Genomic DNA, 82,312 nt, shown 5'->3' with positions numbered 1-82,312 from the left:
CCATCTGGCAACCGATTTTTAAAGTATTATCTGTGTGAAGCAGCATTATCTCTTGTAAGATGCGACAAAGAATACAGCGACTTCTATCACCTCAAGTACAAAGAGGTGAACAGATACCAACACAAACGTGCACTCGCATTAACTGCTCGTAAACTTGTGCGATTAGTCTTTCGACTGCTGAAAGACAATCGTCTATATCGTCCAGCATAGTAGTATCACCTACTTGCTGATGAGTACGCCCTGCTCATTTAAAAATATGGTCGACAGGGCTTAGGTGGTCGTTTTTTCTTTTCGTGAAAAATGTCAAAAAATAAAAGATTTTTTATTTTTCTTTACTTGACATCACACCGCTGGACTTTTTATTTACATTAGAAAACGATTTACGATCATCCCCTGTTTCCATTAACAATCCGATTTATTTTTTCTGAAGTGCAAGCCAGTCAAGAAGAGTTACCTCTTTGCCAGAGACTACAACGGGTTTTCCATCATAATCAAGCCTGCAGTCATCATTCAGCATAGGTATCCATGCAAAATGTCCAAGGTACTCAAAAGGATTACCGTTCTCATCCTTAAAGCCCATGTGAAGATCCATTATCTTATCCCAGAAAGTAAAGTGAACATTCTTTGCTCCAGCCTTCATAAGTCTGTCATAGGTGGGCTTTACATATTTCTCAGGAACTACGATAGGATCGTTTTTAGCATGGGTAAACCAGATTGGAAGCTCCTTCATTTTTTCTATGTGAGCGTCGGTTATCTTTTCATCTATCATGGCTTCGCAGATTGGGAAAGCTGCTGCAAAGAAGTCCGGATAATCCATTATCATTCTCATGGTCATGAATCCTCCGTTGGAGTCACCACCAACATAGATTCTGTCTGTGTCTATAACGTATTCAAATCTGTCTATGAAATGATCAATGGTGTCCTTTAATACCTGAACATATCTGGATTCACCGGAATCGCCATACTCTCCGCTTCCGTTATCCAGCCACATGGTAGGACACTGAGGTGATAAAATGAACGCTCCGCCAAATTTGTCCTGAGCCCATTTTTCAGTAAGCGCCGGAACCTTGTTACCACTGTAGGAAATTGAGGTGTCATCTCCTCCCTCTCCTGCACCGTGAAGCCAGACTATCAGAGGCTTTTTACCTCCTTTAAGTTCAGGAATAAAGTAGCCATAGCGAAGGATTTTACTCTCATCCTCAGAATCATACTCAAGGAAACGTTCCTTCTTCGGATTAAATACTCCTGCACAGAGATCAAAGACAAGTCCTCTAAGCTGTTCATCTCCCTCACCGATTTCCTTGATCTGAGTAACCACATAATCATTTACTGTATATCTCTCATGTCCGTTGATGTTCCTAAAATCAGCTGCAAGAGCTGAAGAACATTTATATGCAGGTCCTATTTCAAGCTCAAGAGTCACATATCTTGAAGGTTCAGAGCTTCTGTTTCCCTTAATGTCACTTGGATATACATCCTTTATCACTCGGTAGCCCTTACTGGGTACAAACTCGTCTCTCTCAATAAAAGATTTTGGAAGCTCAATAATATCCCCTTTTTTACTAAGCATTTCCACAAACACATTAAAGCTGTCCTTACTCAGCTCATCTGCAGCAACCTTTCTTGGCATCGCAAGAATAAGCTTTGTTACATAGGGTCCAAAATCCGTAACATCAATCATCTGATAATATAAATTTCTCATGTTGTAAGCCTCCCAATTTAAAGTCATTAATCCCACATAAAGTGGCATATTTTTGTCTCATATGAAAATTACCTTCATAAATAAATATATTATTCGCAAAACTTAATCTCATTATATAATTAAGTATAATTCACTTAATTTTTTACTTAATTCCTCTCGCTAAATGAACTAAAGACAACGCAGCATATTATAGAATTGGTAGAATTAATCCGAATACTTTCAGAGATGTTGTACTAAGCATGTTTAACACTAAGCTTCTGAAAACTCTGTAAAAAAACGAGATGAAAGCAGTTTTAAGATGCCTTCATCCCGTCTTATTATTTTTTCAAAAATGTTTTATTTCGATTTCCGCTTTTGCCCGCAAGAAGTCATTAATATTTGCATTCAGATCAATATCTGCACTCAAGGACACAGTTCAGGATTCTTCTTGCGCATACCTGAAGCTCTGCTCTTGATACATCAGAATCAAGAATGTTCTGAACATCAGCTTCTGATCCGGGCATTGTAAGATCATTACCTGTTCTTACACAGTCAGCAGCATTTGATGAGCCGTATTTGAACTTTCTCTGCTCCATCTCGATGCCACCGGTTGTTCCCCAGTCAGTCATAATCACGCCCTTGAAGCCCCACTCATCTCTGCATACAGCTGTCAGAAGATCATAGTTGTTGGCAGCATGTAAACCATTTATAAGGTTATAGCTTGTCATGATTGAAAGAGGCTGTGACTGTCTAACCGCAATTTCGAAGCCCTTAAGATAGATTTCTCTGAGTGCACGTTCACTTACATGAGCATTGGTGTGCATTCTGTTATCTTCCTGGTTGTTGCAGGCAAAATGCTTGATTGTTGTTCCGCAGCCCTTATGCTTCTGAACACCCTTTGTGTCTGCTGCAGCACACATACCTGCAAGAAGAGGATCCTCAGAATAATACTCAAAGTTTCTGCCGCAAAGAGGATTCTTCTGAATATTCATTCCGGGTGCAAGCCACAAGTTAACACCAAGCTCTTCCATCTCTGCTCCCACAAGGTCACCTGCTTCTTCAATAACCTCCATATTCCAGGTCTGAGCAAGCATTGTTGCAATCGGAATTGCTGTGCAGTACTGATAATACTTTGTCACTTCGCCCTTTATTTCTGTCTTGGGTGCGTCATCACTTCCAGGGAAATCAAATGCCATTGCACTCATCTCAGGTATAATCTTATTGTCCTCATCAACAGCAAAATAAGGAGTAAGACGAAGACCTGCAGGTCCATCCGCAAGTACAAGATTGTGAATACCTCTCTCACTTGCAAGCTTGGAGCTTGTATCTCCGGCAGCACCCGGAACAACTGCTGAAGCTGTACCAATAACAGAAGTCCCACCAAAGCCGCCTCTGGCTGTACCTACACACAGATCAGCCATTTCTTCTCTTGATAGCTGTCCTAAAAGATCATCGAGACTTGCTTTTCCTGCCTTAACATCTTCAAGTGTAACCTTATCGGAACTTGTATTATTAAGCTCAGCAGGCTCCTTTACATATTCTGCAGTTACTGTCTTAATTGCATCAGCTGAAAGCTTAAGAATCTTTGCGGATGCTTTCTCATCTTCTTCGCCATCATAAGTGAGAGGCTTTTCATTCTTAGCAGAAATCTCATTAAGCTCCGTATCAATCTTAAATCTGTTTGAAAGCTTGCAGGTTGTAATCTCATTTTCAATCTCAACTGCAGCAACAACATGTGTACATCCGGCATTTTCACCGATTCTTATGAAATACTTTCCTGCCTCAAGAATATAGGATGCTGACTTCTCATCGTAAGAAGCAAAGCTTGAAACCTCTGCTTTAATTGTAAGAGTCTCTGCTTCACCCGGTGCAAGCTCCTTTGTTTTAGCGAATGCCTTCAACTCCTTAACAGGCTTTTCAAGCTTTCCATCCGGAGCTGATACATACAACTGAACGAGCTGTTTTCCGCTGAATTTATCACCGGTATTTTTAACGGTTACCTTTGCAGTAAGTGTTTCTCCATCAAGTGTTACATCCTCGGTCTTTATATCAAAGCTTGTGTATGAAAGACCATAGCCAAAGGAATAAGCAGGCTTTTTACCAAAGGAATCAAAGTAACGATATCCTACAAAAATACCTTCATTATAGTATTCATCATCCACATTACCGTTCTGTGAACTGAAGGTATCATATGCCGGATAGTCTGAATAATTCTCTGCCCAGGTCATAGCAAGATGTCCTGTGGGTATTGAATCCCCAAAAAGAACATCTGCAAATACAGTACCGATAACATTTCCGGCCTGGCTCATAAGAAGAACCGCGCCGATTCCTTTTATGCTTCTTAATGCCTTAGTATCTATTACACCGCCGACATTGAGAGCAACTACAAACTTTTCATAGCGTCCTGCCAGCTTCTCAATGTTTTTCTTTTCATTTTCAGTGAGCTCGTAATCACCTGCAACAGGCTTACGGTCTCTTCCTTCACCGGAATCTCTTGCTATTACATAAACTGCAGCATCTGCATCCACAAGGTCAGCATCAGAAATTTCCTGAATATCAGGATCATGATACGGATTATTAAAATACTCCATGAAAGCTATCATCGGATTACCGGCAGTCTTTACCATCTCCTGAATATGCTCATCATACTTTGCTCTGCAATCAACGCAGATTCTATCATATTCATCAAGCCATGAGCCTGAAACTATCTCATAACCTGCATCCTTTATCCCCTGCTCAATTCCAACAACGCTTCTGCTGTTTACATCTCCGGAGCCCTTTCCTCCTTTGATCATGTGTCTTGCACCGTTACCAAAAAGCGCTACCTTTTTAACGTCCTTGCTAAGAGGAAGTGTGCCATCATTTTCCAAAAGCACCATTCCCTCCGCTGCAAATCTGCGAACCTTATCCATGTGAGCTTTTTCTCTAGCTGACATCTCTGCCTCAGTTGAAGCTCTCCAAATACCCATTATTCCTTGTCTCCTCTCTAAAAAAGTTTTGCGTATTCAATATAATCTGAGATATGCTTTGCTCCATGACTACCGTCATTTCAGCAATTCTATATAATGGTATTTTACTATTTAAAAATCTTCATAATATATGAAATCACTTATTTTTATATAATTTCACATGCTACTTTTTGTTTTACTTAAGTTTATGATAAAATTAACCTAAATTAAGTAGAATTAATCTTCTGCTTTCTTATGTTGTATTACTTGGCATCATCAAGATTTTCAGACGAAGCAGAAAAAATCATATATAACAATTTGGTTAATTATGAGTGAGACAGTACATCAGGAATCATAAAGGAAAAAATATGGGAATTACAGCTAAAGAACTGGCAGCAAAGCTTGGCATAAGCGCAGCCGCAGTGAGCATGGCGCTTAATGACAAGCCGGGTGTAAGTGCCGCCACAAGAAAGAAAATTAAAAATGAAGCCTTAAAATATGGCTATGATTTTAGCAAGATCAAAACCTCAGCTATAAAAAACGGAAAAATATATTTTGTCATATATAAAAAAAGCGGCGTAGTCGTTGCCGATACGCCTTTTTATGCTGAGCTTTCAGAAGGTATTACTAAGGAATGTCAAAAACAGGGATACAAACTAAGAGTTCAATACTACTACGAATCTGATTTCACACAATCCGACCTTGAATCGATACAATTTTCAGATTGTATCGGAATCATTCTACTTGCTACCGAGCTTAATTCCGCAGACCTTGGAATGTTCCTCAAGTTACCTATTCCGCTGGTCATACTTGATGGCTATTTCGAATCCGTGGACAGAGATTTTGTGACCATAAACAATACCCAGGGCGCTTACAGGGCAACACAATATCTTATAAGAAAAATCAAATCACAGCCAGGCTACCTTATGTCCAGCTATCGCATTCAGAATTTTGCAGAAAGGTATGATGGTTTTAGAAAAGCAGTTCATGAAAATGGGCTCTCAAGATCTCAGAGTATTATCCATGAGCTCTCTCCTTCCATTGATGGTGCTTACCATGATATGTGTGATATCCTCTCTCAAAGGAAGCAGCTTGCAAGGTGCTATTTTGCTGAAAATGATCTCATAGCTGTAGGAGCCATGCGTGCCTTAAAGGAAGCAGGTTACAGAATTCCGGATGATATCGCAATAGTTGGCTTTGACAATCTTCCCATAAGCCAGATAATAGACCCTTCACTTTCCACCATCAATGTGCCAAAGGCTGCCCTTGGTGGTGAAGCAGTTAAGCGACTTATCATGCGAATAAACGATCCTGCACTTTCATATGTCAGAATTCAGGTATCTGCTTCCCTGGTAGACAGATACTCAGTTTAGTGTATTCTATTTACTTTCTGTTCCTTCTATTTTGAACAGAGCACTTAGTGTGATCCTTACTCGTAATTATATTCAGATAAAGAGTCAACTATAACAGGCTCAGACGCCTCTACAATATCTGTATTTTCAACAACAACGCGGGTCACACTGTAGTATAAAGGATCATCATTCGAATCTGCATTATCCTCCTCATAGGCAGCAAGAACTACATAGCGAACACCCTCTGTGTCTTCTGCTCCGCTAACACAGCTGTGATAGTCATCCATGTCATTGGTTTCATCCATGAGTACGGTTCCCATACTATCAAAGTCCAGATATTTCCAATCAGTTCCAACTGCACCTGTGACATCAGTGTACAGACATCCATTTTCAACATAAGCTGATATTGAAGATCCGGAATCTGCTGCCTGTTCATCGGTATCATCAATACTACCGGTTAGCCTTAGAATAATGAAAGCGATAACTGCAAATGCAAACATGCAGGGCATCATGATCATGAACATTTTCATGGACTTTGCGCTGCTTTCTTTAAACTCCTCATTATGCTCTTTTCTTATCTCGCGCCATTCTTTTCTGCTTTCATTAAGTTGTGTACCGGCAAAATCAAGAACTTCTTTTACGGCGCCGCCCATATCAATGTTAACATTATCCGCGTGCTCTATTGTGGCGTATTTAACATTGTAATTATTGATTGCCTTCTGAACCAGAAAGCTCATTCCGCAATAAGGACATTTTGCCTCGTCTGAATTTGCGTCAACTTCAACTCTGCCACCGCACTGAGTACACAGTGCCGGCACCATTTTTACATCATTTTCCATTTTTAATCCCCCTCGAATTTATAAAAATAATGATGTGTAAGCCAACAGTATAGTTACCATATGACTCAAAAGAAAAATTTTAGTATCAATAAGTCATGACGCGATTTATGGAAGTATACTCACATTATGACCTTTTGCTCCTATCTTCATATAATAACAAAAACACTAAATTCTCGCAATTAGTTCCCTATTGTTCTATAGTTCTATTATTATTTAACCGTAATAATAATCTGCTTATAATCAAAGAGTTTGTAGTATCCTTTGGAAGCTGCCTTTGCAATGATGTGGATCTTATCTCCGCTCACAGCTGTATCAGGTATTACAATTTCTGTAGTAACTGCTTTATTATCAAGCACTTCTTTCGAAATACATTCATTTGAAGGTTTTATCTCATTTGCACATTCTGCACTTGCTTCTTTATAAACTCTAAAAGAATAATCAATTCCAAGCTTATCTGGATTTTCCGCAATCGCAGATATGGTAACGTGCTCTCCTGCTGCGGCACTTATATCGCAGCCCTCACATATTTTTAACAGAGGTGAGTGCTCCGCCTTCTCATAGCTGTCCTCTGCTGCCCAGGATACTCTTGCAGCAAAATCCCGCTGAATATCAGCGACATATCCCCACATGGATTCCTGCTCTGTGATATTTCCATCTCTGTCTGTATATGCATCCTTTGCAACATCAAAGACATTGCAGCTTACGCCCTTTGAATTCTTATAATCAACCTTCATGTAGCGCCCGCCAATGCCACCGTAGGTAAAGTCTTCAAGTGTCCTTGTTCCGAAGGGCAGAAGCACAAAAAACGTAGGTGAATCACCTTCAGACAGGAAGTCGTATTTATTTATTTCACCCTTTAAAAACTTAGCACCAAACCACTCGTTCAAAATATTGGGGTTTGATCCAAACTGACCTTCACTATTTTCGCCTTCATAGTGATGTCCATCAAACCAGGTACAATATCCCTTTATCAATGCACTGTCTTTTGACAGCAATTCCTTTTGCATAAATTCAGCCTTAAGAGTATCCTTGCTCTCTCCCTCAGGCATGGTGAACCAGGGATATGCATAGCTCATCATCTGGAGCGTTTTAACAAATTGAATGCCCGGCCACACTTCTGCCACATATTCCTTATAGGCAGGATCCTGCTCTCCGCAGGCAGTGATCACCACCTTTTTGGAAATCTTTTCATGAAGCACTGACCACTCATCTTTGTTTTTATACTCTTCTTCAATATCCATCAGTGCTCTTGCAATGGTATTGGTACCTCCCCACACCTGGATGAAAAGAGTTCTCTCATCATCATCAAGGATTCTCTCCTTTATGAGATCAGATCCTTCTGACGGTTTTTCCATCTCGCCTTCGTAGCCAATGTTGCCAACCTTGGTTATTCTCCTCAAATAGTCAGGAGTGGGATACCCTTCTGCATGCTTGCAGAGATTGGGGTAATCTTTTTCATAGTCATCTATTACCCTCATCATCCAGTCTGTCCCCGGCCATCTGTAGGGCTGATCAAAAGGTCCGGAGTTTTCTACATATTCTCCTGCATCAAAATCGTCTTTTACCTTTTTTTCAGCCTTTACAGCCCCAGGCACACCCTTCCAGTGGAATTTGGAAGATGTCTGAATTATTCCCTGAACATCGACTTCATTTGCATAAAATAAAAAATGTCTAAGAGAATTCTGATCATCTACTTCAGCATCCTGTGTAATAATTGTTCTGATTTTCCCCATCTTCACACCTCATAGTTTTCCATTTTCATAACGAAATTCATAAGATGAATAACTGCTATTCTCATTTCATCCAGCGTGACTCTCTTTTCTTCAAAGCCCTTAAGAACCTGCTCTATGACCGGAGGACCACCCGGCATAACAACGTCATTTCCGGCAGCAACCGCATCTGCTCCATCTACAACAAAATCCATGTCTCCCCAGTCAGTGACAATGGCACCATCATATCCCCATTCATCCCTGAGAATATCCGTACAAAGCACCTTGTTTCCTGCAGTAAAGGTTCCATTAATCTTATTGAAAGAGCTCATAAATGAGACGGTATCTGTATTTTTTACTACCATCTCGAATGGCTTCAAATATATTTCTCTTGCCGCCCTTGAAGAAACTATGGAATCTACGGCATCAATATTTTTCTTGAAGCTTCCTCTTCTATAGGTTTCCTGCTCGTTTAATGCAAAATGCTTCGGGCAGGTTGTGACCTTATTATTTTCCATGGCACCTTTACAGATATTAACTCCCATGGTTCCGCAAAGGTAAGGATCCTCTGAGAAATACTCAAATGCTCTTCCCTCAATCGGATTCCTTATGATATTAAGTCCGGGCGCGAGCCATGCAGCAACTTTTTGTTCCTCTGCCTCTCTTCCGCATGCATTACCAAACTCATAGGCCAGCTCCTTACTAAAAGTGCAGGCCAACATCATACCTGTGGGCCAGGCTGTTTTTCCAACGCTCGCAGGGCCATCCTTATAAAAGCAGGAATAGATTCCATACTTTTTAATAGCAGGATTAATGTATCCCGGATTAGCTGACGGATGAGAATTTGAGCCTATGTCAGTACCATCCGGATACTGAATTGTCACCGGTGCCTTTTGTCCGATGCCGCCAAAAGGAAGTCCCGGTCCATAACCATTACATAAAACAGCAAGCTCCTCAGGAGTCATCTGATATACGAACTCTTCAATGCTATTTCTTCCACACTTTACGTCTTCAAGTGTGATGATTTCATCACTCTTTTCAATGTTTTCAAAGCTATAGTCGTGCTTTGTGATTTCCTCTGTTATGAGATCATCGGATGATATATTGATTGTAGGGATATTTGCTGATTTTACCTCTTCTGCTTCTTTTATATTTCCTGCATCAAGTAGTTCCAGCTTATCTTTGTTGCAGGCTTTTATACCGATATCAGCAGTCACCTTCCTTACAGTGATGTCTTTTGCAACTTCAATTTTGCCGCAGGGACTTACAGAATCTGAACTGTTACCTAAAAGGAGAATATACTCTCCTTTCGTAATAACATACTCTCCGCCCTTTTCTCCCATATCATTAAATACTGAAAGCTCTGCAAGATCAAAGGAAAGCGCAAGATTTGTTTCTGCTCCCGGTTTAAGTTCAGAAGTCTTTTCAAAATCCACAAGTTCCTTGTAAACACGTTTCTGAGTGCCTTCGGGCTTATGTACATAAAGCTGCAGGGTCTCTTTTCCTGAAAACTTTTCAGAGGTATTCTTCACCTTAAGAGAAACCAGCGCCCTGCCCCCGACACTAACAAGATTTATGACTTCAGTCTTGAAGGAAGCATAGCCAAGTCCGAATCCGAAAGGATAGCACACATCTTTTTCAAAGCTGTCAAAATATCTGTAGCCCACATATACATCCTCAATGTAGGCAGTAACAGGGCTTAAAGCTTTGTCTATGCTGCCGTTTTCCGTAGCAGACAGATTATAGTCCTCATAGGATTTAATATTTTTATTATCATCCTTGTTGCAGGAAAAATGCTCCGCGGTAGGATAATCTTCATATTTAAGGGCGGATGTCTGGGCAAGCTTTCCGCTAAAATATGCCTTTCCGCTTATCAGATCTGCAAGCGCACCGGCACCCTTTTCTCCGGCAGTTCCCATAAATATGCAGGCCTTAATTCTTTCATTTTCCTTCACCCACTTAAGGTCAATCATGCCATTTACATTGAGAACAATGATCACATTTTCAAAGCTGTCACAGGTCTTTTTAACAAGCTCCTTTTCAAGGTCACTTAAAAGATAATCATCCTTTATTCTTCTGTCACATTCTTCGCCGCCTGTCTGTCTTCCAATTACAACAATAGCGGTGTCTGTCTCCTTTGCTCCTTCGCTAAAAAGCTCATCTCCGGGAACCGGCTCAGGTGTAATTCCCTGATATTTTCCAAATAGCTCATAGATAATTCCGCTTGCAACAAGGCCTTCAAAATCCATGCCTGCCATATCCATGCCCTGCTTTTTAGCCTCTTCCTTCTCCTTTTTATCGGCATCCTGATAAAAAGCATCAAAGCCCTTCTCCAGATTAATACCCGCATTTATAAGCTCATCTCTTATCTGCATCGGATTATCACATCTTGAAGCACCTGATCCACCGCCTCCAATGATGGTGGCATTCTGAGTTCTTCCAAGAAGAGCTACCTTTTTTCCATTTTCCAAAGGCAACACCCCATTTTCATTCTTTAGAAGAACCATCGCTTCAGTTGCGATATTCCTTGCCAGTATTTGTCTTTCATTCTCATTTTCATAACCCATAATTACTTCTCATATAATCCAATCATGCCAAAAAGGTGATTGGATTAATCCTTTCTCCTCTAAAAAGGTAATTTAAATATGACTCATTTCAATAGATACGGATACCATAAACGCCTTAATGATGAGTGCTTACGTTATCTTACTCCTTATCAGGAATACCTTCCCATCTGTCCTTTATTCTAAATGCTATATCCTTGGGCTGACGATTTCTTGAAAATACACCCTTTTTATTTCCTGCAACCCTAAAGGTTCCTTCAACAGTCTGGAAATCCGCAAAGTTCCAGGTGAGCTCACCCTGCACGAAATCATATTTATCAAATATCTCAAAGTTCATGTCATAGTACTCATTCTGATATTCCTGAGTCCACATAGCTGAAGGAAGCTTATGTTCAGTAGAAAGAGTATCTGCACCAAACTCGGTAAATACGAAGGGCTTTCCTGTATTTTTTTCCTTCCACTTATCCATCTCTTCAATGAACAATTCCCTGGCATCAGAAAGCTCTGATCCGCCGCTAATGTACCAGCCGTAATATCTGTTAAGACTTATAAAATCGCAGAACTCATGGCACTGACATTTTTCAGGAGAAGATGTCTTTTCCAAAGCTCCCGTCAAAGGTCTCTTCTGTGGATCAATCCTTCTTGCTTCCTCAAATATCACTTTGAAATAGTCATGTGCAAAAGTACTTATGGTTTCAGGCTCATTGAAAAGACTAAATGAAATTACTGAAGGATGATTTTTATCTCTTCTTATCATCTCACGAACTGCGTTAAGATGATTTTTCTGAAGCTGTGGCACAGTGTCTGTTTCAAAGAAATAAGTGTACTTTCCACCGCTACCTGCATCCATGAAGTTAAAGAAGGATCTCATCATACCAACTGCAGGAACTTCATCGATGATAAGAAATCCCTCTTCGTCAGCAAATCTGTACCACTCCTCTGCATACGGATAGTGGCTTGTTCTAAAGCAGTTAGCTCCAATCCATTTCATGCATTCAAAATCTCTTTTTGCAATTCCATAGTTAAAGCCACGTCCGATTACATCAAAATCCTCATGCTTTCCAAAGCCCTTAAGATAAACAGGCTTTCCGTTAAGCAAAATCTTTGTTCCTTGTATGCTTATTGTGCGGATACCAATTCTATCCTCATATTTATCCTGCTCTTTTCCTGATTCTAATAAGACAATTTCAATATTGTAAAGATAAGGCCTGTGGACATCCCAAAGTACGGGTTCATCTACTGTAAGCTCACACTCTCCGCAAAGCTTCTCTAATCCATGCTGCTCTTCATTGTCTTCATCATCTTCAAATTCATTTTCCTTACTGCATCCGGGGTTTAATGTAATGTCCTTAGTTGCTACTTCGTTTCCATCCTCATCCTTAAGAATTGCTCTTGCAGAATAATCAAGTTCCTTTATTCCCAAAGCATCAACAGAAAGCTTTACTGTTGCGGTATTATCCGTAATATCAGTAATCACTCCATAATCTGTTATACTGGCCGGATTGATGCTCATTAGCCATACTGAACGATGGATACCTGCATAATTGAAGAAATCAAAGTATGGCTTTAACAACTTATTCCCATTTTTGAGGGTACTTACTTTTCCGCAGGGAAGTGTAGTTTCATCAAGCTCGTTGCTTACTTTTACCACCAGCACATTTTTTTCACCAGGCTTTACTGCATCAGAGATATCACATACAAAAGGCAAAAATCCGCCTTCATGTCTTCCAACCTCTATACCATTTACATATACTACTGCTCTGTGGGTAACACTTCCAAAACGAATGTAATTTCTATGCTCTAAATTTGCATTAGAAATATGAAACTCGCACTGATACCAGAATGTACCACAATAATCTCTGGATGCTTTATCAGTGAAAAAATCATTAAAAGAAGCCGGTACAGGCATATTTATAGCATCCTTGGGAAGCCCATTATTCCAGCCCTCTTTTATTCCTCTCTCGTCAGGATCAAAACAAAAACGCCATAAGCCATCCAGCTTCTTCTCATTTCTAAATTCATTTGTAATTGGATATAATAAACTCTTCATACATTACCTTCTTTCCATATATATTTCTTCTCGATTAGACTGATTGCAGACCAAAACTACATTTCCGCAAAGGGAGTAACTAACAAAAAACTATATTTAGACTCGGAGCACGAATACCCCGAGTCTAAATGATTTTGATTATTTAATTATTGTTTGCCTTCATAAGGAAGTTCCGCTCTCGCTTCGCTCGCCGGAACACGTTCACACTAGGCTCGGAAAAACCTCGCCAAGTGTTCTCAGCCCTTAACTCCACCGAGTGTGATACCTTTCACGAAGTTGTTCTGGATGAAAGGATATACGATTATGATAGGAAGAACACCCACAACTGCCATTGACATACGAACAGCTACGCTGGGTATTGAAGCAAGTGCTGTGTTTGCATTGCTGGCTACTGAACTGTTCTGTGTAAGGAACTGTATGTTCTGAATCATACGGTTAAGCAGGTTCTGTATTGAATACAGATCTGTTCTCTTTGTAAGGTAGATATAACCGTTCATCCAGTCGTTCCAGTAAGCAATTCCGATGAAAAGTCCAATTGTTGCTACGATAGGCTTAGCAAGAGGAAGTGCAATCTTGAAAAATGCCTGGAATTCTGTTGCGCCATCTATGTAAGCTGCTTCCAGGATTTCATCCGGAACTCCTGTTACGAAGTATGACTTCATCATCATAACATTAAATGCATTCATCAAAAGTCCGGGAACCAAAAGTGCAAAGAATGTATTTTTAAGTCCAAATACATTTGTGTAGTTAATGTAAGTAGGAACCAGACCACCATTGAACAACATTGTAAAGAATACGAGGAATGTGAGTATTCCTCTTCCGGGGAGGAATGTTTTTGATAAAGCATATCCCATCAGAGTTGTTATGGAGAGTCCAAGTGCTGTACCGCAGATTGTAAGTAAAATTGAAATCATGTAAGCGTGCGGCACTGAATTACCACTGGTAAATATGTATTTATAAGCTTCTAAACTCCACTGCTCCGGAATGAATGAATAACCGTTTCTTACAAGTGCATCATTATCCGTAAAGGATGAAATCACGAGAAGTATGAGCGGTATTACTGCACAGAGTGTTACGATTGTCATTACTATATGACCAAAGATCTGAAATCTTTTTTCCTGTCCCACGATTAAATCCTCCCTTCTTAGAATAATGCGCTATCCGGATCAAGCTTACGAACAGCAATGTTAGCTGCCATAACAAGGATGAATCCGACTATTGACTGATAAACACCGGCTGCTGCAGACATTGTGATGTCGCCAAGCTCGATAAGTCCTCTGTAAACGTAAGTATCGATTGTGTTGGTTACAGATAACAATGCTCCTGAGTTCTGAGGTACCTGATAGAAAAGTCCGAAGTCTGAATAGAAAATTCTACCGATAGCCATAAGTGTGAGCATGATAACTGTAGGTCTTAAAAGTGGAAGTGTTATACTCTTGATCTGCTGCCACTTTGAAGCTCCGTCGATGGCTGCTGCCTCATAGTAACTTCTGTCAAAACCAATTATTGTTGACAGATAGATGATGCAGTTATAACCGATACCCTTCCAAAGATTTACAAATACAAGGATGAATGGCCAGTACTGTTTTTCCTGATACCAGCTAACAGGATCTTTTCCTAAAGCTCCAAGAATTGAATTGTTGATAAATCCGTTTTCTGCTGATAAAAATGCAAATACAAGGTAGCTTACGATAACCGCTGAAAGCAGGTAAGGAAGAAGTATTACTGACTGATACACTTTCTTGATCTTATGTGTAAGTTCAGAAAGAATGATTGCTATTAGAATTGCGAATACTGTGTTTACTATGATAAACACAAGGTTGTAGCATATCGTGTTTCTTGTAATGATAAATGCATCCTGAGTTGAAAATAAATATTTAAAATTCTTAAGGCCCGCCCATTTGGAGCCGTAAATTCCGTACTTAGCTTTATAATTTTTAAATGCAAGAATAATTCCCGGCATAGGCATATAGTTGTTAATAAACATATATATAAGGCCCGGGAGTGCCATGATATAAATCGGTATAGAACGCTTAAGCAGTGACTTGCGTTTCTCGGGAGATAACTTTTGTTTTATCTTCTTTTGCTGTGCCATAACCCCGTCTCCTTTAATATGTCCTGCGCTTTCGCGCAGGACTTAAGAAATGAAATACTTTTTTGAAATAATGTCAGAACAAATTACTGAACTCCGTTTGCTGCAGCCCATTCATCAAGTGCTGCCTGTTTTGCTGCCATATAGTCATCAAGACCTGCTTCCTTAAGACGATTTACAAGTTCAGGTAAACCTTCCTCAGGATTAATAAATCCAAGCTCAAGCTGTGACTGATATTCTGAATAAACGTTTGCAAGTGCTGTATACTCAGCTGAAACATCACTGTTATCAAATGTGAATCCCATAGCCTTTGAAGCTGTAGCATTGTCGTTGAACTCCTGCATTCTATCCCAGATTGTGAGTTCGTTGCCTTCCCAAATCTTTGCTATGAACTGGTTGGGCATTTCCCAGTTAACGTTGTTAAAGTACTCAGAATTGTTAGCATCGATACCATCAGCATATGTGATGTGTCCATCGCCTGTCTCTTTCCATTCAACGCCCTCTTCGCCCCAGCAGATAAGTGTTGATGCGTCAGGATCTGTGTAAAGAAGGTTAAGAACCTGCATAGCTGCTACCGGATCATCTGTGTTCTGGTTGATGCACCAAGGCATTGTGTTGTATGCACTTGAGCCCTTGAAATCAGGACCAAGCTGGAAGATAATCATATCTTCACCGCAAAGATTGGATTCCTGCTGTTTGATGCCGGGCTTTGTAGCTGTCTTATAAGCCATAAGTGAACCTGACTTAACCTGAACTGTTGTAGCATTTGTCTCTGTGATAGCATCAGGGGAAATCCATCCTCTCTGATTCCAGTCGTACATTCTCTGGCAAAGTTCCTTATACTGATCGCTTTCGAATAGATCCTCGATTTCAAGGCTCTCTGTAGGATTAAGGAGAACGCCGAAGTTATCTGAAGGAATATCGATTGCAAGGCACTGGCTTACAACTGAAGATACGTCCATGTAGAATACTGTCTTTTCAGGATGTGCTTCATGAAGCTTTGTGAAGATATCCTCGATAGTATCAAAATCTGAATAAATGATTTCTTCACCATCTTTGTAAAGTGAGTTGTAATCAAATCCGATTTCGTCAAGAAGTGCTGCAGGGATAGAAATACCAAACTTACCTGCTGCATCATCCTTCTTAACAGGTGTTCCATATAATGTTCCACTTACACGGCAACCATCAATTTCATTTGTTCTGAATGCATTGAGGATTCCCTGTCCGTAATTCTGAATAAGATCATCTTCTTCAAGGTCAAGTGTGTATCCCTTATTTACACAAGGCATAAATCCAACTGATACTGCATTAAACAGATCAACCTGCTCGCCTGATGCAAGCATAAGGTTCATATTCTGTGAATATGAAGCTGCATCCATTATCTGAAGCTCAACCTTAACGCCAAGCTTTTCTTCTGTAATCTCTGAAAGCTTCTCTGAAATGCGATCGATTCCGGCAGGTGAACCTGCAAAGTTCATGTATGCGATCACAACTGTAGGTGTCTCGCCTGAATCTTTTCTCGCCTGGATAGCTTCCTCAGCTGCTGCACTGTCGCCTGTAGCTTCTGCTGTGCTCTCTCCTGCATCCTCAGATGAATCTGCAGCATCTTCTGCTCCTGCATCCTCTGACTGCTCTGTTGCTGTATCAGCTTTTTCTGCTCCGCCTTGGCCGCATCCGCTGAGTGCTCCGCAAACCATAGCGCCTGATAAAAGCAATGCCATAAGTTTTCTCTTCATTATTAGTTACCTCCCTTATTAAAGTTCAAATTGTTCACAGACACCAGATCATGTGTCTTGTCATCAACTAATGCAAATTATAAAATAGATGGGAAACTTAAAGTTGCACTTTTATTAGTTGTTTATGTAAATTTCTTATATGATGATCAAAGAAAAAAACAATACGGGATTATATTCTTTCAAAAGCAGGTTAAGGAGTTTTTTTTATCTTCTCTTGGGAGTGGTTATAGTTGCCATGTCAATATATGTGGGGCTGTTTACTTACACGCTTCAGCAGCGTACCTACAGAGATGTTATGCAGCTTCTTTCCTTATATAATGAGCAAACCAGTTCAAACCTTAAGAGCGTTGACTACTATCTTATGGAGCTCTCAAATTACAGCACGGACATATCTTCAGTAGCACTTCTTGATGATATAAGCGATAACTATAACAGTATTATTCGAATATCACAGATGTTTGAATTTAACTTAAGATCATTTCCTACCATAAAGGGTATGTACGCATATTTCCCCAGAAGTAAGAGGTGGGTTGGTTACAGTAATTCATCGGATTCAAGAATATCCCTGCAGCCTTATTTAAAGGAACAGTTTCAGAATGAGGAAATTCTTGCAGACATCAAAAATACAAATGGCTTAAAATGGATTCCATATAATTATGAAGATAATACCTATCTGGTTAAAACATTTTTTTATGACAACAGTATGGTCGGCGCATGGACTGATCTTAAGACTCTCGCTTCTTCACTTCGAAGTCTAAAGGACATGGATGCCCTTATTCTTTTTACAGATAAGACAGGGGATATTGTCAGCATAGAAAGTCCCTACTCAGAGGCAAAGGAACTCATAAATGATATTTCAGATTACAGAGAAAACATAAAGCTTCCGGTAAATGAATCACTAAATTCCTACTCTGTAATAACGGTTGCAGGAAAAAGCTATATGGTCACAACTGCTGAACTTGAGTATTGTGACTACTTTATTACTGCTATGATACCCATGAGAAAAATCATTTCAAGTACAGATATTTTCTGGGGTTATGCAATCATGTTTATCCTGATCCTCCTTATGGCATTTTCAGTTATTGTTTACTTTTTCAACAGGCTTATCCATAGAACCATGAGTATGATGACTACCATGAATAATGCCATAATTGCAGGCGAACCGGAGCACAGAATCGATATATCAAATGAAAAATGTGTAGAAGTTCTTGAGGTTGCAACAACCTACAACAAAATGGTCGATCATATCCAGAAGCTTAAAGTAGACGTTTATGAGGAAGGACTGCAAAAGAAGAATTTCCAATTATTCTTTTTACGTTCTCAGGTTGCACCGCATTTCCTGATCAACTGCCTTAATATGATAACTTATCTTGCAGACGGCTCACCTGAAAATACTGCTGTGCTTCGGAAGATGATAGAAACCTTATCAAAGCATCTGCGCTACACACTTGGCACGGACGAGCAGGTTCCTATTTCAAAAGAGTTGGAGTTTCTTGATAATTATGTAGAACTTACAAAGCTTCGTTTTCCGGGCTGTATTATTTATGAAAAGAGCATTGATGAAAGCTCCCTCAATGCCGCCATATTCCCGGTAATGCTTATCATGTTTATGGAAAATACTTTTAAGCATAATCTTGTAATGGGCGAGCAGCTTAAGGTAATTGACAAGATTGATGTATATGAAAATGATGGAAACAAAAGGCTTCATATCACACATATTGATTCCGGTGAAGGTTTTGATGATGCATTCTTAGAGGATTTTAAGAAAAATCATGCCACAACTATAAAAAAAGCTGATGGTTCTAATATCGGAATTAATAATGTAATCCACAGGCTTCAGCTCTACTACGGTGAGACAGCTTCCATGAACCTGACCAATGAACCGGGTATGGGTGCACGGATTGATATTGATATTCCATATGTAGAGTTTCAGGAAAGCAAAAACAAAAAAGAAACTGTTCACAGAATAATATCTTAAATCATAGTAAATACGCATTGTAATTAACGGAGAGCAAAATGACCTTACTTATTGTTGATGATGAATTTTTACTGGTTCAGGGTGTAAAAAAGACAATTGACTGGAACGCCCTTGGTATCACTGAAGTTTATGAGGCATATAGCGCAGATCAGGCAAGAGCAGTCTATGAGGAGCATCAGATAGACATTCTCTTATCTGATGTGGAGATGCCAAGAGAAAACGGACTTTCACTTATTCACTGGGTAAAAGAAAACGGCTACAACTCCGTAAACATTCTTCTTACAGGTCATGCCAATTTTGACTATGCAAGAGAAGGCATATCCCTGCAGATCCTGGACTATGTACTAAAGCCCATCGAACAGGATTCACTTACTAAAGTTCTTAAAAAGGCTGTTGAAGAAGTGCTTTCCATCAAAGAAGAACGGGCTGCAAAAATCGCTCAGGCTGCAGATGATCTGTGGCAATATCTCTTCGATGGGACACTGTCTCCTGACCCCGATTCAATCGCAGAATATATAGATAATAATTTTCTTCCTGACGGGATCGCGGACCGCTCCTACTACTATGCCTATCTTCAGGTCCATTCCCCTGACGATGCCTTTTCAGTCCTTCCCGTTAAAAGCATTGTAGGTGAACTTTTTACGGAGCATTTTAATATCACTATAGTGGACAGAAGCTGTTTTATGCTCAGCATCTGTCTCCCAATAAATGCAGCTGCTGATTACGAAAAAGGCATTGTTTCAAGATTATCCAATGTGACTGAAAGGCTAAGTAAATCTTATCCTAATTGTAAGTTCCTGTTCTATTCCTTTGCAGATGCCCCGCTATCTGCGGCTCCCTATGCATATGAGCTGCTTGCCCAATATTCAAAGAGCATCATTTCCTCAGAGAGCAAAGTGATATCTATCATGAATCCCGAACTCTCAAATATATCTGCCAAAACCAGGGAACATAGCGAAAGAATAGAAGTTGAAAAATGGGAACAGCTTTTATCCGAGGGTCGATGTGATGATGTTCTTCTGAGTATCAGAGGACTTCTAATGCAGACGGATACCACATTTTCGTCAGGTTTTCTTCGGTCGATTTACTATGGGCTTTTGTCTGCTGTATTTGCAGTGCTGTCTCAGAAAAACTGCTCTCCTACCCGCATTTCAACGGAAATGGCAAGGACAGCTGATCCAAGAAGCATTACCTCTTCTGTAAACGGTCTTATTAATTGGGCCAAGTCTCTGCTCAGGACTTTTTCAGATGTAACAGCTGATAGTGGAAATGAGGAAAACACTGTACTGCAGATCAAGCAGTTTATTAAGGATCATTTATCAGATGCAGATCTTTCAAGAACGACCATTGCTGAGGCGGTACATATTTCGCCTGACTATCTCTCTTACTTTTTCCATAAGGAATCAGGGGAAGTTCTGTCATCCTATGTAAATGGAGAAAGGATTGCAGCTGCGAAAAAGCTCCTCATAAATTCACAGGTTTCCTCACAGGAGATTGCTGAAAAGACAGGATTCTCAAATGTATCTTACTTCCATAAACAATTCAAAAAAGCAACCGGGCTGACCCCCAATGCCTATCGGTCCGAATTCAAAAAGTAGTAATAGGACGCCCCGGAATATATATATGACTTCACCCTCGTTGCAAAAAACGCATAATCGGTTGAAGTCATATATATATTCCGGGGCTGTATTTTGGTTACATTTAATATGTTTTTTTGAATTCAGTCCGCGGTCTCAAAGAAGAATAGTCTACTAATTTCAGATATTTATTTTGAGACTGTGTTTTAGTTACATTTAATATGTTTTTTGAATTCAGTCCGCGGTCTCAAAAATGAATAATCTACTTATGTCATTAGTAGATTGTTACGTCGCCAATTATTCCTGTGGGGCTGACGATTTTGATGTCGGGGCCAAGGAAGCCTGCGCCACCTGTAATCTTGTTTACAAGGCGTTCCAGGGTTGTTCTTACTTCAATCCTTAAGTGATTCTCCCCATTCTTTACTTTGCCTGCAATTTCAAACAGATATGGCGGGCAAAGAGCACTTCCTGCATATTCGTCATTTATCCATACTTCTGCCGCTTCAAAGGCATCCTCAAGAACAAGATAATTATCTTCATTTTTTCCGTCAAAGCTTATTTCATATCTGATAATTCCGGAAAAATCAGGATCATGCTCAAGGATATTACTAAGCTCTTCCATCTTTATTTCATCCTTGAAATCAGGATAGTTTTCATTATCAGTAAAGCTTACTGTCCAGGTTCCTGAAATGTTTCTGCCCTCATTTGCGCACTTAGGCAAAGTCACTGCAATTTCTTTTATCTCTTCATCATTTTCAGGAACAACAACAATAATCATTTCATAGGGTTTCAGAGTAATATTTAATGTAATGTTGTCATCGCAATTGTAATCAGCAGAGATGATGCGGTTCTTCATGGCATCATAGATGTAGGGTGTGCCATTTGCCGGAATTTCTACATCTCCCTCGAATTTTTCATAAATGCTTTCATTAGATATAAGGAAAACTTTTTCAGCCCCTCTGTCATAATGATATATTCTTAGGTCTTTAAATCTGCCCTTATTTATTCTTCCATTAGCAATTCCAAGTGTTCTTACCTTGTCTGCTAAATCCGGAAGAGGTACAATCTCCAGTCCTTTAATCAGTGCTTTTGCATCTTTATCATCGGATGACGCACTGTTATTTTGCGGTGCAAAGTCTGCAATAAGAACATTAAATTCTTTGTCCTTTGCATCCTCAAGGAATGACATAACGCTTTCAGGAAGATATTCTGCTCCGGGAATTATAAGTGTCTTAAACAGATGTCCATTGATATGCAGTCCCTCTTTATCAAGAATTGGAGCATATTCGCCTCCCATTACCAACGCATCAGCAGGAATTACATCAAAATCTATCTGCGCTTCGTCGAGTTTTCTTGCTACCTTCACAGCATCCATGTACTTCATTCCGGACCACTCAGTTTCGGCGTGATATAATACTGCAACTTCTGCTAAGTGTTTTCCTCCGCTAATGAGGTGAGATACTCTGTTGGCATATTTCATAAGCTCTCCAAAGGGCTTATAGAGCGGATTTTTACCATGAGCATAAAAATGAGGCGGGCAATCAAAATCCGGGAAATCCTTGGGGCTAAAGGCATGTGGTACATAATGATTAACGCCTCTTACAAGGAAATGATCAAGCTCATATTTCATAAGCCTTGTACCTTCTTCCCAGCCATAGGCACCAAATATCTCACACATGGTATTACCATGCTTCTTAGGATCAAGGTCAGCAAGAGATGTGCCCAGTCTTCCCAAAATGTGATGATAGAACTCTCCATCTGAACCAAGTCCCAAAAGTCCTTTGTGACTGATATCTGCTCCGCCCTCAGTAACCTGTCCTCCGATGTTATCTATTCCGGCCCAGTCCTGACCCCAAAGAGCCCTGAAATAATGCCCCTGAGAAGAACCAAGCTTTGTACTGTTGTCGTTATCTTCGACAATGTGTCCTATATATTGAACATTATGTTCTCTGCACCATTCACCGAGCTGCTCTCCGAAATTTTTCTTGCAGAGCCTGCTGACAATATCCATAAAGCCTACACGCACATCTGCCGTAAACTCACCGCTTCCAACATTCATCCAAAGTGCCGGAATAAGCCTTCTGTAATCAGCACCAAATCTATTTTCCATTTCTTCAGGCATCTCTTCGCTCCAGGGAAGAGGCATATTCTGATTGCCAATGGCTGAATCACTTCCGCTGTAACCTGACACATTTCCAATCTCCGGCTCATCAGAGAAAAATCCCAGGATAGTTTTTCCAAACTCTTCCTTATAGTGCGCATAATGGGGCTCATAGCAGGCATCAATCTGAATTCTGCAGGACTTCTTGCTAAGGAAGTTAACATAGCCATCTCTTCCGCCGCCATTATGAGTAGAGTAAATTACAAATACTCTAAAGACGCCGCCAGGTACATCCCATGAAAGCTTACCATCCTTAACCATGTCAGTTAGATCCAGCAGTGAATCGTCAAGATGATAAATATCATTTTCCTTGCCATCAAGTCTTGATGCTATAACAGCAAAGAGCTCGTCATCATCAAACTTTCTTTTTTCGCCGCCACCAAAAATGTCAGGCGCTGCAAAGGGGCTGTCATAGTGCTTTGCCGCTTTTGCAACATCCAGGGTAACCTGCTTTTTAGGTCCTGCCACGTCAAAGCAGGCATATTTAAGAAATTGCTTACAAAGAGAAGGATCCGCATCTGCCATCTTTCCTGCTGCCTGTCCGCTCGGGAAATGAGCATCATCCAGAATCCAAAGCTTCATATCAAGCTTTTTGGCTTCATCAAGAATTATATCCACATCATGAAACCAGCCATCACCTGCGTAGTCAGGATGCGGTCTGGCCTCCAGACATATCTCCTTCATATTTGCATCATGAATTACATTAACATATTTTCTTAAAGTAGATTCGTCCTCTCCATGCTGCCAAAAAAACGGAAGAACGTAGTTACCATTTTGTTCCCTAATACAATCCAAAACTGCTAAATCCATATTATCCTCCAATCGTAATATCACTAAGCTCGTGAAAAACCTCGCTAAGTGCTCTGCTCAAAATAAAAATGCTATACCCGGTTGATGAATACAGTATTCCATCATCAACGTGAAGTATAGCATTTAAGTATTTCTAATTCATTGCACTTTTTTTAGAAATAATTGTATTTTTTTTAGATATAAACAACAATACTTAAGTCTAATATCCAAGAGCGTTTGCAGCATATTCTGCTTCACTCTGAGTAAATTCATTACCAACCACAAGCTGGTTAATCAGCTCTTCTCTTGTATATTTGCTGGAAAGGCTAAGGTAAAGCTCAGCTTCCTTTTTTGCCATCTCATTCCAATCGACTAAGTTATTCTGCTCTATATAATTAACAGCGTATTCAGCTTCTTCACGGGTATAGTGTGAAGAATACTCTCCTGATAACATTCTTAAAAGCTCTGCTCTTGAAAAGGATGTATCCTCAGCAAGAGTCTTTGCCCATCTGGCAGCCTCTTCCTTAAAGTTTACAAGTCCCGCGTTCTCCATATATTCAACTGCTGCGGTAGCTTCGCTCTCTGAAAAACCATAGTACTCTTCCTGCATTGTCTCGATAAGCTCTGTCTTTGAATAAGGAATTGAAGTAAGAAGCTGTGAAGCTCTTCTTACAGCCTCTTTTTCAGGAATTGTAAGATCATCGATATTCGTTACAGTGGTCTTATTATCAGTCTGAACCTCTTCAGAGGAAGGTTCTTCTACTGTTGTATCTTCAACAAGATCAATATCCGGATCACTTGGCACCTCAGTTACAATCGGAGCTGTAGGCTCGGTATGAATGTTTGCCACACCGCTTGTAAATCCCAAAGCTGCTATACCGATAATTGCAGCAGCTATTCCACCTGCAACATAAACGGCACGTTTTCTGTTTTTTTCGTTAACCATTTCCTGTTGAAAATCATACATGCCTGAGGCATTTGATACATCGAATTTAGGAATCGAAGTATCAAACTGAAGAGTACTGCTTTGTGCATCCGAATAAGTTGATGCAGTTTCTACAGTTTTTCTTTCATCCTTTTTAGCAGTTTCCTCTTTTTCCATATAGGCTACTGCCATTCCCCCGTTATTAGCGTTTGATGTAAGCTCTGCCCCGCAATGTGTACAGAATCTTGTGGCCATGCCATTATCACTGTAAATTTCCATCCCGCATTTAGGACATTTTCCAACATAAAATCTCTCCATACTTCCCTCTTTCCATAACCTTCCTGTAATGACACATTCCTGATTAACTAAAATCTGAATGTGTTAGCCCTGACATAAAAACTAATAAGTGCCAGTAAGGTCATTTAAACTTTTATCAAAAGAAAGTTTATCACAAAGCTCTATTCATGGAAATGTCCAAATGCTCTGCTTACGCCTATTTAATTCATTCATACTTACAAAATGCAAAGATTTTTAAGTCTGTCAGCCATAGTAATTTACTGCATAAAGCTGCGTATCAGACATCAAACTTCTCTATAGAAGATCTTTTATAATCCTCTTTTGTTTTCTCTTGCAATTTTAGCCAGGTCTTCGTATTCCCTCTTTTCACGGCTGACACCATAACCTGATACCTGTTTTACTCTGATGTCTCCGTCTTTAGTATGTACAACCTTCTCTTCTCTGTTAAGGATATATCTGTTGCAGATACTCTCACGAATACCTATTGTTGTAGTATATTTGAAAATCTTTTTTACAAATTCTTCCTTAAGACTCTCTTTGCAAAGGACTGTCAACATGGTTCCTGGACGGTTTTTCTTCATCCCTATAGGAGTAGTGAAAACATCAGCTGCTCCCTCATCCATAAGCTGTTCTGTTGCAAAACCTATAGCCTCAGGTGTCATATCATCAAGATTGCAAACAAGCTCAACGATAGTATCTGTTGATGCGCTTTCACCGCCAAGCATAGCCCTTACGCAGTTTGCCTGAGGAAAATCCTTCCTGCCCATTCCGTAGCCAATCTTATCAACACACATAACAGGCTGTGGCCCGAATCCTTTTGCAAAATATTTGATAAGTGCTGCACCTGTAGGTGTGCATAACTCACCTCTTATATCTGCACTGTAACTTGGTACTCCACTAAGAATATATGCTGTTGCAGGAGCAGGAACCGGCAAAATTCCATGGGCACATTTTACCTGTCCGCTACCAACATGTATCGGTGAAGCAACTACATTATCAGGATTTAAGATGCGCATGATAAGGCATGTAGCAGCTATGTCTGCAACAGCATCCATGCTTCCAACCTCATGGAAATGAATCTCAGAAACATCTTTTCCGTGGACTTTACCTTCTGCCTCAGCTATCAGCTTATAAACATTCAGAATATCTTTCTTAACTATAGCATCAGTAGTCAGAGTATTAACTATATCTTCAATATCCTTCATGCTTCTGTGTACATGATGGTGATGATGATCGTGGTCATGGTCATGATGATGTTCATGCTCATGATCGTGGTCATGATGGTGTTCATGCTCGTGGTCGTGGTCATGATGATGTTCATGATCGTGATCGTGGTCATGATGATGCTCGTGATCGTGGTCATGATACATGCCATCCACATCTTCACTTATCTCTTCTTCGCCGTTGACCTTAACTTCAAGATGGCTGCCTATGATTCCACATTTCTCACTTTTAGTAAGCGAATAAGTGACACCCGGAACTCCCATGTTCTCAAGTCTTTTCACAACATCATCTCGATTTTCACACAACTCTAAAAGTGCCGCAGACAGCATATCCCCGGCAACGCCCATTTTGCATTCAATGTATAGTGTACTCATCTATGAATCCTTTCCTTATACCAATGCATTAAATAATGCAGACGGCAAAATAACCCTATGACACTGCAGTTAAAACAATTATTTTAAGCAATCTAATTGTATCACATTTATTATCAACTACTAAGGAAAAAATTGCAATGCTTTTTATATAGAATTATTTATGCATTACTGTTCACACCTTACGGTGCTCACAGCAACTGGATTTGCCCATTCCAGTTGCCTTCGGCAAAGGGGCAAATCATATATTCAAGACGTAGAACATTCTCACGCTCAGCGCAGCAAGTGCGCAGAGCTGTCTGAACAGTAACATTTATGCTTCAGATACAGCCCTTAATTCCTTTCTTAACGAAAGGATCATCTCCGCATGATGCTCAGCTTTTTCATAGTCTTCAGTATAATTATAATAGATATCTCTTATCTCTTTTTCATTATAATCTCCCCAGACCATTTTTGCTCTGCAAAGATAAAATAATGCTGCATTAGATGTTATTTCCTCAAGATCCGAGTATTTTAATGCGTGCTTTAACAGAATAAGGACGTGATCGTGCTCGCTCCTTATCAGACTGTGTATATCCCCAAGTTTTTCCAGCTTCATGTAATTTAACATCTGAAGATAATCTTCCGCGCCGACTTCTATAAGCTTTCCTCCGGTAAGAGCTGTCATATCGTCGTACAATCTCCTCATGGCATTACTGTATTGCATGAAGGCATTGAGGGTCAATATGTCCAGTGAAAGCTCATCTGCCCTGTCAGCCTGAATTTTCTTAAGCATATTCAGCTCATACTCTTTCAGATTATTTTTCAGATTCTCAAAATAATCATCTGCGACCTCCAAAAGTCCTGCGATTCTGGCAAAATCCCTGCGCATATTGTTAGGGATTTCAAGCACGGTTTTGTATCCAAGGTCATGCTCAATTTCAGCCCAGGCATGTTGCAAAATTGTTTTTAGCTGAATCTCGAATTTAAGTTCCGTAAGATTTTCAGGATATCCGGCATCCTTCTTAAGTGAGCAGATCATATGAAGAGAGATATATCCAAAACTCGAAGGCGATATCTCTTCCCGCTTATCGCTTGATTTATCACTATCCACATCAAATAATCTGTGGACCACTTTTGCAGATTCATCTACCTGAGATAAAAAGAAGCAGATTATACGCAAACCCAAAATGTCGGTCAGATCCTCCACCTTAGAATATTTGTCCTGCTTCTTTACCAGCTTATCTTCAATAGATTCCCAGGATTTAATTCTGGAGGGAATCTGCATGATATTAATCTTCGCTTCTTCCAGCCCTTTTTCCAAAAGATCTCCGGCTATTTTCTGTACCTGAGCAAATTGAGGTACCAGCTCATCATAATTTTGTTTTTGTATCTGTAAGCCGAAATTCATTCTATCTACTCCCTCTTAGGACAGTTCACAGTTTCCATAATCTGCTTTATAATAATCAGTATTTGAAAACATCATTCAACTTTCCAAAATTATCAAGCTTCATTTCTGGTGAAAACTCATCTATTGTAAACCTTAAAATTCTTGGTTCAGTTTCCTCTGTTGTAATAAAATCAATATAACTCTTAAGGTCAGATGCATATGGTGTAACTTCTGTTCCCTCTGTCACGTAGAACATGCCTCCTGAATTTGCAGCATCCTCGACTCTTGAAGGGTTGTATCTTCCTGTCTCTTTTATTTTTACCTTAGATCCCTGCAGCCTGTATATATTTGAGACACTTGCAGGAAAACCGTCCACATCAACCTTGAAAGCGCCTGTCGGATACATAAAGCATACTGTTCCGTCAATAACTTCATTCATATTCATGAGAAAATAATCCGGATCAAGGGTAGTGTTCTCTGCCACTGTAAGTCCCAGATCTCCCTGCTCAGGAAGAGTTTCTAATCCGCTCTTTTTAATCTCATATATCACACCGTGAAAGCTCACATCTCCTGTGGGAAGATTGAGATATAGATAATTCTTATTGTTCTTCCTTACAAGATATGCTTCAGGAGCGTGTCCGTAATAAGTAGCTTCACATACGTTTTCTCCGACAATTCCTCTCCAGTAGATATCTTCCTCACCGGGATCTTTGTCGCATTCCATCTTAAATTTCAGTCCGTCATCAATATAATAATCTGTATCATAATCAAGTCTTGTCAGGGTATCCGCGGGATATATTTTATAAAAATTACTTATAAGTTGTGGATAGTCCTGCAATGAAAGGGTTAAGTGATACCCTCCCGGCGCATCATTTAAGACATATTCATTTATGAAAATATGTATAAACCCGTTTCCAAGGGCAAAACATATATTACCGTCTTCATCAGTTATTGATGCTTCTATGGCTTTAGCTGCTTCTTTTGGGAATCTCTGACCCTTATATTTTTCCAAAAGCTTGTCTGCAATCAGCTCTGATAATTCATCATAATCTCTGAAAACATCCCTAAAGCTCAGTAATTCTCCTGTGGAAGCATCAATGTTATAAGTTTTATAGGTAGTGTTTTCATATTCCTGATCCGCTTCTTCCAAAGAGCATTCCTTTATATAAAGCGATACTACCTCTGTGTCATTTCGTGTTATAAACAAGTCGCTGTCATAATAAAAGCTTTTATCCTGACATCCCTTGCCAAATCTTCCTGAAGCCAGAAAGGCTTCGTCATACTCCTCAGAATTAATCTGATTTATGGCATATCTAAGCTCATCCTCTGCAGGATACTTAAGATCATCCGTCTCCCCAAATACATCATTTCTTCCTATGGTTAGCACAGGATATTTCAGGTATCCACTACCATTTTGTACATCTACCATCTGTAATGAATCAGAAACCGAGACACCTATAACTTCTTTTCCATTGGCGCAGGCTGCCGCAAACAGCTGCACAAGCTCGTCCTCTGCCTCCGGCGGAAGAAAATTATTTGTATTATCACTGGCATAAATACTCTCTCCGGAATCAAATACCACGCTGATCGTAGCGCCATATTCATCCGGAATTCCTTTTGTTTCTGTATCAAGGCCGTTATAGCCTGCCAGGGCAAAGCGATCTATGATACTGAAAAGATCACCCATGAAAGCTTTGTCAGCTTCGAATCTTCGCTCATCCGTTGATTGAAAATCCCAGGCACTGTAGGAGCCCTTCACAAGGCTGCCGTCAAGGTCTGCCCTGAGCTCCCATCTTTTATTACCTAATATGTTTGTTTCATCATAAAGTGTTGAAAATATACAGAAAAAAGATGTGATTTTTGTAGATTTGATCTTCTTGGGAGCTTCAATATCCGTATTATCAATTGTGTATCCGTCCTCTGTGATTCTCTCAGAAACACTGGCTTCTAAAGGTGTCCCATTATCTTCAATCGTCACATTATTTCCGGGCTTTTGACGCAAGCCGGTTCTATCAAGTGCCTTTAGACTTGACACTTGATAGAATATGGCTATGAATATTCCCAATAATGAAAGAACTGATATAGATAAGACAATTCCCTTTTTCATACGATCACCAAATTTTCCGCATTTTAATAAGTTTTTAATCCTATATATATTCTAAAAAACATGACTAAACTTATTGCGAAATAAATATTAGCTACGTATAAAAATTTCATTAAAAAACTATTTTATATGAATTTAATTTTCGTAACATGGCTGTGTTATCAGCCTTTTACGAATTTGAATTTTGCCTTTGATGCTCCTGCCTTTTTAAGCTTCTTTACTACCTTTTCATAAGTCTTCTTTTCTCTGCAGACTACATTTATCTTTACGCCATCCTTTAATCCTTTGAAGGACTTTTTGCCGACAGATTTAAGGTTATTGGCATGGATAGTGATCTTCTTAAGACCCGTGCATCCGCTGAAAGCTTCTGAACCTATTTCCTGAACATTATCTCCGATTGTAAGAGACTTAATCTTCTTGTATTTCTTAAATGCCTTAGGCTGAATCTTAGTAACCTTGTAGGTAACATTTCCATTAGTAATCTCATTGCCAATATTTACGCTCTTAATCTTTTTGTTAGCTGAACCGGTAATTGAAGCTGTTCCGTCAACACTTGTTTCAAAATCGCCTTCTTCTGCAGAAATCGTGCCATTTTCAGGCTGTGGTGTTACATTTTCCTTAGCCCCGGGATTTGCTTTAGGATTGGTGTCATTATTCTGATTTTGCTGGTTATTCTTATTGTCCTGCTTAGCGGGATTCTGGCGCTGGTTCTGATTCTGAGCATCCTGCTGGCGCTGATTCTGACCATTCTGTCCGCCGGGATTTTCCTGCTGATCCTGATTCTGACCACCCTGTTCGCCGGGATTCTCCTGCTGATTCTGACTCTGACCATCCTGTTCGCCGGAATTTCCCTGCTGATTCTGATATTCAGCTTCTCCCTGACTTAATGCCTCCCAATGTGCATACCAGGTGTCCTCACACTTACTTACAAATTTAACAGCATCAGGTATCTTCTCTCCACCTGTTGGTTCTGTATACCATCCAATAAATTTATGACCTTCTCTTGTTGGTACAGGAAGCTGTTCGATACATCCGCCAACATATGTAGTGATTGATTCAGTCGCAACTTTACCTCCGTTGGGGTTAAAGTTAATCGTAACTTCTTCTGCAACCTCTGACTTGGGATCATAATCTGTTTCTGATACAGCAAGCTCATTCTGAGTGTATGAACCTGTGGACAAACCTTCATAGCTATAATATACATCTATTGCAGCAGGCTTAAGCCATTCGCCCTCTACCTTTTTTGCTCCCACCATGAAAAGATCATTGCTGGGTTGTTCATTGTTATTGTCAGGATCGCAATTTGTCACATCAACGATATAATTTTTTCCATCGCTCATGCGCACATTATTCCACATATGAAGCGCTTTATTAGCTGAAGGACTTTTCTCTGCCATATTTCCCGTCACAATATAGCATTCAATAATGTTGCTGTTAAAATCCGTTCCATCACATAAATATTTAAATGCTTTTGAATAACCTTCACATATTACTTTTGTATCAGGATCACCATCGAATACATTAATCATCTGATGAGGATTGCCGTATCTGTTAACTCCATTTCTAATATAATCATAGTTATATGCTGTAAGATTACAGATTTCGTCCCTGTACGCCTTTAACTTTTCAAAATCACTCTTTGATTTATATTTCTGTATTATCTTATTTGCATTATCTGCCGCAGACTTAACAGCTTTACATTTGTTTACATCTGCGTTGCATTCTCCACCTTTTCCTGAAGTGCTGTAATCTGCAGAAACACAAAGCTCGAAAGTGATAGGCTCTTCATATTTTGCGCAGATAAAATCGCCTGTAGTTTTTCCTTCCTCTCTGTATAATACAAATCCGTTTGTCGTATCATATTCATTTCCATACCAATATATGTCATATGGGCAATCCAGGCGAAGAGTTCTGATAATCTTCTCAGGATCAAATCCAATATAGTTGTTTAATACGTTAAATACATTCGAATCTCCTGCATCATCAGTAAAGCTCTCAAGTCCAAAATCTTCAGGATAGTAAATCTCTTTATATCTGTCTCCAAGAATATCCTTTATATTAATAGTTACCTCAATTTTAGTATTTGCTTCTTTTCCGGCAGCTACCTCTTTGCTCTTATTTAAGATTGCATCATAAACAATCCCATTAATCTCATTCAGATACGCTCGCCTGTTGGTATTTAATGTATAGCCGGGGAAATCATCCTGCCCCTGCTGATGCATATAACCCTCTACAAGATTTGCCGTACTTGCAGTTCTCTGAGTAGTTCCTGATGTGAATGCATTCTCACCATTTGCTTTTTCTGCAGCAAATGAGTTCATTGAAAATCCCGGTGCAGCCAATATCAATCCTGACATGACCATTCCTGACAGTAATGCTAAATAACTTGTTCTTCTCTTCATTTTTATAATTCTCCCTCATAAGAAATATTAAAATGTTTATTTCGTAAAAAATCATAAACCTCTACGTCCAACACATGTCCAACAAAGTCATAAACACCTTGTAAAACGGCCATCCATAGCGGAGCGCTTTTTATGATATAGGAATTTCGGAGAAATTTCCTTTATCATAAAAAAACACATCTCATCCGGAAAAATCCATCATGAAATGTGTTTTGTATGTTATGTATCTATTTATATTTGCCCTAACCCATATATTAATTGTAACCAGAAAAAATGTGTAAATCAGCCACCGATTGTCTTTGCGACATATTCTCTTGCGGCAGTTTCATCAAGTTCAACAGCCTCAAAAACCTTGCCTGTTGTATCAACAATGATTCCTGTTGTCAGGTCTTCATTGAAGTAGTATCCGTAGGTCTTGTCACTTCCTGTGATCTTAGCATACTCTCTGCCATCCTCAGTGGTAGCATCTTCAGTTGTGTAAATACCGTAATCGAGACTTCCATCCTCTTCATAAATATAGATGATATCGCCCTGATCATTTCTGAACATTGCTATATCAATGCTCTTTTCAGCATCATCTGCTGTCTTAAGACCACCCATAAATACCAGTGTATCCTGAACTGCCTGGATCTCATCATCAATATTCTCTGTGTAATCCTCTTCCTCTGAAGCGTTATCTGCCTTGGGAGTTTCAGCTTCATCAATCTGTGTATCTTCTCCCTGCACCTCTTCGGAAACAACGGTTGCATCCTGCGGCTGTGCCTGTTCTTCCTTGCTTCCGCATCCAACCATCGTCATTACTGCTATTGCTCCTGCAATTGCAACTGTCAGTGTCTTTCTAACCAATTTGTTTTTCATATTCAGATCCTCCTCATATAGTATCTTTTAATAGTGATTTATATTCCCGTTATAGCGGTCAAAAATCATTATTAAAACGTTTATGTGCTATCTGAATATAGGATAACCTGCCCTGTCCAACAAATGTCCAACACCTTTTTTATTTTTTTACTGATGATTAATCATTGATGCAAGATATCCTGCACCGAATCCGTTATCGATATTTACTACGCTAACTCCGCTGGCACAGGAATTAAGCATTGACAAAAGTGCTGACACTCCGCCAAAGGATGCACCATAACCTACGCTTGTAGGAACCGCAATTACCGGGCAATCCGCAAGTCCGCCTATAACACTGGCAAGCGCTCCCTCCATTCCTGCAATGGCAATTATTACTCTGGCAGACATGATCTCATCTCTGTGTCCAAGAAGTCTGTGAAGCCCGGCAACGCCCACATCATAAAGGCGTACCACCTCATTTCCGTAGACTTCCGCTGTTTTGGCAGCTTCCTCAGCTACAGGCATATCACTGGTTCCACCTGTGGCAACTACAATGGTTCCTTTTCCGTCCTTCTTGGGAAGCTCTCCTGCGATTCCTATGTGGCTGTACTCATCATAGGTAAAATCTGAAATATTCGCAGTCAAAAGCTCACCGGCTTCCTTTTTCATTCTTGTTATCAGCACTGTTTTTTGCCCGTGCTCTCTTAAATTATTAGTGATCTTCAATATCTGTTCAGGCGTCTTGCCTGCGCCATATATTACTTCTGCCTCGCCCTGTCTTATACCTCTGTGATAATCAGGTTTTGCAAATCCAAGATCCTCATAGGGTGCGCCCTTTAGCTTTAAAAGTGCTTCATCTACAGATTCACTTCCTGCAGCTACGTCTTTAAGCAGCTGCTCAAGCTCATGTTTATTCATATAATAACTACCTCCTCACCTTTCTGCTAAGGATATTTCTGGTATAGAAAAATGCCGGAAACAAAAATACATCTGCCAGAATCCACGCAAGAGGACTTGCAAGACATATTCCGGTAAAACCGATGATCGGCACAAGGAAAAGTGATGCACCTGCTCTTGCTATCATCTCACAGACACCTGCAAGAATTGCCAGCATGCTGAATCCCATTCCCTGAATAAGAAATCGTACAATATTAACAAATGCAAGCGGAATATAAAATATACTATTCCAAATAAGATATGTATGTGCCAGAGAAAGCACCGCTTCTTCTCCTGCATCCATAAATAAAAGTGCAAAAGTTTTTCCAAAGAAATAAAGTACCACAAAAGCAAGTATCGCATAAATACTTCCCAGAATTCCCGCTGATCTTAGTCCTTTACCAAGTCTGTCGATTTTACCTGCGCCAACGTTCTGCCCTCCATAAGTTGACATAGTTGAACCAAGGGCATCAAAAGGGCACATGAAAAACATTCCGACTTTTCCGGCAGTAGTAACTGCTGCAACAACATCCGCGCCAAGTCCGTTTACCGCAACCTGAAGGAGCACACTTCCTATAGCTGTTATGGAATACTGAAGTCCCATTGGAATTCCCATATTAAAAAGCTTATATACGTGATGCCTTTCAAGTGAAAGATCCCGCCTTCCTACATGCAAAATGTCCACACTTTTTATAATAAAAAGAAGGCACAGTATTGCTGAAATAAGCTGTGATAAAACCGTTGCCAGTGCTGCTCCTGTAACTCCAAGTCCGAAAACAAGAATAAACAGAAGGTCAAGAGCGATATTGATAAAGGATGCTATCACCAGAAACATAACCGGATGTTTGCTGTCGCCCACTGCACGTAAAACTCCGGACAACAGATTATACATGTATATTACCGGTATTCCTATAAAGATCACTATGATATATCCGTAAGCATGATCAATTACTTCAGCCGGAGTGTTCATAATGATAAGTATTTTCCTGCAGAAGATGGCTGACAGTAAAGTCATGACAGCAGCAAATATCACACATAAAACGATTGCATTTCCAAAGTATTTTTTTAAGCCGTCAAAGTCCTTTGCACCAAATGTCTGGGCAATGGGAATGGAAAAACCTCCTGACACTCCCATGCAAAAGCCTATTATCATAAAGTTTATCGACCCTGTGCTTCCAACACCGGCCAGAGCGTACTTTCCAAGAAACCGCCCTACTATCATTGTGTCGACAACATTGTAAAACTGTTGAAACAGCATTCCCATAAGCATGGGAACCGCAAATCCAAGTATTAACTTCATTGGAGATCCATTAGTCAGATCCTTGGTAGCTGATTTTTGCATAAATCCTCCATAATACTTATTTTTCTTCTAAATCCAGAACCTCATTCATACTTCCGGTTCTATAGCCCTGCATATCCATGGATACATATGAAAATCCAAGTTTCTTTATTTCGCCGGCTATTTTTCTTCTTACATCTGATGCCATAAGCTTTTCTATATCATCCTCCGGAACTTCTATTCTTGCCATGTCACCATGAACACGGCATCTTGCCTGCTCAAATCCCAGATTAAATATCAGCTCCTCTGCGGCACCTGCCATTTTTATCTTTTCCTCTGTTATCTCTTCACCATAGACAAACCTTGTTGCAAGACAGGCAAATGAAGGTTTGGACCAGGTAGGAAGTCCAAGTCTTTTGGAGAGAATTCTTATCTCATCCTTGGAAAGTCCTGCATCCTTTAGCGGACTATTGACCTTAAGCTCCTCTATTGCCCGCATTCCCGGTCTGTAGTCTGTGACATCATCAGCATTTGAGCCTTCTGCAACCGCGGTTATTCCATGACTATTAGCAGTGGCAATGATGTTTTCAAAAATAACTTTCTTACATAGATAGCATCTGTCCGGCGGATTATTTTTAAAGCCGGGAATACTCATCTGATCCACCGCAACTATAATCTGTTCTATTCCATTATCCTTGCAGAAATCTTCAGATTCCTTGTGCTCCCTTTCAGGAAATGAGATGGACTTTGCTGTTATTGCCATAACATTTTCGCCAATTACATCCTTTGAAACCTTAAGAAGAAAGGTTGAGTCAACACCTCCGGAAAAGGCAATTGCCAGCTTTCCATAGCTCTTTATACTATCCTTTAGATTTTCATATTTCTCATCAATAGTACTCATAACGTGTTCTCCTATCTCTAAATGCTCCGGGACTCTCACTAAACGCGAAAACACCTCGCTAAGTACTCTGCTCAAAAATAAGTGAGCCAAAGACATAAAGTGTCTAAGGCTCATTCTGTTTTAGTCTTCCCTCTTTTTTCCCCAGAAAAATAAAGCTACTGTCCCGGGACCGGTATGACTACCAATAGTAGTTCCGATATCATAAATCTCAATTTTCCCTTTCATGGCAGGTACAAGTGCTTCAATCTCACGTATAAGTTTCTCGGCATCATCCATACATGCCGACTGAGAGATATAGCATTTATCTGCATATTCGGCACCGCCATTAGCATTTTCCAACATTTTTTGAGCAGCTGCGTGAATCACATTTTCCTTTCCACGGTGCTTTGTTCTTGGAACAAGCTTGCCTTCCTTATCAACATCGAGCAGTGGGCAGATTTTCAAAGCGCCGCCAACCCAGCCTGCTGCCTTTGTTATTCTTCCGCCTCTCACAAAATATGTAAGATCTGTTGTAAAAAACCAGTGATTAAGGTATAACCTGTTTTCAATTACCCAGCTTTTTACCTCCTCAATACTCCTGCCCTCATCTCTAAGATCTGCAATCTTATCCATGAGAAGGCCATACCCTGACGAAGCTGCTAAGGAATCAATAATATACAGTTTCCTGTCAGGATACTTTTCTCTAAGCTCATTTGCTGCAACATTAGCAGAGTTTATGGTTCCTGAGATGCCTGAACTTAACGTAAGATGAATTATGTCATTTCCCGCCTTTAGATACTGTTCAAAATGCGCTATATACTCATCTACATTTATCTGAGAGGTCTTAGTCATCGCCCCTGCAGCCATTGCTTTATAAAATTCCGCTATCGGATATTCGCCATCATCAAGGTACGGTTTGCCATCTATTTCATAATGGAAATACGCAACCTTGATATTCCTTTTAACGTAGTGCTCCAGGTTTAGGTCTGATGTAGAGCAACAACTTATCACATAATCTGCCATTTGTTTTCCTCAAAAAAATCATTCACATAATTCTGCAAAGACATAAAGCCTTGCATCATTTGTGCGGAACATACGGGTATCCTCGCCATAACCTGTTCCGCCGTAATCGGGATTAAGACGAACTCCGCATCCGTTCAGAATACTTCCGGTGGCGATAGCCTCATCCTTTTCTCCATGCATCTTATAGTGTCTTGCAATTATTCCATGAAGGATTCCGTCCTGCTTTACATGGATCGGGGCCATAGTATTTATAAGGCTTCCGAAAGCTTTCACATTAATCTTGATCTGACGGTTTGCAACCTCGTAAACCTTATCATCAGCAAGTCCCATGGTCTTAAGTGCCAGATAATCATTGTTTGGTCTGCTCTCCTTCTGGAAAATGAGAGCAACTGCCAGAGTCTTATCCTTTGATACCACCATGAAACGATAGTCATCAAGTCTGTAAAAATCACCAAACTGGAAGACTTTTCTCCACTGCTTATAGAACTCAACCTGATCTGCTACCTGCTTTTTCTGCTCATCACTTAACTCGCTTAAGTTAAGCTCATATCCAAAGCAGCCAAATGCAGCCACTGAAAATCTGGTCTCAAGAGGAACAACATGAAGTGTCTGATGGTTAGGAACAGCAGACACATGCGCACCCTGAGTATTTGCAGGATAACCGTAGCTGTATCCTCTCTGTATGTCCATACGGCACACTGCATCAGTATCATCACTTGCCCATATCTGAGGAAAATATGAAAGTATTCCCAGGTCGAATCTGTTTCCTCCTGAGGAGCATCCCTCAAAGAGAATATCAGGGAACTTCTCTGTGAGCACCTTCATTACTCTGTAAAGTCCGATGTAATATCTGTGCTGGAATTCCTTCATTCTCTCTGCAGGAAGTTCCAAAGAATATCTGTCAGAGAAAATTCTGTTCATATCCCATTTAATGTATGTAATATTGGCTGATGAAAAGACTTTTGACAAGGCATCAATAATATAGTCCTGTACATCAGTCCTGGACATATCCAGTATTATCTGGGTTCTTCCGACTGAATGATGATGCCCCGGAATCTTTACTGCCCATTCGGGATGTGCTCTGTAAAGGTCAGAGTTTTCATTGACCATCTCAGGCTCAACCCAAAGTCCGAAGCTCATTCCAAGGTCATTTATCTTTTCAGCCAGACCCTTCAAACCATCCGGCAGCTTTTTGGTGTTGACATACCAGTCACCAAGTCCGGCATGGTCGTCATTTCTTTGTCCAAACCAGCCATCATCCAGTACAAAAAGCTCTATTCCTGCTTTGGCTGCTTCCTTTGCAATTTTGAGAAGGCTGTTCTGATTGAAATTAAAATATGTAGCCTCCCAGTTATTTATAAGAATTGGTCTTTCCTTATCTCTCCACTTACCACGCACGATATGTTTTCTTACAAAATCATGCATACTGCGGCTCATTCCGCCAAAGCCCTTCTTTGAGTAGGTCATTACTGCCTCGGGAGCTTCAAACTTCTCTCCAGGCTCAAGATTCCACTCAAAGCCTACCGGCTGAATACCGCTCACAAATCTGCTAAGAAATGTTCCGTTAGATGAAAGAGATGTGTAATGATTTCCACTGTAAACCAGATTAAATCCAAAACAATCGCCTGCTGTTTCGGTGGTATCCGGCATGCTTACCATTGTAAAAGGATTGCTTCTGCTGCCTGACTCACCTGCTGCAAGCTCTTCGTTTACTACTTTTCCTGCCCTGCAAACAACCTCGGTTTTGCCCATCTCATCAGCCCAGCGTCCGTGGAAACTGGTAAGCTGGAAACCTGTCTGCTGAAAATCCAGCTGATTAGACATGAGCCTGTCTATACGAACCTTTTCATTGCTGTCATTTATAAGCTTACTGCTTCTTGTGATGGTGTTGCATTCAGGGTATACCTTGTAGATCAGCTTAAGTCTGATATCATATTCCCTTTCCTTAAGGGTTATTACAAGCTGCTTCGCCTTATCCTGCATATAAGCCGGGATAACTGTATCAATCCCCATGTCGGCAACGCCGTCTTTAATTCCGTCATCATAAGAGCTTGGAAGCGTCTCCAGGGGTGTTATTTCGTCAGAAATAACTGCATTTTCAAAGAGAAAATCACAGGTCGTAACTCCGTCAGCATGGGTCAGTTCCACGAAGGGTTCTCTGATGTCTCCTTTTCCAAAGCCAGATATTTCAAGGGGCATTACCTCAAGGCACATGGGATATGTCTCATCGGAATACACTACCATGTTTCCGCCTTCATTTTTGTGCTTTATCTCAAGAACCTTTGCCATATCTGACAGTACAGAGGATTCCTCATCTTCATTCTTCAATATTTCCTCGTACTGACGCTCTGATAAAAGTGATGCTCCGTAATGAATATGCTCTATATGCCCCGACGGAAGCACCTGCATAAAGTAACTGCTGTTTTTTGTCTGTAGTAAAAATATGTTGTCTTTCCTGATTATCATCTTGTGCAAATTCCTCTCATTAAAATATCTATCATAGTCTGAAGAACATCATCATATGTGGTGTTATCTTCAATAATAACATTTGAACTAAGGAATCTCTCAATTGAAGCTTCTGTCATAGCCTTGATCACAGATACCGGAAGAGGTCTTATAACGCCTTCCCTCATACCTTTCTCAATAAGCATAATCGTATCTTCCCAGTCATTCTCAAGTCTGTTCTGAACCTTTATGTAAATCCTGGGATATTTATCCTTTAAGGTAAATACCTTACGAAAATCCACATCCCTGTACTTATCAGGCATGCAAACCATTATACGCTCAATCTTCTCAATTGTAGAGAGAGAATCATCATTAAATATTTCTGCCTCTTTTTCTTTAATATTGTCAAAACAATAATCTACCAGCGCATCGAATATTTTCTCTTTGTCATCGAACTCCTTATAGATAGTTTTTTTACTCATGTGAAGATCGCTGGCAACGTCATCCATGGTAAATTTGGAGCCTTTTTCTTTAAACTCATTTAATACTGTCTCAAGTATCTTTACTTTCGTTTCGTTCATATTTCCTCCTATAAAACGATAGTTTAAATTCATAATTACAATTTTTTATTAGCAATAAAAAAGTCTCTGACTGCCTGCAATAGTTCTGTTTTAGGCATGGACTTTAAAAGATAACCATTTGGTTTAAGCCCTACAACCTTCATAACGCTTTCCTTATCTCCTTTACCGGTAAGGAAAATAACAGGGGTACTTGATGTACTTGATTCGCTCCTTATCATTTCAAGAACCTGAGGTCCTGAGGTTACGGGCATTTCATAGTCAAGCAGGATCAGATCCGGCGTATTGGTTGCAAGATATGTTATCGCCTGCATTCCGGAGCTGACTATCGTAACCCTGTACTCTTCGTCCAACCAGTTTTTTACAAGCTTTAAAAAGGTCGGATCATCGTCAACAAGCAGAATGTTTTTCCTTCTCGACAATTCGTCATTAAGCTGGCACAGCTCCTGTATCCTCTCAGTGACCTTTTTGATATCAAGAGGTCTCTCAAATTTTTCCGCGATAAGGTCACCCGGTATGCTCTTTAAGATTATGTCATACTCCGAAGCATCGCCGATCATGCAGAGAATCTTTTCATTCTCAACGCATATGTCCCTTAGATAGATCAGTGGCTCGGGAATGTCATCCACATATGGTCCAAGGTAAAACAGAAATACATTTGGTTCACTTCTGTATTTCTCAAGCTCATTTACCTTCGGTTCACAGGATATGACCTCCAGCCCTGCATCTGTCAGGTTTTTCTTTATAGCATTGACCATAAAGGTTGACCCGCTACTTATCAGAAGAACTTTATTATCCATCTCTTCCTCCAACTCTCATACCGCCTTATGATTCAATCAGCTGTGCAAGTCTGTCCCGTTGTGCAATCACTTTAGTTATAAGATCTGTATAGTCCATATCAGTTCCTGCCCGCAAAAGCTCGGTCATTTCGCTGGTTGGATCATAAATAGGCGTAAGGGCGAGATTCCCCAACACTCCTTTAAGTGCGTGGGCTGCTTCAAAAGCTTCAGAGAGTTTCTTTTCATCAAGAAGTTTTTGAAGTTCCTCATAACGTTCCCTCTCAAGAGCCTCCGGGATAAGCTCCAGATAAAATTCTTCATCATCAAGACATCTGGCAAGTCCCTCTTTGGTGTCTGCTCCGAACTCATTTAAAACATCAATGGTAAGCATGGCATCTCCCTTCTGAATTAGGTACTTCCTGAACGAAGATTCTTAAGAAAATTCAGCAATCCAAATTATCCAAAACCTCGTTAATCTCTTTGCTAAGCTCATCATTTTCATTTTGTATAAGCTTTTCAAAATCTTCAGTCACACAGGGCATGGAAAAGTAATAGCCCTGAATGATGTCGCAACCTGCATTCTTCAACAGGTCATACTGCTCCTGCGTCTCGACTCCCTCAGCAACCACCTTGACTTTAAGGGATCTGGCAATATCAAGCATGAGCTCTACCATTTTCATGTCCTTATTGCCCTCATGGATATTCTTCACAAACTGCATATCGAGCTTTAAAACATCAATAGGAATAGAAGTTATCATATTTAGTGATGAATAGCCTGTTCCAAAGTCATCCATCTCAATGGCAAAGCCTCTCTCCCTTAGCTTGTTCACGACGCTTATGATCTGCTCGGAATTCTCAGTATAGGCTGACTCTGTAATCTCCAGGTTGAGCATTCCCGGCGAAATCCAGTTATTCTGTACCACCGTGAATATTTCTTCATCCAGATTCGGAGCGCCTATATCCACTCTTGATACATTTACCGACACAGGAATCTTAATATCATATTTGACCATCCACTCCCCGACCTGTTTGGATACTTCGTCCCAGACATAATGGTCGAGCTTGTGGATAAGACCATTATCCTCAAAAAGCGGAATGAATTGATTCGGTCTCAAAAGTCCCAGCTCAGGATGTTCCCATCTCACAAGGGCTTCTGCGCTGTAAAGTGAATCCCGCTCTCCCTGAATAGCGTACTTGGGCTGATAATATATCTTGAACTGCCGGTTCCTGATTCCGCTTTGCATATCATTTATCAGCCTCTCATCAAGAGCCTCCTTCTTATGCATGTCATCGTCATAGACCGCAAGCTGAATGTTGTAATTCCCGCGGATGCTGTTACATGCAACTCTGGCTTTATCAAACCGATGCTCTACGGTGAGATCCATATTTACATTTCTGTAAACACCCATTCTTAGATATACTTTGGAATTATTCAGTATATACTCAAGGCCTTCTCCTATTTCTTTTAAAAGGCTGCCTGGATCTGAGCCGCTGGGAATATAAAGAAGGAATTCATCAGCTCCTCCTCTGCCTGCGATTCCGCCCTTATTTTTTGCAATTTTCTTTATACTGTGGGAAATTTTAATAAGGACATCATCCCCTGCTCGCCTGCCCTGAAGTTCATTTATCAGATGGAATTTATTAATATTAAAAACAATTGCATCCATCCCTGAATTCTTGTAATGGATATCTCTGAAATGGGAATACTCCATAAAAAAGTCATGGGTAAGAAGCCCTGTCAGAGCATCATTCTGAGTCGCACGGATCAGTCCTCTTCCCTCTCTGAGCTCAATAGCCCTGTCGATTCTGGCTCTCATAACCGTAGGATGCTGAAAAGGTTTAGAGATAAAATCAACGGCACCGAGCTTAAAGCATTTGACTTCTGAATCCTTCTCAGTGGTGCAGACAATAACCGGTATCTTCTTTAACACATTGTCGGATCTCATGAATTCAAGGACCTCCAGGCCATCCATATCAGGCATCATAAGGTCCAAAAGTATAAGAGAAATCTCATCGCTATATTCTCTTATGGTTTCAATCGTTTTTAACCCATCTGTAGCAAAGAGCACTTCGTAACTGTCTTTTACGACGTTTTCAAGCATCTTCCTATTGATGGGCTCGTCTTCAACTATGAGTATTTTCCTTCTTACACCAAGTTGGTTAACCATAGTAAAATCTCCTGAATCTTATCAACATGGTACTATTCTACCACTAATTAGTTTCCAATTGAGCAGACTAGTTATGAAAGTTGTATAAACTTTTGGAAAATTTTGGTTTCCATTGTAGAATTACGCACTGAAGCCGGCGGTTATTTTAAGAAAAAATTGTTGATATTGATTATAAGATCTTCTTTGGTGGCAGATTTCAGGATATAACCCTGCGGCTTAAGGCTTAATACCTTTGCAACGCTATCCTTCTTGCTTACCCCCGTAAGGAAAATTACCGGAATATCTTGAGTTCCTGCTTCGCTTCGCAGCATTTGAAGAACCTTAGGTCCGTCCACAACAGGCATTTCATAATCAAGAAGTATCAAATCAACCTTATTTCTGCTAAGAAAATTAATGCACTGAGCCCCTGAAGTCACAACATCCACCTTGAACTTTTCATCAAGCCACTCCTTAACCATTCTGGCATAGGCGGGATCATCATCTACGACAAGTATTCTCTTCATGGAAGCATGTCTTTCGTTATCTGAAAACGCTCTGTTTATCTCGCGCTCCAGCTCATCCATATCAAGGGGTCTGTTAAACCACCTGACACTATCTCCCAGAATAACAAATTGAGACATTATTATTTCTCTCAATCTGATATCACCAATCAAAAAAATGCATTTATCCAGGTCCCTTGCGTTATCAGCAAGATATAAAAGACATTTCATATATTTATCCGTAACGTCATCAGGCAGATATGCAATAAAAAGGGAAGCCTCTTCGACATTACTCTCGACGTCCTCGATCGTTGCCCTTGTCATAATCGGTGTATACCTAAGCTCAGATACCTTCTTCTCTATGCTTCTGACAATTATACTTTCCTTTTCACTTACGACCAAAATGCTTTTTCTTTCCATAATATAGCCTCTCTTTGGTCCTAAGGGGTACCGCTTCAGGTGGATTCCTTAGAACAATCTACAGTTTTCATAGCCTGTTTGACACTACCTCTCAAACCTGTCACTTCAGTAATTCTTCAATTCCTTCATAGTCATAATTATCATATTTTTCTTTAAGAGCTTCGAATTTTTCCTTCTCTGATTCAGGGACTGAATAATCCTCAATCTCTTTGAACGCCTCTGCTATTGAATCGGCGTCCATTGCTTTTGCAGCTTCTCCTATCATTTCATAGACGCTCTCCATGATAGTCATATCTGCCACAGGTTTATCTTTACTTTGTCCATCTTCATTGCTCTCTTCAAACAATGGCGCAAGTATTTCTCTGTATTTCTCATAATCTGAGAGCAAAGGTTCTGTCTTTTCTCTTATCAGTTCTATGTTATTATCTTTACCTGCATACTCCAGTTCCTGTGCCCTGTCACCTATATCAAGAGCCCCCACAAGTCTTGCGGAGCTCTTTAGTGCATGAACCTTTATCGTATAGTTCTCCCAGTCCTCATTTTCATAATACTCTTTGATTTCGGAAAACTTTACAGGAATGGATTCATAGAACACCTTAAGTACTGACTTTAAGGTCTTCTCAGAACCGCTGTTTTTTATAGCTGCTTCAGGGTTAATGCCTTCAATGTTCTCATACCACTTAGCCTCCCTTTTGATTTCTTCCTGCTCCAAAGAGGTAGCTTTAGCACTCACTGCCGATGCATTTCTCTTGGGTCTTGCTTTAATAAGCTTACCTTCGAAACTGAAGAAGTTTTCAAGATTATATTTGGTATTTATATTGTACAGATAAGAAAGTCCAAATGTTCCCGGTCCGCAATTGGATGAACCACCTGCAGACATTTTCTGGAAAATAACCGTATCAAAGGCAAATCTTTCATGTACCTTTTCTTCAATAATAAGCAGCATATCCTCCGGAATATCCGCATAGGTTATAAACAGCAGTCCATTATCAGGGCGCACTCTTGATGAAAATTCTCTTGAAATGAATTTATTAAAGCAGTTTTCCATCGTTCCCATAAACAGTCTGTCTACAACAAGCTGATTATTTCTCATTCTAAGTGAAGGACTGATTTCCATAGCAGTCATGAACTGACTGATTGCAGGATTTAAAAAGCCCTTCTTTTTAAGGAAATTGACATCCGAGATAATGAAACCGCAATTTATCTGCTTTCTGACATCCAAAAGCTCATCCACAAGCTTTTCTACAGGATAGTTAAGGGCTGCCAGCCTGCAGGCTATAAGCACCAGCATGCCTACTGCACTTGATAACAGCTGTGAGTCGATAACTATTACATTATCAAAGGTTTTTGCTGCCTCCGCAGCCCTCTCATATTCAACGCTGATGCTGCTTGATATTGCGATATAAATCACGTATTGCGCAGACAGAAGCTTTCTTGAAAAAAACTCAGTAAAATCTGCAACTACAGGAGGTTCCGTCTTAACCATTTCTCCGGTTGTATTTATGTAATATATCATCTCATCAGATACAGTTTCTATCCCGTCAAAAAATACTCCGGTCCTGGTTCTTATGGTGAATGGCAGCTGCTCAACCTGCAGATCACTTAATACCGTCTCGGGAAGATCACACATGGAGCTGGTAGTAATAAGAATAGGCTTCTTCCTGATATATCCCTTTGCGGTGTCCATGGTTTCACCGGTTTGTTCTTCACTGCCGTTTAGGATCACCTTTTCTGAAGAAAGGTTATTTATAAGGCACTGTTCAAGCTGCTTACCCGAAACAGGTTTAATGAGATACCCGTCAAACCCGCTCTTTTTATATAGCTCTTTGTTGTCAGAGCCAGCATTAGCAGTGAGAACAATTATAGGTGTGTCCTTATTCAAACCTCCTGTCTGCCTTCTTATATTTTCAAGGCATACGATTCCGTCCATCTCTGGCATTAGGTGATCCATGAAAATAAGATCATATTTTTTCTCTATAGTCTTTGTCAGAGCATCATTCCCATCAAGTGAGAGATCAATGCTCATACCGGTTCCGTCAAGAAGCTTTTCCTCAACCTGAAGGTTCATCTCATTGTCATCAACTATAAGGATTGATACATCAGGTGCTGTGAAGCTATTCTCATATTTGACCGCAGTAACATTAAAACTGTTTTCAATATTGATATTGCCTATGGGTTCTAATGAAACAATTCTCTGCTTTAGTGAAATACTGAAGGTGGATCCCTGGCCATAAACACTGTTTACAGTGATAGTGCCACCCATCAGATCAGTGAGCTGTTTAACTATGGACAGTCCAAGTCCCGTTCCTTCTATTTGTCTGTTCTTTTCCTTATCAAACCTCGAAAAAGCATCAAAAAGATATGGAATCACCTCCTGTTTGATTCCCATTCCGGTATCGCTGACACTTATATTCAAAATGACTTCATTTTCATTTAAGGCTTCACACTCAATATGCAGGGATACTGAACCCTTACTGGTATATTTGACCGCATTATTCAGAATATTGATCAGAATCTGCTTGATGCGCACTTCATCTCCATAGAGTTCTGAAGGAACTCCCGGATCAATATTTACCGTAAATAAAAGGCCTTTTTCCTGTGCCTTGAGCCAGACCATGCTTACAATTTCAGATATCATTTCTTCAACTTTATAATTGACAGGAACAATATCCATTCTGCCTGCTTCAATCTTGCTAAAATCCAAAAGATCATTTATAAGAGACAGCAGCATTCTCCCGGCACCCTGAATATTTTTCGCATCCTTTATAATTTCTTCTGATGCGTCCTCCTGTCTAAGGATGATCTCATTAAGACCAAGCACTGTATTTATGGGTGTCCTGATCTCATGACTCATACTGGAAAAGAATCGATTCTGAGAATGATTCAGTTCCTCTGCCTTTTTAGTCTGTTCATTTGCACACTCTGTTTCTCTTCTTAATAAACGAACCTGATACCAGACCAGACAAAATGTCAAAAGGCCTACAGTTATCGTTGAAAAACACGTGTCATATATTTCAACTTCCTTCGAATGATCGATGATTATTTCCGGATAAAAATATGAAGCAGCATACAAAGCTACGGTCAGAAGAGAAAGTACTACAATCGACACTCTCCTCCAGACACCGGTCATTACAATTCCAATATAAAGATACGCAAAGATAATCCAGACTGCACCGCCTCCGTTTACTCCACCTCTCAGAATAACAATTGCCGGTATGATAAAAAATATCAGACATACAACTGTAATCTTCTTACCGATCTCCACGCTGTGCAAATGCACTGTTAAAAAAGATACGATGGGGAAAAATGCCGCAATCTCAATAAAAATGACTGTTTCAACCAGATTATCTTTATACAGGATATCTCCGATGATGGTCAAAATACACGCTATTGTTGTTACTAAAGAAAAGACAATAAAAGTCTGTTCATTATTTGATCTTTTGCTACTGAAAATATCTTCTTTAATCTTCTCTATTATTTTCACAGCAGATCACCTCCCTTCTTTCCAATCCGGCTTTCAGGGAGTTTTTTCTTCATAACACTTTCAAACTCATTTGTATCAATGGGTTTTGCCAAAAATCCGTCAAATCCCTCCTTTTTAAACATTTCCTGCGCACCACTGAGAGTATTTGCGGTAAGCACAATAATCATCGGGTGTTTGCCGCTTCTTTCAGCATCTGTTCTTATGCGTTTCATACATTCAACGCCGTCCATCCCAGGCATCATATGATCCATGAAAATCAAATCAAAATTACCATTTTTGTATTTTTCAATCGCCTCGGCACCGCCACCTGCGGTATCTGTGATCATCCCATATTCTTCAAAAATAGCCTTCGCAACAATAAGATTAGCCGGTTCATCATCAACTATAAGGGTTCTCACACCCTCAAAAGCTGTTTTTACATTATTATCAGAGCTTGCGAAAATGTACTCCTGCAGCTCATTATTAAGAATTCTCGCAATTGGATAACCGTAGATAGGCTTGGGCATGAATGTTATCCCGCCTCTCTTCTCAGGCTTTCTGTCAGAAGGAACAACAACAGCCACAGCGATACCATCATCTGCAATTGCATCAAAGTACTCCTTAGACTCAAGATATTCCTCCTCACCGATGAAAATATGTGAGATATCCAGCCTCTCAATATATCTTTTTGCTTCATCAAAGGTGCCTGATACGACAAGCGGAAGTTTTAGCCCGATAGAAATATTTTGGGCCATATTTTTATAGTAGTCCCTCAACTCCGGGACCTCATATTTTTCATTTCTCAGATAGATAAGCACATTCCTTATATGTGTATAATCAACCTTTATACATTCAGCAGAATCTACTACCCTCTGCGGCACACTGATCTGAACCGTGGTGCCTCTGCCTTTTGCAGACTGTATCTTAACAAAGCCTCCCATCTTATGAACAAAGCCATAAACAACAGGAAGCCCCAACCCGATTCCGCCACTACTTCTGGTTCTTTTCTTATTTACCCGATGAGCACCTTTTGCTACTGCAGCGATGTCCCTTCTGGACATACCCATACCGGTGTCAGTAATCTGAATGATCAGATTTATTCCATAATCCCTTTGTGATGAATACACTCTTACATAAATGCCCCCGACTTCAGTAAACTTTTGCGCATTATCCATCAGTTTAATAAAAATCTTTTTGAGCCTTTTAACATCGCCATTTAAAAGAGTAGGTATCCTCGGGTCAAAATCAACTATAAGTTCCAGTTGTTTGTCAGCATTTTTTTGCTTAAAACGCTCAAGCATATCATTTATAAGAGATACTATCTCATAGTTATCTTCTGACAGAATCACATCTCCTCTCTTAATTTCTATGTAATCCTGTATATCCTCTATCTGATGTGAAAGTCTTACTCCTGCGTCATTTATGGCAATTATTTCTTCATCATGATTTCTCTTTCTGATAAGCTCAGACATTCCATTGATAATATTCACAGGCGTACGAAGCTCATGGGATATACTTGTCAGGAAATCATCCATATCATCCTGGTTGGCTTTTAATTTTTGATCGCTATCTGATTTGCTTTCTTCCAGCAAAAGAACACCTTTAACGTTTCGTCTGCAAACAAAGAAAACGCTGAGCACTACCATAATCTGTAGAACCAGCCTTGACAAATCCTGCACATTTACCTTCAAATTGCCTTGACTCACAATGAAAACAACATGAAATACCGTGATCAAAAAGAACTCTCCAAGAATGCAATTAAGCATATAGAATTTATTAAGGAGAGAGAAAATGGTCAGCATCATAATTATAATAATTGAAATATTTATGAAGCCGGCCATGCGCATGCTATAAAAAAATGTAGCAACTACGCCAAATATAAAATAAAAGGCTTCTCTGAAATTAGCCTCAAACATCTGCGTGACATGGATTATCCAAAGCCCAAGAATGCCGAGAATCATGGGAACAGACAGCCAGAATTCCCAGCTTTCTATAGCGCTTTCGATAGAAAGTCCAAGACAGCCGATTGACATTATTACTAATATAAAACGGTCTCTTCCCAATTTATCCATAAAATAGTCACCTATTGTAATACAAAAAATGATATACAGTAAAAACCTATATGTAATATCATTGTATCAGAATTCGTTTGCGCAAAATTAGAATACTCTGTTACAAAGATGAATTTTCTATAAACTATCGGTAAAAAAAGACTTTCTTATAATTATTGTGTCAAAAGATCAGTCGAAACAATCCTCTCCAAATCTTACCTTTGCATAAGCCTTGATAGCTTCAACGCATTTTGCAAAGCCAAGCTTTCCACTGTCCAGGCAAAGATCATAATTAAGAGCGTCTGTCCAATTGTGCCCTGTGTGATATTCATAATAATCAGCGCGGGCCTTGTCGATCTGAGCAATGAATTTTTCAAGCTCTTTTCCTGTCATGCTCTGAACCTTACCGGCTTCCTGCATCAGGAAATCGTGATCTGCATGAACAAATACCCTGAGGGCATTGTCATAATCCTTTAATACAAAATCAGCACATCTTCCGACAATAACGCAGGGTTCTCCTTTTTCTGCCAGCATCTTTATTGCCTTCGCCTGATAACTGAATATGTTCTCATCAGATGTAAAATCCGAGTCTCCCGGCTTTTTAACGCTGCCATCATAGATTGTAGATATAAGTGAGAGCTTATTCTTCCAGCTTTTCTTTACCTTCTCATCAGCATCAACAAAAAGGCCCTCATTTATTCCACTTATCTCAGATGCAACCTTGGAAAGTTCCTTGTCGTAATAGTGGATTCCAAGCTCGTCTGCTAGCATCTTACCTACAGTGCGGCCACCGCTACCATACTGTCTTGCTATTGTGATGACTATATTTTTCATGATATTCCATTCCCCCTAAGATTTACTCACCCAAATATGCTTTTCTGATTGATTCATCGCTTAGAAGTTCGTCAGCGATTCCTTCTTTTACGATGCTTCCTGTCTCCAGTACATAAGCTCTGTCAGCAATTGTCAGGGCTTTCTTCGCATTCTGCTCTACGAGAAGAACCGTAACTCCGTCCTTGTTCACATCCTCAATTATGCTGAAAATCTCATTTACAAAAATCGGAGAAAGTCCCATCGAGGGCTCATCCATAAGTATTATATCAGGATGAGACATGAGCGCTCTGCCCATTGCCAGCATCTGCTGCTCTCCTCCCGAGAGGGTTCCGGACAGCTGGTTTTTTCTTTCCTCAAGTCTTGGGAATCTCTTGTATACCATTTCCAGAGTTGACTGAAACTCGGCTGCATCATTTCTTGTGTACGCACCCATTTTCAAATTCTGTAATACCGTCATGTCGGCAAAAACTCTACGCCCTTCCGGCACATGAGCCATTCCCAGTGATACTATCTTATGCCCGGGTGTATGGACAAGATCGGTATCGTTATACATTATCTGTCCATCAGCAGGCTTTATAAGGCCTGAAAGTGTGTGAAGTATTGTGGTTTTGCCTGCTCCATTTGCACCGATAAGGGCAACTATTTCTCCCTTTTCAACATGAAAAGATATTCCCTTTAATGCCTTGATAACGCCATAGTTGACGCTTAATCTCTTTACATCAAGTAGTGACATTTTTTGCTCCTATAAATACAAATTTTATTCTCCAAGATAAGCTGTGATTACTTCAGGGTCTGCAAGGACTTCCTTCGTATTACCCTGCTTCAGTACACGGCCAAAGTTTAATACCGTCAGCTTTTCACAGATACCTGAAACCAGCTTCATATCATGTTCTATGAGAAGTATGGTCATATCAAATTCCTTACGAACAAGGGCTATCGTATCCATGAGTTCTGCAGTTTCATTCGGATTCATCCCGGCTGCCGGCTCGTCCAGAAGAAGAAGCTTTGGTGACGTAGCCATAGCCCTGGCAATTTCCAGCTTCCTCTGCTTACCATATGGGAGGTTACTTGCAAGAACATCTCTCTCCTTATCGAGATCAAATACTTTAAGAAGTTTCATAGCCTCTTCATCCACCTGCTTCTCCACTGCCCTGTATCTTCCGATATGAAGCACTCCTTCAAGTCCGCTGTAACGGAAACGCTCTGTAAGTCCCACTTTAACATTATCTATAACTGACATCTGATGGAACAATCTGATATTCTGGAAGGTTCTTGCTATACCTGCATGATTTATCTTAATGGTGTTGTCTCTGGTTATATCCTTACCATCAAGTCTGATCCTTCCTTCATTTGGTTTATAAACACCTGTCAAAAGATTGAATACTGTAGTTTTTCCGGCTCCGTTAGGACCTATCAGTCCGTAAAGCTCTCCCTTTTCAATTGAAATACCAAAGTCATCCACTGCACGGAGTCCGCCGAATGAAATACTAAGGTTATTAACTTCAAGTAATGCCATGGCTTACCTCCTCTTTTTGAATTTTGAAAGAATCATCTTTCTGAATATGATTACGTTAGGTGACCAGTTAAAGATCATCATCACAATCAGAACTATCGCATAGATAAGCATGCGGTAATTATTAAGTCCTCTTAAGAGCTCCGGCAGCATGTAGAGAATAACCGCAGCAATGACTGAACCTCTGATATTACCGATACCGCCAAGAACCACATATACGAGAATCATGATTGAAGCATTGTATCCAAAGTATTGTGAAGCAGCAGTAAGTGATGTGATATTGTGTGAAAAAAGAACACCTGCAGCGCCTGCAATTGCTGCTGAAATAGTAAACGCCATCATTTTATAGCCGGTAACATTTATTCCTGTTGCCTCAGCCGCAATGCTGTTATCACGGACAGCCATAATCGCACGCCCGTCTCTTGAATTTATAAGGTTCTGAACCACAAAAAGAGAAATCAGAAGTACTATAACAGCTATTGTAAAATTGGAATCGTGAGGGGTTCCGGTAATACCCATAGCTCCGTTTACTATTATCTCGCCCTCAGGTAAAAGCCCAAGTTCCATTGAATTCTTAAGAGACATATGAAGTCCGTTAGCATCAACTCCAAGATAGATGGCATTTATTACGTTTTTAATGATCTCACCAAAGGCAAGTGTAACGATCGCCAGATAGTCACCTCGAAGTCTCAAAACCGGAATACCTATAAGGAATCCGAACAATGCCGCAAATGCAATGCCCACTACAAATGCCAGAAAAAATCTGATGGGAGTAGGAAGCATATTCTCAGTAACTTTTGAAAAGAATGCACTGAAAAAAGCACCTATACACATAAACCCGCAATGTCCGATACTAAGCTCTCCCAGTATACCTACACACAAATTAAGAGCTACGGCGATTACCGCATAGTATGTCATGGGAACCAAAAGTCCCTTCATGTGACTTGAAAGATTTCCGGTTAATATTAAAATCTCCATTATGATATATGCCGCTATCACTATTCCGTATGTGATTAGCTGGTCCTGCATTCGTTTTTTATTCATCTGTTTACACCTTCTCCTGAATTTTTTTACCGAGAATTCCTGTGGGCTTAACCAAAAGCACGACTACCAGAATTCCAAACACAATCGCATCAGAAAGCTGTGATGAGATATATGTCTTACTCAGAATTTCAATTATTCCAAGAACAAGACCTCCTATCATCGCTCCGGGAATAGAACCTATACCTCCAAGTACAGCTGCAACGAATGCTTTTATACCGGGCATTGCTCCGGTATAGGGTGAAAGTGACGGATAGGCGGAACACAGAAGAGCTCCAGCTACAGCAGCCAGCGCTGAACCAATTGCAAAAGTAAGTGTAATTGTCTTATTTACATTTATTCCCATCAATGTTGCCGCACCTCTGTCCTCAGCAACTGCAAGCATTGCCTGCCCCTCCTTTGTCTTGTGTATAAAAAGCTGAAGGGCTATAAGAATCACGATGCTTACCGCAATAGTCACAATAGTAACTCCCTGTATCCTGAGAGAACCATCCCCAAAGGTTACGCCATTCCATTTAACAACTGATGAAAATGATTTGATATCTGCACCAAAGATAAGAAGTGCGAGATTTTCCAGAAAATAGCTGACACCGATAGCAGTGATAAGAACTGCCAGCGGAGAAGCTGCCCCTCTAAGCGGTCTGTAGGCTATCCTCTCGGTGGTGACACCAAGCAGGGTGCAAATGATTATGGCTGCAATTATTCCAACAAAGGTATTCCCACTTAATGTAGAACATATGGTGAAAATAACGTAACAGCCAACCATAATGAAATCACCGTGAGCAAAGTTCAGCATTTTGGCAATTCCATAAACCATAGTATAGCCAAGGGCGATAATCGCATATATACTCCCAAGGCTAAGCCCATTTATCAGATAGGTTAGAAAGCTCATAATTATTCCTCCAAAAAACTTTTCTATACACTGTATTGTATCATCTAAGTCACCTATAGTGTATAGAGAAAAACGAGGAACGCTGAGTGTTCAGCATTCCTCGCCGATTTAAATCATATTAAAGATTATTGAACGCTTTATCCTTGTTTATTGCGTTCCAGAAGTCATAGAAATCAGTCAGCTGATACGTAAGCGCCGTCCTTGATAACAACAGCCTTAGGCTCTTTGTTAGGCTCACCGTTTGCTTCCCAGCTCATCTTAGCAGATGTAAGACCTGATGCCTCGATCTCTGTCATGGCACTCTTGAGTGCTTCGCAGATGTCGCTTGTGCTTGTATCAGGAGTCAGTCCTTTTGCTTCAATAGCCTGCTTGATGATGAATACTGCATCATAAGCATCAGCTGCAAACTGGTTAGGAACCTCACCATACTTTTCCTGATAGTTCTTAACAAAATTAACTGTAAGATCATCTGTCGCATCAGCTGCGAAAGGTGTAAGAAGCATAAGTCCCTCAGCAAGTGATGTATCAAAATTCTCAACTGTAAGGATACCATCCATACCATCAACACCGAAGAATACCGGCTTGTAACCCATTGTGTCAGCCTGTGTAAGAATAAGTGAAGCATCCTTATAGTATATAGGAAGGAACACAAGATCAGCACCTGCATCCTTAGCCTTCTGAAGCTGTACAGAGAAGTCTGTGTTGTTATCTGCTGTAAATGCCTCTGCAGAAACTACTTCATAGTTTTTACCGTTTGACTCTTCAACAAACTTCTGATAAATTCCGCTTGAATATACATCTGAGCTGTCATAGATGATACCAACCTTAGTAGCAAGATTGTGATCATTTATATACTGAGCAGAAGCGATACCCTGGTTAGGATCTGAAAAGCATACACGGAAAACGTTGTCGTATTTTACACAGTCAACAGCTGAACCTGACGGTGTGATCTGGAACATGTTGTCCTCTTTTGTATACTCGGAAACTGCAATTGAGCATGCACTTGTTGTTGAACCTACAAGAACCTGCATACCCCAGTCCTTAAGTGTATTGTAAGCGTTTACAGATTTCTCTGCGTTAAGTTCATCATCTTCCTTGCTGTATTCAACCTGATATCCATTGATACCGCCAGCAGCATTAATCTCTGCAACAGCAAGCTCTGCAGCGTTACAAACTGCATTACCATATGCAGCCGCACCACCGGTAAGAGGTCCGATAGCACCAATCTTAAATACTCCTCCTGCACTCTCAGTACCCTGTGCGTCAGAAGCAGTATCAGCTCCTGCAGCGCCTCCATTTGCATTGCCTCCGCAGCCTGCTATTGTTCCTGCAAGAAGTGCAGATGCCGCCATAAGACTAACAATACTTTTAAGCTTCTTCATAATTTCTCCTCCTTAAAATCGTATTGGCACGATTACTTCGTAATCCTGCCCTTTCGGTCGGAACCATTCCAAATCATGATTTCGTCATGATGGCTCCCTAAAATCCATCGTGCGGATTTATGTTATTTAAGACTTTACAGTATTAAAGTCTTATTGTCAACCAATTTAAAAAATCACTTTATTATTTTTAGACTAAATATTGTTTTGTAATTCTGATAGAAAATGTTTATAATTTAGTCTGATATTGATTTTAGGCAAAAGCTAATAGTTTTGTCTGATATTGATTATGGACAAAACCTTATAGTTTTGTCCGACACTATTTTTTCTTATGTAGGAGGGTATTGTTTTGAAAAAAAGAATTGTGAAGTTGTTACTGATGAGTGTAACAGCCGGTCTTCTTGCGACCGGTTGCGGAGCTGCCGGTAGTAGCCAGGCAGCATCTGCAGAAAAATCTGAAAGCGCAGAAGCTTCCGAAAGTATGGAAGAATCTGAAGACTCAGAATCATCTGAGAATACGCAAGAAACTAAAAACACATCAACATCTGAAAATGCAGACGAAACTAATGATTCAGCAGCATCTGAGAACGTAGAAGGAGCTGAAACCACAGAGGAATCTGAGAACCTGGAAGAATTAACAGATGTGGATCAATCTGATGTTCCTGCAGATTTTCTGCAGAATCAATGCGGCAAAGTCAAATTCAAGGACTTTGATGAAGCTATCTCATATCTTCAGGACGGCCAGGGCTATGCAACTGTAAAGGCTTATGGTTCCGATGAAGAATTACTCGCAGTCGCTGATAATGTTTTCCTCGCTGATAATACCACAGATGATGCTTCAATTTATGCAGTTGACGGTGACCAGGTTCGTTTCCTTGGCGTCGTTTCAGGAAATGGAAGTTCCTTCCCTCTGAGAGTTGATGAGAACAACATTATTTACGGCGGTGATAATCACACCTATCAGACATATTTCCTTACTTCAAATGATAATGGCGTTCCGTTAATCATGCAGAAGGACTACATCTATGATAATTTCGATGGCACATATGGAGGATTTACAAGGAAGGACGATACACCTCGTGTGTCAGATGATTTTGTAGGAGGTCAGGAGGAATTTGAAGCTCTTTTGTCTGAGAGAGACAGCCTCCCTGCCATTGAATTCACTATCGTTGGGAATCCTGAAGAAAGCACAGATTAAGTGATCAATCGTCTAATGAACCTGAGTAGTATAGCTGCTTTAGATTTTAGGGGCAATTGGAGTCAACTTGTGTAATCTTCGCAAATTGACTCCATTTTTTTTGAAATATCTTTTGCAAAAGCTCACTTTATGCTAGAAAAAGTAAGTCAATATTAAGGAAATATCCTTTCAGACTGAACAAAAACGAAATAACGATAACTTTTACCGCAAAGTCAAACCCATTTTAACAAACAAGCACTTGCAGTTTTATCTGATCATGGCGACAGCTTCCTGAATTGTTGAAACTCCTATAATCTTAATATCCTTAAAGGCTCCCTTAAGCTTTGCTTCTGCACTTTTGGGAACTATACAGGTCTTAAAGCCAAGTCTTGCTGCTTCAGAAACACGGACATCAGGCATGTTTACAGAACGGACTTCTCCTGAAAGACCAACTTCACCAAAAGCGATAAGATCATCAGGAATAGGTCTGTTTCTAAAACTTGATACTATTGCCATGCACATCGAAAGATCCAGGGCCGGCTCTATTAGCTTCATTCCACCTGCAAGATTTATATAGCAGTCATATGAAGAAAGTTCCAGTCCTACACGCTTTTCAAGCACTGCCATAAGAAGATTTACTCTGTTGTAATCAGTTCCGTTGGCCTGTCTTCTCGGAAAATTGAAATTAGTATGGCTGACCAACGCCTGAATTTCTATAAGGATTGGTCTTGTTCCTTCCACAGAACAGGTCACGATTGAACCGCTGGCATTCTCAGGCTTTCCCTCAAGCATAAATTCCGAGGGATTCTCGACCTCGATCAGCCCCTCCTGTCGCATTTCAAAGACACCTATCTCATTGGTAGATCCAAATCGGTTTTTTACTGCTCGAAGAATTCTGTAGGATGCATGTCTGTCACCTTCAAAATAAAGAACAGTGTCTACCATGTGTTCAAGCACTCTTGGTCCTGCAACGGTGCCCTCTTTAGTTACGTGTCCAACGATGAAAACTGAAATTCCAAGTTGCTTCGCGATTCTCATAAGGACAGCGGTGGACTCCCTTACCTGGGATACGCTTCCGGGTGCGGAGCTGACATTCTCATTAAACATGGTCTGAATTGAATCTATTATAACTATCTCAGGTGAATGCCTTCTTATCACTTCCTCTATTGTGCCAAGATCAGTCTCGCAGAATAAATTCATATCATCAGAAAAATCACCTATTCTGTTTGCTCTTAGCTTTATCTGTTGAAGCGATTCCTCACCTGAAATATAAAGGACTTTCTTCTTATCTGCAGCAAGGAGTCTTGCGGTCTGAAGAAGAAGTGTTGACTTACCTATTCCCGGATCTCCTCCCACAAGGGTAAGCGAACCCTTAACAAGACCACCCCCAAGGACTCTGTTAAGTTCTCCTATGTGCGTATCATATCTGTCCTCTTCATTTAATGTTATTTCTGAGAACTTCATGGGCTTGGTCTGAGGCTCTCCACCTACTACTCCGGATATTGATGATTTCTTGCTTGATTTTCCGGTTACAGAGGGCTTTATTGTCTCCTCTACAAACGTATTCCACTCCCTGCAACCGGGACACTGCCCCATCCACTTTGCAGATTCATAGCCACAGTTCTGACAATAAAATACTGTTTTTATCTTTGTTGCCATTATTTTGGTACTCCCCTTTTAACGCATTCTTCCGGCCAGATATGGATACCGTAAGCTCCAAAAAATATACACTAACGTTAACCAGTTCCTACATAATTCATTTATTGCTTATCTTCAATTTCTGGTCCCATATTATTCATTTTTGCTCATCTTCATTGCATGCTCACATATAATTCATTTAATGCTCAACGGCAATTCCTAATGTCGTTTATTATCAAAGTAAAAGGGCTGACAAGCAGCCCTTTTTATCATTTGTATTTATTTATGAATTTCTACTTTTGATGGAGCAGTTCCAAGCGGTACGCTCAAGCTAAGCTTTCCACCGACTCCTGTTTTCATCGGCCCGATATTCTTGCCATCCACGAGTACGTGATACTCTGCATTCTCTTCAAGACCAACTGTAATCTGTGCATCTCCCGGTCCTTCAACCTCAAAGGCTACGCCTGAATCACTTTCTCTAAAGTGTGTAACTGTTGTCCCCGGCACTGATTCATAGAGGAACATCTCATTTTGTTCCAGCTTGGTAATGTCCTTAAATGTCTTGACCTTCAAAATGTTTCCTTCATGTTTGAAGTTATCAAGCTTGTTCTTTTCAGGTAATTCATAATTACCAAAGCTTATAGTCCCATCAGATTCCGCTCTCAGTAACTGTTCTACGACAGCCATTTTCTACCTCCTATTTGATTATTCTGTTTATAAATATAACAGAATAATTGTACAAAGTATTTTTACTGCTTTAATTATATAGCATCCTACTCATTTTTTTTATTAAAACTTTATGAATCATTTCGATTTTTTGGATACTGATTTCTTGGCAGTAGTTTTCCCGGTTGCCTGTTTCTTAGAGGCAGTTTTACGGGTGGTCTGTTTCTTGGCACCAGCCTTCCCGGAAGATTTCTTCTCTGAGGATTTCTTATCTGCGTTGTCAATTCCACCCTTCTGTGAAAAAACAACCTTGTCATCCTTGATGCCAATTGTGACATTGCCGTCACGTTTAATATTACCCTTCAGAAGCTCCTCAGCCATAGCATCTTCAATAACTGACTGTATCGCCCTCTTAAGCGGTCTTGCACCCATCTTGGCATCAGAGTATTTCTTAACCAGGAATTCCTTCACAGCCTGAGTCATGGTAAGGTTGATATCAAGCTGTTCCTTGCATCTCTTTGCAAGATTCTTGCTAAGAAGAGTCACAATCTCCATCATCTCATCGTTATTAAGCGGATGGAATACCATGATCTCATCGATACGGTTAATGAATTCCGGCTTAAAGAGGCGCTTAACCTCTTCCATTACGCCGCTCTTCATGTGCTCGTAATCCTTCTTCGCATCAGATGCGGTATCAAAGCCAAGTTTCTTAGGCTCAATGATTCTCTGAGCACCAACGTTTGATGTCATTATGAGAATAGTGTTTTTAAAGCTTACCTTTCTACCCTTTGCATCTGTAATATGTCCATCATCAAGCACCTGCAAAAGTACGTTGAATATATCAGGATGAGCTTTTTCAATCTCATCAAACAAAATTACAGAATAAGGATGGCGTCTTACCTTTTCACTGAGCTGACCGCCCTCATCATAGCCTACATATCCCGGAGGTGATCCGATCATCTTGGATACGGAGTGACCTTCCATATACTCAGACATATCAACTCTTATAAGGGCATTCTCATCGCCAAACATAGCTTCAGCAAGTGCCTTGGAAAGTTCTGTTTTACCAACACCTGTAGGACCAAGGAAAAGGAATGATCCAATAGGTCTGTTTGGATCCTGAAGACCTACTCTTCCTCTTCTGATAGCCTTGGAAACAGCAACAACTGCATCCTCCTGTCCGATAACTCTCTGATGAAGTATCTTTTCAAGCTTAAGAAGTCTCTCAGACTCTTTCTCTGCGATCTTCTTAACAGGAATCTTGGTCCACATAGCCACTACTTCAGCTATATCATTCTCAGTAACTACATAATCTGCGTTTTTCTCTTTCTTATCCTCCGCAGCCTTCTTACGATTGAACTTCTTAATAAGTGCTTCCTGCTCGCGGTGAACCTCTCCGGCTCCGGCAAAATCTTCCTTAGCAAGAAGTTCTTCAATCCTGCCATCCATCTCTCTGATGTCCTGCTCCATCTGGCGAATGGCAGCTGATGAACCCGTGAGACGAAGTCTTACTGCTGATGAAGCCTCATCTATAAGGTCAATTGCTTTATCCGGGAGATTTCTGTCATTTATGTAACGACTGCTGAGATCAACCGCTGCCTGAATAGCTTCAGGAGTGATCTTTACATGATGATGCTCTTCATATTTTCCGACAATTCCGTTAAGGATAGCAAGAGTCTCATCTCTGTCCGGTTCCTCAACGCTAACCGGCTGGAAACGTCTCTCAAGAGCAGCGTCCTTCTCAACATACTTGCGATATTCAGTGATGGTTGTTGCACCAATCATCTGGATCTCGCCTCTTGCAAGTGAGGGCTTAAGGATATTGGAAGCATCGATCGCACCCTCTGCACCACCGGCACCGATAAGGGTATGCATCTCATCAACAAAAAGAATTATATTGCCGTCATCTATGACTTCTCTGATGACACGCTTAATACGTTCCTCAAATTCTCCACGATATTTTGATCCAGCGATCATACCTGACAGATCCAAAGTCAGAAGTCTCTTATTCTGAACAGTAAAAGGCACATCTCCTGAAATGATTCTCTGGGCAAGGCCCTCCACTACTGCTGTCTTACCTACACCAGGCTCACCTATAAGGCACGGATTATTCTTGGTTCTGCGGCTAAGTATCTGAATCACACGCTGAATCTCATTATCTCTTCCGATAATTGGATCAAGCTTGTTATCAGCAGCCAGTGCCGTAAGGTCACGACTGTACTGGTCAAGCATGGATGCCTTTTTATTGGCGTTCTTCTTTCTTCCAAGGTCTTCCTTAACCAGGTTCACATCCTCGCCCATGGCGGACAATGTCTCTGCATAAATCTTCTGAATAGAAACATTCATAGTTCCTATAAGACGTACAGCAACATTCTCCCCTTCCTTGATAAGTGCAAGAAGTATATGCTCAGTTCCAATCTTCTCAGCACGGAATCTGTCAGCCTGTCTTGCAGCTTCATTAAGGACATTCTCAGCTCTTGGAGAAAATCCCTCTTTATCAAGAAGTGTAAGATTACCGCCTTCTACAATGAGGTCTCTGATGACATCCATCATCTTATCCTCATTAATTCCATTATCAATAAGTATTCTTGAAGCTACGCAGCCTTCAGTTTTTATAAGGCCCATCAAAAGATGCTCAGTTCCAACATAATTGAGCTTTAAGGTCCTTGCGGTTTTTCTTGCGAGCTTCAGCGCTTCCTGCGCTTTCTCTGTATATTCTTTACTCAAGTAGGCTCCTTTCTTCGCATATTTTCCATATTACCTGCGAAAAAGTATTTGTTCATCACAGCCCGTAGTCACTATAGATATTATCTACGAGTTCATGTATTTCATTCTTAGTCACACCTTTACACATGGCTCTCGCCAAAACCACGCTCAACATATCGTGTGCCTCATCCAGTGCCTCCAGCTTGTTTAGATCAATAGCTATTATAGCACCTCTTCTCCTGTCAATCTTAACAAAGCCCTCCTGCTGTAAAATGGAGTAAGCCTTATTGACCGTATGCATATTAATGCCGATCATCTCAGCCAGCTGCCTGACACTTGGGAGCTGTTCTCCCTCCCGGAACTGAGACGTGGCAATTCCCATTATGATCTGATTGCACAGCTGAACATATAAAGCCTCGTCACTGTTAAAATCAATTTCAATTACCATGGCAGTCTCCTTTCCTGTGATACGTCTAGTATAACAAAGGATGCCAGGTTGTCAAATAGGAATCTATAAGAAAAAATCCACTTAAATCGTGAAAAAGCTTGCTAAGTGCTCTCTTCAAACTAAATAAAGAGTTGTAAGTAAAAAGACCGCGCAACAAAAGCTGCGCGGTCATACCAAACTCTATAAATATTAAATACTTAGTTACGATCTTCATCATCCAGATCAAGGAATTCAAATTCAAAATCCTCATCATCAAGAAGGAAGTTGCGGGACTTACGTCCTGTAGGAGCCTGTGGAGTTACCTGTCTGGGAGCATCATTTCTCTCACGTGAAGGAGCTACTCTCTCAGGTCTCTCTGCTCTGCTTACTCGCTCTGATCTCTCAGGTCTCTCTGGAGTTATAGGTCTTCTTGCCGGCTTGTCATCCTGAAGAAGAGATGCAGCAGAACCCATAGGAGCATTCCTTCTGGGTGAAGTTGTTCTCTTGCTGTCAGCTACTGTTCTTCCAAGAGACTTGGGCTCATCATTTTCGTCCTTATCAAAGAATCTCTTAGCAGGCTTCTGCTTCGGAAGATCATCGTACTTGTTCTTCTTCTGAGGTGCAGCTTCTTCTTCCTCATCCTCGTAATACATAGCATCACGAAGCTTATAAACAAGGAGAAGAATACCAAGTACCAGAATTGCGATAACTACTGCCATTCCGATAAGAGCACCTTTAAGCTTGCCTACCTGCTCCTGAAGTGCATTAGCCTGCTGACCTGCCTTGGCATAATCTAAAAGATCACCGAGCTTAACCTGTGTACTCTCAACGTTATCATAGAGATACCAAACCTGATTGCCGGTTCCGTCATCCTTATAAGCAAGCGAAAACTCACCGTTACCTACATCCACAGGATTAGCTGCAGGCTGCTCTGCGGGCTGTTCACCCTCTGCAGGCTGTCCTTCAACTGCTTCGCCTTCTACAGGCTGTTCACCTTCAGTGGGAGCCATCTCTCCGCTCTCACCCTGAGGGTCATCTGCAGGTGCTTCTGCAGCAGGAGCACCCATTGTCAAAAGGTCAGCTCTTACAAATCCTGCTCTTCCGCTCTCACCAAACTTTATCTGATACCATTTCTTGGAATCAGTTCCCTGTGCTTCTCCTGTAACAGTAACGCCATCCCCGTTTTTAACGGTTCCGACAGTAGTATATCCTGTGCCTGCACCTGATCTTACATTAGCACTTTCTACAGAAACCGTAGCAGCCTGTTCAGCAACAGCTGTAACCTGTGTCTCAGGAAGTGATGCACTTGCTGTACCGGCATCAGTACTCTTGGTCTCACCTGATTTCGAAACAAGGTCACTTCTGATATATCCGTATTCATTCCCATTTACATAAATTCTGTACCACACATATCCTTGCGAATCTGTAGTCTCATCAATAATATCAACCTTGTCCCCCGAATCAAGACTTGATACCTGCTGGGAAGATGTGCTCGCTTCTGATCTGACCTTAACATTTGATGATGTTACGGTACCTGTAGCAGCCAGTGCTACGATGGGCTGTCCAAAAGCCAATACACCGGCAGTCATTATAGATGCCGCATATATGGCACTTTTCCCAATTTTCCTACTCATCATACCTTAATACCTCCGGTTGCAAGTGCATTATTTTTTTAAATCCAATGCACAAAATATTTCTGTCTGCTGATAATTACAACTCAACATTTGGTGCTAGTATACCACAAAGCCACTATATTTTCATCCACCAAAGGATATTTTGCAGTCATATATTACAAAATCACCTGGCCCTGTGCTCTGCTCATGCAAGCTCCACTAAGCTCGACAATACCTCGCTAAGTGCTCTGCTCAAACAAGAGCTGTGAAAAAGCTCTCTTTTCCACAGCTCTTTATTTAATATTTTCTTTGCTTAAGAAAACAATCGCTTACGCTTCTTCGATAGCTTTACCTATATCATGGCGCATGTATTTATTCTCAAAACTTACCCACTCTGTAGCTTCGTAAGCTTTCTGTCTTGCTTCCTTTAAGGTATCGCCCTTTGCTGTAATACCAAGGACACGGCCACCATTTGTTACGACCTTGCCGTTTTCATCAAACTTTGTTCCGGCATGGAAGCAATAGTAACCATCCTTATCCTTGAAGTTCTCAAGGCCTGTAATCTCCTTGCCTTTCTCGTAGCTTACAGGATAACCGTCTGATGCAAGTACAACACAAACTGCTGCCTTATCCTCAAACTGAAGGTCAAGCTCATCAAGAGTACCGTCAATAACTGCCTCGCAGACTTCGATCATATCTGTCTTAAGTCTGGGAAGAACAACCTGTGCTTCAGGATCACCAAATCTTGCATTGTACTCAAGTACTTTGGGTCCGTCCTGTGTAAGCATAAGTCCAAAGAATATTACACCCTTAAATTCTCTTCCCTCTGCTCTCATGGCATCTACTGTCTTCTGATAAATGTGCTCCTTGCAGAACGCATCCACCTCAGCTGTGTAGAAAGGACTGGGTGAAAAGTTACCCATTCCCCCTGTATTTAAGCCTGTATCGCCATCTCCTGCTCTTTTGTGATCCTGAGCAGAGCTCATAAGCTTTATGGTCTTTCCATCAACAAATGAAAGAACAGATACCTCGCGACCTGTCATGAACTCCTCGATGACCATCTTCTTACCGGCATCACCAAACTTTCTGTCCTCCATGATCTGGCGGACACCTGCCTTGGCATCTTCCTTTGTCTCACAGATAAGAACGCCCTTACCAAGAGCAAGTCCGTCTGCTTTAAGAACAATCGGATACTTGGCATCTTCAAGATATTTAAGTGCTTCCTCGGGATCCTCAAAAGTCTCATATGCTGCTGTTGGAATGTCATACTTTTTCATAAGATCCTTGGAAAATGCCTTACTGCCTTCCAGAATAGCGGCATTCTTTCTGGGACCAAATACTCTGAGTCCCTCTGCTTCAAAAGCATCAACAATTCCGCCTACTAGCGGATCATCCATACCTACAATAGTAAGATCAATTTCCTTTTCCTTGGCAAAGCTTACAAGCTTATCAAACTCCATAGGTGAAATGGCAACGCACTCAGCAAGCTCTGCAATGCCTGCATTTCCAGGCGCACAATAGAGCTTATCAAGATGCTTACTTCTTGAAACCGCTTCTGCTATTGCATGTTCTCTGCCTCCCCCACCAACTATAAGTACCTTCATTTCTTCCTCCTCTTGTGTATTGGCACGATTACTTCGTAATCCTGCCCTATCGGTCGGAACCATTCCGAATCATGACTTCGTCATGATGGTTCCTCCTCTGTAAATGCTGGTTTATATCTGACTCAGTACGATTGGATACGGATACCGTAAGCGTCCAAAGGTCGTGCACTAACGGTATCCGCTCATCATATAAACATTGATCTGCGAGGCTCAAAGCTCGTCAGGATCATAACCATCAATTATAACTTTGCCATCCTCAATTCTGATTTTCTCATTGGCTATGAGATCGATTGCCTTGGGAAGTATCTTCCATTCAGCCTGCTCCATAATGCGCTGCTGAAGACTCTTTGCGTCATCATCAGGTCTTATCATCACAGGTTTTTGTAAAATGATAGGGCCGGTATCAGTACCCTCATCAACAAAATGAACCGTTGCTCCCGATACTCTGACACCTCTTTCCAGCGCTTTCTCATGAACCTTAAGTCCATAGAAGCCTGTTCCGCAAAATGACGGAATAAGTGAAGGATGAATATTTATGATTCTGCCACTGAATGCTTTAACGATTTTTTCAGGAATCACAACAAGACATCCTGCAAGCACAATAAGATCCGGATTCTCAGCCACCAGTAAATTATAGAAAGCATCATTAAAAGCTGCGCGGTCCTCAAATTCCCTGGGTACAAGCACCTCTGTCTTTATTCCGTGCCTTTTGGCGCGCTCTATAGCGTATGCGTTTCTGTTGTTACTAAAAACCAGACCGATCTTAGTATTGGTTATAGAACCATTATCTATGGCATCAATTATTGCCTGAAGATTTGTTCCTCCACCGGAAACAAGGACTGCAATGTTTAGCATATCTCTACTCCCTTGTCACCTGCCTCAACAGAACCTACGATCCAAGCCTTCTCTCCTGACTTCTCAATAGCCTCAAGAGTCTTCTCTGCGTCTGCAGGATCAACTGCTATAACCATGCCAAGACCACAGTTGAAGGTGTTGAACATCATATGCTCTTCAAGATTACCAGTCTTCTGCATGAGCTTGAAGATAGCAGGAACCTCATAACTGTCCTTCTTAACTACAGCCTTGCAGCCTTCAGGAAGCATTCTCGGAATATTCTCATAAAAACCACCGCCTGTTATATGGCTGTAGCCTTTAACTTTAACGCCGGCATTTTTGATGCCCTTAACCATTTTTACATAAATTCTTGTGGGCTCAAGAAGTGCCTCACCAAGTGTGCAGCCCAGCTCATCGTAGTACTTTTCAAGGCTTTCCTTAGTCATATCGAAAACCTTTCTTACAAGTGAAAAGCCGTTGCTGTGTACTCCGCTTGAAGCCACACCGATAAGTGTGTCTCCGGGCTTAATTGTACTTCCGTCAATCATGTCAGCCCTGTCTACAACACCTACAGCAAAACCTGCAACATCATACTCATCCTCAGGCATAAGTCCGGGATGCTCTGCTGTCTCACCACCTACAAGGGCACACTCTGACTGCTTGCAGCCTTCTGCCACGCCCTTAACGATTGCTGCGATCTTCTCAGGGTAATTCTTACCGCAAGCTATATAATCAAGGAAGAATAACGGCTCACCGCCGGCACATATTACGTCATTAACACACATCGCAACAGCATCGATACCGATTGTGTCATGCTTATCCAAAAGAAAAGCAAGCTTAATCTTTGTTCCTACTCCGTCAGTTCCCGAAAGAAGAACGGGATCCTTCATATTTTTAATATTTGCAAGGGAAAATGCTCCTGAAAATCCTCCGATACCACCAAGAACTTCGGGTCTTGTGGTCTCCTTTACATATCCCTTTATCATCTCCACTGACTTGTAGCCTGCTTCGATATCAACACCTGCGTTTTTGTAGTTAAGCTCTGACATTTTTTCCTCCGTTTAATACACTTCACAATTAATAATTTTTATATCCAACTTCCTGAAGATGCTCATCCTTCTTAACAACGGCATCCTTAAGACCCTTAGAATATTCCTTAAGCTTATTAAGAAGCTCCGCATCACTTGTAGCAAGAATTTTTGCTGCAAGAAGTCCTGCGTTCGCGCCACCATTTATGGCAACTGTTGCAACAGGAATACCTGTGGGCATCTGAACGATGCTGTATAATGAATCTCTTCCGCCTAATGAAGTTGTATGCATGGGAATTCCGATAACAGGCATAGGGAAAATTGCGGCGCACATTCCCGGAAGGTGTGCTGCCATTCCTGCTCCGGCTATAATGACTTTAAAACCTTTTTCCTCAGCGCTCTTCGCATATGTAAAGAACTCATCGGGTTCACGATGTGCTGATATAATGTTCATCTCATAAGAGATACCCAGCTCATCAAGTATCTGTGCTGCTTTGGACATAACCGGCATATCCGAATCCGAGCCCATAACAATTCCAACCTGTGCCATATTGCTCCTCCTGTTACCAAAAAAAATAGAACTACTATACTAGTGTACTGACATGCTATTTTAATCAAAATATTACCGTGTCCGTACACTAGGCAATCCTACCACAACCATAGGGTTATTATCAACTAAATAAATCAGAAAAATTACCACATTTTAAACGAAAAAATCCCCTTCTAATGTGTCAGAGACTTCACTCTGCTCAAAGCTCTCTTAAGCCTCTTATCCAGGTCTCTGAATCTCTCAAGATGCGCTAAAAAGGCTTCATCATCATCGTCCTTAATACCTTCCTCCATTAAAAGTGCCTCATTTGCCAGTTCCTGTGCACCTATGAGTCTTGCACTGTCCTTTGCGGCTCTTACGTCATAAAGATATTTCCCGATATCAGACATATCAGGCTTTTCAAAAGTAATAGCTGAGCTTTCAATCTGCTCATACTCCTTTAGTATCTCAACATAAAAAGTCGGATCAAAGAGAAAATACTTTTTTGAATCCTGAAGATTCAGTCCCTTTAAATGCTGCTGGAGTTCCTTCCAGACTTCATCCACGGTAACACTACCGATAATCCCGTATTTAATAAGAATATCCTCCACTATTTTTGCAGAAAAAGGCTTCTTCATATAATCTGAAAATCCTGCCTTCAGATACATTGTTCCGTCCAGGGCAGAATCATTGGCAGTAACCATAACTATGGGTACTCCATGGCAGAGATTTTCTCTCTTCATAACTGAAAGTGCTTCCATTCCATCCATCACAGGCATCAGATGATCCATAAATATCAGGTCATAGTAATTTTGGCGCACTAATTCAACCGCTTCCTTTCCATTGGAAGCAGTTTCCGTTTCAGGTCCCAGCATTTTTACCATCTCTGCAAGAACCTCTGCATTCATTTCCGCATCATCTACAATAAGAACTTTAGCCATGAGTCTCATTCTCCGCAAGCATGTATAAAAGGCCAAATGCTCCACTTCCATGGATTGCTGCCATTGAAGCGGATTCCTTCTGTACTATAATTTCATCAAAGGTCATGATATTTGCTACCCATCTGCGAATGTCCTCAATTTCTGAAGTAGACAGATCCGAATGGGTTATAAATAAAAGCTTCCTGTCTATAGGAGCATAGTGCGTCAGCTGATCCTCCACATAGGCTTTACGGGTCTTAGTTGCAGGTCCTATCATCATTCTACCAAGAGTTCCTCTGCCATCCCTGAACAAAATAGCAGGCTTCATCATAAAAATTCTGCTCATACCGCCGGTTCTTCTTTTTATTCTTCCCATTCTGATAAGGTAATCGATGGTGTCAATAAGGAAGCTTGTGTGTATGCGCTTCTTAATGGAATTAAGAGCAGCCACACAGTCCTGTACACTCTTTCCTTCTCTGCATAGCTTTATCGCCTGAAGCACCAGAATTCCGATTCCACTCGAGAGGCTCTCGGAATCAACAACAGTGACCTTATCAAAGGAGCCTGCAGCCTCAAGTGCCGCATGATAAGCCCCGCCTGCTTTTCCTGACATGCTGATATGAATGATATTCTCAGCATCCGATAGATGGGATGCAAAGAAATCCTCGTATTCCTGAACCGATGGAATATCCGCTGACAGATCCTCCGTTCCTCCCTCACGCATATACTTAAGAACGCCCTCTGTTTCCACCTCAACTCCGTCAAGGAACACGCCGTTCTTGGTCTTTATGTAAAGAGGAATGGTTGGAATTCTAAGCTTCTCGATCATTTCCTTCGGAAGATCGCAGGCACTTTCTGTGGTCACAAGAATTGGAAGCCTCTCTCTTGCCGACAGGAGCTTCTCTTCCTCCGGGTCAATATATGTAGGACTTGTCCTGTGAATCTTCTCAGCAGGAAGTACGCGCAGTAGCGTATTCTCAAGCATTTCTCCGGAAATAGGCTTAAGCAGATACCCATCAAAACCTGCAGCCCTGTACACAGCCTGGTCATCTGCAGAAGAATACGCCGTAGTAACTATAACCGGCGTCTCACGGCACATGCCTCCAACCTGAGACCTTATCTGCCTCAGGCACTCTATTCCATCCATCTCCGGCATCTCATAATCCATGAAAATGCAGTCATACTCAATATCCGCACATCTTGATATGCAGTCCTGCCCGCTGTCAGACTGATCGATTACCATTTTTGTGTCCTTCAAAAGCTTGGCTGTAACCAGTCTGTTCATCAGATTATCATCCACTATCAAAATCCTACAGGTCGGAGCCTCAAAGCTCTGTCTGTAGAACTGACTGGCTTCCCTTTTCCTCAGGGTCTCAATAGCCATATCTCCTATAGGCTCTGCCTTCACAATTTCCTGGGGAATGGTCACCGTAAAGGTTGAACCTTTTGTGTATATACTATTGACCTGAATATCACCATTCATTGCACTCGTCAGCTGCTTGACTATGGCAAGTCCAAGTCCCGTTCCGTTTATTCCCTTTGTCTGCTCTATATTTACTCTCTTGAATTCATCAAAAAGGTATGGCATGCTGTCTCTTTTTATACCCATACCTGTATCTTCTATTGAGAAAGAAACAAGTACCTGATTACCTTCCTTAATTCTTCCCTTTACAGTCAGCTTGACGCTTCCTTCATTAGTATATTTAATCGCATTGCTTATAAGATTCATAAGAATCTGTTCAATTCTTACGTCATCTCCCTTAAGCTTTCTTGGTATGGTTCTATCAATGTCCACATAGAAAGCAAGCCCCTTTCTTGAAGCCTCTTCCCATATCAGGTTTACCGTCTCTGACAGAAGAACCGCAAGATCATATTCAGCAGGAACAATCTCCATTTTTCCTGACTCTAATTTACTCATATCCAAAACATCATTAATAAGCGACAGCAATATCTTACTTGCGCTCTTGATATTCTGGGCATTTTCCGAGACCTCAGGCGAGTTGGCGTTTCTTAAGATAAGCTCATTAGAGCCAAGTATTGAATCCAGCGGAGTTCTGATTTCATGACTGACGCTTGAAAAAAAGCGCGTCTTTGACTGCCCCAGCTCTTCTATCTCCTGCTTTTGCTTTTCTATAAGCCTGTTCTCCGATTTATATATCTGTGTCTGGAAAAGAATCATAACTGTCATCAGGACACTGACAATTACCACACTTGAGAAGGAATCAAAATGCGCTGCTTCAACAGTATGTTCTGCCACGTATTGCGGAAAATGGAATGCAATATAATACGCGAGAGCTGTTGTAATCACACCAACTCCAAGTAGTACATATTTCCGCTTACCCTCTACAGTCATACCTACATAGGCGAATCCAAACACGAACCATACAGGGGAGCCTCCGTAAATTCCTCCACCGAAGATAAATGCTGCAGGCAGAATAAAAAGAATCAGTACAGCTGCGATTATGGTTGCGCCGGTCTGAACCTTACGCTTCTTTATAGTGAGTGTTACAATTATGGAAAATACAAGTAAAAAAGCGGCAATAATAATAGTATTAACTATGTCATCCTGAACTATTATCCCAATGAATATCAGCAGAAACATAGCCAGAAGTCCGATTGCAGGAATGACAGAAAAGATTCTTTCCTGCAACGTTTTATTGCGGTCATTAGCCACATTAAACAAGCGATTGATGATCATGATGCATTACCTCCGTAAACGCGCATAATGTCAGCTCTGACATCACCTATCTGCCGTTTTAGAGCATCGTGGTTTGCAATTATGAAAGCTTCCCATTTAACATCTGCTGCCTTTTCAACCTCGGCAGCTTTTCTTGAAAGGTCATATGCCCCTATGATTCTGCTGGAGAGTTTTAGAGCTTCAAGCTTTATCCTGTAATTCTCCCAATCTCTCTCATCATAAAGCTTTTGAAGCTCTTCAATTATAGAGTCTGCTTCTCTGTCAAATTCATGAAGCATCTCCTCGTAGAACTCATCACTTCCTCTGCAGATCCTCGTACCCTCAACTGCATTTAAAACCGCATAATTTCCTCTTCTGTTTGTGGAAGCATCGGATATATCATCATCTTTGACAACATCCATGGTCACATATTCCCACATGGTTGAAGGCAGAAGCTTTTTAAGAACTCTCTCAAGCTCAGATATCTCAATGGGCTTTGCCAGAAACTCATCAAAGCCCTCCTTCATAAACATCTCCCTTACACCACTGACAGCATTTGCCGTAAATGCAATGATGGAAGTATGATCGTCAGGCCCTGCATTATGCCTTATCATCTTCATCGCTTCCACACCGTCCACATCCGGCATCATATGATCCATGAAAATAACATCAAACTTTTTCTTTTCACAAAGATTGACAGCTTCCATTCCACTGCGGGCAAGCTCAGCATCCATTCCGTAACCGGCAAGGATACCCTTGGCAACAAGAAGATTCATCTCTTCATCATCAACAACCAGGGCACTTACATTATTGAATACAAGCTTCTTTCCACTGGTTTCGGGATCAAACTCCCATACAGCCATCTTTCTGTTTACAGAATTCACTATAGAATGGCTAAATACCGGTTTTCTGATAAAGGATACCTTACTGCCATTAGGAATTCTGAACATACCGGACACTGATGCAATAACCGATATATCCGGCTTAATATTTTCATAGTAATCCCGATTTTCTGTATATTCTTCCTCAGCGATTATTATGTGAGTGATCTGATTTTTAGAGCACAGACTCTTAAGTTCCTCAAACTCAGAGACCTTATGAATAGGCACAGAAAGCCCCTTTAGAATATTGAGTATCATCGTATTGTAATACTCTCTAATTGCGGGGCTTTTATACTTATCATTTCTTATATAACATGCAATTTCCAGCTTTTCAGGGTGATCAACCATAACGCTGGGAGTTTCATCCTCAACCTTTTGAGGTATTGTGACCGTAATCTTGGTTCCCTTTTTTACTTCGCTCTCAATCCTGATAAAGCCGCCCATCTTCTTTACAAAACCGAAGACTATGGACAGTCCAAGCCCTATACCTTCAGCTCTTCTGCTTCGTCCGGAATCTATCTGGTACAGTCCCTCAACTACTCTTTTTCTCTCATCTTCCGTCATACCGATACCGGTGTCAGTTACTTCTATGCACAGATTGACACCATAATCCTTCTTACGGGTAAAAATGCGCAGATTGACACAGCCGTTTTCACCCGTGAATTTAACCGCATTTACCATGAGATGTCGCATGATTCTCTTAATCCTTGCGGCATCTCCCACAAGCCTCGCCGGGATATTGGCATCCATATCGATGACTATCTCAGGAGTTCCCTGCCTTACCATCCTGAACTCCGTGGCAATATCATTAACTACAGATGATATGCGGTAGTCCTCCTCTGAAAGCACAAGGGAACCTGTATCTATTTCCGTATAGTCCAGAATATCCTCAATCCTACTGAATAACCTTCTACCAGCCCCCTGTATTGCATTAAGATCAGCTTTCTTTTTCTCCTCGCGCTCATCATTTAATAAAAGCCCTGATAGTCCTGTAACAACATTGATGGGCGTGCGGAGCTCATGGGAAATATTAGCCATGAAATCCTCGGATTTGCGCTTCATTTCACTCATTTCATCCTCAAGTTCATCCGCCATCCTTTTGGACACAGAGAACATTTCACAGATATACCCCGCCACCCTGTCAGCCAGGATCACCGCAAGAATATCCAGAAAAAGGATTGGAATGGACAGCTGCTTAAAGCTCTCCACCTTGGAAAACATCAGAATTACGTGATAAAGAATCAGAATCACATATCCCATCAGGAATATGCGAAGAGCAGCTTTTTCCTCAGTAAGAGAAAACAGCATCATGGCAAGCACTATAATAAGTGTAGCATTATACAATTGTTCAATATGGGATCCATAAAAGAATATCGCCAGAACGACAAAACCGGCATAGACAAAAATCCGGAACCTGAATACAAACTGTCCGGAAACATAAATACTCCAGGAGATGACAACTCCGACAAAAATTATCGGAATTGTCCAAAACTCCCATGAACTGGTAACAGATACAATTGCAAGACCCAGAGAAAAAACCGTATAACAGCTGAGTATTACCATCTGAATACTCTTACGTATTTCCTCATTTCGCTTGCCTCTATCCATAACTGCACCTCACATAAAGGAAAAGTACAACAACAACCCTACCCAAATTATTGAAATAACATTGAGTATTATCCCCACGTTCGGAAAAAGTTTGAATATGTCCCTTTCCATCCTGGCCAGTATACCAAGAACAAGTCCTGTGATTGAATACAGCAGGCAAAACATAACCGCCACCGCGTATTTTGCTTCTGCCTGTCCGCCATTTCTATAGCTTAAGTAAACAGCATAGATAATTGTTGCTACAGAAATCACTCCAAGGGCCGAAGAAAGAACTCCCTTTTCAGGATGCTTCTTATCAGTAAACACGTATCTCCCACGGCTCCTGACAGGAAGCTTAATATTGAATTTTTTCCTCTTTTTTCTCTCCTCCATCATAGAACCTGATTAGTTTGCAGACAGATTGCCTGCGCCGTACTCCTTGTAATACTCATCTATTGCTTTCTTGATGTTCTTATCTATAACAACATCACCATCGAAAGACTTTCCATAGAGGTGTTCAACAACCTCCTGCATTGTTACAATGGCACCAGTCTCAAAGCCATAGCGCTCTCTGATCTCATCAAGGGCGCTCATATCAGTCTCAAGGCCCTTCTCCTGTCTGTTAAGTGAAACCATGAGACCAACAATATCAGCATCAGCCTGTTCTCTGATGATCGGCACTGTCTCTTCGATTGACTTTCCTGAGGTTGTAACATCCTCAATGATCATAACTCTGTCGCCGTCTCTAAGCTTTGTTCCAAGGAGGATACCCTTGTCGCCGTGATCCTTGATCTCTTTTCTGTTGGAGCAGTAACGGATCTCTCTTCCGTAAAGTTCGCTGATGGCGATTGTTGTTGCAACTGTAAGCGGTATTCCCTTGTATGCAGGTCCGAAAAGTACATCGAACTCAAGACCGAATCTGTCATGAATTGCTCTTGCATAGTACTCACCGAGCTTCTTTAACTGAGCACCTGTAACATATGCTCCCGCATTCATGAAAAACGGTGACTTTCTTCCACTCTTAAGTGTAAACTCCCCAAACTTAAGGACATTGCTGTCCACCATAAACTCAATAAACTCTTCCTTATATCTTTCCATTTTTGGACATACTCCTCTAAAACTATATTTATTATCCGGTTTACTCCGCTTTGATGCAAAACCACACACTCCGGGCTTGCATTCGCGGAGTAAACCAGACTAATTCACTGTACTGTTATCAGAATTGTATCATAATAAAAAGCTTGTATACTATTAATTAAGTATTAAAAATGACTTAACCAAGCGGTTTGTCGTATAAAAATATTTTTATTTTAAAGCAGAAGCTATATCTTCCTTCATATCAAGAACCGCTTTTCTTGCAGCCTCTCCAAGAAGTTCCTGTGAAGGATCTCCATACTTTTCATTCTTCCATGCAGCTATGATTCCGCGGGATGAATTAACAATTGCTCCAAGTCCGTCCTTATCAAAGAAGTGAACAAGGTCTTTTCCTTTTCCGCCCTGAGCGCCATAGCCGGGAACCAGTATAAATGCATGAGGCATAATATCGCGAAGTACCTTACCCATCTCCGGATATGTAGCTCCCACAACTGCACCGACGTTACTGTAAGAACCATCCATAGATTCTGCACCCCAGGTCTCAACAAGACTTCCTACTGTCTCATAGAGAGGCTTGCCGTCAGCTACCTTATCCTGAAGCTCACCGCTGCTGGGATTTGAAGTCTTTACAAGTACGAAAATACCCTTGTCAAATTCATTACATACATTTATGAAAGGCTTTACTCCATCTGATCCCAGATAAGGATTAACGGTAGCAAAATCAGCATCAAACCCTTTTATAAGTGTATCGCCTACCTTAGATGCTCCAAGGTGCGCGATAGCGTAGGATTCAGAAGTTGAACCTATATCGCCTCTTTTTACATCAGCAATGACAAGGAGCCCCTTTTCATGGCAGTAATCAATGGTCTTCTTATAAGCTTCAAGTCCGGGAAGTCCGAACTGCTCATACATGGCAACCTGCGGCTTAACGGCAGGAACGAGATCGTAAATATTATCAACTATCTCTTTATTAAACAAAAAGAAGCTCTCGGCAACTGCTTCCTGAGACGGTCCGAACTCAGAAAACGCTTTGTCAAGAATTCTCTTTGGGATGAAATCCGTCTTCGGATCCAGGCCTACAACAATAGGTGCTTCGGTCTTTTTAATACCATCAATCAACTTTTTAATCATGGGGATTCTCCTCTATAAACTGTATTTATTCCACGATAGTATACATGATTTTTTCACATTAGTTAACCCCTCATTCAACAGGATTATCTGCGAATAAGGGGCGGTTATAATTCTGATATTTTATTTGTTTGAACCAAAGAAAAAATCATCGATGCTTCCAAGGAGTTTAGCCTTGGGCATGGTCTTCAAAAGATACTTCTCAGGCTTTAACGCTGCTACTGAAACCACACTCTCCTTGTCACTCTTGGATGTAAGGAACATTACAGGCAACTGTTTTATCTTAGGATCATTTCTGATTTCATTTAGTACATGAGGACCATCCATCTGAGGCATCATGTAATCCAGAAGAACCAGGTCAACTTCATTACTTTGAAGGAAATTCAAAGCTATCTTACCTGTGCTTGCCATGTAAACTCTATATTTAACTGAGAGCCAGGTCTTTATCATCCTGAGCATCGTACCGTCATCATCAACCACGAGAATTTTCTTTTTCTGATCTTCTCCAAGTGCATTACTCATTACAACAGTGTCGAGCTGATCAGCCAGCTCCTTCACATCAAGTGGTCTTAAGAATGTCTCTGTGACCTTGATTTTTGAGATGAATCTGGCTGCACACTCCAGCTCATCGGTATTTCCCACCTCATATAGAAAAAAGCGTTCCTTATCAATTGCTTCATCCAGATATTTAAAGGTTTCGATATCATCCATCTCCGGATTTTTGGCGTCAATATCACCAAGATATAAAACAAATAACTCAGGTTTGTTCTCGAGTGCCATGATGTCGTCCTTAATAAAACCACATCTTACAACCTCGTATCCGTCATTCTGTAGTCCCTTGGCTATGGCATTTACCATGAAGCTTTTTTGTGAACCTATCAGCAAAACTCTTTTATCCATATGATTCTTCCCTTCTTTATGTTAAAGAATCTTTAACAAGCCATCTCTATCTACAGCTGCCAGTAGCCTCTTAATTTCTTTATACGTATCTTTAAAATCATCCGGCATTCTGTAGTCATCCATCATGGATACAACATCATCCGCGCTGTCGAAATAGTTACCTTCAACAAATTCTCTAAGACTTTTAAGCGCTCCACTAAGCTCTTCCGGTTCTATCAAAGGTTTACCAAGTTCATCTTCAGCCTCACTGTTTGCAGCTTCTATCAGTGGGCTTAAGAATTCAGCATATTCTTTGTAGTTGTGCAAAAGTTCAGGTGTTCTTCTCTCAATCTCATCAAGATCACCCTTGTTACCGCATTGTTCGAGGTATGCAGCAAGATTGGATAATTCTGTTGCACCTATAACTCTCGCGGAGCTCTTTAAACCGTGAACATAGGTAGTATAGTTTTCGATATCCTTAAAGTGCCAGGCATCTTCTATCGATTTGGCATTAGCTTCTATCGCCAGTGCAAAATTGGTTGCAACCTGTTTTAGTGCAGCAGGTCCTCCACAGTTTTTGGAGCCTGTTTCGTAATCTATACCACTTATATTGGTCATGACGCTTATAGCTTCAAGATCATCTGCTCCTATCTCATCTACCGTTGAGCTAAGTTCGAAGCCTTCGTCCTCAGGTTTTATTATAAGGTCTCTGGGCAGCGTCTTTAATATTACATCTTCTAGCCGTGCTGAATCAACAGGTTTTGGAAGATATCCTGAAAAACCTTCCTTAAAGTACATTTCTCTTGCGCCGCTTATTACGTTAGCAGTGAGCGCAAATACCGGAACATCCTTATTCAGGTTCTCATCCAGCTCTTTCATTGCACGGAAGGTTTCTATTCCATCCATCCTTGGCATCCTGTGATCCATGAAGATAATATCATACTTGTTATCACAAACTTTTTCCAGTGCTTCAAAGCCACTTTCTGCAACATCCACCTGAATCTGTGTCTGCTTCAGAAGTCCCTGGATAACAGTGAGATTCGCCAGAGTATCGTCAACTACCAGGATTTTGGCATCGGGAGCATGGAAGCTCTCATGATAAGTATCCTGTCCCATGAGTGTCTCTTCATAGGTCGCAGCGAAATCACCGATAGGACTCCAGTTTAAGACCTTCTGCTTTATTGAAAATGAAAACTCACTGCCTTTTCCATACTCACTGCTGACAAGAAGCCTTGAATCCATAAGGGCAAGGAGCTGTTTTACTATATTCATTCCAAGGCCGGTGCCTTCAATTGTTCTGTTTCTGCTCTCCTCAATCCTTTCAAAGGGTGAAAAAAGCTTATCCATATCTTCTTTGCGGATTCCGATACCGGTATCCTTAATGTTGAATCTTAGGGATATATTATCCTTATCTATAACCTTATGATCTATGGTAATTGTTACACTGCCTTCATTCGTATACTTTATCGCATTCGTTATGACATTCATAGCGCACTGCTTTATACGTATCTCATCGCCCATAAGTATGCACGGAATGTCTGTAGAAATATTGGTCTTAAGTTCAAGACCTTTTCCCTGCATTCTCATATGTGCTGTGTTTATCAGGTCATTAACAAGTGAACTGAGATCATATTCAACAGGTATTATCTCGGTTTTTCCTGCCTCAATTCTGGAAAAATCAAGAACATCATTAACAAGTCCAAGCAGCAGCTTTCCGGAGCTGTTAACGTTGGAGGCATACTTTAATATCTCAGGATCTTTACTTTCCCTGAGGATCATTTCATTAAAACCAAGCATGGCATTTATTGGCGTTCTAATCTCGTGAGACATGCTTGACAGGAAGTTGTTTTTAGCCTCATTTGCCATCTGCTGGGTTCGCAGCTCATCTGCAAGAGACCGCTGGGCCTGGATCATCTTAATATAGTTAACCATGGTCTCCGCAGTTTTCATAGAATTTGCATACATATATTCAATCTCATCATCCGTATGGATATCGAGATTACGGAGTTTTTCAAGACATTCATCAAGCCCTGTAACTCCTCCGTCATAGAATGCCTGCACAGCATCCGCCAGCGACATGATAGGCCGCGCTATCCTGTACTGGGCTATCTGATTGGCAATTACACTAAGGGGTATAATTACCACCAGAATAAGCAGTATTAGTTTTATATCAAAAATAAGTGTCTCATTGTTCAGTCCGAAATTAATATAGCTTGGTGCTCTTGCAGCCTCTATCTCACTGACCTGCTTCTCAAGAGCTATAATGTTAGTCATCTTGGACCAGTCAATTGAAGAAATCACCTTTTCTACAGCCCGATTGACTTCCTCAGAAATGGAGCCCTTCATGTTGGGAATAAGTGTATTAGCAAAAATTGCAGCGGTAAGTCCAAGTGCAACTGCCTGTATAAAGATGATAAGAGAAACTGTAAGACTTAGCTTTGATTTTCTTATATCCGCCATTTTCATGGTGAGTTCATCCACATCATCTCTGTAATATACGCCACTGAATATCAGCGATTTTACCTTATTGGGCGACTGTTTAAGTATTATATAAGCTATCGCTACTGAAACGAATGCCTCCGGAAGTTCATTAAGAAAATAGAATATTGATCTTGAGGGAGCAAATTCAGCAAATCCTCTTCCTGCAAGGATTCCAAGGCAACCTCCCCACAAGCTTCCATAAAACAACATATAAAAGAGCATAACAAAGAAAGCTTTTCTCTTTTTACCAAACATTCCGCTCATGGAAAAATAGTGCGTAATGGCTGCCCCTACAATATAAATACCGGTAACAAATGCCAGCTCTTTATTCACAGATGTTTTTGCTGCAAAAAGAATAAAGCAGGAAAGTATTGCAGGTATAACACCTTCAAATGCAGAAAGCACAATAAGAGGTGAAAACTTGAACAGGTAGACAGAGGTGTACTGCCAAAAGTCCAGATCTTCAACACTATCCATATGCAGGCTGTTTTTAATTGTTAATATAGTTGTTATTGAGAAAAGGATTCCCAAAACAGCATATCTTAGGTAAAACTGTAAATCATGTTTATGATACATGGCAGTTTCCTCATCTAATCACTGTTCGTTGAATTGTAGTCCCATCCCCTTACCTTTCTTTTTTGCATCTCCCAAAGCCATATCGGCTTTCCTGAAAAGATCGTGATAACCTCTTCCCTGATCCGGATGTATCACAAATCCTGCTGAAATCGTGAAGCTTATCTTATCGTTGTGATAGTTAACTTCAAAAATATTTTCACAAAGGGTATCAATTCTGCTCTTTAGATTGTCCTCATCAATATTTTCCACAAAGATCAGAAATTCATCCTGATCAAGATGACAAACAATGCCATCTCGTCCGAAGATATCATCAAGCCTTGCAGAAATACGCCTCAGAACCTCATCCCCTGCAAAATGTCCATACGAATCATTAATCCGCCTGAAATCATCTATATCAGCCATGATCAATGCAGATTGTCCGTGCTGATGTCTGTATAATCTGTTTCTTATAAGCGGTACAGCCGTATGCCTGTTGTAGAGCCCTGTAAGCGAATCTCTTTCAGCCATCTGCCTTACAAGATCCTTGGAACGCTTGTACTCATCTATATCAAAGGAAAGGAAATAACCTATCAGATCCCCCTTGTCCTCCATTACCTGATAAATTGTATGCGTCCATCTCGGAGCCATCTTTTTATCAACTATTCTATGGAACTCTATCTCATCAGAGGTAATTCCGCTGTGATAAGCAAGTATCAGTCTGTCTTTTCCAAAGAAGTCCGCAACATTTTCCTGCTCATCCTGAATTACCGTATTCTGCACTATTTCATCAATCATGTTCTGATAGGACTCATCACTATAGTAAGCTTTATCCAGAATTTTCCTCTTGCTGCTAAGATGAAGTCTTAAGAGCTTATTCTGGGATAAATTGGCTACTATGAAAAATGAGTGCTTCTGGAACTGAGAGTATGAGTTGTATTCCAATAGCGAAACAAAGCCTCTTGCCGCAAGGGTAAGGTATACCGGAGATTCCGCCATAAAAAGCTCGTCGTCAATACTTCCGATTCTCTCTTCTTCCGCGGGATCATCATCTTCCTTTTTCAGCTCTATGATCTTTTTATTATGATCAAGTGCCTCTTCATCTTTTTCCGCGACAGATTGTCTGGTGATTTCTTTGCACTCATCCAGATAATCCAGACACTCCTCTTTGGTCATGGGTCTTCCAAAGAAGTAACCCTGAGCCTTCTCACAGCCTACTCTTTTCAGGAAATCCCAGGCTTCAATGGTCTCTACTCCCTCTGCAAGAGTCTGGATTCCAATCTCTTCTGCCATGTTTATAACGTTTTCCCAGATGGCAGTTTCTTTGGGATTCGACCCGAAATTCTGTAAAAACTTCATATCGAATTTGAGGACATCGAATTCATAATCCTTCAAAAGATTAAGAGATGAATAGCCACTGCCAAAATCATCCATCCATACCTGATAACCGCCTCTTCTGAATTTATCTATTGTGCCTTTAAGTACATCCTGGTTGTCATCCAGGGCACTCTCAGTAACTTCAACATGGATAAGATTCTTGGGAATATTGAACATTCCAACCGCATCATTAACAACCCGGTACATATCCTTTTGATGAAAATCCGTGCGCGATAAATTCACCGATACGGGATGAGGCTTAAGCCCCATATCCATCAGTTCCTTGAGATCCTGACAAACCTGCCTGATTATGTAGGTGTCAAGCTTATATATAAGATGTGCGTCTTCCAGAATAGGAATAAAAACGCCGGGCATCAGGAAACCATGCACAGGATCCACCCACCTTGCCAAAGCCTCAAATCCACAGACTCTTCCGGTTATAACCCTTACCACGGGCTGATAGTAAACCTGAATATAACCATGAAGCACAGCATCTCCAATATGGTGAATGATATAATGAGCAAGCTCAAGCTGAATACCCAGTTCCTTATCGTAATATCTGAAAATACTGTCGTAGTTCTTTTTTATGCTATTGCAGGCTATCCTCGCCCTGTCGCAGGCAATACTGATATCCATATCATCCGGATCGATCTCATAGATACCGGCGCGAAGATCAACCCCGGCATCAGGATTATAGCTTTTAACCCTTCTACCAAGATCGTCAATTCTCGATTCAATGCTGTCATAATATGCAAGCACAACAAAATGATCATCCGAGAACCTTGCCACCATCAGTTCCGGGAATATCTTACTTATGTGTTTAGCAATATTCTGCAAAAAACGGTCCCCTGCCTCAAATCCATAGCGCGCATTATAGCTCTTAAAATTCTGAATATCAAAATAAATAATGACAAACTCCCGCTCTCTGTTCTTGCGGCTGTCCATTAGTTTTTGCGCTTCTTTTCTAAATGAATATAGATTCGGCAGTCCAGTTAACTGGTCAATTTCCTCATTTCTATGCATATTCCCCTCGCAGAAACAAAAAAAATCAAATCTCTTTTGGTGCGTAATACTGATTATGCTTATTTATTATTACCGGAGCAGTACTAAAAACTTCGTCCCCTATATAGCATCTGTCCCTGTCTTCGTCTAATGTAAACTTTCGTCCGTCCGGATCGTTTTTCATAATGTTATCAAGAGCCTCATTTAAGCTTTCTTCCGGACTACATAAATAAATATTCATAACAATTCCCCATTATTTTTTATTTTTGGACAAGCCTCCGACATTGCGAAGCTTTTGTCCGAAACCAATTTCTGACATTCCAAAAAACCTCAAAAATCCAATCTC

Annotated in this window: 57 protein-coding genes and 1 pseudogene; 5 read left to right on the top strand and 53 right to left on the bottom strand. The window is 40.7% G+C overall.

Features of this window, described 5'->3' with window-relative positions; translation table 11 throughout:
* Positions 1-210, top strand: a pseudogene (locus tag T501_RS22120) (IS110 family transposase); the annotation flags it as partial.
* Positions 211-415: 205 nt separating this feature from the next.
* Here the strand turns inward: T501_RS22120 and T501_RS09145 are convergent.
* Positions 416-1,702 carry a prolyl oligopeptidase family serine peptidase gene (locus T501_RS09145; RefSeq protein WP_044914414.1) on the bottom strand — a complete coding sequence of 429 codons (1,287 nt, stop codon included), beginning with the start codon at positions 1,700-1,702 and terminating at the stop codon, positions 416-418.
* 389 nt (positions 1,703-2,091) lie between these two features.
* A complete protein-coding gene (locus tag T501_RS09140) occupies positions 2,092-4,650 on the bottom strand; it encodes a glycoside hydrolase family 3 protein (RefSeq protein ID WP_050008229.1) in 2,559 nt (852 codons plus the stop codon).
* A 347-nt stretch (positions 4,651-4,997) separates the two neighbouring features.
* On the opposite strand from T501_RS09140, the gene T501_RS09135 reads away from it, so the two are divergent.
* Positions 4,998-6,002: a LacI family DNA-binding transcriptional regulator gene (locus tag T501_RS09135; protein WP_026510284.1), complete on the top strand. Its 1,005-nt coding sequence runs from the start codon at positions 4,998-5,000 to the stop codon at positions 6,000-6,002.
* A 56-nt stretch (positions 6,003-6,058) separates the two neighbouring features.
* On the opposite strand, the gene T501_RS09130 is transcribed toward T501_RS09135, so the two are convergent.
* From T501_RS09130 to T501_RS09100, 7 genes are all read right to left on the bottom strand, one after another.
* Positions 6,059-6,820 carry a TFIIB-type zinc ribbon-containing protein gene (locus T501_RS09130; protein ID WP_044914412.1) on the bottom strand — a complete coding sequence of 254 codons (762 nt, stop codon included), beginning with the start codon at positions 6,818-6,820 and terminating at the stop codon, positions 6,059-6,061.
* A gap of 209 nt (positions 6,821-7,029) precedes the next feature.
* Positions 7,030-8,553, bottom strand: a complete 1,524-nt coding sequence (locus tag T501_RS09125) for a DUF1593 domain-containing protein (RefSeq protein WP_044914411.1) — start codon at positions 8,551-8,553, stop codon at positions 7,030-7,032.
* 2 nt (positions 8,554-8,555) lie between these two features.
* Complete coding sequence (locus T501_RS09120; protein ID WP_044914409.1) at positions 8,556-11,096, bottom strand: glycoside hydrolase family 3 protein; 2,541 nt, start codon at positions 11,094-11,096, stop codon at positions 8,556-8,558.
* A 139-nt stretch (positions 11,097-11,235) separates the two neighbouring features.
* On the bottom strand, positions 11,236-13,143 hold the full coding sequence (locus T501_RS09115) for a glycoside hydrolase family 2 TIM barrel-domain containing protein (RefSeq protein ID WP_044914408.1): 1,908 nt from the start codon (positions 13,141-13,143) through the stop codon (positions 11,236-11,238).
* A 236-nt stretch (positions 13,144-13,379) separates the two neighbouring features.
* Positions 13,380-14,270, bottom strand: coding sequence for a carbohydrate ABC transporter permease (locus tag T501_RS09110; protein ID WP_330363586.1), 891 nt, complete (start codon positions 14,268-14,270; stop codon positions 13,380-13,382).
* Positions 14,271-14,287: 17 nt separating this feature from the next.
* Positions 14,288-15,238 (bottom strand): ABC transporter permease, encoded by a 951-nt coding sequence (locus T501_RS09105; protein WP_044914406.1) that lies wholly within the window; start codon positions 15,236-15,238, stop codon positions 14,288-14,290.
* A gap of 83 nt (positions 15,239-15,321) precedes the next feature.
* Positions 15,322-16,971, bottom strand: a complete 1,650-nt coding sequence (locus T501_RS09100) for an ABC transporter substrate-binding protein (RefSeq protein WP_050008228.1) — start codon at positions 16,969-16,971, stop codon at positions 15,322-15,324.
* 220 nt (positions 16,972-17,191) lie between these two features.
* Here T501_RS09100 and T501_RS09090 point away from each other — a divergent pair, with 220 nt between their 5' ends.
* Both T501_RS09090 and T501_RS09085 read left to right on the top strand, forming a co-directional pair.
* A complete protein-coding gene (locus T501_RS09090; RefSeq protein ID WP_207641188.1) occupies positions 17,192-18,949 on the top strand; it encodes a sensor histidine kinase in 1,758 nt (585 codons plus the stop codon).
* 38 nt (positions 18,950-18,987) lie between these two features.
* On the top strand, positions 18,988-20,547 hold the full coding sequence (locus T501_RS09085) for a response regulator transcription factor (protein ID WP_044914400.1): 1,560 nt from the start codon (positions 18,988-18,990) through the stop codon (positions 20,545-20,547).
* Positions 20,548-20,800: 253 nt separating this feature from the next.
* Here the strand turns inward: T501_RS09085 and T501_RS09080 are convergent, their stop codons facing one another.
* The 25 genes from T501_RS09080 to T501_RS08960 form a co-directional block, all read right to left on the bottom strand.
* Positions 20,801-23,497 carry a glycosyl hydrolase gene (locus tag T501_RS09080; RefSeq protein ID WP_044914398.1) on the bottom strand — a complete coding sequence of 899 codons (2,697 nt, stop codon included), beginning with the start codon at positions 23,495-23,497 and terminating at the stop codon, positions 20,801-20,803.
* A gap of 199 nt (positions 23,498-23,696) precedes the next feature.
* On the bottom strand, positions 23,697-24,719 hold the full coding sequence (locus T501_RS09075; RefSeq protein ID WP_044914397.1) for an Ltp family lipoprotein: 1,023 nt from the start codon (positions 24,717-24,719) through the stop codon (positions 23,697-23,699).
* Positions 24,720-25,006: 287 nt separating this feature from the next.
* A complete protein-coding gene (gene larC / locus T501_RS09070; protein ID WP_044914396.1) occupies positions 25,007-26,296 on the bottom strand; it encodes a nickel pincer cofactor biosynthesis protein LarC in 1,290 nt (429 codons plus the stop codon).
* A 310-nt stretch (positions 26,297-26,606) separates the two neighbouring features.
* Complete coding sequence (locus T501_RS20175; protein WP_050008227.1) at positions 26,607-27,683, bottom strand: GTP pyrophosphokinase; 1,077 nt, start codon at positions 27,681-27,683, stop codon at positions 26,607-26,609.
* Positions 27,684-27,738: 55 nt separating this feature from the next.
* Entirely contained in the window at positions 27,739-29,769 is a 2,031-nt protein-coding gene (locus T501_RS09060) for a hypothetical protein (RefSeq protein WP_044914395.1), read from the bottom strand.
* A gap of 158 nt (positions 29,770-29,927) precedes the next feature.
* Positions 29,928-32,168, bottom strand: a complete 2,241-nt coding sequence (locus T501_RS22115; RefSeq protein WP_050008226.1) for a leucine-rich repeat protein — start codon at positions 32,166-32,168, stop codon at positions 29,928-29,930.
* Between the two features lie 282 nt (positions 32,169-32,450).
* Positions 32,451-33,026, bottom strand: coding sequence for a hypothetical protein (locus T501_RS09050; RefSeq protein ID WP_044914393.1), 576 nt, complete (start codon positions 33,024-33,026; stop codon positions 32,451-32,453).
* 147 nt (positions 33,027-33,173) lie between these two features.
* A complete protein-coding gene (larB, locus tag T501_RS09045) occupies positions 33,174-33,923 on the bottom strand; it encodes a nickel pincer cofactor biosynthesis protein LarB (RefSeq protein ID WP_026511163.1) in 750 nt (249 codons plus the stop codon).
* A 7-nt stretch (positions 33,924-33,930) separates the two neighbouring features.
* Positions 33,931-35,283: an MATE family efflux transporter gene (locus T501_RS09040; RefSeq protein WP_044914391.1), complete on the bottom strand. Its 1,353-nt coding sequence runs from the start codon at positions 35,281-35,283 to the stop codon at positions 33,931-33,933.
* A gap of 16 nt (positions 35,284-35,299) precedes the next feature.
* On the bottom strand, positions 35,300-36,121 hold the full coding sequence (larE, locus tag T501_RS09035; RefSeq protein ID WP_044914390.1) for an ATP-dependent sacrificial sulfur transferase LarE: 822 nt from the start codon (positions 36,119-36,121) through the stop codon (positions 35,300-35,302).
* A gap of 120 nt (positions 36,122-36,241) precedes the next feature.
* A complete protein-coding gene (locus tag T501_RS09030) occupies positions 36,242-37,123 on the bottom strand; it encodes a DegV family protein (protein ID WP_044914389.1) in 882 nt (293 codons plus the stop codon).
* Positions 37,124-37,141: 18 nt separating this feature from the next.
* Entirely contained in the window at positions 37,142-39,589 is a 2,448-nt protein-coding gene (locus T501_RS09025) for an alpha-galactosidase (protein WP_044914388.1), read from the bottom strand.
* Positions 39,586-40,149: a TetR/AcrR family transcriptional regulator gene (locus T501_RS09020; protein WP_044914386.1), complete on the bottom strand. Its 564-nt coding sequence runs from the start codon at positions 40,147-40,149 to the stop codon at positions 39,586-39,588. Before T501_RS09020 ends, T501_RS09025 begins: the two co-directional genes overlap by 4 nt.
* Before the next feature lie 35 nt (positions 40,150-40,184).
* Positions 40,185-40,946, bottom strand: coding sequence for a response regulator (locus T501_RS09015; protein ID WP_044914384.1), 762 nt, complete (start codon positions 40,944-40,946; stop codon positions 40,185-40,187).
* 25 nt (positions 40,947-40,971) lie between these two features.
* On the bottom strand, positions 40,972-41,316 hold the full coding sequence (locus tag T501_RS09010; RefSeq protein WP_050008225.1) for an Hpt domain-containing protein: 345 nt from the start codon (positions 41,314-41,316) through the stop codon (positions 40,972-40,974).
* 52 nt (positions 41,317-41,368) lie between these two features.
* Positions 41,369-43,093, bottom strand: coding sequence for a two-component system response regulator (locus T501_RS09005; RefSeq protein WP_044914382.1), 1,725 nt, complete (start codon positions 43,091-43,093; stop codon positions 41,369-41,371).
* A 140-nt stretch (positions 43,094-43,233) separates the two neighbouring features.
* Positions 43,234-43,992: a response regulator gene (locus T501_RS09000; RefSeq protein WP_044914380.1), complete on the bottom strand. Its 759-nt coding sequence runs from the start codon at positions 43,990-43,992 to the stop codon at positions 43,234-43,236.
* 100 nt (positions 43,993-44,092) lie between these two features.
* Positions 44,093-47,476: a DegV family protein gene (locus tag T501_RS08995; RefSeq protein WP_050008224.1), complete on the bottom strand. Its 3,384-nt coding sequence runs from the start codon at positions 47,474-47,476 to the stop codon at positions 44,093-44,095.
* A complete protein-coding gene (locus T501_RS08990) occupies positions 47,473-49,527 on the bottom strand; it encodes a hybrid sensor histidine kinase/response regulator (protein WP_044914378.1) in 2,055 nt (684 codons plus the stop codon). The genes T501_RS08995 and T501_RS08990 overlap by 4 nt, the downstream gene beginning before the upstream one ends.
* Before the next feature lie 168 nt (positions 49,528-49,695).
* Positions 49,696-50,340: a cytidylate kinase-like family protein gene (locus T501_RS08985; RefSeq protein ID WP_026511172.1), complete on the bottom strand. Its 645-nt coding sequence runs from the start codon at positions 50,338-50,340 to the stop codon at positions 49,696-49,698.
* Between the two features lie 22 nt (positions 50,341-50,362).
* The gene (locus tag T501_RS08980; RefSeq protein ID WP_026511173.1) at positions 50,363-51,073 is read right to left on the bottom strand and encodes an ABC transporter ATP-binding protein; all 711 of its coding nucleotides are present in this window, start codon (positions 51,071-51,073) and stop codon (positions 50,363-50,365) included.
* A gap of 24 nt (positions 51,074-51,097) precedes the next feature.
* Positions 51,098-51,856 carry an ABC transporter ATP-binding protein gene (locus T501_RS08975; protein WP_026511174.1) on the bottom strand — a complete coding sequence of 253 codons (759 nt, stop codon included), beginning with the start codon at positions 51,854-51,856 and terminating at the stop codon, positions 51,098-51,100.
* Between the two features lie 3 nt (positions 51,857-51,859).
* The gene (locus T501_RS08970; protein ID WP_026511175.1) at positions 51,860-52,897 is read right to left on the bottom strand and encodes a branched-chain amino acid ABC transporter permease; all 1,038 of its coding nucleotides are present in this window, start codon (positions 52,895-52,897) and stop codon (positions 51,860-51,862) included.
* Between the two features lie 4 nt (positions 52,898-52,901).
* On the bottom strand, positions 52,902-53,786 hold the full coding sequence (locus tag T501_RS08965; protein WP_044914377.1) for a branched-chain amino acid ABC transporter permease: 885 nt from the start codon (positions 53,784-53,786) through the stop codon (positions 52,902-52,904).
* Between the two features lie 173 nt (positions 53,787-53,959).
* Positions 53,960-55,168 (bottom strand): ABC transporter substrate-binding protein, encoded by a 1,209-nt coding sequence (locus tag T501_RS08960; RefSeq protein WP_026511177.1) that lies wholly within the window; start codon positions 55,166-55,168, stop codon positions 53,960-53,962.
* A 346-nt stretch (positions 55,169-55,514) separates the two neighbouring features.
* Here T501_RS08960 and T501_RS08955 point away from each other — a divergent pair, with 346 nt between their 5' ends.
* Complete coding sequence (locus T501_RS08955) at positions 55,515-56,363, top strand: hypothetical protein (protein ID WP_044914376.1); 849 nt, start codon at positions 55,515-55,517, stop codon at positions 56,361-56,363.
* A 246-nt stretch (positions 56,364-56,609) separates the two neighbouring features.
* On the opposite strand, the gene radA is transcribed toward T501_RS08955, so the two are convergent.
* The 19 genes from radA to T501_RS08860 form a co-directional block, all read right to left on the bottom strand.
* Positions 56,610-58,001, bottom strand: a complete 1,392-nt coding sequence (radA, locus tag T501_RS08950) for a DNA repair protein RadA (RefSeq protein ID WP_044914375.1) — start codon at positions 57,999-58,001, stop codon at positions 56,610-56,612.
* 258 nt (positions 58,002-58,259) lie between these two features.
* Positions 58,260-58,667 (bottom strand): hypothetical protein, encoded by a 408-nt coding sequence (locus tag T501_RS08945; protein ID WP_026511179.1) that lies wholly within the window; start codon positions 58,665-58,667, stop codon positions 58,260-58,262.
* A 117-nt stretch (positions 58,668-58,784) separates the two neighbouring features.
* The gene (locus tag T501_RS08940; protein WP_044914374.1) at positions 58,785-61,373 is read right to left on the bottom strand and encodes an ATP-dependent Clp protease ATP-binding subunit; all 2,589 of its coding nucleotides are present in this window, start codon (positions 61,371-61,373) and stop codon (positions 58,785-58,787) included.
* Between the two features lie 55 nt (positions 61,374-61,428).
* The gene (locus T501_RS08935) at positions 61,429-61,800 is read right to left on the bottom strand and encodes a GntR family transcriptional regulator (protein WP_026511181.1); all 372 of its coding nucleotides are present in this window, start codon (positions 61,798-61,800) and stop codon (positions 61,429-61,431) included.
* Positions 61,801-61,997: 197 nt separating this feature from the next.
* Positions 61,998-63,416: an SH3 domain-containing protein gene (locus tag T501_RS08930; protein WP_044914373.1), complete on the bottom strand. Its 1,419-nt coding sequence runs from the start codon at positions 63,414-63,416 to the stop codon at positions 61,998-62,000.
* Positions 63,417-63,721: 305 nt separating this feature from the next.
* Positions 63,722-64,996, bottom strand: a complete 1,275-nt coding sequence (gene purD / locus T501_RS08925) for a phosphoribosylamine--glycine ligase (protein ID WP_026511183.1) — start codon at positions 64,994-64,996, stop codon at positions 63,722-63,724.
* Between the two features lie 210 nt (positions 64,997-65,206).
* Positions 65,207-65,851: a phosphoribosylglycinamide formyltransferase gene (gene purN, locus T501_RS08920; RefSeq protein ID WP_044914371.1), complete on the bottom strand. Its 645-nt coding sequence runs from the start codon at positions 65,849-65,851 to the stop codon at positions 65,207-65,209.
* Complete coding sequence (gene purM / locus T501_RS08915; protein WP_026511185.1) at positions 65,845-66,879, bottom strand: phosphoribosylformylglycinamidine cyclo-ligase; 1,035 nt, start codon at positions 66,877-66,879, stop codon at positions 65,845-65,847. Before purM ends, purN begins: the two co-directional genes overlap by 7 nt.
* Positions 66,880-66,907: 28 nt before the next feature.
* Complete coding sequence (gene purE / locus T501_RS08910; protein ID WP_026511186.1) at positions 66,908-67,408, bottom strand: 5-(carboxyamino)imidazole ribonucleotide mutase; 501 nt, start codon at positions 67,406-67,408, stop codon at positions 66,908-66,910.
* A 173-nt stretch (positions 67,409-67,581) separates the two neighbouring features.
* Entirely contained in the window at positions 67,582-68,328 is a 747-nt protein-coding gene (locus tag T501_RS08905) for a response regulator (RefSeq protein ID WP_044914369.1), read from the bottom strand.
* On the bottom strand, positions 68,321-71,005 hold the full coding sequence (locus T501_RS08900; protein ID WP_050008223.1) for a DegV family protein: 2,685 nt from the start codon (positions 71,003-71,005) through the stop codon (positions 68,321-68,323). Before T501_RS08900 ends, T501_RS08905 begins: the two co-directional genes overlap by 8 nt.
* A complete protein-coding gene (locus T501_RS08895) occupies positions 71,002-73,473 on the bottom strand; it encodes an ATP-binding protein (protein WP_044914367.1) in 2,472 nt (823 codons plus the stop codon). Before T501_RS08895 ends, T501_RS08900 begins: the two co-directional genes overlap by 4 nt.
* A 9-nt stretch (positions 73,474-73,482) precedes the next feature.
* Entirely contained in the window at positions 73,483-73,848 is a 366-nt protein-coding gene (locus T501_RS08890) for a DUF6142 family protein (RefSeq protein WP_242833005.1), read from the bottom strand.
* A gap of 9 nt (positions 73,849-73,857) precedes the next feature.
* On the bottom strand, positions 73,858-74,550 hold the full coding sequence (gene pyrE / locus T501_RS08885) for an orotate phosphoribosyltransferase (RefSeq protein ID WP_026511191.1): 693 nt from the start codon (positions 74,548-74,550) through the stop codon (positions 73,858-73,860).
* Between the two features lie 207 nt (positions 74,551-74,757).
* Complete coding sequence (pyrF, locus tag T501_RS08880; RefSeq protein ID WP_026511192.1) at positions 74,758-75,678, bottom strand: orotidine-5'-phosphate decarboxylase; 921 nt, start codon at positions 75,676-75,678, stop codon at positions 74,758-74,760.
* A gap of 120 nt (positions 75,679-75,798) precedes the next feature.
* Positions 75,799-76,575: a response regulator gene (locus tag T501_RS08875; RefSeq protein WP_026511193.1), complete on the bottom strand. Its 777-nt coding sequence runs from the start codon at positions 76,573-76,575 to the stop codon at positions 75,799-75,801.
* A 21-nt stretch (positions 76,576-76,596) separates the two neighbouring features.
* A complete protein-coding gene (locus T501_RS08870; RefSeq protein ID WP_050008222.1) occupies positions 76,597-79,611 on the bottom strand; it encodes an ATP-binding protein in 3,015 nt (1,004 codons plus the stop codon).
* Positions 79,612-79,629: 18 nt separating this feature from the next.
* Positions 79,630-81,987 (bottom strand): EAL domain-containing protein, encoded by a 2,358-nt coding sequence (locus T501_RS20165; RefSeq protein WP_050008221.1) that lies wholly within the window; start codon positions 81,985-81,987, stop codon positions 79,630-79,632.
* Positions 81,988-82,012: 25 nt separating this feature from the next.
* Positions 82,013-82,207, bottom strand: coding sequence for a hypothetical protein (locus T501_RS08860; RefSeq protein WP_026511194.1), 195 nt, complete (start codon positions 82,205-82,207; stop codon positions 82,013-82,015).
* Positions 82,208-82,312 lie beyond the last annotated feature (105 nt).

Source organism: Butyrivibrio sp. WCE2006, assembly GCF_000701985.1.
Classification (GTDB): domain Bacteria; phylum Bacillota; class Clostridia; order Lachnospirales; family Lachnospiraceae; genus Butyrivibrio.
Note: the sequence above shows the minus strand (reverse complement) of the source record. Positions and strands in the feature narration are given on the sequence as shown.

What these genes read in the sequence shown, in the direction of transcription:
- T501_RS09085 (WP_044914400.1), top strand. Translation starts at nt 18,988, where the DNA reads ATGACCTTACTTATTGTTGATGATGAATTTTTACTGGTTCAGGGTGTA.
- larB (WP_026511163.1), bottom strand. Translation starts at nt 33,923, where the DNA reads ATGAATAAACATGAGCTTGAGCAGCTGCTTAAAGACGTAGCTGCAGGA.
- T501_RS09010 (WP_050008225.1), bottom strand. Translation starts at nt 41,316, where the DNA reads ATGCTTACCATTGATGTTTTAAATGAGTTCGGAGCAGACACCAAAGAG.
- T501_RS08935 (WP_026511181.1), bottom strand. Translation starts at nt 61,800, where the DNA reads ATGGTAATTGAAATTGATTTTAACAGTGACGAGGCTTTATATGTTCAG.
- T501_RS09125 (WP_044914411.1), bottom strand. Translation starts at nt 8,553, where the DNA reads ATGGGGAAAATCAGAACAATTATTACACAGGATGCTGAAGTAGATGAT.
- T501_RS08890 (WP_242833005.1), bottom strand. Translation starts at nt 73,848, where the DNA reads ATGATGGAGGAGAGAAAAAAGAGGAAAAAATTCAATATTAAGCTTCCT.
- T501_RS09015 (WP_044914384.1), bottom strand. Translation starts at nt 40,946, where the DNA reads ATGGATAATAAAGTTCTTCTGATAAGTAGCGGGTCAACCTTTATGGTC.
- T501_RS20165 (WP_050008221.1), bottom strand. Translation starts at nt 81,987, where the DNA reads ATGCATAGAAATGAGGAAATTGACCAGTTAACTGGACTGCCGAATCTA.
- T501_RS08970 (WP_026511175.1), bottom strand. Translation starts at nt 52,897, where the DNA reads ATGAATAAAAAACGAATGCAGGACCAGCTAATCACATACGGAATAGTG.
- pyrF (WP_026511192.1), bottom strand. Translation starts at nt 75,678, where the DNA reads ATGATTAAAAAGTTGATTGATGGTATTAAAAAGACCGAAGCACCTATT.
- T501_RS09140 (WP_050008229.1), bottom strand. Translation starts at nt 4,650, where the DNA reads ATGGGTATTTGGAGAGCTTCAACTGAGGCAGAGATGTCAGCTAGAGAA.
- T501_RS09100 (WP_050008228.1), bottom strand. Translation starts at nt 16,971, where the DNA reads ATGAAGAGAAAACTTATGGCATTGCTTTTATCAGGCGCTATGGTTTGC.
- T501_RS09105 (WP_044914406.1), bottom strand. Translation starts at nt 15,238, where the DNA reads ATGGCACAGCAAAAGAAGATAAAACAAAAGTTATCTCCCGAGAAACGC.
- T501_RS08930 (WP_044914373.1), bottom strand. Translation starts at nt 63,416, where the DNA reads ATGATGAGTAGGAAAATTGGGAAAAGTGCCATATATGCGGCATCTATA.
- T501_RS09120 (WP_044914409.1), bottom strand. Translation starts at nt 11,096, where the DNA reads ATGGGTTATGAAAATGAGAATGAAAGACAAATACTGGCAAGGAATATC.
- T501_RS08990 (WP_044914378.1), bottom strand. Translation starts at nt 49,527, where the DNA reads ATGGATAAATTGGGAAGAGACCGTTTTATATTAGTAATAATGTCAATC.
- T501_RS09130 (WP_044914412.1), bottom strand. Translation starts at nt 6,820, where the DNA reads ATGGAAAATGATGTAAAAATGGTGCCGGCACTGTGTACTCAGTGCGGT.
- T501_RS09005 (WP_044914382.1), bottom strand. Translation starts at nt 43,093, where the DNA reads ATGGTTAACCAACTTGGTGTAAGAAGGAAAATACTCATAGTTGAAGAC.
- T501_RS09115 (WP_044914408.1), bottom strand. Translation starts at nt 13,143, where the DNA reads ATGAAGAGTTTATTATATCCAATTACAAATGAATTTAGAAATGAGAAG.
- T501_RS20175 (WP_050008227.1), bottom strand. Translation starts at nt 27,683, where the DNA reads ATGAATTTCGGCTTACAGATACAAAAACAAAATTATGATGAGCTGGTA.
- T501_RS09135 (WP_026510284.1), top strand. Translation starts at nt 4,998, where the DNA reads ATGGGAATTACAGCTAAAGAACTGGCAGCAAAGCTTGGCATAAGCGCA.
- T501_RS08900 (WP_050008223.1), bottom strand. Translation starts at nt 71,005, where the DNA reads ATGATCATCAATCGCTTGTTTAATGTGGCTAATGACCGCAATAAAACG.
- purD (WP_026511183.1), bottom strand. Translation starts at nt 64,996, where the DNA reads ATGAAGGTACTTATAGTTGGTGGGGGAGGCAGAGAACATGCAATAGCA.
- T501_RS09000 (WP_044914380.1), bottom strand. Translation starts at nt 43,992, where the DNA reads ATGGAAAGAAAAAGCATTTTGGTCGTAAGTGAAAAGGAAAGTATAATT.
- T501_RS22115 (WP_050008226.1), bottom strand. Translation starts at nt 32,168, where the DNA reads ATGAAGAGAAGAACAAGTTATTTAGCATTACTGTCAGGAATGGTCATG.
- larC (WP_044914396.1), bottom strand. Translation starts at nt 26,296, where the DNA reads ATGAGTACACTATACATTGAATGCAAAATGGGCGTTGCCGGGGATATG.
- T501_RS09020 (WP_044914386.1), bottom strand. Translation starts at nt 40,149, where the DNA reads ATGAACGAAACGAAAGTAAAGATACTTGAGACAGTATTAAATGAGTTT.
- larE (WP_044914390.1), bottom strand. Translation starts at nt 36,121, where the DNA reads ATGAGTACTATTGATGAGAAATATGAAAATCTAAAGGATAGTATAAAG.
- T501_RS08965 (WP_044914377.1), bottom strand. Translation starts at nt 53,786, where the DNA reads ATGAGCTTTCTAACCTATCTGATAAATGGGCTTAGCCTTGGGAGTATA.
- T501_RS09075 (WP_044914397.1), bottom strand. Translation starts at nt 24,719, where the DNA reads ATGGAGAGATTTTATGTTGGAAAATGTCCTAAATGCGGGATGGAAATT.
- T501_RS08870 (WP_050008222.1), bottom strand. Translation starts at nt 79,611, where the DNA reads ATGTATCATAAACATGATTTACAGTTTTACCTAAGATATGCTGTTTTG.
- T501_RS08980 (WP_026511173.1), bottom strand. Translation starts at nt 51,073, where the DNA reads ATGTCACTACTTGATGTAAAGAGATTAAGCGTCAACTATGGCGTTATC.
- purE (WP_026511186.1), bottom strand. Translation starts at nt 67,408, where the DNA reads ATGGCACAGGTTGGAATTGTTATGGGCTCGGATTCGGATATGCCGGTT.
- T501_RS09145 (WP_044914414.1), bottom strand. Translation starts at nt 1,702, where the DNA reads ATGAGAAATTTATATTATCAGATGATTGATGTTACGGATTTTGGACCC.
- purM (WP_026511185.1), bottom strand. Translation starts at nt 66,879, where the DNA reads ATGTCAGAGCTTAACTACAAAAACGCAGGTGTTGATATCGAAGCAGGC.
- T501_RS08875 (WP_026511193.1), bottom strand. Translation starts at nt 76,575, where the DNA reads ATGGATAAAAGAGTTTTGCTGATAGGTTCACAAAAAAGCTTCATGGTA.
- pyrE (WP_026511191.1), bottom strand. Translation starts at nt 74,550, where the DNA reads ATGGAAAGATATAAGGAAGAGTTTATTGAGTTTATGGTGGACAGCAAT.
- T501_RS08945 (WP_026511179.1), bottom strand. Translation starts at nt 58,667, where the DNA reads ATGGCTGTCGTAGAACAGTTACTGAGAGCGGAATCTGATGGGACTATA.
- T501_RS09050 (WP_044914393.1), bottom strand. Translation starts at nt 33,026, where the DNA reads ATGAAAAACAAATTGGTTAGAAAGACACTGACAGTTGCAATTGCAGGA.
- T501_RS09080 (WP_044914398.1), bottom strand. Translation starts at nt 23,497, where the DNA reads ATGGATTTAGCAGTTTTGGATTGTATTAGGGAACAAAATGGTAACTAC.
- T501_RS08905 (WP_044914369.1), bottom strand. Translation starts at nt 68,328, where the DNA reads ATGGCTAAAGTTCTTATTGTAGATGATGCGGAAATGAATGCAGAGGTT.
- T501_RS09025 (WP_044914388.1), bottom strand. Translation starts at nt 39,589, where the DNA reads ATGATAATCAGGAAAGACAACATATTTTTACTACAGACAAAAAACAGC.
- T501_RS08985 (WP_026511172.1), bottom strand. Translation starts at nt 50,340, where the DNA reads ATGAAAAATATAGTCATCACAATAGCAAGACAGTATGGTAGCGGTGGC.
- T501_RS08960 (WP_026511177.1), bottom strand. Translation starts at nt 55,168, where the DNA reads ATGAAGAAGCTTAAAAGTATTGTTAGTCTTATGGCGGCATCTGCACTT.
- T501_RS09060 (WP_044914395.1), bottom strand. Translation starts at nt 29,769, where the DNA reads ATGAAAAAGGGAATTGTCTTATCTATATCAGTTCTTTCATTATTGGGA.
- T501_RS09030 (WP_044914389.1), bottom strand. Translation starts at nt 37,123, where the DNA reads ATGGCAGATTATGTGATAAGTTGTTGCTCTACATCAGACCTAAACCTG.
- T501_RS08860 (WP_026511194.1), bottom strand. Translation starts at nt 82,207, where the DNA reads ATGAATATTTATTTATGTAGTCCGGAAGAAAGCTTAAATGAGGCTCTT.
- radA (WP_044914375.1), bottom strand. Translation starts at nt 58,001, where the DNA reads ATGGCAACAAAGATAAAAACAGTATTTTATTGTCAGAACTGTGGCTAT.
- T501_RS08895 (WP_044914367.1), bottom strand. Translation starts at nt 73,473, where the DNA reads ATGGATAGAGGCAAGCGAAATGAGGAAATACGTAAGAGTATTCAGATG.
- T501_RS09040 (WP_044914391.1), bottom strand. Translation starts at nt 35,283, where the DNA reads ATGCAAAAATCAGCTACCAAGGATCTGACTAATGGATCTCCAATGAAG.
- T501_RS08975 (WP_026511174.1), bottom strand. Translation starts at nt 51,856, where the DNA reads ATGGCATTACTTGAAGTTAATAACCTTAGTATTTCATTCGGCGGACTC.
- purN (WP_044914371.1), bottom strand. Translation starts at nt 65,851, where the DNA reads ATGCTAAACATTGCAGTCCTTGTTTCCGGTGGAGGAACAAATCTTCAG.